This is a genomic window from Streptomyces sp. NPDC006643, assembly GCF_042870175.1.
Taxonomy (GTDB): domain Bacteria; phylum Actinomycetota; class Actinomycetes; order Streptomycetales; family Streptomycetaceae; genus Streptomyces.
Genome location: NZ_JBIAHA010000004.1, coordinates 112485 through 227434 on the forward strand (window position 1 = coordinate 112485; position 114950 = coordinate 227434).

Annotated in this window: 99 protein-coding genes and 1 pseudogene (1 of these 100 only partly in view); 47 read left to right on the forward strand and 53 right to left on the reverse strand. The window is 71.8% G+C overall.

Features of this window, described 5'->3' with window-relative positions; translation table 11 throughout:
• Both ACFYNU_RS07280 and ACFYNU_RS07285 read left to right on the forward strand, forming a co-directional pair.
• A protein-coding gene (locus ACFYNU_RS07280; RefSeq protein ID WP_356584999.1) for an SMP-30/gluconolactonase/LRE family protein crosses the window boundary here: on the forward strand, window positions 1–578 show its 3' portion. The gene continues 271 nt to the left of window position 1, outside the view; the window shows 578 of its 849 coding nt (coding positions 272–849); its start codon lies off the left edge, out of view; the stop codon is at window positions 576–578.
• A gap of 89 nt (window positions 579–667) precedes the next feature.
• The gene (locus ACFYNU_RS07285) at window positions 668–2455 is read left to right on the forward strand and encodes an ABC transporter ATP-binding protein (protein WP_356585000.1); all 1788 of its coding nucleotides are present in this window, start codon (window positions 668–670) and stop codon (window positions 2453–2455) included.
• Window positions 2456–2471: 16 nt separating this feature from the next.
• Here the strand turns inward: ACFYNU_RS07285 and ACFYNU_RS07290 are convergent, their stop codons facing one another.
• Together ACFYNU_RS07290 and ACFYNU_RS07295 are read right to left on the reverse strand one after the other, a co-directional pair.
• Complete coding sequence (locus tag ACFYNU_RS07290) at window positions 2472–3299, reverse strand: ABC transporter permease (protein WP_356585001.1); 828 nt, start codon at window positions 3297–3299, stop codon at window positions 2472–2474.
• Window positions 3296–4207, reverse strand: a complete 912-nt coding sequence (locus tag ACFYNU_RS07295) for an ATP-binding cassette domain-containing protein (RefSeq protein ID WP_356585002.1) — start codon at window positions 4205–4207, stop codon at window positions 3296–3298. Before ACFYNU_RS07295 ends, ACFYNU_RS07290 begins: the two co-directional genes overlap by 4 nt.
• Window positions 4208–4340: 133 nt before the next feature.
• Between ACFYNU_RS07295 and ACFYNU_RS07300 the strand changes: the two genes are divergently transcribed.
• Both ACFYNU_RS07300 and ACFYNU_RS07305 read left to right on the forward strand, forming a co-directional pair.
• Window positions 4341–5552 carry a sensor histidine kinase gene (locus tag ACFYNU_RS07300; RefSeq protein WP_356585003.1) on the forward strand — a complete coding sequence of 404 codons (1212 nt, stop codon included), beginning with the start codon at window positions 4341–4343 and terminating at the stop codon, window positions 5550–5552.
• Window positions 5549–6241, forward strand: coding sequence for a response regulator transcription factor (locus ACFYNU_RS07305; protein ID WP_356585004.1), 693 nt, complete (start codon window positions 5549–5551; stop codon window positions 6239–6241). Before ACFYNU_RS07300 ends, ACFYNU_RS07305 begins: the two co-directional genes overlap by 4 nt.
• 28 nt (window positions 6242–6269) lie before the next feature.
• On the opposite strand, the gene ACFYNU_RS07310 is transcribed toward ACFYNU_RS07305, so the two are convergent.
• Window positions 6270–7280 (reverse strand): hypothetical protein, encoded by a 1011-nt coding sequence (locus ACFYNU_RS07310; protein ID WP_356585005.1) that lies wholly within the window; start codon window positions 7278–7280, stop codon window positions 6270–6272.
• Between the two features lie 198 nt (window positions 7281–7478).
• The gene (locus ACFYNU_RS07315) at window positions 7479–8318 is read right to left on the reverse strand and encodes a helix-turn-helix transcriptional regulator (RefSeq protein ID WP_356585006.1); all 840 of its coding nucleotides are present in this window, start codon (window positions 8316–8318) and stop codon (window positions 7479–7481) included.
• Between the two features lie 129 nt (window positions 8319–8447).
• On the opposite strand from ACFYNU_RS07315, the gene ACFYNU_RS07320 reads away from it, so the two are divergent.
• Both ACFYNU_RS07320 and ligD read left to right on the forward strand, forming a co-directional pair.
• Window positions 8448–9242, forward strand: a complete 795-nt coding sequence (locus ACFYNU_RS07320) for a hypothetical protein (protein WP_356585007.1) — start codon at window positions 8448–8450, stop codon at window positions 9240–9242.
• Window positions 9243–9507: 265 nt separating this feature from the next.
• Window positions 9508–10515: a non-homologous end-joining DNA ligase gene (gene ligD, locus ACFYNU_RS07325; RefSeq protein WP_356585158.1), complete on the forward strand. Its 1008-nt coding sequence runs from the start codon at window positions 9508–9510 to the stop codon at window positions 10513–10515.
• 112 nt (window positions 10516–10627) lie between these two features.
• Here ligD and msrA read toward each other — a convergent pair whose 3' ends face one another.
• Together msrA and ACFYNU_RS07335 are read right to left on the reverse strand one after the other, a co-directional pair.
• Window positions 10628–11155, reverse strand: coding sequence for a peptide-methionine (S)-S-oxide reductase MsrA (msrA, locus tag ACFYNU_RS07330; RefSeq protein WP_356585008.1), 528 nt, complete (start codon window positions 11153–11155; stop codon window positions 10628–10630).
• A gap of 54 nt (window positions 11156–11209) precedes the next feature.
• Entirely contained in the window at window positions 11210–12190 is a 981-nt protein-coding gene (locus ACFYNU_RS07335) for a metalloregulator ArsR/SmtB family transcription factor (protein WP_356585009.1), read from the reverse strand.
• A 55-nt stretch (window positions 12191–12245) separates the two neighbouring features.
• Between ACFYNU_RS07335 and ACFYNU_RS07340 the strand changes: the two genes are divergently transcribed.
• Window positions 12246–13013 carry an SDR family NAD(P)-dependent oxidoreductase gene (locus ACFYNU_RS07340; protein WP_356585010.1) on the forward strand — a complete coding sequence of 256 codons (768 nt, stop codon included), beginning with the start codon at window positions 12246–12248 and terminating at the stop codon, window positions 13011–13013.
• Between the two features lies 1 nt (window position 13014).
• Complete coding sequence (locus tag ACFYNU_RS07345) at window positions 13015–14280, forward strand: MFS transporter (protein ID WP_388765430.1); 1266 nt, start codon at window positions 13015–13017, stop codon at window positions 14278–14280.
• Here the strand turns inward: ACFYNU_RS07345 and ACFYNU_RS07350 are convergent.
• Complete coding sequence (locus ACFYNU_RS07350; protein WP_356585011.1) at window positions 14226–14852, reverse strand: NAD(P)-binding domain-containing protein; 627 nt, start codon at window positions 14850–14852, stop codon at window positions 14226–14228. The two genes, ACFYNU_RS07345 and ACFYNU_RS07350, sit on opposite strands and share 55 nt — an antisense overlap.
• Before the next feature lie 189 nt (window positions 14853–15041).
• Between ACFYNU_RS07350 and ACFYNU_RS07355 the strand changes: the two genes are divergently transcribed.
• Window positions 15042–15470, forward strand: coding sequence for a DUF2267 domain-containing protein (locus tag ACFYNU_RS07355; protein ID WP_356585012.1), 429 nt, complete (start codon window positions 15042–15044; stop codon window positions 15468–15470).
• 57 nt (window positions 15471–15527) lie between these two features.
• On the forward strand, window positions 15528–16652 hold the full coding sequence (locus ACFYNU_RS07360; protein WP_356585013.1) for an acetate/propionate family kinase: 1125 nt from the start codon (window positions 15528–15530) through the stop codon (window positions 16650–16652).
• Between the two features lie 146 nt (window positions 16653–16798).
• Here ACFYNU_RS07360 and ACFYNU_RS07365 read toward each other — a convergent pair whose 3' ends face one another.
• The 5 genes from ACFYNU_RS07365 to ACFYNU_RS07385 form a co-directional block, all read right to left on the reverse strand.
• Entirely contained in the window at window positions 16799–17110 is a 312-nt protein-coding gene (locus ACFYNU_RS07365) for a hypothetical protein (protein WP_356585014.1), read from the reverse strand.
• A 42-nt stretch (window positions 17111–17152) separates the two neighbouring features.
• Entirely contained in the window at window positions 17153–17668 is a 516-nt protein-coding gene (locus ACFYNU_RS07370; protein WP_356585015.1) for a hypothetical protein, read from the reverse strand.
• Window positions 17652–18143 carry an RNA polymerase sigma factor gene (locus ACFYNU_RS07375; protein WP_356585016.1) on the reverse strand — a complete coding sequence of 164 codons (492 nt, stop codon included), beginning with the start codon at window positions 18141–18143 and terminating at the stop codon, window positions 17652–17654. The genes ACFYNU_RS07370 and ACFYNU_RS07375 overlap by 17 nt, the downstream gene beginning before the upstream one ends.
• 168 nt (window positions 18144–18311) lie before the next feature.
• Window positions 18312–18944, reverse strand: a complete 633-nt coding sequence (locus ACFYNU_RS07380; RefSeq protein ID WP_356585017.1) for a class F sortase — start codon at window positions 18942–18944, stop codon at window positions 18312–18314.
• The gene (locus ACFYNU_RS07385) at window positions 18941–19330 is read right to left on the reverse strand and encodes a sortase-dependent protein (RefSeq protein ID WP_356585018.1); all 390 of its coding nucleotides are present in this window, start codon (window positions 19328–19330) and stop codon (window positions 18941–18943) included. The genes ACFYNU_RS07380 and ACFYNU_RS07385 overlap by 4 nt, the downstream gene beginning before the upstream one ends.
• A gap of 390 nt (window positions 19331–19720) precedes the next feature.
• Here ACFYNU_RS07385 and ACFYNU_RS07390 point away from each other — a divergent pair, with 390 nt between their 5' ends.
• The 4 genes from ACFYNU_RS07390 to ACFYNU_RS07405 all read left to right on the forward strand — a co-directional run bounded on the left by ACFYNU_RS07390 (window position 19721) and on the right by ACFYNU_RS07405 (window position 22570).
• Window positions 19721–20083 carry a hypothetical protein gene (locus ACFYNU_RS07390; RefSeq protein WP_356585019.1) on the forward strand — a complete coding sequence of 121 codons (363 nt, stop codon included), beginning with the start codon at window positions 19721–19723 and terminating at the stop codon, window positions 20081–20083.
• Window positions 20067–20636, forward strand: coding sequence for a DUF664 domain-containing protein (locus tag ACFYNU_RS07395; protein ID WP_356585020.1), 570 nt, complete (start codon window positions 20067–20069; stop codon window positions 20634–20636). Before ACFYNU_RS07390 ends, ACFYNU_RS07395 begins: the two co-directional genes overlap by 17 nt.
• Window positions 20637–20741: 105 nt before the next feature.
• Entirely contained in the window at window positions 20742–21359 is a 618-nt protein-coding gene (locus tag ACFYNU_RS07400) for a TetR family transcriptional regulator (protein WP_356585021.1), read from the forward strand.
• Window positions 21356–22570, forward strand: coding sequence for an MFS transporter (locus tag ACFYNU_RS07405; protein WP_356585022.1), 1215 nt, complete (start codon window positions 21356–21358; stop codon window positions 22568–22570). Before ACFYNU_RS07400 ends, ACFYNU_RS07405 begins: the two co-directional genes overlap by 4 nt.
• 57 nt (window positions 22571–22627) lie before the next feature.
• On the opposite strand, the gene ACFYNU_RS07410 is transcribed toward ACFYNU_RS07405, so the two are convergent.
• From ACFYNU_RS07410 to ACFYNU_RS07510, 21 genes are all read right to left on the reverse strand, one after another.
• A complete protein-coding gene (locus ACFYNU_RS07410) occupies window positions 22628–23500 on the reverse strand; it encodes an MOSC domain-containing protein (RefSeq protein ID WP_356585023.1) in 873 nt (290 codons plus the stop codon).
• A gap of 19 nt (window positions 23501–23519) precedes the next feature.
• A complete protein-coding gene (locus tag ACFYNU_RS07415) occupies window positions 23520–24596 on the reverse strand; it encodes an insulinase family protein (protein ID WP_356585024.1) in 1077 nt (358 codons plus the stop codon).
• A complete protein-coding gene (locus tag ACFYNU_RS07420) occupies window positions 24593–25753 on the reverse strand; it encodes a pitrilysin family protein (RefSeq protein ID WP_356585025.1) in 1161 nt (386 codons plus the stop codon). Before ACFYNU_RS07420 ends, ACFYNU_RS07415 begins: the two co-directional genes overlap by 4 nt.
• Window positions 25741–26523 (reverse strand): DUF5944 family protein, encoded by a 783-nt coding sequence (locus ACFYNU_RS07425; protein WP_356585026.1) that lies wholly within the window; start codon window positions 26521–26523, stop codon window positions 25741–25743. Before ACFYNU_RS07425 ends, ACFYNU_RS07420 begins: the two co-directional genes overlap by 13 nt.
• Window positions 26524–26541: 18 nt before the next feature.
• Entirely contained in the window at window positions 26542–28764 is a 2223-nt protein-coding gene (locus ACFYNU_RS07430; protein WP_356585027.1) for a TOMM precursor leader peptide-binding protein, read from the reverse strand.
• Window positions 28761–30542: a SagB/ThcOx family dehydrogenase gene (locus ACFYNU_RS07435; protein WP_356585028.1), complete on the reverse strand. Its 1782-nt coding sequence runs from the start codon at window positions 30540–30542 to the stop codon at window positions 28761–28763. Before ACFYNU_RS07435 ends, ACFYNU_RS07430 begins: the two co-directional genes overlap by 4 nt.
• A gap of 3 nt (window positions 30543–30545) precedes the next feature.
• Window positions 30546–31442 carry a hypothetical protein gene (locus tag ACFYNU_RS07440; protein WP_356585029.1) on the reverse strand — a complete coding sequence of 299 codons (897 nt, stop codon included), beginning with the start codon at window positions 31440–31442 and terminating at the stop codon, window positions 30546–30548.
• Window positions 31443–31524: 82 nt separating this feature from the next.
• Window positions 31525–32715, reverse strand: coding sequence for an acyl-CoA dehydrogenase family protein (locus ACFYNU_RS07445; RefSeq protein ID WP_356585030.1), 1191 nt, complete (start codon window positions 32713–32715; stop codon window positions 31525–31527).
• A complete protein-coding gene (locus ACFYNU_RS07450; RefSeq protein ID WP_356585031.1) occupies window positions 32712–33188 on the reverse strand; it encodes an SRPBCC family protein in 477 nt (158 codons plus the stop codon). Before ACFYNU_RS07450 ends, ACFYNU_RS07445 begins: the two co-directional genes overlap by 4 nt.
• A gap of 82 nt (window positions 33189–33270) precedes the next feature.
• Window positions 33271–34530, reverse strand: a complete 1260-nt coding sequence (locus ACFYNU_RS07455) for an aminotransferase class III-fold pyridoxal phosphate-dependent enzyme (RefSeq protein ID WP_356585032.1) — start codon at window positions 34528–34530, stop codon at window positions 33271–33273.
• A complete protein-coding gene (locus ACFYNU_RS07460; protein ID WP_356585033.1) occupies window positions 34527–35537 on the reverse strand; it encodes an SDR family oxidoreductase in 1011 nt (336 codons plus the stop codon). Before ACFYNU_RS07460 ends, ACFYNU_RS07455 begins: the two co-directional genes overlap by 4 nt.
• Before the next feature lie 11 nt (window positions 35538–35548).
• Window positions 35549–36325, reverse strand: coding sequence for an SDR family oxidoreductase (locus ACFYNU_RS07465; RefSeq protein ID WP_356585034.1), 777 nt, complete (start codon window positions 36323–36325; stop codon window positions 35549–35551).
• Window positions 36322–37554 (reverse strand): beta-ketoacyl-[acyl-carrier-protein] synthase family protein, encoded by a 1233-nt coding sequence (locus ACFYNU_RS07470; protein WP_356585035.1) that lies wholly within the window; start codon window positions 37552–37554, stop codon window positions 36322–36324. Before ACFYNU_RS07470 ends, ACFYNU_RS07465 begins: the two co-directional genes overlap by 4 nt.
• Entirely contained in the window at window positions 37551–37811 is a 261-nt protein-coding gene (locus ACFYNU_RS07475) for a phosphopantetheine-binding protein (protein WP_356585036.1), read from the reverse strand. Before ACFYNU_RS07475 ends, ACFYNU_RS07470 begins: the two co-directional genes overlap by 4 nt.
• Before the next feature lie 57 nt (window positions 37812–37868).
• On the reverse strand, window positions 37869–38648 hold the full coding sequence (locus ACFYNU_RS07480; RefSeq protein WP_356585037.1) for an SDR family oxidoreductase: 780 nt from the start codon (window positions 38646–38648) through the stop codon (window positions 37869–37871).
• Window positions 38638–39630, reverse strand: a complete 993-nt coding sequence (locus tag ACFYNU_RS07485; RefSeq protein WP_356585038.1) for an ACP S-malonyltransferase — start codon at window positions 39628–39630, stop codon at window positions 38638–38640. Before ACFYNU_RS07485 ends, ACFYNU_RS07480 begins: the two co-directional genes overlap by 11 nt.
• Window position 39631: 1 nt before the next feature.
• Complete coding sequence (locus ACFYNU_RS07490) at window positions 39632–40429, reverse strand: MaoC family dehydratase (protein ID WP_356585039.1); 798 nt, start codon at window positions 40427–40429, stop codon at window positions 39632–39634.
• A 106-nt stretch (window positions 40430–40535) separates the two neighbouring features.
• Complete coding sequence (locus tag ACFYNU_RS07495) at window positions 40536–41447, reverse strand: class I SAM-dependent methyltransferase (RefSeq protein WP_356585040.1); 912 nt, start codon at window positions 41445–41447, stop codon at window positions 40536–40538.
• Between the two features lie 157 nt (window positions 41448–41604).
• Window positions 41605–41733 (reverse strand): hypothetical protein, encoded by a 129-nt coding sequence (locus ACFYNU_RS07500; RefSeq protein WP_023543551.1) that lies wholly within the window; start codon window positions 41731–41733, stop codon window positions 41605–41607.
• Window positions 41734–41829: 96 nt separating this feature from the next.
• Complete coding sequence (locus tag ACFYNU_RS07505; RefSeq protein ID WP_356585041.1) at window positions 41830–42489, reverse strand: helix-turn-helix transcriptional regulator; 660 nt, start codon at window positions 42487–42489, stop codon at window positions 41830–41832.
• A 63-nt stretch (window positions 42490–42552) separates the two neighbouring features.
• Window positions 42553–44790: an MMPL family transporter gene (locus tag ACFYNU_RS07510; RefSeq protein ID WP_356585042.1), complete on the reverse strand. Its 2238-nt coding sequence runs from the start codon at window positions 44788–44790 to the stop codon at window positions 42553–42555.
• Window positions 44791–45159: 369 nt separating this feature from the next.
• Here ACFYNU_RS07510 and ACFYNU_RS07515 point away from each other — a divergent pair, with 369 nt between their 5' ends.
• Window positions 45160–46122 carry a zinc-dependent alcohol dehydrogenase family protein gene (locus ACFYNU_RS07515; RefSeq protein WP_356585043.1) on the forward strand — a complete coding sequence of 321 codons (963 nt, stop codon included), beginning with the start codon at window positions 45160–45162 and terminating at the stop codon, window positions 46120–46122.
• A 108-nt stretch (window positions 46123–46230) separates the two neighbouring features.
• Here the strand turns inward: ACFYNU_RS07515 and menC are convergent, their stop codons facing one another.
• Window positions 46231–47340 (reverse strand): o-succinylbenzoate synthase, encoded by a 1110-nt coding sequence (gene menC / locus ACFYNU_RS07520; protein WP_356585044.1) that lies wholly within the window; start codon window positions 47338–47340, stop codon window positions 46231–46233.
• Entirely contained in the window at window positions 47337–48266 is a 930-nt protein-coding gene (locus ACFYNU_RS07525) for a hypothetical protein (RefSeq protein WP_356585045.1), read from the reverse strand. The genes menC and ACFYNU_RS07525 overlap by 4 nt, the downstream gene beginning before the upstream one ends.
• Window positions 48267–48389: 123 nt before the next feature.
• Here ACFYNU_RS07525 and ACFYNU_RS07530 point away from each other — a divergent pair, with 123 nt between their 5' ends.
• From ACFYNU_RS07530 to ACFYNU_RS07550, 5 genes are all read left to right on the forward strand, one after another.
• Window positions 48390–51797 carry an amino acid adenylation domain-containing protein gene (locus ACFYNU_RS07530; protein WP_356585046.1) on the forward strand — a complete coding sequence of 1136 codons (3408 nt, stop codon included), beginning with the start codon at window positions 48390–48392 and terminating at the stop codon, window positions 51795–51797.
• A 13-nt stretch (window positions 51798–51810) separates the two neighbouring features.
• Window positions 51811–52821: an aldo/keto reductase gene (locus tag ACFYNU_RS07535; RefSeq protein ID WP_356585047.1), complete on the forward strand. Its 1011-nt coding sequence runs from the start codon at window positions 51811–51813 to the stop codon at window positions 52819–52821.
• Window positions 52822–52847: 26 nt separating this feature from the next.
• A complete protein-coding gene (locus ACFYNU_RS07540) occupies window positions 52848–59789 on the forward strand; it encodes an amino acid adenylation domain-containing protein (protein ID WP_356585048.1) in 6942 nt (2313 codons plus the stop codon).
• Between the two features lie 14 nt (window positions 59790–59803).
• Window positions 59804–60712, forward strand: coding sequence for a pyridoxal-phosphate dependent enzyme (locus tag ACFYNU_RS07545; RefSeq protein ID WP_356585049.1), 909 nt, complete (start codon window positions 59804–59806; stop codon window positions 60710–60712).
• Window positions 60713–60872: 160 nt separating this feature from the next.
• Entirely contained in the window at window positions 60873–61610 is a 738-nt protein-coding gene (locus tag ACFYNU_RS07550; protein ID WP_356585050.1) for an alpha/beta fold hydrolase, read from the forward strand.
• Between the two features lie 90 nt (window positions 61611–61700).
• On the opposite strand, the gene ACFYNU_RS07555 is transcribed toward ACFYNU_RS07550, so the two are convergent.
• Both ACFYNU_RS07555 and ACFYNU_RS07560 read right to left on the reverse strand, forming a co-directional pair.
• Window positions 61701–62222 carry a hypothetical protein gene (locus ACFYNU_RS07555; RefSeq protein ID WP_356585051.1) on the reverse strand — a complete coding sequence of 174 codons (522 nt, stop codon included), beginning with the start codon at window positions 62220–62222 and terminating at the stop codon, window positions 61701–61703.
• Between the two features lie 312 nt (window positions 62223–62534).
• A pseudogene (locus tag ACFYNU_RS07560) lies at window positions 62535–63194 on the reverse strand (AraC family transcriptional regulator).
• 541 nt (window positions 63195–63735) lie between these two features.
• Here ACFYNU_RS07560 and dhaK point away from each other — a divergent pair.
• From dhaK to ACFYNU_RS07590, 6 genes are all read left to right on the forward strand, one after another.
• On the forward strand, window positions 63736–64728 hold the full coding sequence (dhaK, locus tag ACFYNU_RS07565; protein ID WP_356585052.1) for a dihydroxyacetone kinase subunit DhaK: 993 nt from the start codon (window positions 63736–63738) through the stop codon (window positions 64726–64728).
• A gap of 73 nt (window positions 64729–64801) precedes the next feature.
• On the forward strand, window positions 64802–65428 hold the full coding sequence (dhaL, locus tag ACFYNU_RS07570; RefSeq protein WP_356585160.1) for a dihydroxyacetone kinase subunit DhaL: 627 nt from the start codon (window positions 64802–64804) through the stop codon (window positions 65426–65428).
• Complete coding sequence (locus tag ACFYNU_RS07575; RefSeq protein WP_356585053.1) at window positions 65425–65835, forward strand: PTS fructose transporter subunit IIA; 411 nt, start codon at window positions 65425–65427, stop codon at window positions 65833–65835. The genes dhaL and ACFYNU_RS07575 overlap by 4 nt, the downstream gene beginning before the upstream one ends.
• 124 nt (window positions 65836–65959) lie before the next feature.
• Window positions 65960–67999, forward strand: a complete 2040-nt coding sequence (locus tag ACFYNU_RS07580; protein ID WP_356585054.1) for an NADPH-dependent 2,4-dienoyl-CoA reductase — start codon at window positions 65960–65962, stop codon at window positions 67997–67999.
• Window positions 68000–68039: 40 nt separating this feature from the next.
• Window positions 68040–68633 (forward strand): PadR family transcriptional regulator, encoded by a 594-nt coding sequence (locus tag ACFYNU_RS07585; RefSeq protein ID WP_356585055.1) that lies wholly within the window; start codon window positions 68040–68042, stop codon window positions 68631–68633.
• Between the two features lie 161 nt (window positions 68634–68794).
• Complete coding sequence (locus ACFYNU_RS07590) at window positions 68795–69250, forward strand: tellurite resistance TerB family protein (protein WP_356585056.1); 456 nt, start codon at window positions 68795–68797, stop codon at window positions 69248–69250.
• Between the two features lie 61 nt (window positions 69251–69311).
• Here ACFYNU_RS07590 and ACFYNU_RS07595 read toward each other — a convergent pair whose 3' ends face one another.
• Window positions 69312–70277: a M56 family metallopeptidase gene (locus ACFYNU_RS07595; protein WP_356585057.1), complete on the reverse strand. Its 966-nt coding sequence runs from the start codon at window positions 70275–70277 to the stop codon at window positions 69312–69314.
• Window positions 70278–70281: 4 nt separating this feature from the next.
• Window positions 70282–70662: a BlaI/MecI/CopY family transcriptional regulator gene (locus ACFYNU_RS07600; RefSeq protein ID WP_356585161.1), complete on the reverse strand. Its 381-nt coding sequence runs from the start codon at window positions 70660–70662 to the stop codon at window positions 70282–70284.
• Window positions 70663–70856: 194 nt separating this feature from the next.
• On the opposite strand from ACFYNU_RS07600, the gene ACFYNU_RS07605 reads away from it, so the two are divergent.
• Complete coding sequence (locus ACFYNU_RS07605; RefSeq protein WP_356585058.1) at window positions 70857–71432, forward strand: TerD family protein; 576 nt, start codon at window positions 70857–70859, stop codon at window positions 71430–71432.
• 75 nt (window positions 71433–71507) lie between these two features.
• On the opposite strand, the gene ACFYNU_RS07610 is transcribed toward ACFYNU_RS07605, so the two are convergent.
• The 3 genes from ACFYNU_RS07610 to ACFYNU_RS07620 all read right to left on the reverse strand — a co-directional run bounded on the left by ACFYNU_RS07610 (window position 71508) and on the right by ACFYNU_RS07620 (window position 73897).
• A complete protein-coding gene (locus tag ACFYNU_RS07610) occupies window positions 71508–72809 on the reverse strand; it encodes a cation:proton antiporter (RefSeq protein ID WP_356585059.1) in 1302 nt (433 codons plus the stop codon).
• A 6-nt stretch (window positions 72810–72815) separates the two neighbouring features.
• On the reverse strand, window positions 72816–73301 hold the full coding sequence (locus tag ACFYNU_RS07615) for a cation:proton antiporter regulatory subunit (RefSeq protein ID WP_078078737.1): 486 nt from the start codon (window positions 73299–73301) through the stop codon (window positions 72816–72818).
• Window positions 73302–73606: 305 nt separating this feature from the next.
• On the reverse strand, window positions 73607–73897 hold the full coding sequence (locus tag ACFYNU_RS07620) for a DUF3040 domain-containing protein (protein WP_356585060.1): 291 nt from the start codon (window positions 73895–73897) through the stop codon (window positions 73607–73609).
• Window positions 73898–74093: 196 nt separating this feature from the next.
• On the opposite strand from ACFYNU_RS07620, the gene ACFYNU_RS07625 reads away from it, so the two are divergent.
• The 4 genes from ACFYNU_RS07625 to ACFYNU_RS07640 all read left to right on the forward strand — a co-directional run bounded on the left by ACFYNU_RS07625 (window position 74094) and on the right by ACFYNU_RS07640 (window position 77654).
• Window positions 74094–75077, forward strand: coding sequence for a HAMP domain-containing sensor histidine kinase (locus ACFYNU_RS07625; RefSeq protein WP_356585061.1), 984 nt, complete (start codon window positions 74094–74096; stop codon window positions 75075–75077).
• A 5-nt stretch (window positions 75078–75082) separates the two neighbouring features.
• A complete protein-coding gene (locus ACFYNU_RS07630; protein ID WP_356585062.1) occupies window positions 75083–75760 on the forward strand; it encodes a response regulator transcription factor in 678 nt (225 codons plus the stop codon).
• Window positions 75761–75847: 87 nt separating this feature from the next.
• The gene (locus ACFYNU_RS07635; RefSeq protein WP_356585063.1) at window positions 75848–76708 is read left to right on the forward strand and encodes an ABC transporter substrate-binding protein; all 861 of its coding nucleotides are present in this window, start codon (window positions 75848–75850) and stop codon (window positions 76706–76708) included.
• 46 nt (window positions 76709–76754) lie between these two features.
• Entirely contained in the window at window positions 76755–77654 is a 900-nt protein-coding gene (locus ACFYNU_RS07640) for a siderophore-interacting protein (protein ID WP_356585064.1), read from the forward strand.
• A 56-nt stretch (window positions 77655–77710) separates the two neighbouring features.
• Here the strand turns inward: ACFYNU_RS07640 and ACFYNU_RS07645 are convergent, their stop codons facing one another.
• Window positions 77711–79480 (reverse strand): IclR family transcriptional regulator C-terminal domain-containing protein, encoded by a 1770-nt coding sequence (locus tag ACFYNU_RS07645; protein WP_356585065.1) that lies wholly within the window; start codon window positions 79478–79480, stop codon window positions 77711–77713.
• 173 nt (window positions 79481–79653) lie between these two features.
• Here ACFYNU_RS07645 and ACFYNU_RS07650 point away from each other — a divergent pair, with 173 nt between their 5' ends.
• From ACFYNU_RS07650 to ACFYNU_RS07670, 5 genes are read left to right on the forward strand one after another with little or no spacing between them, the layout of a single operon-like run.
• On the forward strand, window positions 79654–80409 hold the full coding sequence (locus ACFYNU_RS07650; RefSeq protein WP_356585066.1) for a CoA transferase subunit A: 756 nt from the start codon (window positions 79654–79656) through the stop codon (window positions 80407–80409).
• Window positions 80409–81041 (forward strand): 3-oxoacid CoA-transferase subunit B, encoded by a 633-nt coding sequence (locus ACFYNU_RS07655; protein ID WP_356585067.1) that lies wholly within the window; start codon window positions 80409–80411, stop codon window positions 81039–81041. The genes ACFYNU_RS07650 and ACFYNU_RS07655 overlap by 1 nt, the downstream gene beginning before the upstream one ends.
• Before the next feature lie 5 nt (window positions 81042–81046).
• The gene (gene pcaH, locus ACFYNU_RS07660) at window positions 81047–81820 is read left to right on the forward strand and encodes a protocatechuate 3,4-dioxygenase subunit beta (RefSeq protein ID WP_356585068.1); all 774 of its coding nucleotides are present in this window, start codon (window positions 81047–81049) and stop codon (window positions 81818–81820) included.
• Entirely contained in the window at window positions 81820–82428 is a 609-nt protein-coding gene (gene pcaG / locus ACFYNU_RS07665; protein ID WP_356585069.1) for a protocatechuate 3,4-dioxygenase subunit alpha, read from the forward strand. Before pcaH ends, pcaG begins: the two co-directional genes overlap by 1 nt.
• The gene (locus ACFYNU_RS07670; RefSeq protein WP_356585070.1) at window positions 82428–83612 is read left to right on the forward strand and encodes a 4-hydroxybenzoate 3-monooxygenase; all 1185 of its coding nucleotides are present in this window, start codon (window positions 82428–82430) and stop codon (window positions 83610–83612) included. The genes pcaG and ACFYNU_RS07670 overlap by 1 nt, the downstream gene beginning before the upstream one ends.
• A 36-nt stretch (window positions 83613–83648) precedes the next feature.
• Here ACFYNU_RS07670 and ACFYNU_RS07675 read toward each other — a convergent pair whose 3' ends face one another.
• Window positions 83649–87083 (reverse strand): BTAD domain-containing putative transcriptional regulator, encoded by a 3435-nt coding sequence (locus ACFYNU_RS07675; protein WP_356585071.1) that lies wholly within the window; start codon window positions 87081–87083, stop codon window positions 83649–83651.
• A gap of 469 nt (window positions 87084–87552) precedes the next feature.
• The gene (locus ACFYNU_RS07680) at window positions 87553–89715 is read right to left on the reverse strand and encodes a SpoIIE family protein phosphatase (RefSeq protein WP_356585072.1); all 2163 of its coding nucleotides are present in this window, start codon (window positions 89713–89715) and stop codon (window positions 87553–87555) included.
• 201 nt (window positions 89716–89916) lie between these two features.
• Between ACFYNU_RS07680 and ACFYNU_RS07685 the strand changes: the two genes are divergently transcribed.
• Both ACFYNU_RS07685 and ACFYNU_RS07690 read left to right on the forward strand, forming a co-directional pair.
• Window positions 89917–92346 (forward strand): beta-L-arabinofuranosidase domain-containing protein, encoded by a 2430-nt coding sequence (locus ACFYNU_RS07685; RefSeq protein WP_356585162.1) that lies wholly within the window; start codon window positions 89917–89919, stop codon window positions 92344–92346.
• 322 nt (window positions 92347–92668) lie between these two features.
• Window positions 92669–94459, forward strand: a complete 1791-nt coding sequence (locus tag ACFYNU_RS07690) for a coagulation factor 5/8 type domain-containing protein (protein WP_388765462.1) — start codon at window positions 92669–92671, stop codon at window positions 94457–94459.
• A 112-nt stretch (window positions 94460–94571) separates the two neighbouring features.
• Here the strand turns inward: ACFYNU_RS07690 and ACFYNU_RS07695 are convergent, their stop codons facing one another.
• On the reverse strand, window positions 94572–94721 hold the full coding sequence (locus ACFYNU_RS07695; protein ID WP_167756268.1) for a hypothetical protein: 150 nt from the start codon (window positions 94719–94721) through the stop codon (window positions 94572–94574).
• Between the two features lie 255 nt (window positions 94722–94976).
• Between ACFYNU_RS07695 and ACFYNU_RS07700 the strand changes: the two genes are divergently transcribed.
• Complete coding sequence (locus tag ACFYNU_RS07700) at window positions 94977–95501, forward strand: NUDIX domain-containing protein (protein ID WP_356585074.1); 525 nt, start codon at window positions 94977–94979, stop codon at window positions 95499–95501.
• A 48-nt stretch (window positions 95502–95549) separates the two neighbouring features.
• Complete coding sequence (locus ACFYNU_RS07705; protein WP_356585075.1) at window positions 95550–96311, forward strand: glycoside hydrolase family 75 protein; 762 nt, start codon at window positions 95550–95552, stop codon at window positions 96309–96311.
• Between the two features lie 104 nt (window positions 96312–96415).
• On the opposite strand, the gene ACFYNU_RS07710 is transcribed toward ACFYNU_RS07705, so the two are convergent.
• Both ACFYNU_RS07710 and ACFYNU_RS07715 read right to left on the reverse strand, forming a co-directional pair.
• The gene (locus ACFYNU_RS07710) at window positions 96416–97939 is read right to left on the reverse strand and encodes an amino acid permease (RefSeq protein WP_356585076.1); all 1524 of its coding nucleotides are present in this window, start codon (window positions 97937–97939) and stop codon (window positions 96416–96418) included.
• Between the two features lie 96 nt (window positions 97940–98035).
• Complete coding sequence (locus ACFYNU_RS07715) at window positions 98036–99034, reverse strand: hypothetical protein (RefSeq protein ID WP_356585077.1); 999 nt, start codon at window positions 99032–99034, stop codon at window positions 98036–98038.
• Window positions 99035–99293: 259 nt separating this feature from the next.
• Between ACFYNU_RS07715 and ACFYNU_RS07720 the strand changes: the two genes are divergently transcribed.
• Genes ACFYNU_RS07720 through ACFYNU_RS07730 form a run of 3 tightly spaced genes read left to right on the forward strand, consistent with a single transcriptional unit; the run spans window position 99294 to window position 103521 of the window.
• Window positions 99294–100802, forward strand: a complete 1509-nt coding sequence (locus tag ACFYNU_RS07720; RefSeq protein ID WP_356585078.1) for an FGGY family carbohydrate kinase — start codon at window positions 99294–99296, stop codon at window positions 100800–100802.
• On the forward strand, window positions 100799–102223 hold the full coding sequence (locus ACFYNU_RS07725; RefSeq protein ID WP_356585079.1) for an NAD(P)/FAD-dependent oxidoreductase: 1425 nt from the start codon (window positions 100799–100801) through the stop codon (window positions 102221–102223). Before ACFYNU_RS07720 ends, ACFYNU_RS07725 begins: the two co-directional genes overlap by 4 nt.
• The gene (locus ACFYNU_RS07730; RefSeq protein ID WP_356585080.1) at window positions 102220–103521 is read left to right on the forward strand and encodes an FAD-dependent oxidoreductase; all 1302 of its coding nucleotides are present in this window, start codon (window positions 102220–102222) and stop codon (window positions 103519–103521) included. Before ACFYNU_RS07725 ends, ACFYNU_RS07730 begins: the two co-directional genes overlap by 4 nt.
• Before the next feature lie 190 nt (window positions 103522–103711).
• Here the strand turns inward: ACFYNU_RS07730 and ACFYNU_RS07735 are convergent, their stop codons facing one another.
• Genes ACFYNU_RS07735 through ACFYNU_RS07755 form a run of 5 tightly spaced genes read right to left on the reverse strand, consistent with a single transcriptional unit; the run spans window position 103712 to window position 110178 of the window.
• Window positions 103712–105211 carry a mucin-5B gene (locus ACFYNU_RS07735; RefSeq protein ID WP_356585081.1) on the reverse strand — a complete coding sequence of 500 codons (1500 nt, stop codon included), beginning with the start codon at window positions 105209–105211 and terminating at the stop codon, window positions 103712–103714.
• Window positions 105211–106182 (reverse strand): substrate-binding domain-containing protein, encoded by a 972-nt coding sequence (locus tag ACFYNU_RS07740; RefSeq protein WP_356585082.1) that lies wholly within the window; start codon window positions 106180–106182, stop codon window positions 105211–105213. The genes ACFYNU_RS07735 and ACFYNU_RS07740 overlap by 1 nt, the downstream gene beginning before the upstream one ends.
• Entirely contained in the window at window positions 106179–107231 is a 1053-nt protein-coding gene (locus ACFYNU_RS07745; RefSeq protein ID WP_356585083.1) for an ABC transporter permease, read from the reverse strand. The genes ACFYNU_RS07740 and ACFYNU_RS07745 overlap by 4 nt, the downstream gene beginning before the upstream one ends.
• Entirely contained in the window at window positions 107228–108778 is a 1551-nt protein-coding gene (locus ACFYNU_RS07750; RefSeq protein ID WP_356585084.1) for a sugar ABC transporter ATP-binding protein, read from the reverse strand. Before ACFYNU_RS07750 ends, ACFYNU_RS07745 begins: the two co-directional genes overlap by 4 nt.
• Window positions 108775–110178, reverse strand: a complete 1404-nt coding sequence (locus tag ACFYNU_RS07755; RefSeq protein WP_356585085.1) for an aldehyde dehydrogenase family protein — start codon at window positions 110176–110178, stop codon at window positions 108775–108777. Before ACFYNU_RS07755 ends, ACFYNU_RS07750 begins: the two co-directional genes overlap by 4 nt.
• A 413-nt stretch (window positions 110179–110591) precedes the next feature.
• Between ACFYNU_RS07755 and ACFYNU_RS07760 the strand changes: the two genes are divergently transcribed.
• From ACFYNU_RS07760 to tgmB, 4 genes are all read left to right on the forward strand, one after another.
• Window positions 110592–112337, forward strand: a complete 1746-nt coding sequence (locus ACFYNU_RS07760) for a TIGR03767 family metallophosphoesterase (protein ID WP_356585086.1) — start codon at window positions 110592–110594, stop codon at window positions 112335–112337.
• 256 nt (window positions 112338–112593) lie between these two features.
• Window positions 112594–113088, forward strand: a complete 495-nt coding sequence (locus ACFYNU_RS07765) for a subtilase-type protease inhibitor (protein ID WP_356585087.1) — start codon at window positions 112594–112596, stop codon at window positions 113086–113088.
• A 369-nt stretch (window positions 113089–113457) separates the two neighbouring features.
• Window positions 113458–113649, forward strand: a complete 192-nt coding sequence (gene tgmA, locus ACFYNU_RS07770) for a putative ATP-grasp-modified RiPP (RefSeq protein WP_023543500.1) — start codon at window positions 113458–113460, stop codon at window positions 113647–113649.
• Between the two features lie 16 nt (window positions 113650–113665).
• Window positions 113666–114598 carry an ATP-grasp ribosomal peptide maturase gene (gene tgmB / locus ACFYNU_RS07775; RefSeq protein WP_356585088.1) on the forward strand — a complete coding sequence of 311 codons (933 nt, stop codon included), beginning with the start codon at window positions 113666–113668 and terminating at the stop codon, window positions 114596–114598.
• The last annotated feature ends 352 nt before the right edge of the window (window positions 114599–114950 follow it).

Genomic DNA, 114950 nt, shown 5'->3' on the forward strand with positions numbered 1-114950 from the left:
CCGGCCGCCGGGGCAACGACGCGGCCGTCGCGCCCGACGGGGCGCTGTGGGCGGGCAGCATGCGCTACGACGAGGCACCGGGCGGCGGGACGCTGATCCGGGTGGCGCCGGACGGTGCCGTCACCGACACCCGCCCCGTCACGGTCGGCAACGGCACCGGGTGGAGTCCGGACGGGCGGACGATGTACTACGTCGACACCCCCACCGGGCGTGTCGACCGGTTCCGCGCCGACGTCCACTCCCCCGGCGAACCGCTCATCGACCAGGGTCCGTTGGTGACGTTCGAGCCCGGCGCAGGACACCCGGACGGGCTGACCGTCGACGCGGACGGCTGTGTCTGGGTCGCGCTATGGGACGGCGCCGCGATCCGCCGCTACACGCCGGACGGCGCGCTGGACCGTACCGTCGAACTGCCCGTACCGCGCCCCACTTCCTGCGCGTTCGGCGGCCCGGAGCTACGAGACCTGTACATCACCACCGCCCGCGTGGGGATCGTCGACCCGCACCCACTCACCGGTTCGCTCCTCGTCCTGCCGGACGCGGGACAGGGCGTCCCCGGCACCCCGTTCGCCGGCTGAGCCGGGCGAACGGGGGCGGCGCGGACGGCGGGTGAGCCCGGCAGAAAACGGGGTTGCAGGGCCCGCGCGGCGCGGGATTTGCTTGGCACATGCAGCGACCGGTCTCCACCACCCCGTCATCTGCCGCGCTCGACCACCGCTACCGGGGTGAGCATCCCGTACGGACCCTCGGCTATCTCTTCCGTCCCGACCTCCCCCGACTCGCGCTCGCCGTCCTCGCGTTCATCGGCAAGCACAGCCCGATCTGGCTGCTTCCCCTCATCACCGCCAACATCATCGACACCGTCGTCCAGCACGGTCCCGAATCCGATATCTGGCTCAACGCGGGCGTGCTGCTCGTGGTTCTGCTGCTCAACCTCCCGCTGCATCTGCTCTATGTGCGCTGTCTGGCGGGCAGCGTACGGCGCGTGGGCATGGCGCTGCGCGACGCGCTGTGCCGCCGTATGCAGCAGCTCTCGATCGGCTACCACTCGCGGGTGAGCGCCGGCGTCCTCCAGGCCAAGGTGGTCAGGGACGTGGAGACGGTCGAGCAAATGGTGCAGCAGTCCTCGGACATGGGGCTGGCCGCCGTCGTCACGCTCATCGGCGGTCTGGTCGTGATCGGTGTGCGCGTACCGTCGTTCCTCCCCGTCTTCCTGCTCGTCGTGCCCGCCGCCGGTTTCCTGATCGTGCGACTGCGCGGCCGGCTCCGGAGTCACAACGCGGCGTTCCGCAGTGAGGTGGAGCGCATGTCGTCCCGGGTCAGTGAGATGACGTCGCTGATCCCGATCACCCGCGCGCACGGTCTGGAGGGCGCGGCGATGGTCCGTATCGACGGCTCGCTGCGACAGGTCCTGGCGGCCGGGGTGCGGCTCGATCTGCTCAACGGGCGCTTCGGGGCGCTCGCGTGGATCCTGCTGAACTCACTGGGTGTGGTGTGTCTCGCGGGCTCGGCGCTCGTGGCGTACCACGGCCTGCTGCCCATCACGGCGGGCGACGTCGTCATGCTGAGCGCCTTCTTCACCACCCTGACCAGCTCCATGGTGACGTTGCTGGGCCTGGCGCCCGTCATCAGCAAGGGACTTGAGTCCGTGCGGTCGGCGGGTGAGGTGCTCGAGGCTCCCGACCTCGAGAGCAACGCGGGCAAGGAGCAGGTCGGTTCGGTCACCGGGCGCATCGACTTCCAGGACGTGGGGTTCCGGTACGACGGCTCGCCCGACACCGCCGTGACGGGCTTCACCCTCTCGGCCCGGCCCGGCCAGACCATCGCCCTGGTCGGCGCGTCCGGCGCGGGCAAGTCGACCGTGCTCAACCTCCTCATCGGCTTCATCCGCCCCACGGAGGGCCGCATCCTGCTGGACGGCACGGACATGGCGACCCTCGATCTGCGCAGCTACCGCCGGTTCCTGTCCGTCGTACCGCAGGAGTCGATCCTCTTCGAGGGCACGATCCGCGAGAACGTCACCTACGGGCTCGACGGCATGGACGAGGCGACGGTGCGGCGGGCGCTGCGGGACGCGAACGCCCTCGAATTCGTCGACCGGCTGCCGGACGGCCTCGACACCGTCGTCGGCCAGCGCGGCGCCCGCCTCTCCGGTGGCCAGAAGCAGCGGCTCGCCATCGCCCGCGCGCTCATACGCGACCCCCGGGTGCTGGTCCTGGACGAGGCCACGTCCGCGCTCGACAACCGCTCGGAGGCGCTGGTGCAGGAGGCGCTGGCGCGGCTGGTCGACGGCCGCACCGTCTTCGTCGTCGCCCACCGGCTCTCCACCATCCGGGGCGCGGACCGCATCGTGGTGATGGAACACGGCCGGATCGCGGAGGTCGGCACGCACGAGGCGCTGATGACGAGCGGCGGCGTGTACGCCGGCCTCCAGCCGGCGCACCGCGCTTCCTGAGGCGTACGAGACACCCCTAGGGCGCCGGGTCGCGGTGGTGGACGGCCGCCACCGCGACCAGTACCGCGAGGAGCGCCCAGAGCCCGTACACCAGCCACGAGCCGCCGATCGTCGCGGGATGGAGCGGGGGGACCGGGGAGTCGCGCACCCGTACCAGTTCGGACCAGGCGCCCTGGGGCAGGGCGTGCAGGAGCGAGGCGGTCCAGTGGCGGCCCGCGTCGAGGAGGGACGGCAGGACCAGCAGAAGGAGGGTGAGCGTCACGATCGTCGTCGCGGTGTGCCGGATCAGCGCTCCGAGGCCCATGCCGACGAGCGCGCACACCGGGGCGAGCAGCGCCGACGCCAGGATGACGCGGAGGGCGCCCGGGTAGTCGAAGGGCAGGCCGACGTGGTGGGCGGAGAGGATCGCCTGGGTCACGGCGAACGAGGTCACGGCGGCGACCGCGCCCAGCGCGGTGGTGACCGCCGTGACCACGACGGCCTTGGCGGCCACCACCGACCGGCGGGCCGGTACGGCGGCGAACGTCGTACGGATCTGGCCGGTGCCGTACTCCCCCACCAGTGTCAGCGCGCCGATGCTCGACGCGGCGAGCATGAGGACCATCGCCCCGCCGATGGTGAAGGCGTCCCGCAGGGCCCAGATCGGGACGAACAGCTCCCGGATCCCCTCGGAGTAGCCGGGCCAGTTGTGGTGGTCGGCGACGGCGGCGTTCGTGTTGATCGCGACGACGAGCAGCGCGCTCACCGCGAGGGCCCAGGGAGTTGAGCGGAGCGACCACATCTTGAGCCACTCGGCGGCGATCAGATGGTGGAACCGGGCGCGGGGGTCGGCGGTCGCGTTCATCGTGGGTCCTCCGCGCCGTACTCGACGCTGTCGGCGGTGAGTTCCATGAACGCCTCTTCGAGCGAGGCGGCGTTGGTCGTCAACTCGTTGATCCTGAGGCGGTGTTGGTGGGCGAGTTCACCGATGCCCGTCGCGTCCGGGCCGGTCACCACGAGCAGGCCGCCCGCCGCCGCCTGTACGTCCGCGCCCCGGTCCCGCAGCAGCGCCATGAGCGCCGCGGTGTCCGGCGTCCGGACGCGTACGCTCGACCGGGTGCCACGGGCCGCGAAGTCCGACACGCTCTCGGCGGCGATCAGCCGGCCCCGGCCGATGACGACGAGATCGTCCGCGGTGCTCGCCATCTCGCTCATGAGATGGCTGGAGACGAACACGGTGCGTCCTTCGGCGGCCAGCCGCCGGAACAGCCCCCGCACCCACAACACACCTTCCGGGTCCAGGCCGTTGACCGGCTCGTCGAACAGCAGCACCGGCGGATCGCCGAGCAGCGCGGCGGCTATCCCGAGCCGCTGCTTCATGCCGAGCGAGAACCCGCCGATCCGGCGCCGGGCGGCGGAGGCCAGTCCCACCTCGTCGAGAACACGGTCCACCCGGCTCTTCGGCAGTGCGTTGCCGCGTGCCAGCGCGGCGAGATGGGCGCGGGCGGTGCGCCCGCCGTGGACGTCGTGCGCGTCGAGGAGGGCGCCGGCGTGCCGCAGCCCGCGCGGGCGGTCGCGGAAGGGGCGGCCGTCGATGGTGGCGGTGCCGCCGGCGGGCCGGTCCAGCCCGATGAGCAGCCGGAGCGTCGTGCTCTTGCCCGCGCCGTTGGGGCCGAGGAACCCGGTCACCCGGCCGGGGCGGACGGTGAAGCTGAGGTCCTTGACGGCGGTGGTCCCGCCGTAGCGTTTGGTGAGTCCGTTGACTTCGATCACCTGGCCAACAGTGGCCGGGCGGCGTGCCGTCCGGCATCGGGCCGGCGGCCACACCGGCGGGCGCGGAGGTGGCCCGTGGGCGTACGCCTGTCGGCCAATACCCCCTCGCCCCGCTGCCGGTTACGATCGGCGCATGTCGGCCACTCCACTCTTTTCGCAGCTCAGACGCCTGGACCGGCTCCGGAATCCCGTCGTGGCCTGGTGCGGTGGTATCGCCTATCCGCTCGTCCTGTGGTTCGCGGCGCACGGCGGTCCTGGCGACTCCGCGGGCCTGCGCTTCTTCCTCTCCGCCGTGGCCACCGTGCTGCCGGTCGCCCTGCTGCGACGCCATCCGCTGGCCGGTACGGCGCTGATCCTCGTCGGCACGTTCGCCGTCTCGGCGCAGCGGCCTCCGTGGGAGGTGGTGTATCTGCTGGTGCTGGTGAACGATCTCAGCGTGCTGGCGGTCGTGGCCTCCCGTGCCCGCCGGGTCGCGTTCGCCGCCGCCGTCCCGACGCTCCTCGTACAGATCGCGTCCGCCACCTACTTCACGTCCGGGATGAACGTCTTCGTCCGGACCCTGGTCGTCCTCGTCCTGGCGCTGGTCGCCGCCTGGATGATCGGGCTGTCGGTCGCGGAGCGCCGCGAGCACGCCGTGCGGCAGCGCACCCAGCTGGCGGCCCAGGCCGTCGCCGCCGAACGGCTGCGGATCGCAAGGGAGTTGCACGACATGATCGCCCACAGCGTCGGTGTCATCGCCATCCAGGCGGGGGTGGGCAGCCGGGTGATCGGCACCCAGCCCGACGAGGCCCGCAAGGCGCTGCTGAGCATCGAGGCCACCAGCAGGGAGACGCTCGCCGGGCTGCGGCGGACGCTCGGGACCCTGCGCCGTACGGGACCGGTTCCCGGCGCGGAGCCCGTATCGCTCGATCCCACACCGGGACTCGCGGACCTCGAACGGCTGACGGCGGCGACGGCGGCGGGCGCGGGGGTCCGGGTGGAGCTGCGGTGGCGCGGGGCGCGCCGGGCGCTTCCGGCGGACATCGACCTCTCGGCGTACCGCATCGTCCAGGAGGCGGTCACCAATGTCGTACGGCACGCGCGGACCCCGTCCTGCCGGGTGACGGTCGAGTACGGGCCCGAGGAGGTGTCCGTCGAGGTCGTCGACGACGGGCGTGGGTGCGAGCCCGCCGACATCGACCGGGCCGGAGGGTGGGGCCTGGTGGGTATGCGGGAGCGGGTCGGTCTGCTGGACGGCCGGCTGACCGCCGGACCGCGCCCGGAGGGCGGTTTCCGGGTGGCGGCGCGGCTGCCGGTGCCCGTCGTGGCGGGCGACGCGCTCGCGCGGCCGGAGGCGGCCCGGTGACGACGGAGGCGACGGGACACGGCCCTGCGGGGGCTCCGGTGCGGGTCGTACTGGCCGACGACCAGCCGCTGATCCGGTCCGGACTGCGTGTGCTGATCGCCGACCACCCCGACCTGGACGTCGTCGGCGAGGCGGGGACCGGTGCGCAGGCGGTGCGGCTGGTCAGGGAGTTGCGGCCGGATGTCGTCGTGATGGACATCCGGATGCCGGGCATGGACGGTATCGAGGCGACGGGGCTGATCACCGCCGTTCCGGGGTCGGCGCGGGTCGTGGTGCTCACGACGTTCGACGACGACGAGTACGTGTACGCGGCGCTTCGCGCCGGGGCGAGCGGCTTCCTCATCAAGGACATGTCCCTCGAAGGGATCCTCTCGGCGATCAGGGTGGTGGCGGCCGGTGAGGCGCTCATCGCCCCGAGCGTCACGCGGCGGCTGATCGAGGAGTTCGCCGCCCGGCCCGAACCGGCCCCGCCCGCACGGTCGGTGGCCGGTATCACGGAGCGGGAGCGCGAGGTGCTGGTGCTCGTCGGACGCGGGATGTCCAACGGTGAGATCGCCGAGCGGCTCGTCATCAGTGTGGCCACGGCCAAGGCCCACGTGGCACGGCTGTTCAGCAAGCTGGACGCCCGTGACCGGGTCCAACTCGTCATCATGGCCTACGAGATGGGCCTGGTGACCCCGCCCCGGTGAGGCCGTCGGCGGGGTCGCCGGGAGTCGGCTAACTGTGCGGCAGGGGCACGGTGGCGATGGTGAACGGCAGGGTCAGCGGCGGCTGTCCGGCCTGCCAGCGGTTGAACTGGCTGTTGACGACGAGGAGTCGGCCCTTCGGCGCCGCGTTGCCCCGGTCGGCGGGGTCGATCGCGACGGCGCTCGGGTGCTGGAAGCCTTCCCGCGGGACCAGCCCGGAGACGTAACGCCCCTGGGTCCGCTCGTCGTTCAGCTCCACCACCGCGACCTGCGCCTGTGCGCCGGGGCCGTCGAAGAGATTGCCCTGCGCCACATAGAGCCGTCCGTCGCGCCAGGCGAGACCGTCGCCGCCCAGGAGCCGGTGACCGCCGAGATCCACCTCGGTGACGGTACGGGTGGCCCGGTCGATCCGCCACAGCTGCCCGGTGTTGCTCTGGACGGTGAGCAGATGGGGGCCGAGGGCGAGGATGCCGTTGAGATTGTGCTGGCCGTGCACCCAGTCGACGGCGGAGCTGTCGACGTCGAGCCAGGGCCGCATCGTCCAGCGGCCGTCCTCCCGGGCCACGCGGTAGACGACGGGGCTGTAGGAGTCGGTGACGTAGGCCGCGCCGTCCTCGGCGAGGGTGACGTCGTTGACGAAGCCGCCCGGGGTGCCGGTGAGCCGGGCGAGCAGAGCGCCGGTTCGCGTGTCGTAGATCCGCAGGGTGCCGGTGTCACCGCCGCCCGCGAAGAGGCGGCCGTCGCCGTCCACGGTCATGCCGGAGGTGAAGGATCTGCCGTCCGTCCCGTCCGGCGACCAGACCGTGGCCTGGGGGCGGCCGGTGTGGCCCCGGTAGAGGGTGCCGTCCTCGGCGCTGCCGACGTAGTAGTGACCGGTACGCCGATCGAGGGCCAGGCCCGTCGGGAAGGCGCGGTCGCCGGGGACGACGTACCGGTCGGGGGCGGGGGTCGCCGTGGCGGCCGGGGCGGCCGGGGCGGGAGCGGGGGCGAGGGCGAGCATGCCCAGCGCCAGGGTGGTCAGACCGCTGACGAGCAGACGCATGAGGGTCCCTTTCGCGTACGGGGATCGATCGAACCTTGGCCCTCATCGTCGGCCGACCACCCGCCCGGTCCCGTCGCTCGGCCCGCCCCGGGGCGGCGGCCACCCGGGGCGGCGACGACCCGGGGCGCGGTCAACCTGGGTACGGACGCACCCACCCGGCGCCGGGTGGGTGTGCCCGCGCCGCCGCTCAGCTCTCGGTCAGTTCTCGGCCAGCTCCCGCAACGCCTTGTCCTCCGGTGTCCCCGGCGCCGCCGTGTAGACGAGCAGGCTCAGCTCCGCGTCCTGCGGGAAGTGGGTGATCTCGTAGCCGAGTCTGAGGAAACCGAGGTCCGGATGGTCGATGAGCTTGATGCCATGGGCCTTCGTACGGACGGTGTGCCGCGCCCAGTGGTGGCGGAACTCGGCGCTGTGCTCCCTGAGTTCGTCCACCAGCTCCCGTAACTCCGGGTCGTCGGGGAACAGCCCCGCCGCGATCCGCAGATTGCCCACGGCCTCGCGGGCGATCATGTCGCGGTCGGGGTAGCGGGCGCCGATCTCCTCGTCCAGGAGATGCAGCCGGCACATGTTGCGCTCGCGCGGCGGGAGCGCGCCGAAGTCGGTGATCAGTCCGCACACGGGGCGGTTCCACGCGAGGACGTCCATCCGGCGGCCGAGGGCGAGCGCCGGGGCCGTGATCCAGTCGAGAAGCCGCTGTACCTCGGGCCGTACGGGCGTACCGGACGCCCCGGGGACCGCCACCGCCCGTCCGCTCCCCGTCTTCTGCGGGCGGGCCAGCCGGAACAGATGCTCGCGCTCGTCCCTGTCCAGCCGCAGGGCGTCGGCGACAGCTCCGAGCACCGAGTCGGACACGCTGTGGTTGCGCCCCTGCTCCAGGCGTACGTAGTAGTCGACGCTCACCCCCGCCAGATGCGCCAGCTCCTCCCGGCGCAGTCCCGGCACCCTGCGCTGGCCGGATCCCGAGGCGTAACCGACGTCCTCGGGCTGGATCCTGGCTCGGCGCGAGCGCAGGAAATCACCCAACTCCCCTTGTTTCCCCATGCCGTTCATTGTCCATCGTGGGCCCGGCGGACCCAGGGTACGGCGGCACCCAGGTTCGCCGGGGCACAGGGAGCGGCCGGTCATCAGGGAGAACATGAAGCACCGAGCCATGGACGAGAGGTGGCAGTCATGCGCACAGGCACACCCGGCGTACGCGCCGTACGCAAGGTGTCGGTGCTGGTGGCAGCGGCGGCGCTGCTGCTGGCGGGACCGGCGCCCGCCGTCGCGACGGATCCGCCGCCCGATCCGGCTCCCGGCGGCCCGCAGCGGCCGTACGAGCCCGATGTCCCCGGCCCGCGCAACATCGACGCGCTGTCGGTGGCCGTCACACCCGACGGCGGTACGAAGCACGGCGTACGGGTGGCCTTCGACCGTACGAGCCGGTCCGACACGGGCGGGGCCCCGGCGGGCGCACGGCGTTTCGTCTTCCTCTTCGACGCGTCGCTCGACTTCCGTCCGGACGCCTTCCCCGTCTGTGCGCGCGAGGTGATCGAGACGGCGGGCGTCGGCGCGTGCCCGGACGGGTCGCGGGTCGGCCGGGGCACCAGCCATCTCCATCCGCAGGGCACGGCGGAGGTGGTGGCGTTCAACGCCCGCCACGCGAACGGCCTGCGCGGCGCCCTGGTCGTCATCCCCGCCTCGGGCACGATCCTGGAGCTGACCTGGGAGCGGGTCACCGCCGAGTACCGACAGCGCGGCTACGAGTGGGCACTGGACGAGATCCTGCCGGTGACGGCCGTACCTCCCGAGGACCGGGTGGGAACGTCGCGGTTCCAGCTGGAGTGGGGCGCCACCCGCAGGGCCGGCGGCCGGGACGTCAGCTTCGCCCGACTGACCGGTGACCGGGACGAGAAGCTGCGGTTCGGGCTCTGGAGCGAGTTCGTCACCGGTCAGATCGCACTTCCACGCGCGTCGGTGCGCTGAGCGTCGACGCACGTGGTCGGGGTGCGGGGGTCGAAGGGCCAGGGGGTAGTCCTTCGGCCCCCGTCGCACCACGGGCGCGGCGGCGGGAGCGGCAGAAGCGTGCGCGGCAGAGGCGTGCGCGGCGGCGCGGCGGACAGGGCCCAACGGGTGATCGGCCATGCGCGCACGCGCACCTCGCGCCTCTTCCCGGGGAGCCTCCTCCCGTGGCCGCCGAAGACGGCCCGCGAACCCCGAGAGAAAGAGGCGAGGCCCCATGAGCAGCCCCATGAGCAGCCTCCTGGACACGCTGCCCGCCGACGAACGGCGCAGACTGGGCCACACCCGGTCCGGCGCCCTGCTGGCGTCGGCGCCGATGCTCGCCACCCTGACCGACCGGCGGATCTTCGGCGACGGCTGGCTGTTCGAGCGCAAACTGGACGGTGTCCGGGTGCTCGCCGTGCGCGACGCCTCCGGCGTACGGCTGCTGTCGCGCACCGGACGGCGGCTCGACACCACCTATCCGGAGATCGTGGACGCCCTGGCCGCGCAGGACTGCCCGGACTTCACGGTGGACGGCGAGGTCGTCGCGTACGCCCACGGCCGTACCGACTTCGCCCTGCTCCAGCGGCGGATGGGGATCGCCGACGCGCGCCGGGCGCGCGCCACCGGGGTGGCCGTCACGTACTACCTGTTCGATCTGCTGCGGCTCGACGGCGCCGATCTCACCGCGATCTCACTGCGCTCGCGCAAGTCGCTGCTGCGCAGGGCGCTGACCTTCCGGGCGCCGCTGCGCTTCACACCGCACCGCAACGCGGGCGGTCAGGAGCTGCTGGACCGGGCGTGCGCCGACGGCTGGGAGGGACTGATCGCGAAACGCGCCGCGGGGCGTTACGAGCCCAGGCGCTCGTCGGGATGGCTGAAGCTCAAGTGCGAGCGGGGGCAGGAGTTCGTCATCGGCGGCTACACGGAGCCGTCGGGCTCCCGCGTGGGCTTCGGCGCGCTGCTTCTGGGGCACTACGAGGACGGCCGGCTGCGGTACGCGGGCAAGGTGGGTACGGGGTACGACCACGCGACGCTGGTGGAGCTGCGCCGGCGTCTCGACGAGGCCGCGACACCGCGCTCGCCGTTCGCCGATGTGGTCAAGGAGCGGGCTCCGCACTGGTCGGAGCCCCGGCTCGTCGCCCAGATCGCGTTCACCGAGTGGACCCGGGACGGGATGCTGCGCCACCCGCGGTTCGTGGGGCTACGGGACGACAAGAACCCGGCGGACGTGGTGCGGGAGAGACCGGCCTGACGGATCGGTGACGCGGCCCGATCGCTCAACAGGCCGCTCGCCCGACAGGCCGATCGCCGGACAGGCCGCCGCTCTCAGCAGCCCGTCCGGCGATCGGTGGCGGAAGCGTCGGTCAGGACGCCTGTCGCTCGCTGCGGGCGGGCAGCTTCCAGCCCGGCCGGATGAAGTGGCAGGTGTATCCGTCGGGGTAGCGGATCAGATAGTCCTGGTGCTCGGGTTCGGCCTCCCAGAAGGCGCCTGCCTCGGCGACCTCGGTGACGACCTTCCCCGGCCACAGGCCGGAGGCCTCGACGTCGGCGATCGTGTCCTCGGCGATCCGCTTCTGCTCGTCGCCGATGTAGTAGATGGCCGAGCGGTAGCTGAGGCCGATGTCGTTGCCCTGACGGTTGAGCGTCGTGGGGTCGTGGATCTGGAAGAAGTACTCAAGGATCTGGCGGTAGCTGGTCTTCTCGGGGTCGAAGACGATCTCGATGCCCTCGGCGTGCGTTCCGTGATTGCGGTACGTCGCGTTCGGGATGTCACCACCGGTGTAGCCGACCCTGGTGGAGATCACCCCCGGCAGACCGCGAATCAGATCCTGCACACCCCAGAAGCAGCCGCCCGCGAGGACCGCTTTCTCCGTAGCCGTATCTGTGCTCATGTATGACTCCCTCCTCCTTACATACGGTACTGCGCCGGGAGACCGCTCAGCCGGTCAGCCGGTCAGCCGGTCACCGAGCGGGCTGCGGCGATAGAGCACCTGACGGCCGTCGCGCGCCCTGGTCACCAGTCCGGTCGCGTGCAGCACCCGCAGATGCTGGGAGACGGCGCTCGGCGTCACCCGGAACCGGCGGGCGATCTCGATCGTGGGCAGCGGTTCGCCGAGGAGGTGCAGCAGCCGTGCGCGGGTCGCGCCGAGGAGCGAGACGAGGGCCGGTGCGTCGGGGACGGGCGCCGGGGTCCAGAGCGTGGCCACGCCACGGCTGGGATAGACGAGCAGCGGCGGTTCCTCGGCGCTGACCGGCGGCGCGGGCTTGTGGGCGAAGGCGGACGGCACCAGCAGCAGTCCCCGGCCGGCCGCCGCGGCGTCGTACCGGCTGATCATCTTGTCGATGTACAGGACGCCGTTTCGCCAGCGCAGGTTCGGATGCATGTCGGCGAAGAGCAGCCGCGCGCCGCCGACCGCCAACTGCCGTGCCCGGTACGTCATGTCGGCTTCCAGCAGCAGCCGCATCCGTGTCCAGGCGGGCTCGACGGCGAGGTGCCAGTACTGCCGCAGGAGTGCGCAGAGTGTGTCGCGGAGCGCGGCGACGGGCGCGTCGTCGGCGGCGACGGCGTCCCGCAGGGCCTCGGGGAGCGAGGCGGGTGGGTGGACGGCCGTCAGGTCGCGGCGGACGAGGGCGGGAGGCGTCCGCCGTACGGTGGCCAGCTCCTCCTCGAAGGACGGGGCGAAGGTGGTGGGGCGCGGCGTCAGGAAGTCGGGCAGGGTCAGCCGGTCGCCGACCACGGACATCAGCGGGCCGATGTCCGGTGCCGTGCCGCCCAGCTTGTCGAGCACCGATCTGCGCCACGGCAGATGCAGCGCCGACAGCCCGGGATCGCGCAGGACCCGCAGGCTCAGCACGGTCTCGTTCAGGGGCGAGAGCGCGAACCGGGTGTCCGCCAGGTCCTCGACACCCAGCTGGTAACTGATCATTAAGCCATACGCTACATCTGTTGGCGGACGGGTGGCGATGCCGTGGACTGCCCGCATGACATCGACATCACCCTTGCGCCGTACGGCGATCGTGACCGGCGCGGCACGCGGTATCGGCGCCGCCGTGGCCCTGCGGCTGGCCCGTGACGGCCTGGCGGTCGGCGTGGTCGACCTGGACGAGGCGGACTGCGCGGGCACGGTGGAGGCCGTCGAACGTGCCGGCGGGTCCGCGACGGCGGTCGGCGCGGATGTCGCCGACGAGGACGCGGCGACCGCCGCCGTCGCCCGGGTCGCCGACGTACTGGGACCGCCGACCGTCCTGGTCAACAACGCCGGGATCGGCCCCCGCGCCGAACTCGTGGACCTGACCACCGAGCAGTGGGACACCGTCCTCGGGACCAATCTGCGCGGCCCGTTCCTCCTCACCCGGGCCGTCGGCCCGCATATGGTCGCGGCCGGCTGGGGGCGGATCGTCAACATGTCGAGCCTCTCGGCGGTCGGTGACAAGGCCCGTGTCGACTACGGGAGTTCGAAGGCGGGGCTGATCGGCTTCACCAAGTCGCTCGCCCTCCAGCTCGGCCGGCACGGTGTGACCGCCAACGCCGTCGCCCCGGGCTTCGTCGTGAGCGAGATGACCCGGACGTCGGCGCGCCGGCTCGGCCTGGACTTCGAGGAGTTCCGGCGCGAGGCGGAGCGCTCCATACCCGTCGGCCGGGTGGGTGTGCCGGAGGACATCGCGCACGCGGTGTCGTTCCTGGTGAGCCCCGATGCGGGGTTCGTCTCGGGACAGGTGCTGTACGTCGCGGGCGGGCCGGTCGACTGAGGTGGCCGTCGAACTGGACCGGCGTACGCTTCTGATCCTCGCCGTGACCTGCGGCACGGCCGTGGGCAACATCTACTTCCCGCAGGCCGTGGGCCCGCTGATCGCCGCCGGGCTCGACACCTCCCCCGAGTCGGCCTCTCTCGTGGTGACCGCCACTCAGATCGGTTACACGGCGGGCGTGTTCCTGCTGGTGCCGCTCGGCGACCGGCTCCCCCACCGCCCGTTCCTGGTCACGCTGCTCACGCTCACCGGTGTGGGACTGGCCCTCGCGGGATGCGCGCCCGCGCTGCCGCCGCTGGTCGCCGCGGGCGCGCTCGTCGGAGTCGCCTCGGTGGCCGCCCAGATCATCGCGCCGCTGGCGGCGGGGCTGGTGGGGCCCGAGCGCCGTGGGGCGGTGATGGGGACATTGCTGAGCGGTTCGATCGGCGGCATGCTGCTGGCCCGCACGTTCAGCGGGTCGCTCGGCGAGTGGCTGGGCTGGCGTGCCCCGTATCTGGTGGCTGCCGTCTTGGCACTGCTCCTCGCCGTGGTCCTGCGCCACACCCTGCCCGCCACGACGCCGCCCTCACGGGAGCCGTATCCGGCGCTGCTCGCCGCGTCGGTACGGCTGCTGCGTACGGAACCCGAGTTGCGCCGCTCCTGCCTCTACCAGGCCACGGTCTTCGCCGGCTTCTCCGCCGTCTGGACCTGTGTGGCGCTGCTGCTCACCGGCCCCGTCTACGGGATGGGCGCGCAGGCGGTCGGGGCGCTCGCCCTGATCGGCGCGGCGACGATGGTCTGCACCCCACTCGCCGGCCGGCTGGTGGACCGCCGGGGGCCGGATCCGGTGAACCTCGTCTGTCTGCTGGGGGTGCTGGTCTCGGCGGCGCTTCTGGTCCCCGGGGAGCTGGGCGGTGCGCCCGGACTGGCCGCCCTGGTCGTGGGGACGCTGCTGCTCGACGTCGCGATGCAGTCGGGCATGGTGGCCAACCAGGCCCGTGTCCTGGCCCTGCGTCCCGAGGCCCGCAGCAGGCTCAACACGGCGTACATGTCGTGCTCCTACCTCGGCGGCAGCGCCGGCTCCTGGCTCGGGGTGTGGATCTACGGCCGGAGCGGGTGGCGGGGCGTGTGCGCGCTCGTGGCGCTGCTCGCGGCGGTGGCGCTGGTCCGTCATCTGGTCGCGCCGTACGGCCGAAGGGTCCTGAGCCGGCGGCCGGTGGCAGCGACGGCGTCTCAGGAGCTGTGCAGCCGCGCGTCGAGTTCGTGGGCCGACAGCTCGACGCCGTAGACGTCGGTGCCGGGCTGGTGTTTGCGGCCTCCCCCGCCGAGGTGGCCGGCGTTCACCGGGTCGAAGCCGATGTCGCGGATCAGACCGGCCACCACGGCGACGGCCTCCTCGTCGTCGCCGGAGATCGGGATGGCCAGACGGTCCGGGTCCCCCTTGGGGCGGCCCCGGTCGCGCAGGGTCTGCCAGTTGATGGCGTTGAACGCCTTGACCAGGTTGGAGTCCGTCAGGGCCCGCACCTTCTCGCTGGAGGTCGTGGAGTCGTCGTCCAGGTCGGGCTCGTGGCCGTCGCGCTGCGGGTAGTAGTTGCAGGTGTCGATGACGACCTTGTCGCGCATCCGGGCGGCGGGCAGATCGCGGATGTGCCCGTACGGGATCGACACGACGACCACCTGGCCGAACCGGGCCGCCTCCTCGGCGCTGACCGCCCGCAGCGGACCGCCGATCCCGGCGACCAGCTCCGTCAGCGTCTCGGGGCCGCGTGAGTTCGCGAGGGCGACGTCATGGCCGATGCCGGCGAAGTGCCGCGCGAGCGTCGAGCCGATACGGCCCGCTCCGATGATTCCGATCCGCATGGTGCCTCTCCTGCTTGGGGGTCGTGGGCCGCCGGACACGGCCGCCGCCCGCTACGGGTCGCCTCCATGACTAGCCGAATGACGGAGCCCCAAACTTGCCGGAACGCGGGGCCGGACTCACCCTGAGGCTGCGGGCCACGGCCGACGCGGCAGGCGCCGGGGACCGTCACGTCCGGAGAGGATCACGCCATGCACCACGACGAGCTGATCGGCAAGATTCAGGCGCTCGCCCAGCTGCCGGACCGTGGATCCACCGAGCGGGCGACCCAGGCCGTACTGCGGACCCTGGGTGAGCGGCTGCCGGCCGGGCTCGCCGACCATGTGGCCGCGCAGCTGCCGCCGGACCTGGCCGCCGCCCTGCGGCTGCCGGCGGAGTTCGCCGCGGCGAACGGGCGGGACGCGGGCTCCGGCGAGCGGTTCGACCTGATCGCCTTCACGGGCCGGGTCGCGGACCGCGCGGGCACCACGGAGGACGCCGCGCTGCGTGAGTCTGCGGCGGTGCTTGAGGTGCTGGACGCGGCCCTCGCCCCCGAGCTGATGAACAAGATCGCCGCCGCACTGCCCGTGGACATCGGCGCGCTGCTGCCCTCGGGCCGCGCCACGGGCGATCCGGGCTGACGCGCGCGCTCCGAGGCAGGAAGAGCCGACAGGAAGAGCTGAGAGGAAGGGCATGTCGTGGCCGCTGGTGAGCGTGAACCCGTGCTGGTGGCGGACGCCGGGTCCTCCAGCGTGCACCTGACCGTCTTCGCGAACGACGGCACGGCCCTCGCCTCGTACGACGACATGTCGGCGCCGGGCGACAACATGGCGGGGCAGCTGCGGGACCTGCTCAGATACGCCCCGGCCCCGGCGGCGGTGGGACACCGGATCGTGCACGGCGGCCCGGAGTTGCGGCGGCACACGCTGGTCGACGACGACGTCCGGGACGCCCTCCAGCGCACGGCCGACCTGGCGCCCTCGCATGTGCCACCGGCCCTGCGCGTCCTGGACGCGGCCCGTGAGCTGCTGCCGAACGTGCCGCACGTCGCCTGCTTCGACACCGTCTTCCACGCCGGACTGCCCCCAGCGGCGCGGGAGTTCGCGGTGCCGGAGACCTGGCGCGGCGAGTTCGGCGTACGGCGCTACGGCTTCCACGGCCTGTCGTACGCCTGGGCGCTGGACCGCACGGCCGATCTGCTCCGGCGGCGGCCGAGGAGCCTGCGGATCGTCATCGCGCATCTCGGCGGCGGCTGCTCCGTGTGCGCGGTGCGCGACGGCAGGAGTGTCGACACCACCATGGGTTTCACTCCACTGGACGGTCTGGTGATGAGCCGTCGCAGCGGCGCCGTCGATCCGGGCGCCCTGATCTGGCTCCAGACCCGGCACGGCCTGTCCGCCGAGGACATCGACGACGCCCTGAACCACCACTCGGGGCTGCTGGCCCTGTCCGGGACGTCCGGCGACACGCGGGACCTGGTACGCGACCGGGCGGCCGGCGACGAGCGGGCCGCGCTGGCGCTGGACGTCTTCACCCACCACTGCCGCCGTGGCATCGCCGCGATGGCCGCGTCCCTGGACCGCGTCGACGCGGTCGTGTTCACCGGCGAGATCGGCGAGGACCAGCCGGAGGTACGCGAGGAGATCTGCGCGCGGCTCGGCATCCTCGGTGTCGCCGGCGGGCTGCGGGTGCCGGAGGCGGCCGACGACGCGCCGGCCCAGCTGGTCAGCGCGGCGGGGGCGGCGGTCCCGGTGGTCGTCGTGCCCACGGGGGAGGCGCGGCAGATCGACCGGGAGACGCGCCGGCTCCTGAGCACCCACTGAACCGCCCGACTCAACGCCCTCACCCCACAGGCGCCCGTCCCAGGCGCCCGTCCCGAAGCGGCAGCACATGTCCGGCCGTCGGACAGCTGAAGGCCGTGGCGGGTCATCGCGCCGTGGCCTTCCGGGGCGTCTCGGGCCCGCGCCCTTCAAGGGCGCTCGGCCGCCCGCCCGGGACGGCGGATCCGGACCACTCCCGCGTCGAGGTCCACGCGGAAGGGAGGTTCCTCGGCCGGCCTGACGTTCTTCCGCACGCGCTCCTCCGCCATGGCGCGCTTGCCGGCCTGAGCGCCCGGAGAGATCTCCTGGAGGAAGTCGGCCCCGATGGACGAAAGACCCTTGCGCTTGCGCCAGTAGATCCAGCCGCGCCTCTCCGTCCACAACAGGATCTGGTCCAAGAGGAACGCGCCCGCGCCCAACACCGCCACCACGCCCGCGACTTGCCACACCGTGTTCGCCATACCGAATCAACTGCCCGGGCCCCAGCCGGTGTTCCCGTGCTGTCAGCAGCAGGCTGTCGGCGGTTCGCTCACGCCCGCGCCGCGCGGATCGGGCGCTCCTCGGTCGGGCGACGGAGCACCGCGCCCCGTTTCCCGCTGGACGGCAGACGGTTCGGCGGAGAGGTCACCGGGTGCCTGCGCGGACGGGCTGCCAGTCGGGAGCGCGGCGTCGTCGGGCCCGTCGCTCCGCTGCGGGTTCGGGGTGACGAGGTCGGGTGACTGCGGCGGGGTGGGCGCGGGTGAGGTACTACGCGTGGCCGGTGGGGCGAGGGGGACCGTCGGGGCCACGGGGCCGTCGGAGCCTGTCGCGAGATGGAACGGCAGCGCGACCAGTGCGACGGCGGCGCACGACAGACCGACTCCGGCGGCGGCACGGAGCACCCGGCGGCGCGCGGCGCTGCGGCGGATGGTCTCGTACCGGCGCGGGGGCGGGCCGAGGATGTCGGACGTGGGCCGCAGGAGGACGGCGAGAGGGTCGTCGGGGTCGAACTCGGGCCCCTCGTCAGCGCGTGTGGTCAAGGCTTCCCCTCAGATGGGCGCGGAGCAGTTCGCGGGCCGCGTGGAGGTCGGCCTTGACGGTTCCTTCTTTACGCCCGGTCAGCACGGACACCTCCCGGATCGGCATGTCGGCGTAGTAGTGCAGCAGGATCGGGACGCGCAGACGTTCCGGCAACGACTGTACGAGCATCCGTACGGACGGATCGGTCTGCTCGGTGTGGGAGCCGGTGGCGGCTTCCGAGGTGATACGGCGCATGGCCTTGCGTTCGCGCTCCAGTTTGCGCCAGTGGTCCCGGACGATGTTGGCCGCCGTGACGTACAGGAAGCCGCGCGGTTCCTGTACGGAGGTCCAGCGCGACCAGAGCCGGGTGAACGCCTCGGAGGCGATCTCGTGGGCGGTCTCGTCGTCGTCGACGAGCCTGCGGCACCAGCCGGCGAGGCGCGGGTAGAGGGCGGCGAACAGGTCGGACGCCTCCTTGTCGCGGGACCGTTTCAACGCTCTCCATGGCCGTGGCCGCAGTGGGGGGTTCGTGGTGTTCGTAGAGGAAGAGCCCGGACCGGAGGTGTTCGTTCCACTCCCCCGGTCCGGGATCGGGTGTCCGGACTCCGACGCCCGCGTCCCTGTCGGGATCCGGCGCCGGGATCCGGTGTACGCGACGGCCCGTCAGGGACCGTTCGCCGCGATCATCGTGGCGAAGACGATCAGGTTGTCGACATAGCCGTCATCGGTGAGCCGGCCGCCGCAGGTGATGAGCCGCAGCTCAGGACGGTCCACGTCGCCGTAGACGTCGTCCGCCGGGAAGTCCGCCTTCGCGATCGCCCGCACCTCACCGACGGCGAACGCCGCCTCCGCGCCGTTCTCCAGACGCGCCGTGATCCTGTCGCCCCGGCGCAGCCGCGCGAGGTCCCGGAAGACCCCGTCGCCGTAGGAACCGACGGTGACATGACCGACGATCACCGACGGGCCGACCCGACCCGGCGTCGGCGAGTGCTCGTACCAGCCCGCCCGGTCGTCCGCCTCGATCGGAGGCACCGCCATGGTCCCGTCCGCCGCCAGCCCCAGCCGCATGACCGGGGTGTCGACCTCGATGGCCGGGATCAGCAGTCGGACCGGGACCGAGCGCCCGACGGGCTTGGCCGTCCGTCGCGCCCCACCCTTGTCGGCGGGCGGCGCGGGCGGTGCCTTGTCCGCGTCGCCGGGCCCGCGCGCGGCCCGATCGGTGCCGGGGCCGCCGCAGCCCGCGAGCAGTGCGGCCAGCGCCCCGGCGGTGAAGGCGCGCCTGGAGAGCGGGGTCACGCCTCGTTCGCTCGCCGACGGCGTACGACGAAGACCCCCGCGCCACCCGCGAACAGGGCCGCGGCGCCGGTACCGATCAGCACGCTGTCGGCCGAGCCGGACCGCGCGGACGCGGGGCCAACGCCGGTGTCGGGCGCGCCCTCCGGTACGACGGCGACCTGGGCGGGAGCGTCACCGCGGGACGGCACGGCGCTCGGACCCCGGTCGGGGGTCTTCTGCGACGGGGCGGCCGAAGGTGCCTGGCCCGCCTCGTCGGTGGGCGGCGTGGAGGTGCTCGGGCGGCTGGGCGCCGCGCTCGGGGTCGCGTCGTCGGCGAACGCCGGGACGGCGCCCGCCAGTACGGCGGTACTCGCGAGCACCAAGGCGCTCAGAACAGTTCGGCGCATGAATCGCTCTCTTTCGTCGTCCACCCGCCCGCCCAGGGACTCGGCGGGCGGCGGGGGTTACAGATCGGGGGGAGAGACGAGGCAGCCCCGGGGCGGGTTGTAAAGGAATGGCAAAGTCACTGGAGGCGTCCCTGGAGGGGCGGTTGGGGCCCGCCGCGCCGGTCCGCGCGGCCGGGCGAGCGGGCGGCCGGGCGGGCAGGCGAACGAGCGCACCGGCAGACCGGAGACAGGGCGGACCGACATGCTCCGGCGACGGGCATCGGGAAACGGCGGGAAATGTCCTGGCTCTTGACAGAACCGGCACGGAATTACAGCCTATGGCAACGTTGTCAGACGGCCTGTGCAGGCCGTTTGCTCTTGAGGGCTTCCCTGAAATGGATCACGTCACTCATGCCGAACCAGTCATCTCACCCTTCCCGCAGGGCAGTTGTCGCCACCGGCTCGACCTTGCTCGCCGGCCTCGGCCTCGGGGTCGCGCTCCCCGGAACGAGTCATGCCGCCGGCAGCGCGCTCGCCGCCGGCCCGGCGCGCGGCCGGGGCGAACTCGCCGCGTACCGCCCGGTCCAGGTGTCGTCGGTCGACCACGCGCCCAACCCGGCCGAGTTCGTGGTCGACAAGCTCGAGGTCCGTACGGAGTCCCGCCGGGGTCCCGGCCGTGGCATCCGCCACGGCCGGGGCCGGACGGCGCCGAGGCGTCCGGCAAAGAACTGGCGGGCCCTCGTTCCCGGGGACGAATATGGCTCGCATGAGTGAACAACCCGCATGCTGGACCCGGGCGACCGTCTACCCCGACATGTGGACCGACCCGGACGACGACCCCCGCGACAACGAGGCGGTCGGTCCGGACGGTGAACTCGCCACGCTCCAGGACTTCCTGGCGAACTACCGGCTGACCCTGCGGATGAAGTGCGAGGGCCTGGACGCGGAGCAGTTGGCCCGCCGGTCGGTTCCGCCGTCGACGATGTCGCTGCTCGGCCTCGTCCGCCATCTCGCCGAGGTCGAGCGGGACTGGCACAACTGGATCAGGGACGGCGATCCGCTCCCGAAGTTGTACGGGGTGCGTGACGGTGACTTCGACGGGGCCGTCGCCGAACAGGCCGTGGTCGACGAGGCGTACGCCTCCCTGACGCGCGAACAGGCCGCGACCGACGCCGCGTTGGCCGCGCACCCGGATCTGGGCGAGCGGCTGGGCAAGGACAGGATCGCGGTGCGGGAGCTGATGGTGCACCGGATCGACGAGTACGCCCGGCACTGCGGGCACGCCGATCTGCTGCGCGAGTGCGTCGACGGCAGGGTGGGCCAGTGACGGGCGGCTGAGACCGGCCGGCCCCGGTCTCAGCCGCCCGGCATTTCCGAACGTTTGACCGGCCCATGGTTTGCTTTCATACGTGCATGCATGTATGAAAGGGGTATGCGTCGAACAGCCGAGGAAGCCGCCCAGACAAAAGCAGCCCTCCTGGATGCTGCCCTGTTCCAGTTCGCCGAGCACGGAGTGGCGGCGACGAAACTGGCGGACGTCGCCCAGCGCGCGGGGCTGACACGCGGCGCCGTGTACCACCATTTCACCGACAAGACGGCTCTGCACGCCGCTGTCATCGCCAACTCCTGGGACTCCGTGACGGCACCGGTCTGGGCCGTGCTCGACTCCGACGGGTCCATCGAGGACCGGCTGCGCGAATTCCTCGTCAGCTGGCTGCGCCGGCTCCGCGAGGACAGGCACTTCCGCGCGCTGCTCACCATCACGCTCAACGCCTCCTACGGTCCGGATCAGCCCGGGGGCGTCTCCGAAGGGCGGGCCTCCAAGTCGTACGGGCTCGCCGACTGGCTGCGGCGGCTCGAAGACTTCCTGGCCGGGAAGCGGGACGGCGGCCAGGCCGGCGGCGCCCACGCCGAGGACCCGTCCGGCGCCGCCGCGGGCCTTCTCGCCTGGCTCTGCGGGACCGCGCTGCTCGCCGCCACAGATCCGGATCTTCTACCTCCGAGCGATGCCACGGGCGTCGCTCTCCCGCTTCGAGGGGCTCTTCCATGAAACAAGCAGTCACCCCCACCAAGCCCGGCGCGGCCGTCACGGTCACGGCCATCGCGCTCGGTGTCGACATGTTCCTCTACGGCAGTATCGTGCCGCTGCTGCCCGACCTCCCCGCCGTGCACGGTTCGCCGTTCATCGCGGGCGCGCTCTTCGCCGTCTACGCCGTGGCACTCCTCGGCGCGACCCCCTTCATCGGCGTGTGGGTCGACCGCTCAGGGCCCCGCGCACCCATGCTGGCCGGCCTCGTGGGGCTCGCCGCCGCGACGGTGCTCTTCGCCGCGGCGATCGATGTCGCGGGCGCGACCGGACTGACGTTACTGCTGCTGGCACGGGCCGCCCAGGGCGTCGCCGCGGCGGCTTCCTGGACCTCGGGCCTCGCACTCATCGCCGCCACCCATGAGCCCGGCCGGCGCGGCAAGGTCATGGGATTCGCGCTCTCGGCGGTCGGCGCGGGCATCCTGCTCGGCCCCGCCGTCAGCGGTGTCCTCACCGACGCGTTCGGCCCGCACGCGCCGTTCCTGGTCATCGCGGCGCTCGCGGCGGCCGACGCGGTCGCCCGTGTCGTACTGATCAGGGGCACGACGACCGCCGACGTACGCACCCCCTACCGGGTCATGATGCGCGGCCCCCACATCGGGCTGCTCATCGCGCTCACCGCCACCGGCGCGGCGGCGATCGCCTTTCCCGAGCCGGTACTTCCACTGCATCTGGACGGTCTCGGCATCGGCACCACCGGGATCGGACTGGCCTTCGCGGCAGCCGCGCTGGGCGGCAGCCTCGCCGCTCCGCTCGCGGGCATGATCACCGACCGCGTGGGGGCGTCCCGGATCGCGGGCATCGGCGCCGCCGTCACCGCCGTCGGCTTCCTTCTGTCGGGGCGCGACTCCACGTTCTGGTCGGTCACCGGCCTGGTCGTCGTCGGCTTCGGCGCCCAGTTCGTCCTCGCCCCCACGCTGGTGCTGATCGGCGCGCTCGCCGAACACACCCGGCCCGCCGCCTACGGCGCCGCGTACGCCATCTACAACCTCGCGTACACCGGCGGCCTCGCGGTCGCCCCGCTGCTGGCGGGCGCCACGGCGAGCGGGCTCGGTGTCTCCAGGACCACGATGGTGGCCGGCGCGCTGGCCGCCGTGGTCGCGGTGGTCATGTTCACCCGCCGGCAGCGGGTGACCGGCGAACTGGCCACCGAGGCACCACGGATCGAGGCCTGACGCAGGCCGGGTCCGGGCGGCCGAAGGGCGCCCGGACCCGGAGGACTTCCGGGCTGTTCAGGCCTCCGCGTCCTCGACCTCGGCCAGGTCCGTGTGCTCCACCCGGCCCGGCCGCTCCACCGACGCGTAGAGGCCGACCTGATGGCCGAAGTCGCGGTGCACCGTACGGAGCAGGCCGCGTGCGGCCGGCAGGCCCTGCTGGGGCTGGGACACCATGACGCAGCGCGGGCAGTCCGCCTCGACGCGCAGCACCGCCGAGCCGATACGTATCCGGCGCCCCACCCAGTCCGGTGAAGCCGGGCCCTCCAGAAGGAGGTTGGGCCGAAAGCGCCGGGGGTCCACATCCGGCGGAGGCGGTTCGGCCCTGGCCAGCGCCTGGAGTTCGCCGGTGGTGATCAGATGCACGGGGTACGCGTCGAAGTACGTGCCGGGCATGGTCTGGTACTCGGCGATCTCCGGCGGAAGCGCCGAGAGGTCCGGCATGTCGGCCAGGTCCGCCACCCCGAAGAGCTCCTTGAGATAGCGCTCGACGTCCTCGGGCCAGGCGCGTACGTAGTGCGCCCGGTCCTCCTGCGCGGACAGCAGGGGCCACAGCGTGACCTTCCTGCCGAGGTGCGCGGACAGTACGTCGTGGACGGCCGGGTCGTCGGAGCCGACCGATCCCGATCCCGCGCCCGGCAGGCGCAGTTCGACACCGGCGGACCGGCCCCCGGCGCGCACCGCCTCCGGTGGCCGGGCGTAGCGGACATGGATGTCGAGCATCGCGGGGAGCTTGCGGGCGTCGGCGATGCACGCGCGTTCCTCGTCACGCAGTGCCCAGCAGCGGTCGCCCAGGAGCCCGGCCGTCGTGACCGCGCAGCCGGTGAGTTGCTCGCCCGCCATGCTCTTGACGGGATACCGCCAGATCTCTTGGATCGCGAAGCTGTTCACGAGTCCCCTCCCGAGCTGTTCACGCTTCCCCTCCCAGGTCGTTCCCGCCGATATGGCGGCGTGCGACGGCCGCCACCAGGTCCGGTGTGACGGCGCCGACGTGACGGGCGTACTCGGTGATACCGCCGGGGTCGGCCCCCGCGATCTCGTAGCCGCACAGCCGCTCCGTGACACCGCGTCCGCTCTGGAGGGACCGGTGGTTGCCGATGATGAGGCGTTCCTTGGCGGAGTCGACGAGCGTGGTGTCGAACGCACCGCGTCCCAGGGTGCGCAGCACCTCCCCCGTCCGCTCGGCCACCTCGTCCTCCGTGCCGGGCGCGCAGGCGGCGAAACAGGCGCCGTAGCCGCCCTCGGCGAACTCCCGGCTGAACGCGGCGAGCGAATAGGTGAGCGCGTACTCGCCGCGCAGCCGCCGGTCGAGCATGCCGTCGCGACCGCCGAGCAGGGCCCAGGCGACGTGCAGGGCGTACTTGTCCTCGGAGCCGAGGCCGACGCCCGGTGTGCCGAGGAGATGGCAGGCGGCCCCGCCCTCGGCCGGGAGCCGGACGCGGACCGGGCGACGCGCTGACGGCGGCGGGCGGGGAACGTCGGGGCGTGGCCCGAGCAGGTCGCGTGCCGCCGCGGTCACGTCGGCCGGTTCGCAGCCGGTGGCGTGGGCGATCCGTTCGTCGTGGCCGACGCCGTAACGGTGCCGGTCGCCGAAGAGCGCGCGGCGTACGGCGTCCGACCAGCGGGCGGAGGGCGGCGTTCGGGACAGGAAGTTTCGCCGCACGGTCGCGAACTCCCCTTCCTCCAGGGCGTGTTCCGCGACGGCGGCGAACCAGTCGGCGACGCCGCGCAGTACGTCGTGGTCGCCGGGCGCGGCCTCGGCGGTGATGCCCGCGTAGTCCGGTGTGACCACCGGTTCCGTCCTGACGGGCGTGCGGGCGCGCCGTGCCTCGGCGCCGACACCGCGCGCCCACGCCGCCGCGACGAGGGGGGCGGCGAGTACGCTCGCACGGCTCGCGCCGGCCAGCGGCAGTCCGAGGGTGGCGGCGGCGACGGCGTGGCCGCCGACGACGCTGTTCACCAGGACCGGCGCGACGGGGGCCGTCATGTCGCCGGGCCTTCGGGCGGGGCGGCGGCGAACCCCCGCCGCCACCCCGCGATCGCCTCGGCCACCTCCGCCACGCCCGTCGCCGCCAGCGACCGGGCGGCCGGGGCTCGGTCGGACACGTCGGCGACGGACTGCTGTATGTCCTCGGCGGAGCGCAGCTCGGGGATGAGCGCCTCCGTACGCAGCAGGGCCGCCCCGTCCGGCCCGAGCAGCAGGTCGTGTACGGCCCGCAGTGCGGCGGCGACCGAGCGGACGGCCGCCGTCTCGTCGGCGGCCGACAGCATGACCCAGGTGCAGGTGCGGTTCCGCAGCCGGAGCCGTATCACGTCGATGCCCCGGGCCGCGCGTAGAAAGCGCCGGGCAAGGGCGAGTCCGGCGGCCGAGCCCGCGCCGTGGGTGGTGGTGGGCTCGGTGAAGCCGATGGCGACGACCCGTCTCCCTGCGCCCGCCGTCCGCGACACCACCGTGTGCCCGTCCGGCGGCGGCGCGGCGTAGCGCTCCGTACGGGGACGGTCCGGCGCCCACGGCCGCGCCCACTCGGCGAGCGCGGCGAGTTCCTCGTCCACCCGGTCCGAGGCGAGGACGAGCGTGGCGCGCGAGGGGCGGTACCAGCGGGAGTGGAAGCGGTGCACGGCCTCGGGGGTCAGCCCGTCGACCGTCCCGGGGTCGCCGAGCACCGGATGGGCGTACGGGCTGTCCGGCCACAGCGCGGCGAACATCGCCTCCTGCACCCGCCATCGCACGTCTGCGGTGCGCTGCGCGCGCTCCCGCCGGATCGCGGCCAGTTCGTCGTCGAGATCCCGTGTGTCCGGCCTCAACTGCCGGAAGGCGGCGCCCAGGACGGCCGCGGCCGTGGCGATGTCGCCGGTGCGCACCAGGATGTCGTACGCGGTGTGCGGTCTGCCGGTGGCGGCTTCGACGAGCGCCCCGTCCGCGACCCGGCCGCCGCCCATCGAGCACCGTACGACGAGGTGTTCCAGGACATGGGCCAGTCCGTGTTCGCCGGGCGCCTCGTCGGCGCTGCCGACGTCGAGGCGCAGGCGCAGGGCGGCCAGCGGCGCGCCCGGCCGGTGCGCGCCGACGAGTTCGAGCCCGTTGTCGAGCACCAGGTGCCGCGGCCGGGTCGTGTCGCGGGGCCCGCCCGTCAGGACGGACACCGGTCCGCCTCGGTGGAGACCAGGGTCACCACGGTCTGGGCCAGCAGCCGTTGTCGGTCGTCGACGGCGATGACGACCCAGTCGCCGGGCGCGAGTTCGTCGTTGTCGTCCAGCGGCATGTCCAGATGCGTCCCGGGGGCCTCGGGCGTGCACACCAGGTCCCGCACGTGTGTCACGCCGATCGCCTCCCAGGCGATCGACAGCCGCAGCGATTCGGTGAGGTCCCGGCAGACCAGGGAGAACCGCGCCACCCGGCGGCCGTCCGCGTCGCGCGTCACCTCGAAGTCGGCGGCGGCGAGGCGCTGCGGACAGACGTACTTCTCGGTGAAGGGATAGGGGACATGGCGCCCCTCGCGGTCGAACACCACGGCGGAGCTGGCCAGCAGCAGGTTGTCGCTGTCGAAGACGGACCCGTGGAAGTAGTCCCGCTCCTGGCCCTCCTCGAAGAGCACCAGCAGCTCCGTGGTGGCGGCGGTCGTCTCCGGGGTGAGCGCATGGCGGCGTTCGCGTGACTCGTCACGGTCGACGAAGAAGAACTTGTGCGTCACGGTGACCGGCCCGGTGAGCTTCGGCGCCGTACTGGTGAAGCGCAGCCGTACCCCGCCCGGGAGCGTCTCGCTCTCCACGGAGCACCGAACGGGCGAGACGTCGCGGGGCAGTTGGCGGCTGGTGACATGCCGGGCGAACGCCTCGGCGATGTCGGCCGTGTCCGCGAAGTCGTCGTTGCGGACGACGGACAGACAGGGGTACGCGAGGAATGAGGACGCCATCGGAACTCCTTGTCGCCTTCAGGGCAGCGGGTGCGGATACGGGTTGTCGGGCAGGGAGTCGCAGCCGAGGGCGGACACGACGTCGTAGAGGCGGCGGTTGCCGAGCATCCGGCAGCCGTGCACCCCGGACAGATGCTGAAGGCCGGGGACGAGGACCCGTACGACGTGCGCGCCGCTGCGGCGGACGTCGGGGGTCGTCAGGTCGACCACGCACACCCGGTGGCCGGCGGCGGCCAGTTCGGCGGTGATCCGGCCGACGGGGTCGTCGGTGGCGGCCGGGGCCGGGCGTTCGGGGCGGCCGGGGAGTGCCGGAGCGGAGGGATGGACGAGATAGCCCGCCTTCTCGCGCAGTTCGGGGTACTTCGAGTACAGGATCGCGTGCTTGTTGAAGTCGTCGACGTTGCCGAAGTCCTCGGCGGCCTCCCAGTCCTCGTGCTGTCTGAGGAGCCTGCGGACATAGGTGAGCCCTTGCGCGGCCTCCAGGAACGCCTTCTCCACCGCCTTGACCGGCGACCAGCGGCAGGCGCTGCCGAAGGACATGATCTGTTCCGAACCGCTGTGGTGCTCCATGACGGCGACCACCGTCGACGGCGTCAGATCGAGTGAGAGGTCGTAGAACCGCACGCGCCAGGTCGTCGCCCGGTCGATGAGGTACGAGACACGTGACGAGCCGGCGACGGCCTCCGGCGGGAGCGGGCGGGGCGGCAGTCGGTGCAGCCAGGAGATGGCCAGGGCGTCGCGCTCGATGACCTCGTACAGTCCGCTGAGCACGGCCGCCCGGTACGTCGGTCCCGCCGCGAGTCCGGTGGAGATGGACTGCCCGATGGCGGCCTCGCCCCGGACGCGCCGGTAATGCATGTACACCTGGGACGCGGGGACCCGCACGGGCGCGCCGCTCAGCAGATCCGTGGCGTGTGTCCAGCGGACCCGGCTGCCGCCGTCGAAGGGTGTGAAGGGGAAGCCCGGTTCCGCGTACTGCTCCGGGGAGAACAGGCCGAACTCGGCGGGCGGGACGGCGGACCGGCCGGCCGCGTCCAGTTCGTCCCAGCTCGCGAGGCGCAGCTCGGCCGGGCGGTAGAGGCCGGCCGCGTAGCGTTCGAGGGATTCGCCGATGGTGGCGGCGACGGCTTCGCCCTTGGAGAATCCGGCGCCGCCGTTGACCGTGACGTTCATCGTCCGCTTGATGAGCGACAGGTCGGCGGACGTGCTCCCGCTGAGGTACACCGGCGGGCCGCTCTCGGCGCGGCGCACGCTGGTGGCGTGCACGATGCCGACCCGGTCGTCCTCGGCGGCGCGCAGCGCCTCCGGGCCGCCGTCGCCGTTCGCCGGGGTGCCGGTGGGCCGGGCCGTGGCGCGAGGCCTGTTCGCGGTCACGCTCGCTGTCGCGTTGTCGCTCGCGTTCTCGGCCGCGTTCTCGGCGCGTGCGTGGTGCAGGTCGGCGCAGACGGCGCAGGTGGGGACCGGCAGGAGGCTGCGCCGCGTCTTGGCGGGGCTGCTCTCGTCGTACCACAGCAGCTCGCCGGTGGCCTCGTCGTCTCCCGCGGTCAGCCATTCCTCGGCCCTCCGGCCGACGGCACCGGCCAGTTGCGCCGCCGCCCACGGGGGGACCTCGTGCTGGAAGGGGTGTGCGTCGCCGGGGCTGTCGCCGCCGTCGTCCGGGCGGACGCCTTCGGCGAGGAAGGTCATGTACGCGCGCCAGGTCTGGCCGTGGACCGAGTTGGAGGCGACCCGGACGCGCAGGCACTCGTAACAGGCCCCGTCCCCCTGCGGCGACCACAGCGGCCCGACGAAGGTCACGCCGTCGCGCGCCACCCCGTACACCAGGTGGGGGCGGCCGGCCCGTACGCATCGGGCGGCCGTCCGCGCGGCCCGTGGGTCGAACAACGACGCCGTGGCGATGACGGCCAGGTCGAACAGGCCCGGCTCCAACTCCCGTTCGCTCTGTGGCACTTCGACGGCGGCCAGGCCCGGGGTGTGGTCGGCCACGGCGAGGAACTGCCGGGTCAGCGACCTCGGTCCGGTGACGGCCAGCCGCCGTACGCGCGAAGCGGCCGGGTCGGGGGCGGCGGAGGCAGGGGGCGGCGCGATGCGCAGCTTGTCCAGCAGTTCGGGGGGCAGTTCGTCCGTGAGCGCGCTGAGCCCCTTGCCCTTCACCCGGTGGATCTCGTGCGCGGTCTCGACGAAGCCGTTCTCGTCGTCCAGTACGTGTACGCGTACGCCTGCGCCCTGTGTGTTCGTCATGCGGCCTCATCCCCTGTGCGTCGCGGGCCGAGCAGTGTCAGATAGAGCACCGCGTCCTCGACGCCGTCGACGCCGACGTATGCGTTGAAGTAGTCGTCCACGAACGCGATCATCGGGTGCGCGACCAGGCCGAGCGAGGTCGCCGTGGTCACCACGCTCTGTGCGAGATGGCCGCAGTCGAGCAGTACGGTGCGGTAGCCGCGCTCCCGGTACTTCCACTGGTTGCGCCGGAACGCGCCGACGTAGACGACCATCGCCGCGGCGCCGCCCGCCCGCTCCCGGTAGCCGGTGTACTCGGCGACCTCCGCCAACGTCCGCTCGTCGTCGACCAGTTGGAGGAGCCGCTTGCCCGGGTGGAAGTAGTAGAGACCGGGCTCCACGCCGGTGACACGGTCCACGAGGACGAACATGTCGCAGGAGTAGAGCCCGCCCGCCGACGGTGTGGCACGCAGCGGCAGACGCAGGTCCTCGCCCGCGACGGCGGCTCCGGTGGTGCCGTACGACAGGGTCAGCAGATGCGCCAACTCGGCGAGTGACAGCTCGCCGTCGCCCATCGCGGCCCACGAGCGCCTGCGCCGTACGACCTGGTCGAGCGTGAGCAGGCGCGGCTCGCCCGCCGGACGCGTCGGGTACTGCCTGCGGGCGTGGCCGAAGTCCCGGTAGGCCTGGCCGAGAAGACGGCGGGCCGGGGGGCTCATCTCGGCGAGGTCGACCAGAGGCAGCGTGCCGTATGCCGTGCGCATCTTGGAGTTCTCGTGGTAGACGCGGCCGATGCGCACGTCGTCGCGCTCGTAGGTGAGGGACAGCTGGCGGGGCGCGCGCAGCCCGAGGGCCACGACATCGCGGGGGCGCCAGTCGTCCTCGGCGTCGGCCGTCGCCCGCTCCGGTGACGCCGTCCCGGGGCCGGGCTCCACGCGGCAGGCCACCAACGCGGGGCCGTCGGCCGGGCCGAGTGTGCGCACGGCCGCCCGGTGGCCGTGCAGCCGCAGTCTGGCGCGGAGTTCGCCGGTCTCGTCCGGCGGGGGTTCGGGGGGCAGCGTGTCGAAGCCGGTCTCGCCGACGGCCACCACGTCCTGGAAGTCACCGTAGGCGGAGGGTTCGCGGTCGGCGCCCTCGCGCCGGGGCAGCGTGGTGACGACGAACTCGCGCAGGACCGCCCGCACCGCCCGCTCCACACCGCGCCGCTCCCACAGGTCGCAGACAACGGCGCACAACGGCCGTTCCATCCGGTCCAGGCGCAGAACGGCTCCGACTGCGGGCACGCCGGCCGTCTCGCCCAGCAGATAGCAGTCGATCCGGCCGTCGACACCCCGCAGACCCACGCCTCTCTGCCCGACGCCGCCCGGTCCCACGCCCGGTCCGACGCCGCCCGGTCCCACGCCCTCGTCGTGTCCGGTGATCAGGGTGCCCTTCTCGATGCCCGAGTCGGCCCGGCGGCGGGCCAGTTCCGCGTAGATCGCGCGCGCCACCGCCTCGTCCCTGCTGTCTCCGGCGCCCACGGCGGGCGGGCGGCCCAGCTCCTCGGACGGATCCTCACCGCCGGATCGCAGGATCCTCAACACCGTTGCCCGCTCGACCAGTTGACGCAGGGCACCGCGCCGGTCGGCCGCCACGGCGACATCGAGCAGCGGAATGTCGGCGGCCCGCAGATCAAGGTTCTCCCCGGCGTCGGCGGCCGGGACCAGCACCTCGGCGTGCGCCCGTACGTACAGGGGCAGCGGGAGCGTACGGGCCGCGAAGCCCTGCTCCGTCAAGCAGCGCAGCATGTCCTCGTCCACGGCTCAGACCTCCGCCCATTCCTGGCGTGCGGGGGCGTACGGCGCGCACACCGCGCAGTACGGGTCCCGCCAGGCGCGCAGCGATGTCTGCTCGCAGCGCGCCGCGTCGATCGTCGTGATCCGGCCCCAGGGGTGCTCGGCGCCCATCGGGACGAAGCCGCGCATCGCCATATGGGCGAGCACCCCGCCCGCCCAGCCGACGAAGCCCGGTTGCAGCGTGAGCCAACTGCCGGTCGCGGGCAGGTCGTCGGGCACGGGGCGGGGCGGTCCGTAGCAGCGCGGGCAGGCGGACTCGCCAGGCATCGTCCAGGGCCCGAGGCGCAGTTGGTCGGGGGTGACGAGGACGGGCAGCCACGAGCGGCCCTCGCCGCAGAGCCGGCGGTTGGTGTCGTCCAGCTCGGTCTCGTCGCCCAGGGACACCGCGACGGTGAGCGCCGCGTCCGCCGTGCCCGTACGGGCATCGGCGGCGTCGACCGTCAGCCCCTGGTCCCTCAGCAGGTTCGCGAACACCGTGGTGAGCCGGTCGGGGCCGGTCAGCGTCACGGACTTGGCCTTCACCGAACCGAAGACCTTGTCGGGCTCGTCGGTCCGCCGCGCGATGAACGAGTACAGCCGCAGATCCGCCGCCGTCCCGATGGTGTGACGCGGAAAGAGCAACACCCCCATCGACGCCAGCTGTTTCACATACGGCGCCAGCAACTCGATCTCGGCGGCCGTTGTCTGCTCCCGGGCGGGAACGGTACGGGAGAGCTTCGGCAGAATACCGGTGACGATTTCACTCAGCGCCGCCTTCTGCTCGTCCGTCATCCTGAGGACGAACTTGACGGCACCGACGAGGAGTTCGACGCGCCCTTCCCCCAGGGGTCGCAATTCGACATCGGTGGCACCGACGGCAACCATTTCCGCTGGCTCAGAATTATTCACGTCTTTGAATCTAGCGCCGGGCCGTCCCTGATCCGATACGTCTTTCCGTAGTACGGAACTACGGTTTTCCGTGACCCGGCCGCTCCACCGGATCCATGGAGACCGAGTCACCGCGCAAATGGGCCACCAGCGCGTCGGTCGCCGCCGTTCGCGACGGCGGGTGGAAGGCCAGGCAGCGTACGGCCGCACAGAGATACGCGACGTCGGGCGAGGTGATGAACGCTCCCCCGCCCAGCGCGTCGGCGGCCGTCGCCGCGACGTCCAGGACGGCGTCCTGCGCGGCGAACCGGACCGTCAGCGCCGGGCCGAGCAGTGTCGCGGGCTCCACCTCGGCGTCGGACCGCGCGGCCACCCCCTCCAGGGCGTACGTCGCCGCCTCCAGCCCGACCGCCAGGTCGGCCAGCCGCCGGGTGTCGGTACGCGGCGCGCGGACGGCCCGCTCCACGAGGGCCGCCGCCATACCGACGTACGAGGCCGCGATCAGCAGCTCGAACCAGACCATGGAGCGGCGCAGCGCGTCGGTCGTCGTACCGACCGGCCCCACGTCGGAGACCAGCCGCTGCGGTACGAACACGTCGTCCAGGACCAGTTCGTCGCTCTGGGCGCCGGCGAGGATGTCACTGCGCCAGAACGGCCGGCAGGTCAGACCGGGCGAGCCGGCCGGGATCACGGCGACCGCGCACCGCTCCCCGTCGGGGGCCTCGACGCGCAGCGTGGCGAACAGCAGGTCCATGGATCGGCTCAGACTGCACGGCTTCTTGGAGCCGCTGACCAGGACACCGCCCGCGACCGGCCGGGCCGACATGGCGGGGTTGAGGATGCCGGAGCCGGGCCGGGCCTCGGCGGCGCCGGAGGCCACGAGCATCGAGTGCCGGGCGACGGCCTCGGCGAGCAGCCATTCCATGCCGGCTTCCTGGCTGTCCCAGCCGGTCAGGCTCGCGACGGAGAAGTGGTGCATCGTGGAGGCGACCGCCAGGGAGGGCGCGCGGCTGCCGATCGCGCGCTGTATCCGTACCCCGTCGCGCAGACCGACGCCGCGGCCGGAGTACTCCTCGGGGACGAACAGCGCGGGCGCGCCCGATCCTCGGAAGAGGTCAACGGCCGGGGAGCCGGGGCGTTCGAGCTTGCCGAGGTCCACGGCGGCGAGTTGCCCGTCGAGGCCCGGCAGATGGTGTTCGAGCAGCGCGCGGTCCTCAGCCAGGAACGCCGCCGTCAGGGTTTCGGCGGCCCGGTCCCCCGCCCGGCTCACGCCGGACTCCGCCGCGCGCCGGCGGCCGACGGCTCCTGCGGCTCGTCGTCCTCGGTCACGATCTCTCCCACGAGGGCGCGCAGGATGACGGTGATGTATTCGCTGAGGGTCTGGGCAGCGATGGGTTCGATGACGTCGGCGAGCGTGGGAATTCCCATGTCGAAATCGCAGGAGAATTCGATTCGGCAGTCTGGCCCCTCGTCGCGCATCCACCAATGACCCACGAGATGGTCCAGGTCGCCGGTGACCAGAGAGAAATCCACCCGGTGGTTCTCCGGGTCGTAGTGGTCCTCCTCCGTCCATTTCAGGATGCCCCGGCGGAATGTCACTTCCCACGAGCATCCGGTGCGTCCTTCGCCGAGATCCTCGACGTCCACGCTGCGGACGGCGTCGGTGAGTTCGGGATAGCGGGCGAAATCGCTGATGACCGGATAGATCTCGGCCGCGGTCCGGCCCGGCGCCCTGGCCGACACCCTGACGTATCGCATGTGTTCCTCCTGAGCTGGGACTGAGCCCGCATTGGGCCGGGGCTGAGCTGGGGCACGGACTGAACGGTCAGATCCGGGACGGCGGATATCGCGTGCCGAGAGCGTCGGCGGATTCCTCGACCGCCCGCCCGAGCCATTCGAGTTCCGGCTCGGCGAAGAACGCCGAGGGGGTGAGGCGGACGGTCGCCAGGGCGTTGGCGGTGGGGCAGACGACCACGGAGCGCTCCTGGAGTTCGAGCACGAACTCGCCCGCGAGGGAGGGCTGGTGGAACTCGACACCGAAGAGGGCCCCGCGCCCCCTGACCTCGCGCACGAGATGACGGCAGCCCTTGAGGCGCTCTTCGAGCAGTTGACGGAGTCTGATCCCCAACTCCCTTGTACGGCGCGGCACTTCCTCGCGGATCACGGCCTCGACCGTGTGCCGTACGGCGACGGCCGCCAGTGGGCTGCCGCCGTATGTCGAGGTGTGCAGGACGGGGTCCTGGTTGAGCGGGGCGAAGACCTCGGGGGTGGCGACGACCGCGCCGACCGGCACCACTCCCCCGCCGAGCGCCTTGCCGCTGAGCAGCATGTCGGGGGTGACACCGTCCTCCTCGACGGCCCACAGCGGTCCGGTGCGGCCGAGGCCGGTCTGAATCTCGTCGACGATCAGCAGCGCGCCCGCACTTCGGCACGCGTCCGACACCCGCCGCAGATAGCCGGGCGGCGGAATCCGTACGCCGCCCTCCCCCTGGACGGGCTCGACGATCACGCACGAGGTGGCGGTGAGCTTGGCGGCGAGGGCGTCGGAGTCTCCGTACGGGACGAAGTCCACGGGTCCCGGCAGTGGTTCGCAGGGGGTCCGGAAGACCTCGCGGCCGGTGACGCTCAGCGCGCCCATGGTCTTGCCGTGGAAGCCGCCGTCGGTCGACACGACATGGCGCCGGCCGTTCATCCGGGCGAGCTTGAGCGCCGTCTCGACGGCCTCGGCACCGGAGTTGGTGAGGTAGACGTAGTCGAGGCCGTCGGGGCAGGCGTCCGCGAGTGTCCGGGCGGCGAGCGCCAGCTCCTCGTGGAAGATCATCGGGCCGGTGAGCGACATCGTACGGAGCTGGCGGCACACGGCGTCGACGACCGGCGGGTAGCCGTGGCCCAGCAGGAAGACGCTGAACCCGCCGCAGTTGAGGAGCTGTTCACCGTCGGCGGTGTAGAGGTGGTCGCCCTCCACGCGTACGACGACGGGGGCGCCGGTCAGTTCGGCCAGCCGGGCGAGGCCGGAGTTCACATGGTCGCGGTAGAGACCGATGACATCGCCGCGGGCCATCCGCCGCCCGGCGTCGGCGCTCATGCGCGGGTCCCGGCCGCCGTGAGCCTGGCCCGGGTCCCGAAGTACTCCAGCGAGGTGTCCAGACAGGCCCCGAGGTCCGGCGGGGCGCCGAGGCCGGGCAGCCCGTCCGGCAGTCGCGGCAGTGTGCGGTCGGTCGCCAGTGGTCCGAGGATGTCGGTGAACAGCTCAAGGCGCTTGCGCAGGTCGGCGCCGATGCTGTCGCCGAACGCGGGGATGATCAGCCGGTGGACCATCTCGGAGTCCACCAGCCGGGGCCGGGGCACGGTGCGTCCCTGCCGTCGCGCGTAGCCGAGGCAGCGCTCGACGAATTCCTCGATGGTCAGGGCGCGTTCGCCCGCGGTGATCCAGTGCTCGCCGAGCGCACCGGAGTCGACGAGGACCCGTACGCTCCGGGCGACATGGTCGCGGGGCAGGAAGTCGACGTAACTGCCGGGGGCCACGGGCACGACCGGGGCGCCGCCGGTGATCAGGGACTTCATCGCGGCGTACACCCCTTGGAAGCGGGGGGTGGAGCCGGTCCTGCTGTCGCCGATCACCAGCGACATCCGCAGGATGCTCCACGGCACGCGGGCGGCCCTGACGGTGTCCTCGGCAGCCCGCTTCGACTCGCGGTAGGGGCGTGCGCGCCCGTCTTCGTGGCTGCCGTCGCGGCGCCGCACATAGATGGTGCTGATCAGGTGGAAGGGGACGCCCGCGTCCTCGGCGAGCCGCAGCGCGTGCGCGGTGCCGGTGGCGTTGACGTCGTGGATGTCTGCCGCCGCGCGGGCGAAGGAGGTGATGGCCGCGCTGTGCAGGACGCCCCCGATCCGGCCCGCCAGCGCGGCGTACGCCGGGGCGTCGAGGCCCAGGCGGGTGCGTGTCACATCGCCGGGGATCAACTCGGCGGCGCCGTCCGGCCGGTTCCCCGCCGGGCGTACGAGCCCGACGACGCGGCCGGGGCCGAAACACTCGACGAGGCTCTGTCCGACGACACCGCCGGCTCCGGTCACGAGAAGGGGATGGGCCATGGGACACGTCCTCACATCAGGATCGAGTAGCCGCCGTCGATCACGATCGTCTGGCCGGTGATCATTTCGGCCTCGTCGGAGAGCAGGAACGCGGCCAGCGCGCCCACGTCCGCCGGATTCGTCAGCCGCCCCGCGGGCGTTCTGGGCAGGGCCTGGTCGAAGAGCTCCTGGTGCCGGCTGAAACCGCGGGCGGCGGCGGTGTCGACGAGCCCCGGGGTGACCGCGTTGACCCGGCAGCGCGGCGCCAGTTCTACGGCCAGATAGCGGACGAGGGACTCCTGCGCCGCCTTCGACGCGGCGAGCAGCCCGTAGGCGTGCGGCAGCACCCGGGAGGCGCCGATGCTGGAGACGGCGAGCACCGACCGCAGCTCGGGCCCGGCCTGCACCAGCCGCAGCATCGAGCGGGCGTGGGTCTCCACGGCCCAGTCCCAGTGGCTGCGACGGGTGTCCACCAGTGAGAGGGGCACCCCCGTACCGGCGTTGGACACCAGCAGTGTCGGCGGGCCGAGTTCGCCGGTCACCCACTCCATCACCTTGGCCGGCACATCGTCCCGGGGGTCGCCGAAGAAGGCCCTGCGGGCGCAGGAGCGTACGCCGAGCGCGGTCAGTTCCCCGACCGTGCGCTCGGCCGTGTCCCGGTCGCGCAGGTACGTCACGGCCACATCGGCGCCCAGGGCGGCCAGCCGGCGGGCGATGCCGCCGCCGATGCCCTTGCCGCCGCCGGTGACCAGGGCCGTCCGGCCGGCGAACGGGCGGGAATCCGCGGCGCGTTCGGGGTCCGGGGTCATACCTTCGCCAGGGCGAGCGAGCAATTGACACCTCCCAGGGCGAAGGAGTTGCTCAGCGCGAGGTCCACCGGAGCCTCCCGGGCGTGGTCGGCCACGATGTCGATGTCGAGGTCCGGGTCGGTCGTCTCGCGGTGGAGCGTCGGCGGCAGCACACCCCGGTGCAGCGCGAGCGCCGTCGCCGCCGCCTCGGTGGCGGCGGTGGCGCCCATCAGATGGCCGTGCGCCGACTTGGTGGAGGACACCGGCGGCAGGCGGTCGCCGAACAGCTGCCGCAGGGCGCCCACTTCGGCGGCGTCGCCCGCCCTGGTACCGGCGGCGTGCGCGTTGACGTATCCCACATCGCCGGCGGGACGTCCCGCCCTGGCGAGGGCCAGGGTCATGGCGGCCAGGGCGCCCCGGCCGTCGGGCCGGGGCCTCGACAGGTTGTAGGCGTCGGCGGTGTGGCCGTGTCCGGCGAGTTCGGCGTAGATCCGGGCCCCGCGTGCGCGGGCGCGCCCCAGCTCCTCCAGGACCAGTACGGTCGCCCCCTCGCTCATCACGATGCCGTCCCGTCCGGCGTCGAAGGGCCGGCAGGCCCGGGAGGGGTCGCCGTCGCGGGTCGACAGGACGCGGGCGGTGGCGAAGATGGCGAGCGCCGACGCGTTGAGCGGGGCGTCGCAGCCGCCCGCGAGAACGAAGTCGGCGCTGCCCTCGCGGATCAGGTCGGCGCCCCGGGAGAGCGCGTGGCCGGACGCGGCGCAGCCGGTGGTGGGGCATTCGACGGCGCCCATGAACCCGAACTCCATGGACACCATCGCGGCGGCGACGGTCGGCATCATGGCCATGCTGGTGGTGGGCGCCGTGGCGCGCCAGCCCCGCTCGTGCAGGACCAGGCCCTCGGCGGCGATACGTTCCATACCGGCGTAGGCGGTGGCGATCACCACTCCCACGCGCAGGGGGTCGACCCCGCTCTCGACGGGTCCGGCGTCCCGCATCGCCAGCCGGGCGGCGGCGACACCGAAGTGCGCGAACCGTTCGAGGCGGCTCAGCTTGCGGCGGTCGAGATAGTCCTCGGCGCGGAAGCCGTTCACCTCTCCGGCGGCCGTCACGGGGAAGCCGTCGAGAGTGAATCTGGTCAGCGGGCCGATGCCGGAGCGGCCCTCCCACAGGGAATCCTCGAAGGACTTCACCCCGGTGCCGATCGGGGTCACGGGCCCGATGCCGGTGATCGCGACCCGGCGGGGCGTCATGTCCGCTCCAGCAGTGCGGTGAAGTGGTCGATGATGCCCTCGATGACCAGCAGATTCTCCAAGTCCTTGTCGGCGACGGAGAGTTGGTGGCGTTCCTCCATGATGGCGACGGCGCTCATCAGGTCCACGGAGTCGAGTCCGAGGTCGCCGAAGACATGGGCCTGCGGTGTGATGAGTTCGGCGGGCACCTCGAAGCGTTCGGTGAGCAGTCCGCGCAGTTCGTTCTCGACCTTTTCCCGGGTGGTGCTGGTGCTCATGGTTCTTCCCTCCGTTGTGGCCCTTCGGCCGCAGTGGCCGCTGGGCCGAGTGGCCGCTCAGTAGAGCCCGCCGTCCACATTGATCAGCTGTCCGGTGACGGCGGGTGAGTCGACGCAGAACCGGACCGCTCCGGCCACGTCCTCGGGGGTCACGTATCGACCGGTCGCCGACAGACCGAGGAAGCGTTCACGGGCGGGGGCGCCGAGTCCGGCCGTGAGCGAGGACTCCACCAGTCCGGGGGCCACCACGTTGGCGGTGATGCCGTACCGCCCGTTCTCGCGGGCCACCGAACGGACGAGGCCGAGGAGTCCGGCCTTGGCCGCCGCGTAGTTGGCCTGCCCCGGCAGGCCGAGCGCGCCGCTGACCGAGCCGATGCCGACGATCCGTCCGAAGCGCTGCGCGATCATCGAGGGCAGCGCCGCGCGGACGCAGTGGAACATGCCGGTCAGATTGGTCCGCAGGACGTCGTCCCAGTCCTCGTCGCGCATCCGCACCACGGGCCGGTCGCGGAGCGTGCCCGCGGCGCCGACCAGCACGGTGACGAGCCCGGCGGTCTCGGTCACCTCGCGGAAGCAGGCGCGTACCGACTCCGGGTCGGCGACGTCGACGCGTACGGCCAGCGCGTCCGGCAGTTCGGCGGCCAGCGCGCGTCCCGCCGCCTCGTCGCTCCGGAAACCGACGGCGACCCGGGTGCCTTGCGCCGCCAGCGCCCTGGCCACGGCGGATCCGATGGCTCCCCCCGCCCCGGTCACGAGGGCGACCCGGGGGCCGCGGCGGATCGTCGAGTCGTCGGGTATCGCGGCTGCCCAGCTGTTCGCCGGGAGGTCATCGGGCATCGTCCACCGCCTGACGGGTCGGGTTCGGGCGCGGCCTGCTCCGGCCGGCCCCGAAGGGCTGGGGCGTCTTCGCCTCGGCGTCGCTGGAGACCAGACGCAGTCGTGGGGGCGGCACTTGGGCGGCGAGGGTCTCGGCGATGAGCCCGAGCAGTCGGGCGGGGGATCCGGGGCCCAGTTCGACGAAGGTCCGGTGGCCGTCGTGCGCGGCGGCCCGCACGGCGGCGTGGAAGTCCACCGGCCGGGTCATGCCCCGCACGAGGAGTTCCCTGATGCGGTCCGGGTCGGCGGTGGCCTCTCCGGTGAGGCAGGAGTACAGCTTCGCTGCGGGGACCCGGATGTCGGCGTTCCCGAGCGCGGCCCGCAGTTCGGCGGCGGCGGGGGCCATCAGCGGGGTGTGGGCCGCGTAGGGCACGCGTATCGGCCGGACACGGAAGGCGCCGCGTTCGCGGCAGAGGTCGGCGGCGGCGGCGAGCGCGGCCGTGGTGCCCGCGACGACCGCCTGCGAGGGGCTGTTGATGTTGGAGACCTGTACGAAGTCGCCGTCCCCGGTGGCCGCGGTGATGTCCGCGCAGACGGCGCGGACCTGGTCCGGAGTCAGGCCGAGTACGGCGGCCATCCCGGTACGCGCGTCGGCGAGCCGGGCCATGGCGCGGGCGCGCAGCACGGCCAGTCGCAGTCCGGTCTCGAACGGCAGCGCGCCGGCCGCCGTGAGGGCGGCGAACTCGCCGAAGCTGTGGCCGATGACCGCCGCCGGGGGCGGCTCGTGGCGCAGCAGGGCGGTGGCCGCCGCGACGCCGACGACGAAGAGGGCGGGCTGGACGAACTCGGGGTCCTCGGGGTCTTCAAGGTGACCGGCGTCATCGGGCCGGTGACCGGCGCCGATCAGGTCGAGGGCCTCGCGCAGCAGGGCGGGGGCTGCGTCCAGGCCCGCTGTCATGTCCGGGCGCTGGGAGCCCTGCCCGGGGAACACCCATACGGCCATGTCACCGCACCTCCGCGGCGGCGCGGGTGACCAGGGTGTCCTTCAGCACGGGCTGCCCGGCGACGCTCGCGTGCAGCGCGTACGAGCCGGGCGCCCCGGTGGCGTGCACGCCGAGGGTGAGTTCGTCCCCGGGGCGCACCGGCCGTACGAAACGGGTACGGACCGCCGTGACGGCCGCGCCGTCCCCGTCGAACATCCTGGCCGTCAGTCCGGCGACGGCCAGCAGGAGCGTGGCCATGCCGTGCACGATGACGCCGGGGAGCCCGGCCCGGTGCGCGGCGGCGTCGCTGAGGTGGACCGGATTGCGGTCGCCGCTCGCCTCGGCGTAACGGCGTGGCAGGTCGTCGGGCACCCGCTCGCGCCAGGTGAGGAGCACGGGTCCGCTGCCGCCCGTCGTCACCGGGCGCCGGGGCAGCCGGCCGTCGCCCCGTGCGGGGCCCACGGTGAGTGTGGTCAGCAGATCGGCCACGTCGTCCCCGGCCGCGCCCCGTATCCGGGTGCGCAGAGTGACGGCGCGTCGGAAGCCGTAGTCGCCCTCGGCCTCAAGGCTCGGTGTGACGGTGAGTTCCTCGCGCGCGCCGGGCCATCGGTGCAGCGTCGTCTCCTGCGCGGCGTGCCGCAGATGCGCCGGGTCGGGTACGGGAAGGAAGTCGGCCAGCGCGGACCGTACGGCCGTGGGAAGGGCGCGTGCCACAAAGAACAAGGGAACGGACGCGGACGGAATCCGCAGTACGTCGGCGAATTCCCCGGCCTCGACCGGACCTGTCGTGAACAGAAAGGGCTCACGTATACGTGTCATGGTCCGTCCCCCGTGATGGCTTCCGACATTTCGATCCTAGAGAGCCGGAGCCCCGGGTCTCCACCCGGAATTCCGTAGTCTGATTTCGGGGAGAAACCCGGGCGAATCAAACCGGAAGCCGTGCGGTGACAAGGGCGGGCACAATGGAGCCCCGCCGGTACTCGTCGCGCGCCGCGGTGAGCGTGTCGAGAAGGGTCCGCGCCTCGTCCCGGCCGTAGATCGCCGCGAGGTCGCCGAAGAAAAGCCGCATGACCTTCAGCCGGTCGTGCAGCAACGCGCGTGCCCAGTCGGTGAGTTCACGCACCACCACGTCGGTGAACCCGGCGGCGCGCAACTGCGCCACGCGCGCCTCGACACCGATCAGGAAGAAGATGTCCGGCGGGTGCAGCCGGCGGAAGGTCCCGGAGGGCTCACCGCCGGGGCCGAGCAGGCCGGCCTCCTCCGTCATGACCAGCAGGCCGCCCGGGCGCAGCACCCGGGCCGTCTCGGCGAACACCGCGTCGGTCTGGGCGAAGTGGGAGAGCGAGCCGGTGCACATCACGACGTCCAGCGAGGCCGTACGCAGCGGCAGGGCCCGTACGTCGGCCTGGACGGGGTGCACGGCCCGTGCGCCGGGCCCCACGCCCCCCTCGGTCGCGGTCTGCGCCTCGATGGTCGCGAACAGCCGGACGTGGTCGGCGACGAAGTCCAGCCCGACGGCGGTCCTTACGGTGAGATCGCGCCTGCTCAGCCGGTCGACGACATCGCGGAGCGCGCCACCGAATCCGCAGCCCAGCTCGGCGAGGACCAGCGGGGCGCCCTTCGGTCCGGCCTCGGCGATCGCGTCGGCCACCAGCCGGCAGCCCTGGGTGCCGAAGTGGCCGAGCTGGTCGAGGCCCAGGGCGCGGGCCCGCGAGTGGTCGCCCGCCACGTCGAGCGCGCCGGCCCAGGACCGTTCCCAGTCGTGCAGCGCGTGGAACAGCCGCCGGTGGTAGTCGCCTTGGAGTTCCTGCTGCGCGCCGCCTGTGCGTGCTGACATGTGTTCGCTCCGTCCCGGCCTCGCGCGGATTCACGGTTCACGGATTCACAGATTCACGGTTCCACAGTTCACTGATTCACGGGGACGCGGATACGGCGGTGCGCCCGCGGCCGATGGGCAGACCGCGGGCGCACGCCTTGAGAGTTCCGCGTCGGATTTACTCGAAGTCGACGTCGGAGATGTCGAGAGAACTGCTCGACGACGAGGTCGTGCAGCCTTCCTCGACGCCGATCGACTCCAGGCTGGAGATCTGCTCGTCGACAATGTCGAACGTGATGTCTGCCATTTCCCATGCTCCTCTCGGACTTGCCCGAACTTGCGTCTCCAGCTTATGAAGGCGACCGTTCGCATACATCACGGATTGCCGTAGGAGTGCAATTGCCTACGCGAGCCCGAGCGCGGTCGCACGCTCGACGACCTCAAGTCGGTTGCGGGCACTGAACTTCGACAGCAGATGCCGCATGTGATATTCGACCGTGTTCTCCGTGACGAAGAGCGCGCCGGCGATCTCACGGTTGCGCATCCCGCGCCGGAGCAGTTCGAGCACATCGCGTTCACGCCGGGTGAGATTGGGGGCGGGTCCGGTGGCCCGCTCGCGCAGGACCTCGAAGAAGATGCGGTCCATCACGTTCACTTCGAGTGTCTGCGACGCGCGGATGGCGGCGACCCCCCGGCGCAGATTGATCGTGTCCTCCAGATACACCCGGCAGCCGCGCCGCATCCACCGCTCGCAGCGGCGCCAGTCCCGGCTCTGGCCGAGGATGGCCAGCCTGATGCCCTCCCGGACGGCCCTGGCCTTGGCGATCGTGCGCTGGACGTCCCCGTCGTCGAGATCCTGTCCCGCGAGGATCCAGCCGGCGCCCGTGGCGTACACGATCGATCCCAGCTCGTCCCGTTCGACACAGCGAGTGATCTCCGCCGCTCCGTCCGGGACGGTCTGTTCTCTTCGGAGGGCGGGCCAACTGCCGACGAGGATGACGCGACACTCACCCGTGTCACCGTCGTCGTGCGTGCTCGTACATTCGGTGGGAAAGGTGTGCATCACAGCATGGCCCCCGATTTGACTCGCATGTGGTCGATTACGTACTGCCGTTCACTTTCCCTTTCACCCGTCCCCCTTGATCCCGATGCGCGCGTGGAGCCGGCTGAGCCAGCGCGGTGCCCACCAGTTCGCCCGGCCCATGACGAGCATGAAAGCCGGTACGAGCACGCCGCGGATCAGCACGGCGTCCATGAGCACGGCGAGGAACATGCCGAGGCCCAGCAGTTTCAGAACCGAGATGTCGGAGCTGGCGAGCGCGAGCAGCACCCCTCCGATGAGGACGGCCGCCGCGGTGATGAGCGAGCCGGTTCTGCCGACGCCCTCGATCACCGCCCTGGTGTTGTCACCGTGCACGGCGTACTGCTCACGGATCCGCGACATCAGAAAGATCTCGTAGTCCATGGACAGCCCGAACGCCGCGCAGAACATCAGTACGGGCACGGTCACATCGAGGTATCCGGTGGTGACGAAGTCCCCCACGAGCCACTTGAGATGGCCGTCCTGAAAGATGTAGACCATCGCGCCGAACGATGCGGTGAGACTGAGTGTGTTGAAGATGATGGCTTTCAACGGGACGAGCAGGCTGCCGGTGAACAGCAACAGCAGCAGGAACATGAGGACGAGGATGATGCCGAGCGCGTAAGGCAGTCGCTCGGCGATGACCGTCTTGGTGTCGGTGAAGAGCGCGGAGTCGCCCGCGACGAAGACATCGCCGGGGCCGGACAGCGCGCGGACGTCCTTGACCACCTGTTCACTGCGCGGCGAGAAGGCGCTGTCGGTGGGCACGATCTGGATCCGGCTCACCCCACCGCTGGTGAACGCCTCCGGTGGCGCGCCCGGAGGCCCGGCCTGCCTCCCCCGCTCGAAGCGCCCTGTCGCGCCCACCGTGTACTCGACACCGTCGATGCGCGAGACCCGCTGGGCGTAGGCGTCCCGCTCGCCGCGTGACGCGTCCCGCACGATCAGCTGGACGGGGTTGAGCGCGTGCGCGTCGAAGTCACGCTCGACGACCCGGGCCGTACGGTACGACTCCGCGTCCGCGGGCAGCACCCGTTCGTCGGTGAGGCCGAACTTCGCCTGGGTGAAGGGCAGTCCGAGCAGAAGCAGCAGCACCACGACGGGCAGCGCCACCGCCACCGGCCGACGGGCGATACGGGCCGCCACGCGTGACCACCAGGGCTCGGCGTGCTCCTTGCGGCTGTGCCCGACGGCACGGCCCAGACGGTGCAGGAACGGGGTGATGTTCCCGGCGTCCAGCCACCGGCCGAAGACGAGCAGCGCGGCCGGCAGCACGATCACGGCGGCGACCCCGACCGTGAGCACGGCGGGAATGGCCGCGTACGCCAGCGAGCGCAGGAAGTACAGCGGGAAGACCAGCAGCGCGCTCAGACACAGGGCGACCGTCAGGGCGGAGAAGAACACCGTGCGTCCGGCCGTCCGCACGGCGGTGACCGCCGCGTCGTGCGCCGACTTCCCGCCCTCCGTCTCCTCCCGGAAACGCATCAGGATGAACAGGCTGTAGTCGATCGCGAGGCCGAGACCGAGCGCCGTCGTCAGATTCAGGGCGAAGATCGACACATCGGTGAACTCGCTGACCGCGCGCAGGATCGCGAGTGTCAGCACGACCCCGATGACGCCGACCAGGAAGGGCAGCAGCGCGGCCACGACGGTGCGGAACACCAGCAGCAGGATGAGCAGGATGACGGGCGCCGCGAACAGCTCGGCCCGCGCCAGATCCCGGTCGCTCTGCTGCTGCAACTCCCCGTTGGTCTGCGCCTCGCCGGTGACACCGACCTCGAACGGGCCCTGCTCACCGATCAGTTGGGGGGCGATGCGCTTCGCCGTACGCTGCGCCTGGTCGTCGTCCCCGTCGAGTCGCACCATCACCACGGCGGAGCGGCCGTCGTCCGAGCGCAGCAGCGGGTCGCCGGTGGTCCAGAACGAGTCGGCGGAGGCCACGGCGGGCGTGTCGGCGACCCGTTCGGTGTACGCGGTGCCCGCGGCGGCCGTGCGCGGGGATTCGATGTCGGTGCCTGCCCGCAGCACCAGGATCAGATGGGTGCGGTCCACGCCGAAGCGCTCGCGCAGTTCGCTCTGGGCGACGCGCAGATTGCCGGTCGCCGCCGCGTACCCACCGTTCGACAGCCGCTCCACCACGCCGACCCCGAACCATCCGGCGACGACGACCAGCAGACCGGTGACGGCGAGCACGGCCCGCCGACGGCGCAGGGTGAACTCCGCGACCCGTTCGAGAAATGTGCGCTCCGGCACCGCGGTGCGATCGAGCTCCTGAACGCTCAATGACTCCCCCAGCCTGACCTGATCCGGTGATGATCTCTCCGGAAGCGCCAATTATACATACACGCATGTATGGACACTACGCATTACCGAGCCCGGTGCGTCTTCGGCCGACACCGCGCGAACACCATCGTGTCCGGACAACAGCGGCAAACGGAACCCCAGACTCAGCCGATCGGTGACTGTCCGATTCCAGCTGGTCACACCAGGTGGTCGTGAAGGTCAGGGATGAGTGGCGGGACAGGCGTTCTCAGGACTCGGGAGTTGAGGCAATCCGCCGGCCGTCACTCTCACTTCGGCCGATCGGAGGGCGGCTTCGCTTACCGTCCGAAAGCAGGACAGCGCCGACCGGCGCCGGAGCGAGGAGACGGCATGAAGGCAGTAGCGATCAAGGCGTTCGGAGGTCCCGAGGGCCTGGCGGTCATCGACCTCCCCGCCCCGGCCCCCACCGCCGGTCAGGTGCTGATCGCCACGGAGGCGACCGGCGTCAGCGGCGCCGACGCCCTGATCCGCAGCGGCGCGCTGGCGGAGTACGGCTTCCGGGAAGGGCACATTCCCGGCAGCGAGGTGGCGGGCACGGTCACCGCCGTCGGTGGCGACGTCGACACGTCGTGGATCGGCCGGCGCGTCTGGGCCTTCACCGGCACGGGCGGCGGCTACGTCGAACAGGCGACGGCGCCGGTCGAGGAGATCGTCCCCCTCCCCTCCGGTCTCTCCGCCGCCGACGCGGTGACGCTCGGCAGCTCGGGAGCCGTCGCCCACTTCGCGCTCGCCCACGCCCACTTCGCCCCGGGCGAGTCGGTGCTCGTACGCGGAGCCGCCGGCAGCATCGGGATCATGGCCGTCCAGCTCGCCGCCCGCGAGGGCGCCGGCGCGGTCGCGGTCACGACGTCCTCGGCCACGCGGGGCGAGCGCCTGCGCGAGCTGGGCGCGACCCATGTACTGGACCGCTCCGGCGAATCGGACGGGCCGGCGCCGGAGGGCTACGACGTCATCATCGACATCGTGGCCGGTGCCGACATGCCGTCCTTCTTCGACCGGCTGAGCCCGAACGGCCGTCTGGTGGCCGTCGGCGCGGTCGGCGGCCAGCCGCCGGCGGACTTCGGCGCCAAGATGATGGCGGCGTTCCAGAAGTCGCTGACGTTCGCCACCTTCAGCGCCGCGACCGTGGCCGAAGCCGATCTGCGTGCCGTACGGACCGCGCAGTTCGCCGCGGCGGCCCGGGGCGAGCTGCGCACGGTGGTGCACGACCGGCTGCCGTTGGAACAGGCCGCGTCGGCACACGAGATGATGGACGCCGGCGCGGTGTTCGGCAGGATCGTGCTCACGGTCTAGGGCGGGTCCGGCAAGGTCTGCTCGCTGGGCGGGCCCTCCCCGCCGCGGAGCGGCTGACCGGCAGGTTCGTACGGCGTGTCGCAGGGCGTGTCTTCAGCGTCTCGCCGCTCACCCTCGGCGCATCTCGCGCACGGCCGTGGTGACCTCGGCCAGCGCCGAGGGGACCGGCGCGACACCGAGGCCGGGCCCGGCCGGCACCGCCAGATGCCCGTCCACCAGGACGAAGGGCTCGGTGATGTCGGTGGTGTAGTAGCGGTCCGAGGCGGAGATGTCCCCGGGCATCGTGAAGTTGGGCAGCGCGGCCAGCGCCGCGTTCCCGGCCCGGCCGAGTCCCGTTTCGAGCATTCCGCCGCACCACACCGGAATGCCGGACGCGGCGCAGACGTCGTGGATCCGACGGGCTTCGAGGTAGCCGCCGACGCGCCCGGGTTTGACGTTGACGATGTGGCACGCGCCGAGCGCGATCGCGTCGGCGGCCGAGCGGGCGGAGACCACGGATTCGTCGAGACAGATCGGGGTGCGCAGGCTCCGGGCCAGAGCCGCGTGGCCGAGCAGGTCCTCCTCGTCGAGAGGCTGCTCGATCAACAGGAGGCCGAAGGCGTCGAGTTGGGCGAGATGCCGGACATCGGAGCGCGTATAGGCGGCGTTCGCGTCGACCTGGAGGAGAAGGTCGTCACCGAAGCGCTCACGGACGGCGCGCACCGGCGCGAGGTCCCAGCCGGGTTCGATCTTGAGCTTGATCCGCCGGTATCCCCGCGCCAGATAGCCGGCCACGGCGTCGGTCAGCTCCGGCACCGAGTCCATGATGCCGACCGACACCCCGCTCGGCACACGGTCGGCGACGGCGCCCAGTCCGGTGGCGAACGACATGCCGTAGGAACGCAGTTCCGCGTCCAGGACCGCCATCTCCAGCGCGGCCTTCGCCATTCGATGGCCCTTGACCCCGGCGAGCAGGGGCGCCACGGCGGCGGCGGTCAGGGACTCGGCGGCCAGCAGCGGGGGCACCAGATGCCGCAGGAGGACGTCCTCGGCGCCCTCGACGTACTCCGAGGAGTAGCTGGCGTCGGCCCCGGCGACGCACTCCCCCCACCCCTCGGTGTCCGCCGTGGTCACCTGCACCACCAGCGCCGAGCGCTCGTACTCGATGCCCAGGGAGGTACGGAACGGGCTGACCAGCGGCAGCGAGATACGTCGCAGCGCGACCCGCTCGATCCTCATCGGCTCTCGCCCCGGGTGAGGACGTAGCCGCAGGCCGTCCGGTCGAAGTCGACCAGCCGGGCGCCGTCGGCCAGCAGGGCACCCAGGACATCGCGGAGGGCCGGCCGCCACTCACGGGCCACGGACGGCCGTTCGGCGCGCAGCCGGTCGATGTCGGGCGGTACGGCGACGAGGACCGTCCGGTCCTCGGTCCGCCGGATGACCGGCCGGTCACCGTCGATGTCCAGCAGCGTGCCCGGGGCCGACGCGGCGGAGCCGGGCCGGGCGAGACCGCTCCCGGCGTCCTCGTCGCAGGCGGCCACGGCCCGGTCGCCGAGCAGATCCCAGCGCAGCATCAGCCGGTCCGACTCGTCGTCGGCGTTCAGCCCGTCCGACAGCGGCCCGTAGTAGTCGGGGAGGTAAGTGTCGGCCGTACCGCCGAGTTTGCGGAGATTGAAGTGGGCGTTACGGGCCACGAGCGGGTCGAAGGTCCAGGTGATCCGGTCGACGCCGCTCGCCAGGGCGTGCGCCCGCTGGTCCAGTTTGAGCGCGAACCCGACATCGCGTCCCCGAGCGGCGGCGTGGACGCCCGCGACATGGCTGTGCAGGGCCGGCCGGGAGGGTGGGCCCCACAGGGCGATACAGACGCCGAGAAGCCGGCCATCGCCGCCGTCGTCGTCAGCGCCGCCACCACCGCCGTCGCCGCCGTCAGCGCCTTCGGTCTCTTCGAACGCGCCCACCACGTAACTCCCCGCGTCCGCCATCGCCTTGACGACATCTCCGGCGAGCGGCGGGTGGTCGGGACCGGTCTGCCACACCTCGCAGAGGAACCGCTCGCAGGCGTGGCTGCTCGTCGTCGTATCCAGCGCCCGCATCCGTACGCCGGATTTCGCGGCGGCTCTCGCAGCGCTCGCCCGCGCCCTGTCTTCCGAAACACCAATGTCCATGGCTGGCCATTATTGACAACTCACGTCCACAGTTGGCCGATCACGACCGCAGTTAAGATGATCTTCGCAAGGATGTCGGTCTCCGGTGGTTTAAAAGATCACTCAGCCCACTTACTTGAGGGCATGAACCTCAGTTGGGGGAGCCACCGGCGTCCCGTCCTCCGCAGACCCGAAGTCCCCTTGGCGGACGCGGCGGTCCGGGCGCTGGAGGAAGCAGCCCGGCGACTGGGCCGGGAACTGGCCCTGTCCCCCGCGGACATCGGCCCGACCACGGTCACCCTCCATACACGCGACGCGTCCGACGGCGCCGACGGGCCCACGGCCCACATGCGGATCGACTCCGCCGGCCAGCTGTCCGTCGAGTTCCACTGCCCTCCTGGGGACGCGTGGGAGCGGGCCGCGGCGGCGGTCGCCGAAATGCAGGGCGAACTGCTGGGCTCGGTGCTGTCCGATCCGGACCTGCCTCTCGACGGCGCAGCCGCACTGTCCGAGACAACGTTGTCAGAGGTCCTCGGCCCGCTCGCCGGAACAGCGGTCGACCAGGGGCCTTGGCGCGGTGTCCCGGAACAGATCCTGGCCGTCGCCCGGTCCTCCCCGGACGCCGTGGCCGTCCACGCCGCCGACGGATCGCTGACATACCGTCAATTCACTTACCACGCACACGCGTTGGCGGCCCGGATCCGTGCCGTGGCGCCGGGACCCGGCACCTTGCTCCCCGTCCTCGTCGCGGACGGTCTCGCCCTGCCGGTCTCCTGGGCCGCCGCGATGATCGCCGGGATCGGTTACGTACCGGTCGACCCCCGCTGGCCCACCCGGCGGATCACCCAGATCCTCGATCTTCTCGACGCGCCCGCCGTGCTGTGCGCCGACCCCGCCGCCGTTCCCGCCGCGCACCGCGACCGGGCGCTCGCGGTCGAACTCACCGTGCCCGACGGGCATCGCACGTACGACGGCCCGCCCGACGTCCCCGGCCCGGCGCCGGACGACGTCATCTACGGCGTGTACACCTCCGGTACGACCGGAACACCCCTGTGCGCGGTGAATCTGCACCGGGGGCTGACGAACCGGCTGGCGTTCATGAACCGCTGGTTCGGCACACCACCGGACCGCCACGAGGTGGTGCTGCAAAACACCCGGCACACGTTCGACTCGGCCTTCTGGCAGCTCTTCTGGCCGCTGACCAACGGCGGTACGACCGTGGTACCCACCAGCGGCGAACATCTCGACCTCCAGCACACCATCGACCTCATCGACACCCATGCCGTGACGGTCACCGACTTCGTCCCGGCGGTGCTGAGCGCGCTGCTGACCCTGCTGAAACGACAGCCGGCGACGGTCGAGCGGCTGCGCTCACTGCGCCATCTCGTGGTCGGCGGCGAGCAGATCAGCCCTCAGGACGTGCACGCGATACGGGAGTTGCTGCCCGGTCTGCGTGTCAGCAACGCGTACGGCCCCTCGGAGGCCGCCATCGGGATGATCTTCCACGAGGTGACGGCCGAGGACGGCGACGACATCCCGCTGGGACGGCCGATCGACAACTGTTCCGCCGTCGTCGTCGATGCCGACGGGCGGCCCCTGCCGCCCGGAGCGACCGGTGAGATCGTCATCGGCGGCGCCTGCGTCGGCGCCGGCTACCACGGCGAGCCCCGGCGCACCGCCGAGCGCTTCTTCGACTCCCCCTGGCCCGACCGGCTGCCGGGCCGGATGTACCACACCGGTGACTTCGGGTACGTGGACGCCGAGGGGCGCTTCCACTTCGGCGGACGCATCGACCATCAGATCAAGATGGGCGGGGTGCGCGTCGAGGCGGGCGAGATCGAGACCCTCTCACTGGCCTGCGACGGAGTCCGGCAGGCGGTCGCGCTGGTCACCGGGTCGGCCGAGAGCCGTGAGCTGGTGCTCGTCACCACCGGCACGGCGGACAACCGCGCCGTGCTGTCCCATCTGCGGGCCCGGCTGCCCCGTACCAGCGTGCCGCGACGCGTGGTGGTCCTGGATGAGATGCCCCTGACCGAGGCGGGGAAGATCGACCGGCGCCGACTGGCGGTCCAGATCCAGGCCCAGCTCCAGGCCCCCATCCAGGTCGCAGTCCCGGCCCGGCGGCCGGACTCCGCGCCCTCCGCCCCCGCCACCGGCACCGCCACCGGCACCGATCCTGTGCTGGCCATCCTCCGATCCGCCCTGCGACGCCCGGACTTCACCGAGGACGAGGACTTCTTCGCGGCGGGAGGCAACTCGCTCCAGGCGGTGCTGGCCGTGGTCGAGCTGAGCGACCGGTTCGGGGTCGACATCGGGGTCCGGGACATGGTCGACCGCCCGACGGCGGCCGGTCTGCGTCAGCTGATCGCGCGTCGCGGGCGGGTGGAGGTCCCTTCCACGGCCGAACTGGTCGCCGCCGACCTCGCAGCCCTCACCACCACGGCAGACTCAGCGGGGGCAGCGGCAGCGGCGACGCGGCGCGACCGCCGGCGGACCCGGGCGCCACGCACCGTACTGCTCACCGGCGCGACGGGCTTCGTCGGCACCTGGCTGCTGTACGAGCTGCTCGAACGCACCGACCTGACGGTGCTCTGCCTGACCCGGGGCAGGGACGACTCCCACGCCCGGCGCCGCCTCCTGGAAGCCCTGTCCGCGCAGGGACTCGGCCATGTCACGAACGACCCGGCGTACACCGCACGGATCACCGCGCTCACCGGGGATCTGGCCCGGCCCGGGTTCGGGCTGACGGCCCCCCGGTGGCGCTCGCTCACCGAGGAGTGCGACCTGATCGTCCACGCCGGCGCCCTGGTCAACCTCCTCTACGACTACCGGATGCACCGCGAGCCGAACGTGCTGGGCACGGCGGAGATGATCCGTCTCGCCCGGGAGGCCGGCGGCATCCCCCTGCACTACGTCTCGACGCTCGGCGTCCTGTACGACCACGCGCTGACCAGCGCCGAACCGGTCCCCGAGGACGTGGACATCACCGGTGTGACACCGCCGTCGAGCGGCTACAGCCTGTCCAAGTGGGTGGCCGAGCGGCTCGTACGCGAAGCCGGCGACCTGCCCGCGACGGTGCTGCGGCTGGGTGAGGTCATGCCCGCCGTCGAGACCGCCGTACCCAACCCGACCGCGCTGACGCATCTGCTGCTCACCGCGTTCGAACGGCTGGGCGCGGTGCCCCGCGCGACGATCCGGTCGGACTACAGCCCCGTCGACACGATCGCCCGCACCATCGTCGACGCCGTACAGGACCCGGCCATGCCGGGACGCGCCTCGCATCTCTTCAGCGCGGGCAGCGTGCGCTTCGACGAGCTGGCCGGCGCGCGCGCCGAGCGGGTCCCGTGCGCGCGTTTCCTCTCCCGGCTGCGCACCGCGGCGGCGGCGGGCGACGCCGAACTGGCCGCGCTGCTCGCGATCATCGAGCACCGCGCCGGGGGCCGCGCCGACGACGAGGCGCGTATACGCGACGTACTGGAGAACCTGCTCCAGGACAATCCAGCACTTTTCTCTACATCGATCACCCGCCCGAAGGAGCCAGTCGGTGCATGACGAGGAACGACCCATGGTCGGTAATGAGCAGGAGACGACGATGCGTCAGCGCACCATGGGACGGCTCGGCTGGCGGGTCTCCGACGTCGGGTACGGCATGTGGGGAATCGGCGGCGGTCCGGGCGGATTCACCGGCTGGAACTACGACATCGCCCCGGACGCCCTCGATCTCGCCGTGGACATGGGCTGTACGTTCTTCGACACCGCCTGGGTCTACGGCCGGGGCAAGTCCGAGAGCCTCCTCGGCGAACTGCGCGACCGCCGTCCCGACTCCGGGATCCGGCTGGCCACCAAGGTCCCCCCGCTCAACCGCGAATGGCCCCCGCGCCCGCAGGACACCCTGGAGGACGTCTTCCCCGTCGAGCATGTCCTCGACTACACGCGCCGCAGTCTGGACAACCTCGGCGTCGACAAGATCGACCTGCTCCAGTTCCATGTCTGGGAGGACCGGTGGGCCGCCGAACCCGGCTGGCAGCGGGCCGTCACCCTGCTCAAGGAGCAGGGTCTGATCGACGGATTCGGCATCAGCGTCAACCGCTGGGAGCCGACGAACTGCTTCGCCGCGCTCGACACCGGCCTGGTCGACGCGATCCAGGTCATCTACAACGTCTTCGACCAGGCTCCTGAGGACGAGCTGTTCCCGCGCGCCATCGAGGAGGACATCGCGATCATCGCGCGAGTCCCCTTCGACGAGGGCTCGTTGACCGGGACCCTGCGCGCCGACACCACGTTCCCGCCCGAGGACTGGCGGGCCGTCTACTTCGGCCCGGAGAACCTGCCGCCCACCGTCGAGCGCGTCGAGGCGCTGCGCGAACTCGTCCCCGACGGCCGGACCCTGCCGGAGATGGCACTGGGTTTCGTGCTGCACCACCCCGCCGTCTCCGTGGTCATCCCCGGCATGCGGCGTCCCGAGCATGTGCGGTCGAACCTGCGGGTGTCCGGCTCGGCGCCGCTGTCGGCGGACCTCGTCGACGCGTTGCGCGCCCACCGCTGGGACCGGCGGCCGACGCACTGGTCGATGTGAGAGCTGTGAGAACCGAGGAGATCCGGGTGACCCGAACCCACGAGGCGCCGCCGTCCACCGTGGACGGCGACGTCTGGTCGTCCCTGGCCGCGCAGGCGGCCCGCACCCCGCACGAGGTGGCACTGGTCGACGCGACCGGCGAGCTGGACTACGAAGCTCTGTTCGACCTGGTCGCCGAGATGTCGGACCGGCTGGCCGACGCCGGCGTGCGGCCGGGCGATCTCGTCGGCATCCGGCTGCCACGCGGCCGGGACGCGATCGTGGCCCTTCTCGCGGTGCTGCGGGCCGGAGCCGGTTACGTGCCGCTGGACCCGGTCTATCCGGAGGCCCGGCTGGCCCTGATGATCGAGGAGACCCGGCCCCGTGCGCTGATCACGGCCGACGGTGTGGTGCCGTTGGACGACGCCGTGTCCCGGCAAGATCCCGCGTACGTCATCTTCACCTCCGGTTCGACGGGCCGGCCGAAGGGTGTTCTGGTCGGCCGCCGTCAACTGCGCGATTTCACCGCCGCGTTCGCGGACCGGTTCTCCTTCGCGCCGGGCGACCGGATCCTTCAGTTCGCCTCGCTGAGCTTCGACACCAGCGTCGAGGAGGTCTTCTGCCCGCTGCTCCGGGGCGCCACGCTGGTGCTGCGCGACGACGACATGATCAGCAGGCCGGACCTGTTCTTCGACCGCTGCGACGCGCTCGGGATCACCATCCTGGATCTGCCGACCGCGTACTGGCACCAGTTGGTCGCCGCCCTGGACCGGGGCGAGACCGCGCTTCCGGCCGCCGTGCGGTGCGTGATCATCGGTGGCGAGACCGCGCGGCCCGACGCGGTACGCCGCTGGCAGGCGGCGGTGGGCGGCGCGGCCCGGCTGTTCAACACCTACGGCCCGACCGAGACCACGGTGGGCGCCACGGCGGCGGATGTGACCGAGTGGTCGGGCGGGCCGGGGGACGTGGTCCCGATCGGCCTTCCGCACCCGGGTGTGACCTGCCGGATCGGTGCCGACGGTGAGCTGCTGATCGGCGGTATCGGTGTCGTCGACGGCTATCTCAACCGCCCCGAGCTGACCGCCGAGCGCTTCACGACCACGCCCGGCCGGGGCCGCGAGTACCGCACGGGCGACCGTGTCCGCCGCTCCCCCGACGGGCAGTTGGAGTTCCTGGGACGGCTGGACGACCAGGTGAAGATCCGGGGGCACCGGGTCGAGCCGGCGGAGGTCGAGGCGACGCTCCGCACCCTGGACGGTGTCACGGACGCCGTGGTGCTGGTCGACGGGACGACGGGCCGCGCCAGGCTGATCGGCCATGTCGTCGTCTCCGGCGACGCGACCCGTCCTACGACCGATCTCGCGGCGGTACGCGGCGCCCTCGCCGAGATCCTGCCCGCCCATCTCGTACCGGCGGCGCTGGTCCGGCACGCGGCGTTCCCGCTGAACCCGCAGGGCAAGATCGACAAGGTGGCGCTGGCGGCGAAGGTGCCGCGGCAGCACGCCGCGGACGCCGCGCCGGCCGGGGCCGAGGGGAGCGCCGCCGCGCTGATGGGGGAGGTTCTCGGCGCCCCCGTCACGAGCGCGGCCGACGACTTCCTGGCCCTCGGCGGCGACTCCCTGGACGCCGTACGCCTCATCGCCGCCTTGCGGCAGCGGCACGGCGCGGAGCTGACCCTCACCCGGTGGTACGCGGATCCGACCGTCGGCGCGCTCGCCCGGCTGATCGACAGCGCGGCGGGGACGGCGGGATCCGCGGGATCTGCGGCGACGGCCGAATCCGCCGTCGCCACGCTCGCTGAGCGGGTCCCGCACCCGCTCAGCCCGATGCAGCGCGACTACTGGATCGCCGAGCAGCTGTGCGCCGATCTGCCCGTGTACACGCTGGGCATCCGGTACCGCTGGGCGGAACCGGTCGACGTCACGGCCCTTACCGCCGCGCTCGCCGAACTCTCCCGCAGGCACCCGATGTTGAGAGCGCGCTTCCCCGACGACGGCGCCGAGCCGAGCATGGTCGTCGAGCCCGCCGCACGGATCCCGCTGACTCTGGGCGAGCCCGATCGCGCGGGTGTCGACTTCCGGGACGGCCCGGTCGCGCACGCCTTCCTCAACGGCGACACACTCGTCGTGATCGTGCATCACCTCGCCTTCGACGGCTGGTCGGCGGGCGTGCTGGGGCGGGAACTCGCCGCGCTGTACCGGGCCGCGCGCGACGGTACGGGCCCGGCCGAGGCGCCCGGTCTGCCGCCGGCCGGCGCCGCGCCGGACCTCGCCGCCCGCAGCGCCGAGGCGAAGAGTGACGCCGCACTCGTCTCGTACTGGCGGGACCGGTTCGACGGCGCCGATCTCGATCTGGAGCTGCCCACCGACCGGCCCCGGCCCGCCGTCCCCTCGTACGCCGCCGGGCGGGTCAGCCGGCCGCTCGATCCCGAACTGCTGGGCCGGCTGCGCGCGTACGCCGCCGAGCAGCGGGCGAGCCTGTTCATGGTGGTCCTGGCCGGGCTCCAGACCGTACTGCGCCGGTACACCGGGCGTGCCGACGTCACCGTCCTCTCGCCGGTGGCCGGGCGCTCCACCGGTGAGCTGGCCTCGCTGATCGGACCCGCGCTGAACGTCCTGCCGTTGCGCGGTGACGTGTCGGGTGATCCGTCGTTCGCCGAACTCGTGGCGCGGGTACGGGACGCGGTGCTGGGCGACCTCGACCGCCAGCAGCTGGCGCTGCCCGATCTGGTGGACGCCCTGGACCGGCCAGGTGGTGCCAAACGCCTGAGCCCGGTCATGCTGACCGTGCACAACACCCCGGCGTCCGACGACCCGATCGTGCGGTACGCCGGCGAGGTGCCGCCGGCCGCCACCATGGTCGATCTCTCGATCGGCCTGGACTTTCCCGTCGACGGGGCGGTGCTGAACGCCGACTACGCCGCCGAACTCTTCGACGGCGCACGCGTCGAGGCGTTTCTCGACCACCTGCTGACGCTGCTCGACGCGGCGACGGGTACGACTGGTACGACGGGTACGACGAACACCCCGGTCACGATGCTGCCGATGCTCACCGACGGCGAGCGCCGACGCATCGTGGACGAGTGGAACGACGTCGTCGCCCCGCTGCCCGACGCCACCGCCGTACACCAACTCTTCGAAGGCCTGGTCTCGTCGGCGCCCGACGCGCCCGCACTCACCGTCGGGGGCGACACCCTCAGCTACGGGGAGCTGAACCGCCGGGCCAACCGGCTGGCCCGGAGACTGCGCCAGGAGGGGGTCCTGCCGGGTCACCGGGTGGCGATCAACCTGGATCGCGGGGCCGAACTCTTCGTCGCGATGTGGGCGGTGCTCAAGTCGGGCGGCGCGTACGTCCCCCTGGATCCGGCCTATCCCGCCGACCGGCTGGAGTACATGCTGGCCGACAGCGCGCCGACCGTCGTGATCAACGGGGACTATCTCGCCGGAGGTCTCCCGGACGACGACGGCGATCTGCCCCCGTGCAACTCGGCGGACGATCCGGCGTACGTCATCTACACCTCGGGATCCACCGGTCGGCCCAAGGGAGTTGTCGTCACGCACGGCAACCTCGTCCACGCCGCCGCCATGTGGCGGCAGGCGTACCGGCTGCGCCCGGAGTGGACGTATCTCCAGGCGGCCAGCTTCTCCTTCGACATGTTCGTGGGCGAGACGCTGCGAGCGCATCTCAGCGGTGGCCGGCTGGTGGTGGCCCCGCGCGAGACGCTGCTCGATCCGGCCGCCCTCCACGCGCTGATGAGGGCCGAGCGGGTCAACTGCACCGAACTCGTGCCCGCGGTGCTGCGCGCGCTCCTCGACCACACCGAGAGCAGCGGGGCGGACCTGCGGTTCGTGCACCTGCTGATCGGCGGCGGGGAGAAATGGCACGTCAAGGAGTACGCGCTGGCGAGGCGGCTCGTCGGCCCGGACAACCGTGTCGTCAACTCGTACGGCGTCACCGAGGTCACCGTCGACAACGTCTACTTCGAAGGCCCGGTCGGCCATCTCGCGGACGACGCGCCGCTGCCGATCGGACGGCCCTTCCCGAACAACCGGGTCTATGTCCTGGACGCGCACCGCCGGCCGGTTCCGGTGGGCGTGGTGGGCGAGTTGTATCTGGGCGGGCTCGGCGTCGTACCCGGCTATCACGACCGGCCCGAGCTGACGGCCGAGCGGTTCGTGCCCGATCCGTATCCGGGCGAGCCCGGTGCCCGGATGTACCGTACGGGCGACTCGGCCCGGTTCCGTCCCGACGGCACGGTCGACTTCCTCGGCAGGCTCGACGACCAGGTCAAGATCAACGGGTACCGGGTCGAACTCGGCGAGATCGAGGCCCGGCTCGGCACGCTGCCGGGGGTGGCGGCGTGCGCGGTGGCCCCGTACCAGCCGCGCGGCGGTATCACACAGCTCGTCGGGTATGTGGTCACCCGAGACGGGACGGACGCCGACGAGGCGGCTTGTCGCGAGAGCCTCACGGCGGGGCTGCCGGCCCATCTGGTTCCGGCCCGGATCCTCACCCTGCCCGCACTTCCGCTGACGCCCAACGGGAAGCTGGACCGGCGCGCCCTGCCCGCCCCGGCCGGCGGCGGCCCGAAGTCCGCCGTGGCACCGGCGCGGACCGACACCGAGAAGCGGATCGCGGCGGTCTGGGCGGATGTCCTCAAGATCCCCGAGCCCGGCGTCGACGACAGCTTCTTCGCCCTCGGCGGGGACTCGTTCTCGGCTCTCAAGGTCGTCCGGTGCATCGAACCGGCGCCCTCCCTGGTCGAGTTCTACCAGTACGCCACCATCCGCCGGCTGGCCGCACAGCTCGACGCGCGCGCGGGGACCACGCCCGGCGACCAGCGGCTGCTGCACCGGCTCACCGCGACGGACGCCGATGTGCCCGGCGGCGGGCACACCGTCGTGGCGGTGCCCTACTCCGGTGGCAGCGCGATCGCGTATCAGCCGCTCGCCGACGCGCTGCCGTCGAACTGGGCGCTGCGGGCGGTCGAGTTGCCGGGCCACGACCGGTCCAGACCCGACGAGGAGCTGGAGCCGATCGACGTCGTCTCCGGTCGCATCGTCGAGGAGATGCGGGCGATCGACGGCCCGGTCGTCCTGTACGGCCACTGCCTCGGTGTCGCGCTCACCGTGGAGGTGGCGCGGCGTGCCGAGGCGGCGGGTGTGCGGTTGGCGGGGGTCGCGCTCGGAGCGGGATTCCCGACGGCCCGGCTGCCCGGACGGCTCTTCGACTGGATCTACCGGCATGTGCCGGTGGACCGCTTCACCTCCAACCGCGAGTATCTGGCCTATCTCCGGGCGCGGGGCGGCTTCACGGATCTGGACGACGAGGAGCAGGAGGCCTTCGTCCTGCGCAACGTGCGGCACGACGCCCGCGACGCGGAGGAGTACTTCACCGCCGCGTACCGGGAGCCGTATCTGCCGCTGAAGGCCCCGGTGCTGACGGTCGTCGGCGCCCGTGACCGGGTCACCGAGCATTACGAGGAACGCCGCCGGGAATGGGAGCACTTCACCGACGGCGAGGTGGGTCTCGCCGTTCTGCCACGTGCGGGGCACTTCTTCGTCAAGAGTCATTCGGAGCCGCTGGCCGGGGCCCTGGTCGACTTCGTCTCGGGCGCGGAGCCTCGGCAGCCCGCCCCGCCGCCGCCCGCCGAGGTACGGAGCGAGGCGCCGGAGACAGCGCCGGATCTGCGTAAGTTCGCGCTGATCGCGTTCGGTCAGCTGCTGTCGATGATGGGCAGCGGGCTGAGCACCCTGGTGCTGAGCATCTGGGTGCTCGAACGGACGGGCTCGCTCACCTCGTTCGCGGTGGTGAGCGCGATCGGGCTGCTGCCCGGCATCCTCGTCGGACCGATCGCCGGCACCGTCGCCGACCGGTGGGACCGCCGCAAGGTGATGCTGGCGAGCGACAGCACGGCCGGGCTCTCGATGGCGGCCCTGGTCGTCCTCATGCAGAGCGACGGCCTGCATCTGTGGCATGTGTATCTGGTCGTGTCGGTGACGTCGGTGGCCGGGGCGTTCCAGCGGCCGGCCTATCTCGCGGCGGTCGCGCAGCTGGTGCCCAAGCGCTATCTCGGCCACGCCGCCGGAATCGGTCAACTCGGTGTCGGTGTCGGGCTGGTGTTCTCGCCCATGCTCGGCGCCGCGCTCATCGGACCGATCGGCATCGACGGCGTGCTCCTCGTCGACATGGGCACGTTCGCCGTCGGGGCGCTCACGCTGCTGTTCGTCCGCTTCCCGAATCTCATGTTCCGGCGCCGTGAGGAGACCTTCCGTACGGAGATCCGCAACGGCTGGCGCTACATCACCCGCCGGCCGGGTATGCGGGCCGCGCTGCGGTTCTTCGTGATCGACCACGCCTTCTACACCTTGGGCTTCGCCGTCATCACGCCGATGCTCCTGCTGGAGCAGTCCGCGTCGGTGCTGGGCATGGCACTGGGCGCCGGCGGCGTCGGCGGGATCACCGGCAGTGTGCTGATGGGCCTGTGGGGCGGTACGGCCCGGCGTACCCACGGGATGCTGATCTCGATGGGGATCGGCAGCGTCGCGATGGTCCTGGTCGGCATCTCCACCGTCCCGGCCCTGATCATCGCCGGGATGTTCCTCGTCGGTTTCGGTGAGTCCCTCGCCGAGGGCCACTGGATCGCGGTCGTGCAGAGCAAGGTCGGCTTCGAACTCCAGGGCCGTGTCCTGTCCCTGTTCATCACCCTGATGATGCTGACGATGCCGCTGGGCTATCTCGTCGTCGGCCCGCTGGCCGAGCGCTATGTCCAGCCACTGCTCGAATCCGAGGGTCCGGGGCGGGGCCTCGCCCTGCTGATCGTCGTCAGCGGCGCGCTGCAACTGGCGTGGGCGGTCCGCGGCTGGTTCAACGACCGGCTGCGGCTGATCGAGGACGAGATGCCCGACGCCGTACCGCCCGCCGAGATCGGCACGCGCGACGACCTCCAGCGCGAAGCGGACGAACTGCTCGCTGCCCGTACCCGGTGAAGGGAAACGCTTCCGTGCTGCCTCCGACCTCCGTCGCACCCACCGATCCGTATCTGACCCCGTTGATCGTCGCGGACGGCCTGCTGCCGGGCGTCCGTGTCTTCCTGAAGGACGAGAGCCGTTACGCCTCCGGCAGCCACAAGGAACCGGCGGCGCGCGCGGTCGTGGCCCGCGCCGTCGCCGAGGGCCATGACCGGATCGTCGTGGGATCGTGCGGCAGTTACGGCCGCGCGATGGCGACGGCGTGCGCGGCGGCGGGCCTGCGCTGCACCGTGGTGCTGCCCGCCGAGTGGAGCGACGGGGGCGCCGTCGCGGCGACGTCGGGGGCGGACATCCGGTATGTCCGGGGCGGTTACGAGGACGCCGTCGAGGAGTCCCATCGCGTGGCCGGCGCGGAGGGGGCGCTGGACGGCAATGTCGACGGCCCCTGCAAGGACGCGATCTTCGAGGGCCACGGCCATGTCGTCCAGTCCCTGCACGACGAACTGGGCGCTGTCCCGGCCGCGTTGTGGATTCCGGTCGGCAACGGCACGACGATCGTCGCCGCCCGTCGCCAACTCCGCGCCCTGGGCTGGCCGGTGGCCCTCCACGCCGTCGGCTCCCCGGGCAACAACCCGATCGTGACGAGCTGGCCGGGCCCTTACCGCACCCTGCCGAGCCACTCCGTCGTCACGACGGAGCACAACGAGCCCCTGGTCAACTGGCACGCCCTGCACGGTCCCGAGGCGCTGACCGCGATCAGCGATTCGGGCGGCGCGGCGCACGCCGCGACCGACGACGAACTGCTCGCCGCCCAGGCCCTGTTGACGGGCTACGGGGTCGAGCCGAGCGCGTCGGCGTCGGCGGGCCTCGCGGGGCTGCTGGCCCACGCCCGTACCGCACCGGTCAGCGGCAATCAGATCGTGCTGCTGACCGGCCGCTGAGACCGGGAGACCCGGGGTGCCTGTGCGGCGGTCGTCGCCGTACAGGCACGTCCTCGGTCCTGTTCACCGCGTCGTTCCGGGCGACCGTCTCCGTCGGCGCGCTCGTCGGCGGCCTCGCGCTGGGGGATCGTGCCCCACCGTCGGCCGTTACGCTCGCCTCGTGAGCGAGATCGTGGTGGTACGTGACGGCTCCGGGCCGGAGATCCTGCTGGTGCACGGCGGCGCCGGCCCGCGGACCACATGGGGCGCTCTCGCTCCACTGGCCGACCGGTGGACGCTGGCACACGTCCACCGCCGCGGCTATCCACCGAGCCCACCGCCGCGGGAGCGGCAGGACTTCGCGGTGGACGCCCTGGACCTGGCGCCGCTGCTGGCCGGCCGCCCGCACGTCGTCGCCCATTCCTACGGCACGCTCGGGACGTTGATCGCGGCTGCTGCCGCGCCGGACAGCGTGCGCTCGCTCACCTTGATCGAGCCGCCGCTCAACTACCTTGTGCCTGACGATCCCGAGGCGGCACGGCTCGAACGCCTCGGCGATACGGTCCTCGCCCACGGTATGGACACCGCCCCGGCCGAACTGCGTGCGTTCCTCCGTCTCACCGGTGCGCCCATCGGCGACGGACCGCTCCCTCGGGGCGTGGTCGCCGGGGTCCGACGGGCGCACGGTGCCCGGCCGACGAGCGAGGCACGTCCACGGCTCGACGCGATCCGGGACGCCGGCGTCCCGGTGCTCGTCGCGTCAGGAGACCATGTGGCCGCGTTCGAGCGGATCTGCGACGCACTCGCGGATGCGCTCAGCGGCGAACGCGCCGTGCGTCCGGGCGCCGGTCACTTCGTCGCCTCGGCAACGGGCTTCGCCGAACGGCTTGAGGCCTTCCTGCGTCAGAACGCCACATGACGAGCTTCTTCCCCGAGGTGAGCGTGGCGGCGAGGGCTACGAAGCGGGTCAGCCCTCCTCGCCGGACTCCCAACGAGGAGGACACACCCCCTAGCTGACCATGATCGGTCCGGCGGTGGCCGTGCACTTCGTCTGGTCGGGGGCCACGGTGGCGCAGCCGCTTCCCGGGGTGGCCGTGTAGCCGGCCGGGGTGAAGATGATGGCGTTGCTGTTCAGACCCCAGGCGCCCGGGGGCACGTTCACCCGGCCGACCGTCTCGGCGATGGTGCCGGTGATGTCGTAGGTGCTGCCGGGGTAGTACGCGATGTCGCTGCCCCACACGTACGAGGCGCTCACCCCGTACATGCGCACGACCACGCCGCAGACAACGACGGACCGCCAGGAGAGCTGGTGGGGCTGGGTCGGCGGGTGGCCGATGCCGGTGGGCATGGTGATCTCGCAGGTGTACACGCCGCCGTCGTTGTTGTTGGTGAAGGTGACGAAGGCGCTGCCCGCGTCGGCCGACGGCTGGGCCGCCTGCGCGGGGCCGGCGCCCATCGCGAGTGACAGGGCCGCGACGCCGAATGCCGCGAGGACCGCGCCGGTCCGGCGTCGGAGGGAGTGGGGGGACATGGACGTACCGGCCTTTCGTTGGGGGCGAAAAACTACGGGACGAGACGGAACGGGACGGAACGGCGAGGACCCGCGCTGGGCCGTGAGGCCCGAGGGGGCAGCGAGAATCCCCGTGCCCCGGCATCACTTACGTCCCGGTGGCGAGAAGATCGTGTCGCCTCGGTGAGAGGCCCGTCAAGGGTTTGAACGTTCCAATCGGCGGCAGCGCCATGGACCGGGCCCGGTTCAGGGACAACAGGGGCTGGTCACCGCGCTGTTCAGGGGCGAGAGCCGCCCGGTGAACCGGGCCGCGTATCGGCGGGGAGCCGGGAGTCAACGGTTGCGGTAGCGGCCCGGGGTCTCGCCGACGAGGGCGGCGAAAGCCTCGATGAAGCTCGTCGGATTGGCCCAGCCGCAGGCGACAGCGGTGTCGGTGACGGACTTCCCCGCGGCGAGCAGGGTGAGCGCGTGATGGACGCGTAGCTGAGTGCGCCACTGATGAAAACTCATCCGGAGTTCCTGTCCGAAGAGCCGGCTGAGCGTACGTTCACTCGCCCCGACGCGCGCGCCGAGCTGGGCGAGTGTCTGCTGATTGGCAGGGTCGGCGTAGAGGATGCCGGTCGTCGGCCGGCTCGGGCAGATGCAGCGGCTGCTCGGGCGCAGCGGTGAGTTCGTCGACGACGACCGCGTGCAGCCGCTCGACCGCCTCCGGCGCCCGCCCGTCGGTGTCCGCCTCCTCGGCAGTGAGGGCGAGCAGAGCTTCGCGGGCGAGACCGGAGACGGTGAGCACGGCGGGTTGCGCGGGCGGCCGGGCGTCCACGCCACCCGGGTCGGCGGAGCGATCCACGTACCCCTGGCGGTGGTCACGGACAGCACGCCGGTGGCCGAGTAGACCAGGTGAGCGCGGTCATGGGCGTGGGTGGGCAGCCGCTGTCCGTGCGTCAGGACGATACGGCCGTGTTCCGCGAGATCAAGATGGCGGGTTTCCCTCATTCCCTCATCTATCGGTAGCCCGCCATCCCGGCTCCGTCCGAGAGTGGACGGCATGAACAGCCCACCCACCCATCAGGCCCCAGCGGCCCGCCCTTCGGTGCCCCGGAGCCAACGCTTCCCGGACCGGCCGGGGCGCGCACGGGCGATGGTCGCTGCCGGTCGCCGTGCTGCTCGCCGTGCTCGCCGCCCAGACCGTCGCGGCCTTCGGCGCGAGCCGCGACCGCCATGTCCTGGCCTCCCCCTGAAGGCCGGCGCAAGCGGGCACCGCGAAATCTCGCGGAAACTTGCCACCCCCGCGCGGCCGACGCCCGCGCGCCAGGCTTCTCGATCACGCCCGTCTCTTCGATACTGAGAGCGCCCTGCACGGGGAAGGGACCAGGCTGAGGCAGGCCTGATCACCCGTCAGTACGTCAGCGTGAAGTCAGCAACACCCCCGCCGGGGAGCACCACCGACCGCCAGGGCGCACGGTCCACCGCACACCGACTGACCTGGTAGAGACCAGCTCAGGAGCCTGGCTCGTAATCTTTCGAGGAGGACCCGTTGAGAATGCTGATCAATGTCCCGGAGACCGTGGTCGCCGACGCGCTGCGTGGGATGGCCGCCGCGCATCCCGAGCTGGCCGTGGATGTGGACAACCGGGTGGTCGTACGCCGCGACGCCCCGGTCGAGGGAAAGGTCGGGCTCGTCTCGGGCGGCGGTTCCGGGCATGAGCCGCTGCACGGCGGGTTCGTGGGGCCCGGGATGCTCTCCGCCGCCTGTCCGGGTGAGGTCTTCACCAGCCCCGTACCTGATCAGATGGTGCGGGCCGCCGCCGCTGTCGACAGCGGGGCGGGGGTGCTGTTCATCGTCAAGAACTACACCGGGGACGTCCTCAACTTCGACATGGCGGCCGAGCTGGCCGAGGACGAGGGCATCCGTGTCGCCAAGGTGCTGGTCAACGACGACGTCGCCGTGACGGACAGTCTGTTCACGGCGGGCCGGCGCGGGACGGGCGCCACGCTCTTCGTCGAGAAGATCGCCGGCGCCGCCGCCGAGGAGGGCGCGTCGCTGGAGCGGGTCGAGGCGATCGGCCGGCAGGTGAACGAGAGCGCGCGCAGCTTCGGTGTCGCCCTCAGCGCCGTGACGACCCCGTCCAAGGGCAGCCCGACCTTCGATCTGCCGGACGGTGAGCTGGAGCTGGGCATCGGGATCCACGGCGAGCCGGGACGTGAGCGGCGCGCCATGATGACCTCGCGTGAGATCGCGGACTTCGCCGTCGACGCGGTGCTGGAGGATCTGCGCCCGTCGGGTCCGGTGCTCGCGCTGGTCAACGGCATGGGGGCGACGCCGCTGCTGGAGCTGTACGGGTTCAACGCCGAGGTGCAGCGGGTGCTTGCCGAGCGGGGCGTCTCGGTGGCCCGTACGCTCGTCGGGAACTATGTGACCTCGCTCGACATGGCCGGATGCTCGGTGACGCTCTGTCAGGTCGACGAGGATCTGCTGAGGCTCTGGGACGCTCCGGTGCAGACGCCCGCACTGCGCTGGGGCCGCTGACCCGGCAGACGCTCAGACCCGTACGCCCGACGCTCTTCGAGGAGACCTTGTGTCCGACCAGGATTCCGAGCCGGTGCTCGACGTCGATTTCTTCCGCCGCTGGCTCAGCACGGCGGCTGCCTCCGTGGAACGGGAGGCGGACCGTCTCACCGAGCTCGACTCGGCGATCGGCGACGCCGACCACGGCAGCAATCTTCAGCGTGGCTTCCGGGCCGTGACGGCGGAGCTGGAGAAGGCGTCGCCGGAGACGCCCGGCGCCGTACTGACCCTCGCGGGGCGGCAGTTGATCTCCACCGTGGGCGGGGCCTCCGGACCGCTGTACGGCACTCTGCTGCGGCGTACGGGCCGGGCGCTCGCCGATTCGGCCGAGGTCACGCCGGCGCAGCTGGCCGAGGCCCTGGGCGCCGGGGTCGCCGCCGTGGCGCAGCTGGGCGGCGCGAAGGCCGGGGACAAGACGATGCTCGACGCGCTGGAGCCCGCCGTGGCGGCGCTCGGTACGTCGTTCGCCGCTGCCGCCGCCGCGGCGCAGGAGGGCGCGGTGGCGACCGTGCCGCTCCAGGCACGCAAGGGCCGGGCCAGCTATCTCGGCGAGCGGAGCATCGGGCACCAGGACCCGGGGGCCACGTCCTCCGCGCTGCTGATCGCGGCCCTCGCGGCGACGGCGGGCGAAGGCGGGACCGACGACACGGCGGGCGCATGAGTATCGAGACACCGGTCGGCATCGTGCTCGTGTCGCACAGCCGGGCGGTCGCGGAGGCTGTCGCCGAGCTGGCCGTCGGGCTGGCGGGTGGTGACACGACCGCTCCGGTCGCCGCCGCCGGTGGCACTCCGGACGGTGGTCTCGGTACGAGTACCGAGCTGATCGCGGGGGCCGCCGCCGAGGTGGACCGGGGTGCGGGTGTCGCCGTCCTGGTGGATCTCGGCAGTGCCGTGCTGACCGTCAAGTCGATGCTGGCCGACGGCGAGGAACTGCCTGAGGGCGCACGGCTGTTGGACGCGCCGTTCGTGGAGGGCGCGGTCGCGGCCGTGGTCACGGCGTCGGCGGGCGCGGATCTGGACGCGGTGGAGGCCGCGGCGGTGGAGGCGTACAGCTACCGCAAGGTCTGACGGCACCTTCGGACCTTCGGGGGCGGTACGCGAGGAGAGACGGGCCACACTTTGTGCACCTGGTTGCACAAAGTGTCCCGCCGGGGCTACTACTGGTGGGTAGCCACCGCGCGAGGAGCCCCCCATGAGCCCGTCCCCGAACCCGTATCCCCATCTCTTCAGCCCGCTCGACCTGGGCTTCGTCACCCTGCCCAACCGGGTGCTGATGGGCTCGATGCACGTCGGCCTCGAAGAGGCCGAGAACGGCTTCGCCCGCATGGCCGCCTTCTACGCCGAACGCGCACGCGGCGGCGTCGGCCTGATCGTGACCGGCGGCATCGCGCCCAACGACCGGGGGCGCCCGTACGAGGGCGGCGCCCGGCTCACGACCGAGGCGGAGGCCGATCGGCACCGGCAGGTGACCTCGGCGGTGCACGCCGCCGGCGGCCGGATCGCGATGCAGATCCTGCACTTCGGGCGCTACGCCTACCATCCGGACCTGGTGGCGCCGAGCGCGCTCCAGGCGCCGATCAGCCCCCATGTCCCGCACGCCCTCACCGACGACGAGGTGGAGGAGACGATCGAGGACTTCGTACGGGCGGCGGAACTGGCGCGGCTGGCCGGCTACGACGGCGTCGAGGTGATGGGCTCCGAGGGCTATCTCATCAACGAGTTCATCGCCGCGCGGACCAATCGGCGCGAGGACCGGTGGGGCGGCGGCTACGACAACCGCGTCCGGTTCCCGCTGGAGATCGTCCGCCGGATACGGGAGCGCGTGGGCCCCGACTTCATCCTCATCTACCGGCTGTCGATGCTCGACCTGGTGCCGGGCGGCTCCTCGCTCGCCGAAGTCGTCACGCTGGCCGAGCGGATCGAGGCGGCGGGCGCGACGCTGATCAACACCGGGATCGGCTGGCACGAGGCGCGGATCCCGACCATCGCCGCGTCCGTGCCGCGCGGCGCGTACACCTGGGTGACCAAGGCGCTGATGGGTTCGGTCTCCGTACCGCTGATCACGAGCAACCGCGTCAACACCCCCGAGGTGGCGGAGGAGTTGCTCGCCGACGGGCGCGCCGACATGGTTTCCCTGGCCCGCCCCTTCCTCGCCGATCCGGAGTTCGTCGCGAAGTCGCGCGCCGGTGAAGCCGACACGATCAACACCTGTATCGGCTGCAACCAGGCCTGTCTGGACCACACGTTCAGCGGGAAGATCACTTCCTGCCTCGTCAACCCCCGGGCCTGCCACGAGACCGAGCTGATCCTCTCCCCCACCCGGCGCGCCAAGCGGATCGCCGTCGTCGGCGCCGGTCCCGCCGGTCTCGCCTGCGCCGTGTCCGTCGCCGAACGCGGGCACCACGTCACGCTGTTCGACGCGGCCGACGAGATCGGCGGGCAGCTCAACGTCGCGAGAAGGATCCCCGGCAAGGAGGAGTTCGACGAGACGCTGCGCTACTTCCGCGGCCGGCTCGCCCGGCTCGCGGTGGACGTACGGCTCAACACCCTTGTCACGGTGGACGAGTTGACGGGCGGCACGGCCGGATACGACGAGATCGTGGTGGCGACCGGCGTCACCCCGCGTACGCCGGGGATCCCCGGCGTCGACCACGCGCGCGTGGTCAGTTATCTCGATGTGCTGCGCGGCGACGCCCCCGTCGGTGAGCGCGTGGCGATCATCGGCGCCGGCGGCATCGGTTTCGACGTCGCCGAATTCCTCACCGACAGCGGCGAGTCGGCGAGCCTGGACGCGGAGGCCTACTTCCGGCAGTGGGGAGTCGACACCGACTACCGCTCCCCCGGCGGTCTGCGGGAGCCCGTACGGCCCAAATCGCCGAGGACGGTCCACCTGATCCAGCGAAAGCCGGGGAAGGTCGGCGCCGGACTCGGCAGAACCACCGGGTGGATCCACCGCACCGAGCTGCGCCACCGGGGAGTCACCACCGTCGCGGGCGCCGTCTACGACCGTATCGACGACGAGGGGCTGCATCTCACCGTCGAAGGCACTTCCCGTGTGCTGCCGGTGGACACCGTCGTCCTGTGCGCGGGGCAGGAGCCACGGCGCGAGCTGTACGACGCGCTCCGCGCGGCCGGTGCCTCGGCGCATCTGATCGGCGGCGCGGACGTCGCCGCCGAACTCGACGCCAAGCGCGCGATCGACCAGGGAACGCGGCTCGCCGCCGCCATCTGAGCGGCAGTTGGCGGCGGGCCCGAACTTCTAGGATGCCGTCATGTCGCTCCCCCACGCCATCCTCACCGCCCTCCTCGAAAGACCCTCGTCGGGCCTGGAACTCGCCCGCCGCTTCGATCGCTCGATCGGCTACTTCTGGTCGGCGACGCATCAACAGATCTATCGCGAGCTGGGGAGGCTGGAGCGGTCGGGATGCATCCGCGCCCTGGCGGCGGAGCGGCCCGCCCGGGGGCGGAAGAAGGAGTACGAGGTGCTGCCGGCCGGTCGTGAGGAGCTGACCGGGTGGGTGTCGGGCAGGGAGGATCCCAAGCCGGTCAGGGACCCGCTGCTGCTGAGGATGCGGGCGGCGGCGGTGGTCGGCACCGACGGACTCCCCGACGAGCTGCGCCGCCATCTCGCGCTCCACGAGCGGCAGTTGGCCGACTACACGGACATCGAGGCGCGGGACTTCGGCCGCCGGACCGGGAAGACGGGCGGGACGACGACCGGGACGGCGGGCGAGCCGACGGAGGCCGACCGACTGCGGCATCTGGTGCTGCGTGCCGGGATGGATCTGGAGCGGCTGTGGGTCGACTGGCTCACCGAGGCGCTCCGCGAGACCAGCGCCGCGCCGGCCGGACCCGACGGAGCCTAGAGCGCATCGTCGCGCAGCTGCGTGCATCGCATGGCATCTCATCGCGGTGAGCACGGACGGGACTTGGGAGACCTGATAACTTCTACATGACTGTAGAAACAGAGACTTGTCCGTGCCACCCCTTCCCCCGGTACGGGCAGCCCGAGACATACGGAGCACTCATGGCCCTGTGGGATCGCATCAAGGAATCCGCCCAGACGATGCAGACCCAGCTGGAGGCGAAGAAGAACGACCTCAAGAGCGGTTCGTTCCGGGACGCCAGCATGGCGATGTGCGCCCTGGTCGCGGCGGCGGACGGTGCCATCGACCACGCCGAGCGCCAGCGCGTCACGCAGCTGATCACGACCAACGACGTGCTGCGGAACTTCCCGCCCGCCGATCTTCAGAAGCGCTTTGACGACTACCTGAACCAGCTCCTCGCCGACCCGGCGCTCGGCAAGGTCAATGTGCTCCAGGAAGTCGCCAAGGCGAAGAAGAAGCCGACCGAGGCCCGTGCCGTCGTCCAGATCGGCATCGTCATCGGCGGCGCCGACGGCAACTTCGACGCGCAGGAGCGGGCGATCGTACGCGAGGCGTGCTTCGCGCTCGACCTCCAGCCGCAGGAGTTCGACGTCTAGATCCGTCGGATCCGTTCCGCTCGTCGCCGGCCGGGCCGCCTCTGCGGCCCGGCCGGCGCTGTCACAGCGGCCCCGCTTTCAGGAGCAGGAACAGCGTGACCGTCGCGTTCGCCGAGGAGAGCGCCGATCCGAGTGTCCCGGCCGCCGCCGCCCAGGCCGCCAGACCCACCGCGGTGAACACCGGCGGCCAGCCGACGGGCGCCGGAGCGGGCGCCAGCAGCGCGGCCACCCGGCGCGGCACGGGTCCCGGCGCCGCGAACCCGGCCAGCGTCGGGGTGGGCGTGCCCCGCGAGACGAGCGCAGCCTTGCCGATGGCACGCGCCACCACCCGTCGCTCGCCCGTCACCCGGGCCGCCTCCTCGTCCGCCCACCGCTCCGTCGTGTAGGCGACGGCCGAGCGCAACGGCATCAGCAACGGGTTGGCCCGCGCCGCGAAGCGGACCACGAGCAGATAGCGATGGTGGCGCCCCGCGAGATGGGCCCGTTCGTGGGCGACGAGCGCCGCGCGTTCACCGGCGTCCAGGCACGCCAGCATGGCCGTGGAGACGACGATCCGGCCCCCTTGGACGCCGCCGCCGCCGCCGTCGCGGGAGGCCCGGCTCCGTGCGCCCGGCAGCGCGTACGCGTACGCCGCCTCGTCCGTCAGTACGGCGAGTTCGCCGCCGGGCACCCCGGTCAGCGCGTGCTCCGCCTGGCGGCGCACCCGCATGTGTCTGCGGACGGCGGTCGACCACGCCACCGCCACGGCGAGCAGCGCGACGACGGCGCCCTTGCCCGCCGCTTCCTCGTACGGCGTGGTCGGAGTCTCCCGGTCGGCCCAAGCGTCGGGCAGTGGATGGCCGGGCAGTTGCACCGTGCCGACGAACACCAGCAGTCCCAGGCACACCGTGCTGCACAGCGAGAGGACGGCGGCCAGCGCCGACAACAGCCGGGTGGCGACGCGGGGATGGAGATGCCGCTCGGCGAGGCGCGCGATCGGCAGCGCGGACAGGGGCAGCAGCAGCGGCAGCAGGACGAACACTCCCATCCGGTCAGTCCTCCACCCCGTCCTCGGGCAGGCCGAGGAGGTCGCGCAGCAGCCGTTCGTCGTCCGGCGAGAGGGTGGTGACGAATCGGGCCAGCACCGCCTCGCGGTCCGACTCGGCGTCCAGCACCCGGCGCATCCGCAGGGCGGCGAGCCCCGCCTCGTCGGAGGTCGCGCACCATTCGAAGAACCGGCCCACCCGCTCGCGGGTGACCGCCCGTTTGGCCTGGAGCCTGGTCAGGATCGTCATGACCGTGGTGTACGCCAGATCCCCGCCGAGCCGGTCGAGCACCCAGCCCGCGTTGACCGGTCCGGGCGCCTGCCGCAGTACGGCGAGCACCTGGGCCTCCAGCTCGCCCTGGCCGCGCCGGCGCGGGCGCCCGTCCATGCCGTCGTCCCCACCGATCCGTTCCCTCACACCGTCTCCCTCCACACCGTCTCCCTCCGTTCCCGGCGTGCGGCCTGGGTCCATCCGGCGCACCTACGGCGTGGCTCCGGCGTGGCAGCTCCGCCGCTCCGCACACACTTCTACAGTGTTGTAGATTTTTGTTACGGTCACCAGCTCAACTCAGGAGGAGCAGCGTGGGAGTTTCCCTGTCCAAAGGCGGCAATGTCTCGCTCACCAAGGAGGCGCCGGGGCTGACAGCCGTCCTGGTCGGTCTCGGGTGGGACGTCCGCACGACGACCGGTACCGACTACGACCTGGACGCCAGCGCCCTGCTGGTCAACGAGGCCGGGAAGGTCGGCACCGACCAGAACTTCGTGTTCTACAACAACCTCAAGAGCCCCGACGGTTCGGTGGAGCACACCGGTGACAACCTGACCGGTGAGGGCGAGGGTGACGACGAGGTCGTCAAGGTGAACCTGGCGGCCGTGCCGGCCGAGATCCAGAAGATCGTCTTCCCGGTGTCGATCCATGACGCCGAGAGCCGCGGCCACAGCTTCGGCCAGGTCCGCAACGCGTTCATCCGCGTGGTGAACCAGGACGGCGGCGCCGAGCTGGCCCGCTACGACCTCAGCGAGGACGCGGCGACCGAGACCGCGATGGTCTTCGGCGAGCTGTACCGCAACGGCGCCGAGTGGAAGTTCCGCGCCGTCGGCCAGGGTTACGCGAGTGGCCTGTCCGGCATCGCCGCCGACTTCGGTGTCGGGGTCTGACGGCTCGTACCACCGCACCCGAGGGGCGTGGAGCGCGTGACGCGCGCTCCACGCCCCCTCGGCGTGTCCGGGGCCTCAGCCGTGCGAAGGAGCCGTGTCGGGTGTCCCCGGCAGGACGGGCGTCTCCGTGGCGGACGTGCCCGTGCCGGACTCCTCACCACCGGACTTGTCGGCGTCGGACTTCTCGGTACCGGACTTCTCGGTGACCGGCGGCGCCTTCGGCGGCGACTTCCGGGTGAAGCGGCGGGCCAGCGGTTCGGTCCAACGGGCCGCCAGCGGCCCGAGGATGACCAGGATCAGCACATACGCGGTGGCCAGCGGCCCGATCCGGGGCTCCACACCGACGGCGAGACCCGCGATGACGATGGAGAACTCGCCGCGTGCGACGAGGGTGCCGCCGGTCCGCCAGCGGCCCGCCGTCTTGACGCCCGCTCTGCGTGCCGCGTACCAGCCCGTGGCGATCTTCGTCAGCGCGCTGACGACGGCCAGGATCAGGGCGGGCACCAGCACCGGCGGGATCGCGGCCGGATCGGTGTTCAGACCGAAGAACACGAAGAAGACGGCGGCGAAGAGGTCGCGCAGCGGCGCGAGCAGGTTGTGGGCGCCTTCGGCGACTTCCCCGGAGAGCGCGATGCCGACGAGGAACGCGCCGACGGCGGCGGAGACTTGGAGTTCCTGGGCGACGCCCGCGACGAGCACGGTGAGCCCGAGGACGACCAGGAGCAGCATCTCCGGATTGTCGGAGGAGACCGCGCGGCTGATGAGACGGCCGTGGCGCAGCGCGACGTACAGGACGAGGCCCACGCTGCCGAGCGAGATGAGCAGCGTGAGGCTGCCGCCCGCGAGGCTCAGTCCGGCCAACAGCGCGGTGAGCAGCGGCAGATAGACGGCCATCGCGAGGTCTTCGATGACCAGGACGCCGAGGATGACCGGGGTCTCGCGGTTGCCGAGTCTGCCGAGGTCGCCGAGCACCTTGGCGATGACGCCGGACGACGAGATCCAGGTGACGCCCGCCAGCGCGACGGCGGCGACGGGGCCCCAGCCGAGGAGGAGCGCGGCGATCGCGCCGGGCAGGGCGTTGAGTACGAAGTCGACGATGCCGGAGGGGTATTGGGTCTTGAGATTGGTGACGAGTTCGGAGGCGCTGTACTCCAGCCCGAGCAGGAGGAGGAGCAGGATGACACCGATCTCGGCGCCCGTGGCGATGAACTCCTCACTGGCCGCCATGGGGAGCAGACCGCCGTGGCCGAAGGCGAGTCCCGCCAGCAGATAGAGCGGGATGGGCGAGAAGCCCACCCGCCCGGCGAGCCGGCCGAGCAGGCCCAGGCCGAGGATGACGGCCCCGAGTTCGATGAGCAGCGCGGTCGTGTCGTGCACGGGCGATTATCCTCCGGTGATCAGTTCTGCGACGGCGTCCACGCCTTCCCTGGTGCCGACGACGACGAGCGTGTCCCCCAGTGCGAAGCGGAAGTCCGGGGTGGGTGAGGGGACGGCGTCGGTACGGCGCAGGACGGCGACGATGGACGCGCCGGTGCGCGCACGGGCCTGGGTGGAGCCGAGCGTGCGTCCCGCGAAGGGGGAGCGTTTGGTGATCGGGATGTGCTCCGTGACCAGGTCGATCTCCAGATGCTGATGCAGATGTCCGACCGGGTCCGGCATCAGGAGTTTGGAGAGCGCTGTCGCCTCGTACGGGGCGAGCGGGGTGGAATCCTTGCAGTTGTCGTCGTCCTCGGGGTCGTGGAAGGCGACGATGCGGCGCCCGTCCTGGTGCACCACGACGGAGATATGACGGCCCGAGTCGGTGTTGAGGTCGTAGCGGGTACCGACCCCGGGCAGGGCGGTCTTGCTGACGTGAGCGGTGTGCTCCATAGGAAGGCGCTCCATGCGGGCATGCGGGCATGCGTTGGCGGTGGGTGGGCCGCGCGGCCCCTGGCCGGGGGAATTCTCCACCATCCGGCGCGGCGGGGGCCCGTCAGTCGCCGGCGGCCGGCCGGGACAGGACCGGTTCTAAGGGAGTACGGGTGCGCTCGTCCATGAGCCGCCCCTCCGCCTCGACCACCGATCGGCAATGAGCAGCCCGGCACGCAACCGTGCGACGGCAACTCATTAGCTATTTTAACGTAAAAGAAAATGGGCCGATTGCGGTGATTCGTACCGTTATTGAGGGCTCTGCGTCAGGTCGGCGGCGGGGTGCCGCGCCTTATCCGCTCCCGGTTCGGGTCGAAGAGATGCCCGGCCGCGCCGGACACCACGAGACCGCCGGCGAGCAGGAGCCCGTGTCCTATGACGATGCCCGCCCCGAGCAGCGCGAGTCCGGCGGCGAGGGTCAGCCACGCGGCGCCGCGCCGGTACTCACGGGGGCGGCAGGGCAGACCGCGTTCGAAGGCGGCGGCGAATCGCGGATCGTCGTACCGCAGCCGGTCGGCGAGATCGTCGAGAAGCCGGTCCTCGTCGGGGGCGTGCATGGGACCTCCTCCCCGGGACACCTGTGTGTCCACGATCACCCGCCGCACGGCACCGTCACCATCGGTGCCGGCACCCATATCCGGGGGCGTGGGACATGTATCCGCCGGTGAGGGACATGCGGGCGCCCCGAGGTGGCGGGGAGTGGTGGCTCGTACGGGCGATAGTGGGAGGACCACCCCGAGGAGGCCGTACTCCGTGTCCCTGTTCTGGCGCATCTTCCTGCTCAACGCCGCCGTGCTGTTCGCGGCGACCGCGCTGCTGCTGCTCGGTCCCGTCACGGTCTCCACGCCGGTCCTGCTCACCGAGGCGATGATCATGGCCGCCGGGCTGGCCGCCATGCTGATCGCGAACGCCGCGCTGCTGAGGGTGGGACTGGGCCCGCTGCAACGGCTCACCCGCGCGATGACCACCACCGATCTGCTGCGTCCGGGCCCCCGGCCGGTCGTGTCGGGACACGGCGAGATCGCCGAACTGATCAGGACGTTCAACACGATGCTGGACCGGCTGGAGGCCGAACGCGCGGCCAGCAGCGCGCTCGCGCTCTCCGCGCAGGAGGCCGAACGGCGCAGGATCGCCCAGGAGTTGCACGACGAGATCGGCCAGACGCTGACCGCCGTGCTGCTCGAACTGCGGCGCGTCGCCGACCGGGTGCCCGAGCCGCTGCGCGACGAACTGCTCCAGGTGCAGGAGACCACCAGGGACAGCCTGGACGAGATCCGCCGTATCGCCCGCCGGCTGCGCCCCGGCGTGCTGGAGGAACTGGGGCTGATCAGCGCGCTCAAGGCGCTGACGAACGAGACCACCACCCACACCGACCTCACCCTCCGGCGCAGCTTCGACGGCGATCTCCCCGCGCTGGACCAGGAGGTCGAGCTGGTCCTCTACCGGGTCGCCCAGGAAGGACTGACCAACATCGTCCGGCACGCGCGGGCCGAACAGGTCGCCGTGGCGCTGCACCACGGCGCGCTCGGCGTCGAACTGCTGGTCAGGGACGACGGACGGGGAATCGGTACGGCGCCGGAGGGCGCCGGCATCCGGGGCATGCGCGAGCGCGCGCTGCTGATCGGCGCCGAGGTGTCGGTGGGTGATGTGCCGGGCGGCGGTACGGAGGTACGGCTGCACGTCCCCGCCACTCGCGTCGCACCGGTCGCCGGACAACTCACGAACGGGAGCCACTGACCGCCATGACCGACACCGACACCGTTCCCGCGTCCGGGCCGACCCGGATCCTCCTCGCCGACGACCACGCGCTCGTCCGGCGCGGGGTGCGGCTGATCCTCGACGGCGAGCCGGACCTGACCGTGGTCGCGGAGGCGGGCGACGGCGCCGAGGCCATCGAGCTGGCCCGCGAACACCGTCCCGATCTGGCCATTCTCGATATCGCGATGCCGAGGCTGACCGGCCTCCAGGCCGCCCGTGAACTCTCCAGGCTGCTCCCGGACACGCGCATCCTGATCCTGACGATGTACGACAACGAGCAGTACTTCTTCGAGGCGTTGAAGTGCGGCGCCAGCGGCTATGTGCTCAAGTCGGTCGCCGACCGGGACCTGTTGGAGGCGTGCCGGTCGGCGATGCGCGACGAGCCGTTCCTCTATCCGGGTGCCGTGACCGCGCTCATCCGCAACTATCTGGACCGGGTGCGGCAGGGCGACAGCGTCCCGGAGAAGGCCGTGACCGTACGGGAGGAGGAGATCCTCAAACTCGTCGCCGAGGGCCACTCGTCGAAGGAGATCGCCGACCTGCTGGTCATCAGCGCCAAGACGGTCGAGCGCCATCGGGCCAATCTGCTCCAGAAGTTGGGGCTCAAAGACCGGGTGGAACTGACTCGATACGCCATCAGGGCCGGTCTCATCGAGCCCTGACCGGCGTACGGTTGGATGCTCCGGCGCCGGCCGCCGGGCAGGGTCACACTCAGGCACCGCACCACGAGAGCGGAACGAGGCGACACCATGTCCCCGTACAGCAGCTGGGAGTTCACGGACGACCGAGGCCATCTCACCGTCGCGTCCCGCCGCCCGGACCGGGTGGTCGCCTACATACAGACGGGCGCGACCCTGTGGGACCACGGTCTGCGGCCCCTGGGTGTCTTCGGCTCCCACCACGACGGCGACTCCCCCGACCCCGCGAAGGCGGGCGGGCTGCCGCTCGGCTCGATCCGGGACTTCGGCGCCGGCGGTTCGGTCGATCCGGACGCCGTCCTCGCCGCCGGACCGGATCTGCTGGTCGCCGTCAGCTACGGCGGCGGGCAGATCTACGGCATCGATCCGGAGGCGGCCAAGCATCTGGAGGAGGGGGTGCCCGTCGTCGTCATCGATGTGGGCAAGGACCGCCCCCTGGACGGGATCAGGGACCGGTTCACGGCGCTCGCCCGGTCGCTCGGCGCGCCGGACGAGCCGGACACGCAGGACCTGGCGTGGGCCGAGGCCCGCCTCCGTACGCTCACCGCGCGGCCCGCCGCCGCCCGGGTGCTCGCCCTGTCGGCCGCCGGGCCCGGCACCGTACATCTGGCGCGGCCCGGCACCTGGCCCGATCTGCGGGCGCTGTCGGCCCTCGGCGTCGATCTGCTCGATCCCGGCCACGGTGCGGGCGGCAACTGGTGCACGACCGACTGGGCTCAGGCGCGCGCGATGGAGCCGGACATCGTGCTCGGGGACGTACGGGCGAACGCGGCGGCGCCCGACGCGCTGCGGAGCGACGGCCACTGGCGCGCGCTCCAGGAGCGGGTGCGCACCGTGGCCTGGAATCCGGAGGCACCGTGCAGTCACCGGGGGCACGCGCGATTCGTGGACGCGGTGGCCGCGGCGCTGTAGGCGGCGTGTCGGTCGCGTATCGGTGGCGGCTGCGACCGTTCCCGGCATGACACGTCACACAGACACACCCGCCGCTCCCTCCCTGCCGGTTCGCCTCGTCGAGGTCTCGGCGGTACGGCGGCTCTCGCCGCGTATGGTCCGCGTCACCTTCGGCGGCCGTGCCCTGGCCGATTTCGCGTACGACGCTCCCGACCAGCAGGTGAAGCTCTACTTCCCCAGGCCGGGGCAGTCCGCTCCCGTGCTGCCCGAGCCCGGCGCCGACGGGGATGTCATGCGCTGGTACGGGGCCTTCCAGGCGATCCCGGAGGGCGAACGGCCCTGGGCGCGCAGCTACACCATCCGCGCGCACGACCCGGCGCGGGGCACGGTCGACATCGACTTCGTCCTGCACGCCGGTGCGGGTGAGACTTCGGCCGAGGGCCCCGCGACCCGGTGGGCGCGGTCGGCGCGGCCCGGTGATGTGCTCGGCATGTTCGGCCCGTCCGCCTACTTCGCGGAGCCCGTACCGCTCGGGACCACCGACTGGCTACTGCTGGCCGGTGACGAGTCGGCGCTGCCGGCGATCGGCACGCTCGTCGAGGCGCTGCCCGAGGGGGCGCGTGCGGTGGTGTACGTGGAGGTGTGGGACGCCGCCGAGGAGCAACCGTTCACATCGGCGGGCGAGTTGACGGTGCACTGGCTGCACCGTGCCGCGTCGACGGGCGACGGCCCGCCGCTGGTCGAGGCGGTGCGGGCGGCGGAGTTCCCGGCGGGGTCGGTGTTCGCCTGGCTCGGCGGCGAGGCGGGTGCGGTACGGGCGCTGCGCCGGCATCTGATCGGTGAGCGAGGGCTCGACCGGCGTTCGGTCCACTTCACCGGCTACTGGCGCCGCAGACTGACCCAGGACGACGCGCCGACGGAGGCGGACCTGGCGGAGGCACGGGAACGGCTGGCCGACCGGTCCTAGGGCGGGTCGTTCGGATCGCGCCGGACCCAGGCCACGTCAGCTCAGGGCGGGCCGGGTCAGGAGGTCTGAGGGATTCGGGTGAAGCGTCCCGCGATGTGCAGGTCGGCCTCGATCGCGGCGGCCGTGCCGCGAAGCTCCGGCAGCAGGTCGGTCAGGCACTCCTCGACCGTGCGGCGGCTGCTGTGCATGGCGACGTTGAGCGCCGCCACCGCGTGGCCGGTGCGGTCACGGACCGGTACCGCGAGGGAGCGCAGGCCCTCCTCCAACTCCTCGTCCACCAGCGCGTGGCCCTGCTCGGCGACCCGGTCGAGGAGGGCTGCGAGCTGTACGGGGTCGGTCGTCGTGTACGGGGTGAGGGGCTTGAGTCCGGTGGCCGGCAGGCGGTCCGCGGGCGGGCGGTCGGCGAGCAGGACCCGGCCCATCGAGGTGGCGTACGCCGGGAATCTGGTGCCCAGGGAGATGTTGACGCTCATGATCCGCGTGGTGGAGACGCGCGCCATGTACTGGATGTCGTCGCCCACCAGGACCGCGAGAGACGCCGAGTCGTGCACCCGGCGCACGAGCGCGGCCAGGTGCGGTGTGGCGATCTCGGCCAGTGTCGTGCGGGAGAGCGAGGGGTAGCCCAGCGCGAGGACCCGCGGGGTGAGGCGGAAGGTGCGCCCGGCCGACGTGAGGTGGCCGAGGTGCTCCAGGGTGATCAGGGCCCGGCGGGCGGTGGCCCGCGCGAGTCCGGTCGTCTCGGCGACGGCGCTGAGCGTGAGTTCGGGCCGGTCCGCTCCGAAGGCCGTCAGGACGGTGAGGCCGCGGGCGAGTGATTCGACGAATCCCGCGCCGAGTTCCTGCTTCGTGGCGGAGGTCCAGTCGGCGAGGCCCGCCGTCGGGGCCCCGGTGGGGTTCCGCTCCGGGGAACGGGTGCCGCCGGGCGACGGGGGAGCTTCCCGGAGCACTCGCTCCATCTCCCCCGCGGCCCTCCGTACCTGTGGCAGCAGGGCCGCCCGCAGGGAGGCCGCGCTATGGCGGCTGGTGTGGCTCACCGCGCTCAGTGCGCAGGCGATCGTGCCGTCGGGGGCTCTCACCGGTACGGCGAGGGCGAGCAGGCCCGGCTCGATCAGTTGGTCGTCGATGCCCACGCCCCGCTTGCCTTCGTCGGCGGCGCGGACCTCCAGGTCGGGCACCGCGCCGGCCCGGCCAGGTGCCGAGGGAAAGCGTCTCCCCTCGGGGTCGGTGGCGCGGCGCTCGCGCCAGCGCGCCCAGTCCGACTCGTCCCAGTCGGCGGCGAACAGCGCTCCGGGCGCGGTCCGTTCGGCGGGGAGCAGGTCGCCGATACGAAAGGTGAGGGACATCGTGCGGCGCCGGGTGGTCTGGTGGACGAAGCGGATCCCGTCGCCGTCGGGCACGGCCAGGGACACCGACTCGTCGAGTTCGTCGGCGAGTCGCTCGGCGAGCGGGCCGAGCAGGGCGGGCAGTCGCAGGGCCGCGAGATAGGCGTTGCCCAGTTCCATCAGCCGGGGGGCGAGGGTGAGCAGATGGCCGTCGACATGGACGTATCCCATGCGTGCGAAGGTCGCCGCGATCCGGTCGACGGTGGAGCGGGCCAGGCCGGTCCTGCGGACCAGGTCGCTCAGGGGCAGTCGGCCGCCCGCCTTGTCGGCCTCGCGCAGCACGGCGATGCCGCGCATCAGCGGGCCGACGGCCTCCGGCGGCGCGGGCCGGCCGGGGGCGGAGGACTCCGCCTCCGGCGTCTCCTCCAACGTCTCCTCCAACGTCTCTCCCGGCGTCTCTCCCGACGTCTCCTCGGGCATCGCTTGAGGCATCTCGTCGGGCATCGGACTCTCCTCGGGGCAGCGGACCGGGACCTGGAAGCTTCCCGCAAGGCGTTGACACCCGTCGCCGGGGAACCGCACACTCGGGTCGAGCAGATAATGAACTCTAGTTCATCTGGCGAACAAGCGAAAGCCGAGTGCTTCCCGGGGCCTACGTCGCCCGGCAAGGAGTCCCCATGGACAAGGTCAGCCGGTCCGCCGCCGAGGCGGTCGCCGACATCCCCGACCACGCCTCGGTCGCCGTCGGCGGCTTCGGGCTCTGCGGCGTGCCGAACGAGCTGATCGACGCGCTTCTGCGCCTCGGCGCCGGCGGGCTGAGCATCGTCTCGAACAACTGCGGACTGGACGGCGAGGGTCTCGGCAAGCTCCTCGCGGCCGGCCGGATCGCCCGTGTCACCGGGTCGTACATCGGCCAGAACAAGGAATTCGCCCGCCGCTATCTGGGCGGTGAGGTCGAGGTGGAGCTGGTGCCGCAAGGCACGCTCGCCGAGCGGCTACGGGCCGGCGGCTGCGGGATTCCCGCCTTCTACACGCCCGCCGGCGTCGGCACCCTGGTCGCCGACGGCGGGCTGCCCTGGCGGTACGGGCCGGACGGCGAGGTGGTGAAGGCATCCCCCGCCAAGGAGGTCCGGGTCTTCGACGGCGAGGAGCACATCCTTGAGTTCGGCATCACGACGGACTTCGCGCTGGTACGGGCCGCTCGCGGCGACCGGCACGGCAATCTCGTCCTCCACCGGGCCGCCCGCAACTTCAACCCCCTCGCCGCGATGGCCGGTCGCGTCACCGTCGCCGAGGTGGAGGAGCTGGTCGAACCGGGCGAGCTCGATCCGGACACCGTGCACGTGCCCGGTGTCTTCGTGCAGCGGGTGGTGGCGCTCAGCCCCGCCGCAGCCGCCGACAAGCGCATCGAGAAGAGGACGGTACGCGACTGATGGCCTGGTCACGAGGTGAGATGGCGGCCCGTGCGGCTGCCGAGCTGACTCCGGGAACGTACGCCAATCTCGGTATCGGTCTGCCCACCCTGATCCCGGGCTTTCTGCCCGAGGACGCCGATGTGGTCCTGCACTCGGAGAACGGGCTCCTCGGGGTGGGGCCCTATCCCACGGACGACCAGGTCGACCCTGATGTGATCAACGCCGGCAAGGAGACCGTGACCGTGCTCCCCGGAGCCGCGTCCTTCGATTCCGCGCTGTCCTTCGGCATGATCCGGGGCGGCCACATAGATGTCGCCGTCCTCGGTGCGATGCAGGTGTCGGCGGCCGGCGATCTGGCCAACTGGTCGGTGCCCGGACGGATGATCACCGGGATGGGCGGGGCGATGGATCTGGTGCACGGGGCCCGGCGGGTGATCGTCATGACCGAGCACACCGCGAAGGACGGCTCGCCGAAGATCGTCGAGCGGTGCTCGCTGCCGCTCACCGGGCGGGCGTGCGTCCAGCGCGTCATCACGGATCTCGCGGTGCTCGACATCACGTCCGACGGGCTGGTGCTGATCGAGACCGCCGACGGGGTCACCGTCGACGAGATACGGCGGCGGACCGGCGCCCAGGTCCGGGAGAGGTGAGTCAAGTGGCCCCGACCCAGGACGAGATCAGCGCGGAGATCGCCGCCGCGCAGGAGCTGACCGCGCGGGCCGTGGCGGCCGGAGGTGCGCCGCCACTGCATCCCGCGCGTGACTGTCCGCCGTATCGCAGCAGTGTCCTGCGTCATCCACGCCAGCCGGCGCTGCGGGTCGGCGCCGACCCCGAGGCCGCAGAGTGGCACGGTCCGGTCTTCGGGGTCACCGACATCACCGCGCTGGACGCGGATCTGACCCGGCAGCATCAGGGCGAGCCGCTCGGTGAGCGGATCACCGTCAGCGGGCGGGTCGTGGACCGTGGCGGCCGGCCGGTGCGCGGTCAACTGGTGGAGGTGTGGCAGGCCAACGCGTCGGGCCGGTACGCGCATCAGCGTGACCAGCATCCGGCGCCGCTCGACCCCCACTTCACTGGTGTGGGACGGTGTCTGACGGATGATCAGGGCGCGTACGCCTTCACCACGGTCAGGCCGGGCGCGTATCCCTGGCGCAATCACACCAACGCGTGGCGGCCGGCGCACATCCACTTCTCGCTGTTCGGGACGGCGTTCACACAGCGTCTGGTGACGCAGATGTACTTTCCCGGCGACCCGCTCTTCCCGTACGACCCGATCCTCCAGTCCGTCACGGACGCCGCCGCCCGAGCCCGGCTGGTGGCGGCGTACGACCACCAACTCTCCGTGCCGGAGCGGTCGTTGGGGTACCGCTGGGACATAGTGCTCGACGGGCCGGCCGCCACGCTCCCGGATCCCGAGGAGGACCACTGATGCCCGCACCGACCCCCTCGCAGACGATCGGCCCGTTCTACGGATACGCCCTGCCCTTCCGCGACGGCGGCGAGGTCGCGCCCCCGGACCATCCGGACACGATCACCGTGCACGGGCGCGTGTACGACGGTGCGGGCGAGCCCGTGCCGGACGCGCTGGTGGAGACCTGGCAGGCGGCGCCGGACGGTTCGCTCGCCGGACAGTACGGATCGCTTCGGCGCGACCCGGTGACCGGCGGATTCCTCGGCCGCAGCGGCGTCGACTTCACGGGGTTCGCCCGGGTCGCCACGGACGCGGACGGGCACTGGGTGGTGCGGACGCTGCCGCCGCCTGCCGCGCTGCCCTATGTGTCGCTGTGTCTCTTCGCGCGCGGGCTCACCCATCACCTCTTCACCCGGGCCTATGTCGACGGGGGCGCCGTCGACGACGCGGTGCTGTCGGCGCTGCCCGGCGAACGGCGGGGCACTCTCGTCGCGCGGGCGGAGGGCCCGCGCCGGTTTCGGTTCGACATCCGGTTGCAGGGGCCCGGCGAGACGGTGTTCCTCGAATTCGCGCCCTCCGCGCCGTCGGCGACGTCCGTGACATCCACGACGAGGGACGAGGCCTGATGCGTACCACCGTCGGCATCGTCGGAGGCGGGCCCGCGGGGCTGCTCCTGGCCCGGCTGCTGCACAACGCGGGTGTCGAGAGCGTCGTCCTGGAACGGCGCGACCGCGCCTACGTCGAGCACCGCCAGCGGGCCGGAATCCTGGAGCAGGCCACGGTGGACGCGCTGCGCGCCGCCGGGGCGGGCGAACGCATGGACCGCGAGGGAATCCCGCACGACGGGATCGAGCTGCGCTTCGGACGGCGTGCCCACCGCGTCGACTTCCCCTCGCTCACCGGCGGTCGACGGGTGATGGTGTACGCGCAGACGGAGGTGGTCAAGGATCTGATCGCGCTCCAACTGGCCGAGGGAGGGCCGCTGTTGTTCGAAGCGGAGGTGCTCGGTGTGGACGGCGCGGACACCGCGCGACCATCGGTCCGGTATCTGCTCGAGGGCCGCGAACAGACGCTGAGCTGCTCGTACGTCATCGGGTGCGACGGTTTCCACGGGGTGGCGCGCGACGCCCTCCCCGCATCGGTCCGGACGGACTTCGAGCGCGTCTATCCCTTCTCCTGGCTGGGCGTCCTCGCCGAAGCGCCCCCCGTTCACGACGAGTTGATCTACGCCCACTCGGCACGCGGGTTCGCTCTCGCCAGCATGCGCTCGCCCTCGGTGAGCCGTCTCTACCTCCAGGTCCCCGGCGGCACCGACACCGCCGACTGGCCCGCCGGCCGGATCTGGGACGAGCTGGACGCCCGCTTCGCGATCGACGCCGATCCCGGCTGGAGGCTGGTGCGCGGGCCCGTACTCTCCACGGCGGTCCTGCCGATGCGCAGCCATGTCACCGAACCCATGCGCTTCGGCCGGCTGTTCCTGGCCGGGGACGCCGCCCATATCGTGCCGCCGACCGGCGCGAAGGGCCTCAATCTGGCGGCGGCCGATGTGATCGTGCTGGCCCGCGCCCTGATCGAGCGCGTCAGGACCGGTTCGGAGGAACTGCTCGACGCCTACTCGGACACCTGTCTGCGCCGGGTCTGGCGGGCCGAGCACTTCTCGTACTTCATGACGACGACCCTGCACACCGACCCGGCGCAGTCCCCCTTCGACACCCGGCTACAGCTCGCCCAGCTCGACCGGATCGCCTCGTCGCGGCACGCCGCCGCCGAACTGGCCGAGAACTACACGGGGTTGCCGCTCCCGGACTGACCGCGCCCGGAGCCGGGCGGACATACAGCGGTCGGGTCAGATGAGGGCGGCTGCTTCCTTGACGGAGAGGGCGCCGCCTTCCGCGTACGCGCGTGTCCAGGTCCGCTCGTCGAGCGCGGCCCGTGCCTCGGCCTCGGCGCGCCGGCCGATCTCCCGCTCGTAGGCGGCGGGGTAGGGATGGAAGAGGAACTTCTCCGCGAGCCCGGTGTGCTGTCCGTACGCCCCCAACAGCCGTGCCCCGTCGGCCGCTTCACCGTTGCCCGTCTTCGCCCAGGCGGCGCAGAGGAACTGACTGAGGATCAGCTGCGGTGCCACCAGATGGGCCAGGCTGTCCAACAGGCGTACGGACTCCCGGAGATGGACCAGCGCCTGCTCGTACGCGCCGTCGAGACAGTCGAGCCAGCCGCGCAGTCCCTCCGTGACGCCCATCTGAAGGCCGTGTTCACGGAAGCCCGGCTCCTCCTCCAGGGTGGCGATCTCGGTCCGGGCGAGGCCCGTGCGCCCGGTACGGCCGTAGCGTCCGGCGAGCAGCAGCCGGGCCGCCCCGCCGTTGCGTCCCGCGTGGCCGCGCGACTCCTCGACCGCTTCCCGCAGCAGCCGTTCGGCCGCCTCCTCGTCGGCCGGAGTGCTCGCGGCCTCCAGCCGTACCGCGGCCAACCGCGCCTTGAACAGGGAGACTTGGATGGGCATTCCGACCCGCGCGCAGCTCGCCATGGCCCGTTCGAAGTCCGCAGCCGCCTCCGGGTAGCGCCCCCGGCGTTCGTAGGACTCACCGCGGGCGGACAGGGACTCGGCGAGGATGACCGAGTCACCGGCCTCTTCGAACAGCGACACCGCTTCGTCGGCGTCGCGTGCCGCCCGCTCCTCGTTGTCCGGCCCGGTGTCGAGCAGTTTCCCCCGCAGCGTGAGCGCGAGACCGAGGTCCCATCCCCGGCCGGGCTGTGCGCGGCACGCGTCCACCAGGGCGTCCAGCGTCTCGCCCATGCCGCGCCACTCGCCGACCAGCAGCCCGGCGAAGAACCACATCACGGCGGGCTGCCGGCAGACCTGCGGCAGATCCTTGCGGTAGGCGGCGACGATCCGGGTGAGCTGGTCGCGGGTGTCGGGGCCTCCCCAGATCTGGGCGTTGTCCTTGCTCTGGCCCTTGCCCTTGCCCTTGCCCTTGCTCTTGTCCTTGTCGTCGTCGCCGCCGTCCGCCCGCTCGCCCCCTCCCCCGCCGCTCGCGAAGCGCAGCAGCCGCACACCGCGCCTGGCCTCCCACACCTGTTCGTCGGACCAGGGCGGCGGCAGGTCGATGCAGGGGTCGGCGAGCGGTACGGCGGGCCGGACGGGCGCCGCGAACGGGTCGGGTCCGAGTGCCGTGACGGCCTCGGACCAGTCGCGGGCGTCGCGTTGATGGCCGCGGACCTGCCAGAACCAGCTCATCGAGAGCACGAGGCACATCGCGTCCTGTTCACGCGCCGGCCCGCCGTCATGGCGGAGCGCGGTGCGCAGCGCGGCGCGTACGTTGTCGTGCTCCCGCTCGAACTGCCCGAGGCGGTAAGCCTGTCGGGGCCCGCGCAGCTCCGGTTCACCGAGCCGTACCAGCTCGCGGTAGGCGCGCAGATGCCTTAGCTCGACGACCGCCCGTTCGCCCGATTCGTCGAGCCGCCCGGACGCGTACTCGGCGACGGTCTCCAGCAGCCGGTAACGCATCGCGTCCGGACCGCCGGGTACGGCCACGAGCAGCGACTTGTCGACAAGGGAGGCGAGCGTCTCGAACACCGGCAGACCGCCACCGGCGCAGACCTCCTCGGCCTCGCTCGCCGCGCAGCCGCCCACGAAGACCGAGAGCCTGCGCAGCACGGCCCGTTCGGTCTCCGTCAGCAGTTCCCACGACCAGTCCACGACGGCCCGCAGGGTCTGCTGTCTCGGCAGTACGGTACGGCTGCCGCTGCCCGCGCCCAGCAGCCGGAAGCGGTCGTCGAGCCGGTCCGCGAGCTGGCGCGGGGTGAGCAACCGCAGCCGGGCCGCGGCCAGTTCGACGGCGAGCGGCAGCCCGTCCAGCCTGCGGCAGATCTCCTCGCAGGCCGCCGGGTCGTCCTCGGTGCGGAAGCCGGGGCGGGCGGCGGCGCCGCGTTCACCGAGCAGGCGCAGCGCCCCGTTCGGCGCCAGCGGGCCGACGCCGTACAGATACTCGCCGCGTACGCCCAGCGGTTCACGGCTGGTGGCCAGGACGGTCACCTGGTGGCAGCGGGTGAGGATGGTCTCGGCGAGTTCGGCGGCGGCGCCGATCACCTGTTCGCAGTTGTCGAGGACGATCAGCAGACGGCGGGAGCCGCAGTGTTCGACGAGCCGGGTGAGTGGGTCGGTCGCGGCGCCCCCGGTGCCACCGGGACCACGCACCGCCGTCTCCCGGGCCCCGAGCGCGGTCAGTACGGTCTCCGCCACGTCGCCGGGCTCTCGTACGGAGGCGAGTTCCGCCACCCAGACACCGTCCGGCCAGTGACCGCTCGCGCGGGCCGCGCTCTCGGCGGTCTCGAAGGCCAGCCGGGTCTTGCCCGCGCCGCCGGGCCCGGTGAGTGTGGTGAGGCGGTGCGCGCGCAACTCGACGGAGAGCGCGGCGAGTTCGGACTCCCTGCCGACGAACGAGGTGAGCCGGGCGGGGAGATTCCCGAGGAGGTTCCCGGGGAGATCGCCGGGGAAAGCGGCCGGGGCGCCGGCCGTGTGCTGCCGGTGCCGGGCGTCGGTCTCGTCGTCCGCCAGCAACTGGGCGTGCAGGGAACGCAGTTCCGCGCACGGCCCGGTGCCGAGCCGGTCCGCCAGCAGGGCGCGTACCTCCTCGTACGCCTGAAGGGCCTCGGCCCGGCGTCCCGCCGCGCGCAGTGCCGCGATCCTCGTGGCCTGAAGCGGCTCGTCCAGCGGCGCCTCGGCGACCAGCGCGGCGAGCCCCGGCAGTGCGCGCTCGGGGCGGCCGAGCCGGACGTCGGCGGTCAGTCGGGCGCGACGCGCCTCGGTGTGCTGTCGCCGCGCGCGTACGGCCAGTGGGTCGGTGTCCCGGCCCGGCAGATCCGCGAGGGCCGGCCCGCGCCACAGCGCCAGCGCCTCGTCCAGCAGGAGGGCCGCGCGGGCACCGTCGCCGTCCTGGAGCGCCGACGCCCCTTCGGCGGCGAGCCGTTCGAAGCGGAACACGTCGATGTCGTCGCGCGCCGCCACCAGCCGGTAGCCGCCGGGCACCGATGCGATGGCGGCGCCGCCCAGCGCCTTGCGCAGCCGCCCGATCAAGGCCTGGAGCGCGGCGGCCTCGTCGGCGGGCGGCTCGGCGGCGTCGTCCCAGACCAGCGCGGCCAGCCGGTCGACGGAGACGGCGCGGCCACCGGCGCCGGCCAGCGCGGCGAGCAGCGCGCGCACCCTCGCCCCGCTGAGCGGAATCTCGGCGCCGTCCGGGCCGAAGGCCCTGGTCGTACCGAGCACGTCGTAGCGGTAGGTCACCGCACCATTGTCCCCGCCACGACCGACGGCCGCGCCCGCGCCCGGCGCCGGGGCCGGGGCCGGGGCCGGGGCCGGGAACCGGGGCCGGGAACCGAGAACCGGGACCGGGGACCGGGGACCGGGGACCGGGGACCGGGGACCGGGGACCGGCGCCGGGAGCCGGGAGCCGGGAGCCGGGAGCCGGGAACTGGGACCGAGAACTGGGGCCGGAGCCGGGAGCCGGACCACGGGTCGGCCTGGCGCGATCGCCCGGCGGCGGTAAGCGCCGCCGGACGACGAGGCCCCGCAGGGCGGGCCACGAGGGGGGCGGACGCCATCCGTCGGATACGGTCCACGACAGACATCGCCCCCCCGCACGCGAGCGTTGAGCGATGCGGCCCCCTCGCCCGGAGGGCACCGGCGGCGGGCGTACGCGGCGTCCGGGACGTCCGGGACGTACGCGATCACTCCGGCACGCGTCCGCCGTCCCTCACGCCCCGCGACCGGTCGACGGGGTGAACTCGCACCAGACCGCCTTGCCGTCCCCGCGCGGCTCCACGCCCCAGCGCGTCGACACCGCGTCGACCAGCAGCAGTCCGCGTCCCGTTGTCGCCGCCTCGCCCGGCCAGCGTCGGCGCGGCCAAGCGCTGGAGCGGTCCTTCACCCAGAGCCGGACCCGCCGTACCGGGCCGGGTACGACCTCCAGGGTGAGGACGGCGCCTCCCTCGGTGTGCAGCAGCACGTTCACCAGCAGCTCTCCGGCGGCCAGTTGTACATCGTCCGTCAGGGCCGCCAGGCCCCAGTCCTCCAGCGCCTGGCGCAGCACGGCGCGTGTCTCGGCCAGGCCTTCCGGGTCGGCCTGGTGGATGTACTGGTGGATACGGGGCGCCTGCCGGGTGCCGGGGTCGGGTGCCCGGTGCAGGACGAGGAGCGCCACGTCGTCGCCGGTTCCCCAGCGGTGCCACAGCCGGCCGGCGAGATGGTCGGCGAGCGCGCTCGCCCGGCCGGGTCCGGTGCGTACGACATGGGCGAGTTCCGCCATGCCTTCCTCGATGTCGAGTCCGGACTCCTCCACGAGCCCGTCGGTGCACAGCACGAACGTCTCGCCGGGCACCACGTCGAGCCGGGTCTCGGGGAAGTCCTCCTGTCCGAACTCGGTGGCCAGACCGAGGGGCAGTCCGCCGCGCAGATGGGGCCAGCCCGTTCTGCCGTCGGTGTGCCGGACGAGCGGGCCGAGATGCCCCGCCCGTACCGCCCGTACGGCTCCGGTGGAGAGGTCGAGCTGGGCGTAGGTGCAGGTGGCGAAGCGCTCGGTGTCCAGCTCGACCAGGAACCGGGAGGCCCGCGCGAGCACCGTCGCCGGCGGGTGGCCTTCGCCGGCGAAGGCGCGGAGCGCTATCCGCAGCTGGCCCATGACGGCGGCGGCGTGTGTGTCGTGTCCCTGGACGTCGCCCACGACGACGCCGACCCGGCCGCGCGGCAGGGCGATCACGTCGTACCAGTCGCCGCCGACCTCCCTGCCGCTCCAGGCGGCGTGGTAGCGCACCGCGATCTCGACGCCGGTGAAGGCCGGGATGTCGCGCGGCAGCATGGACGACTGGAGTCCGGTGGCGAACTCCCGCTCCTGGTCGAAGAGGATCGCGCGCTGGAGCGACTGGGCGACGATGCCGGCGAGGCCGAGACAGACGTTGCGGTCCTCGGGCGTGAAGTGGGTGCGGCCCCGGTAGAACAGCGCGAGGCCGCCGATGGAGCGGGCCTGGGCCACGAGCGGGAGGAAGGCCGCTGCGTCGAATCCGTGGCCGTTGATGTGCGCGCGCAGCCGGGCCAGGGCGTCGGAAGGGCCGGCGGTCCCGGCTTCGGCGGTCCCGGCAGACCCGGCTCCGGCGAGTCCGGGCGCGGCTTCGGCTCCGGCTTCGGCGAGTCCGGCGAGTTCGCGGAGTTCGGAGAGCGAGGTGGCGAAGCGGGCACGCTGGGTGAGTGCCGCCCGCGCGAGCGGCATGGTGTCGTCCAGCGGGGCGACGGGCTGTTCGCCCCGCGTCCCCGGGGGCTCCAGGGACTCGCCGGACAGGGCCACCAGCCGGACCGAGCCGCCGTCGACGAGGCCGAGCGCCAGCCCTTCGGCGCCGAATCGCTCCAGGCCGCCCGCGTCGCTCAGGACAGCGGTGACATCGTCGACGGTCAGCGCGCGGGACAGGGCCTCGGTGGTGCCCTGGACGAGGGCGGTGAGCCGTCTCCGGCCGGCTTCCTGCGGGCTGACCTCGGCGAATTCGCTCAGCTCGGTGGTCGCGTTGCGGACGATGCCGATGACGCGGTGCGGGCGTCCCCGGTCGTCGCGGAGGATTCGGGCCCGCACATGGGTCCACTGACGGACGCCGTTACGGCGGGTGACCTGGAAGTACGCTCCGTACGACGTCCGGCCGCTGCGGATCGCGCGGTCCACGGTGGCGTCGAGACGTACTCCCTCCTCGCGCGGCACGCGGTGGCTCAGGGACTCGGGATCTCCGTCGTACTCCCCCGGGCGCAGGTCGAACACCGCCAGCCCCGCCGCATCGAGATCGAGGGTCCTCTTCATCAGGTCCCAGTCGAAACTGCCCATACGGTTCAGGGCGAGCCGCTTGTCCGCACCGATGGCCGGGCGGTTCCGTCCTGCCATGTGCCCGCTCCGGAAGTAGAGATTCCATAAGAAGCCTAACTTTCCTCCCATCTCATCGCATAATGACCCATCCCATCCCTGAGCCGCTTCGCCCTCGTCGTGTCATGTACCTGGACACGACGAGGGCGCCGTGCTGTGATGCCAACTGCCGCTCTTTCCAACGTTGTACAGACTTCGTCGATGCTCTGGACGGGAGACCCGATGACGCTCGACCGACGACACTTCCTCGGCACCGGCGCCCTCGCGATCGGTGGTGCGGGCCTGCTGGGACCACTGGCGCCGACGGCCGCCGCCGTACCCCCGGCACGCGGCGGCTGGTACACGCCGAACGCCGCGCCGCTCGCCCCCACCGCCTTCCAGAAGCTGCCGCTGGGCAGCGTCACCCCGCGCGGCTGGCTCACCGGACAGCTCCGGCTGCTGCTCGACGGACTGTTCGGCCGGTACGCCGAGGTGTCGCACTTCCTGCGGTTCGAGGACTCCGGCTGGGTCCACCCGGAGAAGGACGGCTGGGAGGAAGTCACCTACTGGCTGCGCGGCTATGTGAGCCTGGCCGCCCTCACCGGCGATCCGGCCGCCCTCGCCACCGCCCGTCGCTGGATCGACGCGATCCTGGCCACCGGACAGCCCGACGGCTTCTTCGGGCCCACCCGGCTGCGTACGGCGCTGAACGACGGACCGGACTTCTGGCCGTATCTGCCGCTCCTTCAGGCGCTTCGCTCGCACGAGGAGTTCACCGGCGACGAGCGCATCGTGCCGTTCACCCTGCCGTTCCTGCGCTACATGAACGCGCAGGGCCCCGGTGCCTTCAACTCCAGCTGGGTGTCCAAGCGTTGGGGCGACGGTCTCGACGTCGTCTTCTGGCTCTACAACCGCACCGGCGAGTCCTTCCTCCTCGACCTCGCCGACAAGATGCACACCCACGGCGCCAACTGGGTCGACAACTTCCCCGACCTGCACAACGTCAACATCGCGCAGGGCTTCCGCGAGCCCGCCCAGTACGCGCTGCGGTCCGGCTCGGCGGAGCTGACCCGGGCCACGTACCGGAGTTACGCCGCCGTCATGGGCACCTACGGCCAGTTCCCCGGCGGCGGCTTCGCCGGTGACGAGAACTCCCGCCCCGGCTTCGACGACCCCCGGCAGGGCTTCGAGACCTGCGGCACGGTCGAGTTCATGGCCAGCCACGAACTGCTCACCCGGATCACCGGCGACCCGGTGTGGGCCGACCGGTGCGAGGAACTGGCCTTCAACCTGCTGCCGGCCGCCACCGACCCGCAGGGCCGGGGCGTCCACTACATCACCAGCGCGAACAGCGTCGAACTCGACAACACCGCCAAGAACCAGGGCCAGTTCCAGAACGGCTTCGCGATGCAGGCGTACAAGCCGGGCATCGTCCCCTACCGCTGCTGTCCGCACAACTACGGTATGGGCTGGCCCTACTTCACCGAGGAACTGTGGCTCGCCACCCCCGACCGGGGACTCGCGGCGGCGATGTACGCGCCGAGCCAGGTGCGCGCGAAAGTCGCCGACGGCACCGAGATCACGGTCACCGAGTCCACCGACTACCCGTTCAAGGAGACCGTCACCCTCACGGTCAGCACGCCCCGGCGGGTCACCTTCCCGCTCTATCTGCGGATCCCCGGTTGGTGCGAGGACCCCCGACTGGCCATCGACGGACGGCTCGTGGCCGTGCCGGGCGACGGGCCGCGGTTCGTCAAGGTGGAACGTGAGTGGCGCGGCGGCGAGCGGGTGACCCTGAAGCTGCCGCAGCGCACCACCGTACGGACATGGGAGGACAACCACGGCGCCGTCAGCGTGGACCACGGGCCGCTCACCTACTCCCTCAGGATCGGGGAGCGGTACGAACGGTTCGCGGGCACCGAGGACTTCCCCGAGCTCTCGGTCCACCCCACCACGCCGTGGAACGTGGGCCTCGCGCCCGATCCGCTGCGCGGGCTGCGGTTCACGGCGGACAGCGGACCGCTCGCCGCGAACCCGTTCACCCATGAGGGATCCCCCGTCCGGATCACCACCTCGGCGCGCCGCATCGAGGAGTGGGGCGCCGACGACCAGCGTGTCGTCGCGCCTCTCCAGAACAGCCCGGCCCGCAGCACGGCGCCGCCCGAGCCGGTGACGCTCATCCCGATGGGCGCGGCCAGGTTGCGGATCACCGCGTTCCCGACCGCGTCGCCCGGCGGGCGGGCCTGGACGGCGGAGCCGCCGTACCGCCGGATACGGAACAAACACAGCGGCAAGGTGCTCGCCGTGGACAACATGTCCCTGGACGCGGGCGGGCGGGTCGTGCAGTTCGACAACACGGGAACGGCGGACCACGCCTGGCAGTTGGCACCGGCGGGCGGCGGCTGGTTCCTGATCCGCAACGGCAACAGCGGGAAGATCATCGGGGCCGAGGGCAGATCGACGGCGAACAGCGCGCGCATCGTGCAGTTCGAGGACGACGGGCGCGGCGACCATCTCTGGCAGCTGGTCGACCGGGGCGAGGGCTGGTCGCTGATCGTCAACAGGCACAGCGGGAAGGTGCTGGGCGTCGACGGGATGTCGACGGGCAACAGCGCGCAGGTGGTGCAGTTCGAGGACAACGGAACGGACGACCACCTCTGGCAGCTGGTCTGACCCGGGGTCCGACCCTGAGGCCCGATCCGAGGGTCTGATCCGAGAGTCTGATCCGGAGGCCCGATCCGAGGGCCCGATCCGCAGGTTCGACCCGGTTCCGACCCGGGGCTCCGCACGCGCCGGTGACCGCCGACGCCCAACTGGGCGTCGGCGGTCACTTGTTGTCGGCAACACAACCCATGACGGTCCATCTGTTCACAACTCTTGACGTGTACGAAACAGCAGAGCAGCATCAGCGGTGCACTCAGAGAGCGCTCTCTGATGATTCGTGGAGAGCTCTGTGAGCGTTCCCCCCACCGTTCACGACACAGGAGAGATGCCCGTGCACGCTCCCCCCATCGGTTCTCCGGCGTTCCGCGGCGCCTCATCGCCGTCCCGACGTCGCGGACTGGCGGCGACGCTCGCCGCCACCCTCGCCGCGACCCTGCTGGCCTTCGTCCCGAGCAGTCCCGCGCACGCCGACCCGATCGAGGGCGGCGGCGATCTCGGCCCCAACGTGATCGTGTTCGACCCTTCGACGCCCAACATCCAGGGCAAGCTCGACGAGGTCTTCGAGCAGCAGGAGTCGGACCAGTTCGGCTCCGGCCGCTACCAGTTCCTGTTCAAGCCGGGCACGTACAACGGGCTCAACGCCCAACTCGGCTTCTACACCTCGGTGTCGGGTCTCGGGCTCTCGCCCGACGACGTGAACATCAACGGTGATGTGACGGTCGACGCCGGCTGGTTCAACGGCAACGCCACCCAGAACTTCTGGCGTTCGGCGGAGAACCTGTCGCTCAACCCGGTCAACGGGACGAATCGCTGGGCCGTCTCACAGGCCGCGCCGTTCCGCCGTATGCACGTCAAGGGCGGGCTGAACCTCGCTCCCGACGGTTACGGCTGGGCCAGCGGCGGCTACATCGCCGACAGCAAGATCGACGGCTCGGTGGGACCGTACTCCCAGCAGCAGTGGTACACCCGAGACAGCTCGGTCGGCGGCTGGCAGAACGCCGTGTGGAACATGACGTTCTCCGGGGTGGAGGGCGCCCCCGCGCAGTCCTTCCCGGACCCGCCGTACACCACGCTGGAGACCACCCCCACCTCCCGCGAGAAGCCCTTCCTCTATCTGGACGGCGACACCTACAAGGTGTTCGTCCCGGAGAAGCGCACCAACGCGCGCGGGGTGACCTGGGACAGCGGCGCGCCCGCGGGCTCGTCGATCGACCTGAACCAGTTCTACGTGGTCAAGCCGGGCGCGACGGCGCAGACCATCAACGCCGCGCTCGACCAGGGCCTCAACCTGCTGTTCACGCCCGGCGTCTACCACGTGGACGAGACGATCAATGTGAACCGGGCCGACACCGTCGTCCTGGGTCTCGGACTCGCCACGGTCATCCCGGACAACGGGGTGACGGCGATGAAGGTCGCCGACGTGGACGGGGTGAAGCTGGCCGGCTTCCTGATCGACGCCGGTCCGGTGAACTCCGAGACGCTGCTGGAGGTCGGCCCCGAAGGATCGTCCGCCGACCACTCCGCCAACCCCACCACGGTCCAGGACGTCTTCATCCGGATCGGCGGCGCGGGCCCCGGCAAGGCGACCACGAGCATGGTCGTCAACAGCGACGACACGATCATCGACCACACCTGGGTGTGGCGGGCGGACCACGGTGACGGAGTCGGCTGGGAGACCAACAGGGCCGACTTCGGCGTACGGGTGAACGGTGACGACGTCCTGGCCACCGGCCTGTTCGTCGAACACTTCAACAAGTACGACGTCGAGTGGTACGGCGAACGCGGCCGGACGATCTTCTTCCAGAACGAGAAGGCGTACGACGCGCCGAACCAGGCCGCCATCCAGAACGGCGACACGAAGGGCTACGCCGCCTACCGGGTCGACGACTCGGTCGAACAGCACGAGGGCTGGGGGATGGGCAGTTACTGCTACTACAACGTCGATCCCACGATCCAGCAGCACAACGGCTTCCAGGCACCAGTCAAGCCGGGCGTGAAGTTCCACCATCTGCTGGTGGTCTCGCTCGGCGGCCAGGGCCAGTACGAGCGGGTGATCAACGACACCGGCGAACCCACGTCCGGGACGTCGACCATCCCCTCGGTCGTGGTCCAGTTCCCCTGACGCGGCGTCTGTTCCGAGGCGCCGTACCCGGAACAGGCAGCCGCAAGCAGGGCCCGGCCTCGTGAAGAGGCCGGGCCCTGCCCGTGCGGGTCCCACAGTGGTCCGTGCCGGGTCAGCGCCTGCCGCCACGCAGCTTGCCGAACAGCCGACGGGCCTGCTCGCGCTTCCTCGGGTCCGACGAGGCCGCGCGCGCCTGACCGATCACACGCTGCCCCTGCGGGCTGCGGGTGAAAGCCTTGATGCGGTCGATGATTCCGGGCATGCCGTCTCCTGCGCTTCGATGACACCGACGGCCCCGCTGTGAGGCCTCGGACTACGTCTACCCCCCCTAACGCCGCGAGACGCCCATTACGTTCCCATGACCTCCCCTTTACCTTCGGCGCGGCCTCGGCGCGGGCCTTTCGATACGGCTTCGGCGCGGGCTTGGGCGCGGCTTCGGGCATCCCCTGGAAGGGCCGTCTGCCCCGCACGCGCTCCCCCGATGGCGGCCCCGCAGGACCCCGCACAGACTGACGTGATGTCAGGGAAGCGAAGCGCCGGACTCCTCCTCTACCGGGTCACGGCCACCGGCACCGAGGTGCTCATCGGGCACATGGGCGGCCCGTACTGGGCCGGTCGTACGCGGGCCGCGTGGTCGATCCCCAAGGGGGAGTACGGCCCCGACGAGACGCCCGAGGAGGCTGCCGACCGGGAGTTCGCGGAGGAGGTGGGCCACCCCGCGCCCGAGGGACGCCGCGAGCCGCTGGGCGAGATCCGTCAGTCGGGCGGCAAGACCGTCACCGTATGGGCGATCGAGGCGGACTTCGATCCCGCCCTCGCCGTACCGGGCACGTTCACCATGGAGTGGCCGCGCGGGTCGGGCGTGGAGCGGGAGTTCCCGGAGCTGGACCGGCTCGACTGGGTCCCTCTGGGGGATGCCGTGGAGCTGCTGGTGACCGGGCAGCGGATCTTCCTCGGCCGGCTGGCCCTCTCCATGGAAAGCCGCGCCGGCGACGAGAGCGGCGAGGGAGACAGGAGCGACGAAGGCTCCTTCGGGGCGTAGCGCCCGTACGCAGAGAAGATCCGGCAGTCCGGAAAGGGAGACTCCTCCGTGCACCACCGCTCACACGTCTACGCCGCCGTCGGCGCGGTCCTGCTCACCGCCGCGGCGCTGCCCGCCACCGCGCACCCCGCTTCGGCGCTCGACACGACGCATCTGCCACCGCCTCCGGCGCCACGGGGCGGGCTGTCGGGACCGCCGGCCGCCGCGGGCTCGTTCCGGCTGGACGCTCCGGTCACGGCGGACGCCCTGCGGGCGAAGGTCCAGGGCTGCGCACGTGTCTCGAAGGGCCTGTACCGCAGCGACCAGGGCCGGCCCGCCGACATTCCCGTCTGCGGCACGAAGGGCGCCGTGTACTGGAAGGCCGATCTGGACATCGACTGCGACGGGCAGGTCACCGCCCGCTGCAACAAGCGGACCGATCCCTGGTTCCACGGGGACACGGCCTTCCACCAGTCGAACGGCAAGCCGCTGAACGCGGAGAAGCTGCCGTTCGTCGTGGTGCCCGCGCCGAGCGGGATCTGGGACTACCGCTCGTCCGGCATCCGGGGCGGCGGTGTCGCGGCCGTCGTGCACAAGGACCGGGTGGAGTACGCGGTGGTGGGCGACACGGGCCCCGCCGCGCTCGTCGGTGAGGCCTCGTACGCCGCCGCGCGCTCGCTCGGGATCGACCCCGATCCGGCGCGTGGCGGGGTCCCTTCGGGGGTGACGTACATCCTGTTCAAGGACGCGAAGGTCACACCGATCGAGAACCGGTCGGCGGCGGTGAAGCTGGGCGCCGAACTGGCCCGGAAGTTCCTGCGGGACAACTGAGGACGCCCGGGACATCCCCGATTCGCGGAAGGCGCACGACGTCTTCGGTACGGAGGCGAGGTCGGCGCCCCCTCCGTACCGAGGACGTGGTCGTGCGCGGCTCTCTAGACGATCCCCTCGGAGATCTCCGACTGCTCACGGGCGCTGCCGTACGACTGCGGGGTGCTGTACGAGCCCCGCGCCGCGTACCACCAGGCAGTGGCCAGGGCGAGCACGACGGCCAGCGCGACCACGGCGTAGTTCATGGTGTCCGTGGTGACGGGGTTCTTCTGCGGCAGAAGGAAGACCACGGTGATGACCACGACCCAGACGACGGCGATCCAGCCGATCGGCTTGCTCCAGCGGCCCAGCGTCCAGGGACCGGGCTGGAAGCGGTCACCGGCCCGCAGCTTGAGATAGATCGGGATCGCGTAGGCGGGGGTGATGCCGATGACGTTGATCGCCGTCACGGCGCCGTACGCGGTCGGCGAGTACAGCGAGGGCAGGGCGAGCACACACGCGAAGCCGACCGACAGCCACACCGCGGGTACCGGGGTCTGCGTACGGCTGCTGACGCGCCGCCACAGGGCCGATCCGGGCAGGGCGTTGTCGCGGCTGAAGGCGAACACCATGCGGCTGGCGGCGGCCACCTCGGCGTTGCCGCAGAACAGCTGCGCCATGATCACGACAAGCAGAAGAGCGCTGGCGCCGTTGGTGCCCAGGACGTCGATGAAGATCTGCGCGGGCGGCACGGCGGCGCCGCTCGTGGCCGCGTAGTCCTGGATGGCGAAGGTCAGACCGGCGAGCAGCGCGAACCCGGCGATCCAGGAGACCCAGATGGCGCGCACGATGCCGCGTGCGGCGGAGACGGAGGCGTTGGACGTCTCCTCGGAGAGATGGGCCGAGGCGTCGTAGCCGCAGAAGGTGTACTGGGCGAGCAGCAGACCGATCGCGGCGACATAGATCGGATTCTCCCAGCCGGTCTCGTTGACGAACTGTGTGAAGACGAACTCGGGCGACTGGTGGTTCTTGGGGACGACGGCGAGAATGCCGACGATCAGCGCGACACCGCCGAGGTGCCACCAGACGCTGATCGAGTTGAGCACGCTGACCAGCCGGACACCGAACAGATTCAGCGTCGCGTGCAGCAGCAGGATGCACATGAAGATGACCATGGTCCAGCCGGGCGTGGGCTCGAATCCCCACTGGAGATTCAGGAACGCGCCGGTGAACAGGGCGGCGCCGTAGTCGATTCCGGCGATCGCGCCCAGCAGTCCGAGCAGGTTCAGCCAGCCGGTGTACCAGCCCCACTTACGGCCGCCGAGCCGGTCGGCCATGTAGTAGAGGGCGCCCGACGTGGGATAGGCGCTGGTCACCTCCGCGAGCGCCATGCCTATGCAGAGCACGAAGAGACCGACACCCACCCAGCCCCACAGCATCACCGCGGGGCCGCCGGTGATGAGCCCGAAGCCGTACAGGGTCATGCATCCCGAGAGGATCGAGATCACCGAGAAGCTGATGGCGAAGTTGCCGAAGCCGCCCATCCTGCGGGCGAGTACGGGCTGATAGCCGAGTTCCCTCAGCCGTTCTTCTTCGTCCTGCTGCGGAACTGGTTCCGACTTCGACCAGACCGGTGGGGAGACGGACATGGCAGTACCTCCGGGTACGGAGAGGAAGGAGAAAAGGTGCTGTGCGGTGGTGACCTTGCGTTGTCGAAGGGAAAGCCGGGGCGCGGGCGGACTCCCTCAGGACTCCGTCTTCCGCTCGGCGGCGGCGGCGAAGCAACGGGCGCGGGCGCGGGCGAACACCTCCTCGACCTGGCTGGTGTCGTTCGGGCTCCGGGCCCGATAGGCCCACGGCAGGGGGGTGTAGTACGGCCCCAGCGCCTCGAACACCCGCGCCGCCTCGGCCAGTTGGAGCGAACCCCACAGCGCGTGCGCCAGATAGTTGAGGTCCAGCAGGGACGCGTCGCCCGGCACGGAGTGGTCGAACCAGATGTGCAGTGCCCGCAGCGCGTCCCGGGTGGCGTCCTCGGTGACCCAGTGGAGGTCCAGCGCCTTCTCGTTGCCGCCCTCCCTGCGGTACCGCTCGACCCGCACGAACAGCGGAAGGGCCTGGAGCGCCGACCCCTCGGAGGCGGACGAGGCCGCCCACTGGACGAAGTTGACCGCCTCGGACAGCGAGCCGTCGGACCTGCGGGCGTACACGAACTGGAGCATCCGGTGGTACGCCTCGCGGTTGCCCGGATCGCGCTTGTCGGCCTCGGCGAGCAGCGCCCACGGGCCGGGGAAGAGCATCGGCCCCGGCGGCGCCAGCCGGTTCTCCTCCATCCGCTGTCTGCCGTCGAGTTGGGCGAGAGCGAGCAGACAGACCCAGGGGACGGGGTCGGCCGGCACCAGCCGCGCGGTCTCGCCGCACGCCTCCCACGCCTGCTGCCACAGATCGGTCGTCCGCGCGTGGCCCTCGCGGTGCGCGCGCAGCGCGCGCTCCACCGTGACCCGCGTCTGCATGACGGCCGCCGCCGTGCTGTCCGGCTCCTCGGTCAGCCAGGCGTGCACGGTGTCCGAGCCCGCGGCGACGGCGGCGAGCACCTGCGTGCGCTGGGTCCACAGGGACCAACCGCTCGTATCGGCGAGCATCTTGCGCATCGACAGCCAGCGGCCGGTCCGCAATTCCTGTACGGCCGCCCGGAGTTCACTGTCGTGGCCTGCTGGGTGATAGAGCGGACGAAAGCGATCGCTCACGGACCCTCTGCCCGATTCTCCCGCAACTCCGCCTCTTTCCGGTGTAGTTCACATCCCAACACCCGAGAATCACACTACTCAGTGACACTCTGCTGTTACTCGGCGATCAGTGTAGGGGTCATTGCGGCGACCGTTTGAATACTTTGCTGATCTTAGGCAACCCTGAGCGCATGTCGTGACCTTGACGTCGCAGGCAGGCTGCACCACCCTTTCGCTGAGTGATCGAACGATCACCGGTACTCCGAGCGAAACATGTGACATGTCGCCTGTTCAGCACTCCCCCGGCAGCGCCGCGGACCCGTCCGCACGACCGGTGCTCGCCGTCGACCAGGGCACCTCGTCCACCAAGGCCCTGGTGATCTGCCCGGAGCGCGGGGTGATCGGCAGCGGCTCCGCCCCGGCGCCTCCCCGCTACGGCTCCGGAGGGCTGGTCGAGGCCGATCCCGCCCTGCTGCTCTCGTCGGTCGTCGACGCGGGGCGCCGGGCGCTCGCCCAGGCGGGTGAACCCGTCGCGGCGGTCGGGCTGGCGAACCAGGGCGAGACCGTCCTCGCCTGGGACCCGGACACCGGCGCACCGCTCACCGACGCGATCGTGTGGCAGGACCGGCGCGCCGCGTCCGTCTGCGCCGAACTCGCCCCGCACGCACCGATGCTGCGGGAGCTGACGGGGCTGCCGCTGGAGCCGTACTTCGCCGCGCCGAAGATGGCGTGGATCCGCCGGAACCTGACCCGTGAGGGCGTCGTCACCACGTCGGACACCTGGCTCGTCCACCGGCTGACCGGCGAGTTCGTCACCGACGCGGCGACGGCCGGGCGCACCCAGCTGCTCGACCTCGACACCGCCGAATGGTCCCCCGCCGCGCTCGACGTCTTCGGGATGGGCGACGAACGGCTGCCCGATGTGGTGGACGCGGCCGGGCAGTTCGGTGTCACGACCGCCTTCGGCGATCCGATTCCGCTGACGGGCCTGCTCGTCGACCAGCAGGCCGCGCTGCTCGCCCAGAGCGTGACCGAGCCGGGGACGGCCAAGTGCACCTACGGCACAGGGGCGTTCCTCCTCGCGCAGACGGGGACGCGCCCGCTGCGCAGCGGGACCGGCCTGGTCGGCTGTGTGGCGTGGCGGCTCGGCGGCCGTACCAGCTACTGCCTCGACGGACAGGTCTACACGGCGGCATCGGCCGTGCGGTGGCTGACCGATCTCGGTGTGATCTCCGGCGCCGACGATCTCGACCGGGTGGGCATGTCCGTCCCCGACAGCGGGGGCGTCACCTTCGTACCGTCGCTCGCCGGACTCGCCGCGCCGTGGTGGCGCGGCGACGCGAAGGGGTCGATGAGCGGGCTCGGTCTGGAGACCGGCCCCGGGCATCTGGTGCGGGCGCTGTGCGAGGGCATCGCGGCGCAGGTCGTCGGGCTGGCGGACGCGGTGGCCGAGGACACCGGCACGCCCCTGGAGTCCCTGCGGGTCGACGGTGGGCTGACCCGGTCGGCCCTGCTGATGCAGACGCAGGCGGATCTGCTCCAACTCCCGGTGGAGATCTCCCCGTTGCCCGACGCCACCGCGCTGGGGGTGGGCGCCGTCGCGCGGCTCGGGCTGGATCCCGGGATGACGGTGGAGGGGGCCGCGCCCAAGTGGCGGCCCAAGGAGGTCTTCGAGCCGAGGATCGGCGCGGCCGAGGCCGCCGAGCGGCTGGACGTCTTCCGTACGGAGGTGGCGGCGCTCGTCGCCCGCACCCCGGCCGGTACGGGCTCCGGCGCGGGCGCGGCATGACGGTCACCGTGTCCGGGCCGCCGTCGGACGAGGTGTACGACGTGGTGGTCGTCGGCGCCGGAGTCGTCGGTGCGGCGATCGCCCGCGAGCTGGCCCGGTACCCGCTGCGTACCGCCCTGGTCGAGGCGTCCGGCGATGTCGGCGACGGTACGTCGAAGGCCAACACGGCCATCCTGCACACCGGTTTCGACGCGGTGCCGGGATCGCTCGAAGCCCGACTCGTACGCGAGGGCCAGGGCCTACTGGCCATGTACGCCGAGGAGTGCGGGATCCCGGTCGAGCCGATCGGCGCCCTGCTCGTCGCCTGGGACGACGAACAGCTCGCCGCGCTCCCGGCGCTCGCCCGGAAGGCCGCGCACAACGGATACCGGCGTACCCGGACGGTCTCGGCCGACGAACTGCGCCGGAGCGAGCCGCATCTGGGGCCGGGAGCGCTGGGCGCGCTCGAAGTCCCCGACGAGAGCATCATCTGCCCATGGACGACGACGCTGGCGTACGCGACCCAGGCGGTACGCGGCGGGGTCGACCTGCTCCTCAACTGCCGGGTGACCGCGGTGACCGAGGGGTCCCCGTCGCGGGACACGCCGCATCTGCTCACGACCGGCCGAGGGCCGCTGCGCGCCCGCCGGCTGGTCAACGCGGCGGGACTGTACGCCGACGCGTTCGACCGGCTGCTCGGCCACAGCGACTTCTCGGTGACGCCCCGGCGCGGTCAGCTCATGGTCTTCGACAAGCTCGCACGCGCGTTGGTCGGTCATATCCTGCTGCCGGTGCCCACGGCGCTCGGCAAGGGAGTCCTGGTGTCGCCGACCGTCTACGGCAATGTGATGCTCGGCCCGACCGCCGAGGACCTGGACGACAAGCGGGCGACCGGCTCGACGGCCGAAGGGCTGGCGTTCCTCGTAAAGAAGGGCCGCCGGATCATGCCGGATCTCCTCGACGAGGAGGTGACCGCCGTGTACGCGGGGCTGCGCGCGGCGACCGAGCACGACGACTACGCGATCCGCTCGCACCCCGGGCAGGGTTACGTCACGGTGGGCGGGATCCGGTCCACCGGGCTGACCGCGTCGATGGCGATCGCCGCCCATGTGGTGGAGCTGCTGGGGGAGGACGGATTCAAGCCGGGTACGGCGCGAGAACTCCCGGCGCCGACGATGCCGAATCTCGGCGAGGCCCGCCCCCGCCCGTACCGGCGCGCCGAGATGATCGCGGCCGATCCCGAGTACGGTGCGCTGGTGTGCCACTGCGAGCGGGTCTCGCGGGGCGAGATCCGGGACGCGCTCGCCTCCGACATCCCGCCCTCCTCGCCCGAGGGGCTGCGCCGGCGCACCCGGGCCCTGGGCGGCCGGTGCCAGGGGTTCTACTGCGGGGCCGAGCTGCGCGCCCTGTTCGACACGCCCGGCACGGAGGTCGCACGGTGAGCCGCGAACCGTCCGCGTCCCCCCTGGGCCGGCGGGAGCGTGCCGTCGATGTCCTCGTGGTGGGCGCGGGCCCGGCCGGTCTGGCGCTGGCGTCCCGGCTCGCCGCCACCGGTGGCGTCGGTGTGGAGGTCGTCGACCGTGAGACCGAGCCGGGCGGTGTCCCCCGGCACTGCCCGCACTCCGGCTTCGGGCCGCGCGATCCGCTCCGGTCGATGACGGGCCCGGCGTACGCGCTGCGCTGGGCGGACGCGGCGGTCCACGCGGGGGCGACCCTGCGTACGGGGGTGACGGTCACCGGATGGAGCGACGGCCCGCCGTCGGGCCCGCTCGCCGTCGACGTCACGAGCCCGGCCGGTCTGGAGCGGATCACGGCGCGCGCCGTCGTCCTGGCCACCGGTGCGCGGGAGCGCCCCCGCAGCGCGCGGCTGGTACCGGGCACCCGGCCGGCCGGGGTGTTCACCACGGGCGAGCTTCAGCGGACGGTGTCCCTCGGCCGCCGGCCTGTCGGGCGGCGCGCGCTCGTCGTGGGCGCCGAGTCCGTCAGCTACTCCGCCGTACGGACCTTGCGGGAGTCCGGAGTGGAGGTGGTGGCCATGGTCACGGAGCTGCCCCGGCACCAGGGCTCGCCCCCCACGGCGCTCGACACCCGGCTCCGGCACGGCGTCCCGCTGCTCGTCGGCGCGCGCGTGGCCGAACTCCTCGGCCGGGGGCGGCTGTCGGGGGTGGTGCTGCGGCGGGCGGACGGCCGGAGCGCGACCGTCGGCTGCGACACGGTGGTGTTCACCGGCGACTGGATCCCCGATCACGAGCTGGCCCGCCTGGGCGGTGTCACGCTCGACCGCGCCACCCTCGGCCCGGCCGTCGACGGGTCGTTCCGCACGGACCGGGCGGGGGTCTTCGCCGTCGGCAATCTGCTGCGCGGGATCGAGCCCGCGGGCACGGCCGCGCGGGAGGGGCTGCTGGCCGCCGGGCCCGTACTGCGTCAGCTGACGGACGGCGCCCGCCCGGCCGCGCGGGTGCCGGTGCGGGTCGAGGCGCCCCTGCTGTGGATCGCGCCCAGCCGGCTCGATCCGGCGGACCCGCGGGTCGCGACGGGCGGCTTCACCCTCCGTACGGAGAGCACGCTCGCCCCCTGGTCGTCGCTGGTCGTCAGCCGGGGCGGGAAGGAGCTGCACCGGCAGCGGCTGGCATGGGGCGCGGTGCCCAACCGGACGCTGCGGCTGTCCGCCGACTGGACGGCGCGGGTAGGGGCCGATGACGGGGACGCCGGGCCGGTACGGATCTCCGTGGCCCGCTGAGCGAAATCCGGGATCGGCATCGGCATCGGCATCGGGAGATGAGGCGGCCCCACCGGCAGGGGGTGGACCGGTGGGGCCGATGGAACTCTGCGGCCGGGAAGCCGCAGGCTCGGGTCGAAGAGGCATGTGCCCCTTGGTCCGCGAATTACTCCCTACGATGCCTACGACATCGTTTCATCACTTCTTTTCCCTACTTCTTCCCCTTGGGGACGAACATCTTGATGTCGGTCAGGCTCGCGCTGCCCTCGTACACGTTCGTGTACAGGTCTCCGATGACGAAGGAGTCCGGGTAGGCGGATCCGGCGGGCCACTGGTCGGGCCAGCTGGCGCTGCCGTTGTTGTCGTTCTGCACGAGGGTGTTGTTGTAGCGCCCGTCGTACTCGCCCGGCTTGACGTTGTAGTGCCAGATCGGCTTGTCGTCGACGATGAACGGCCGGTGGAAGCGCAGCGTCTGCTGTCCGGCGCGCGCGAAGTTGCCGCTGGCCTCCAGCGTGTAGCCGGTGGCGTCACGCTCGATGGCGAACGTGTAGTCCTGGTTGGGCATCAGCTCCGGCTGGAGCTCGGCCGCCGACGACAGCTGCTGTTCGGCGACACCGTCCGAGCAACTGGTCATGAACCACTGCGAGTTGCCCGCGAGACCGCCCTTGCCGGGGGTCCAGTTCGGCAGTCCGCTGATCCACATGTTGACCGTGTTGAAGCTGCTGTCCTTGTAGTCGTAATACGTGTCGTTCGCCGAGTTGCAGACCCGGCCGCCGGTGCCCGTGCCGACCCGGTCGGGGTGCTGCGAGAACGAGTCCATCAGGACCTTGCGGCGGTAGTGCCAGAAGTGGTTGTTACGGGGCGCGGGGTCGGCGAAGTCCACGATCGACAGGAAGTGGAAGCCGTTGTACCCGTACTTGCCCTCGCGTACGTCCTGCCACTCGCAGTACGGCGCCGACGCGTCGCCCTCCCAGCCGGGGCTGTTCGAGCCCTCGCCCCAGGGGTGCTGGGTCTTGCAGCCGTCCTTGCTGTAGCCGTTGGTGCGGTTGTCGTAGTCGATGGTGCCGTTGCGCTTGCCGCCGAAGTCGAGTGTCTTGAGCTTGTACTCGATGCGGTACTGGTCCGGCAGGGACTCCGTGGGACGGAAGATGGCGCCGCCGGTGTGGTCGGGCACCTTGAGTTCGGCGACGGTCTGGCCGCCCGCCGTCGCGTTGGTGATCGACGGCTCCTTCTCTATCTGTCCGTCCTTGTTCCAGTCGCGTGCGGAGAGCGAGGCGGTGAGCCAGCCGCCGTCACCGACCTTGAACTCCTTGCGGTAGGTGTCGAAGGAGTTGAACGCGGTGTTCCACGCGGGCCCGTAGTCGTTGGCGTACCACTTGCCGTTGTCCTCCATGATGGTGTCGAACGGCTCGCTGTACGTCTCGCGGGTCCAGTCCGCCCGCTTGGGGTCGAGCTTCTTCTTGAAACTCTCCTGGTGGAGCAGCTTCCAGGCGGGTGCCTTGGGCGGCTTCGGCGGCTTGGTGGGCTTGCCCGCGGCCGTGGCCGCGCCCGTCCCGTCGTCCGGGGCCGCGTTCGCGGACCCGAGGGAGAGCGGGACGACCAGGGCGCCGCAGAGCAGTGCCGTCAGGGCGTACGCGCGCTTCTTCCGTGGCAGGGACCGGGCGCGGCCGGCCGGGCCGTGGGGTGGTGGGGTCGGGGGGATGCGGCTCATCAGAAGTTGCCCTTCGGGTCGTAGTACTTCTCCGCGTTCTCCTTGGTGACGCGCGGCGAGGGCACGACCGTGTCCTTCTCGGGCTTCTCGCCGTCGAGGATCTCCACGGTCCTGTCCAGGCCGAGACTGCCGATCACATCGGCGTCGTTGAGGCCGGTGACCAGGTAGTTGGTCCCGTCGCCGATGGCCTTCAGCGCCTCCGCCTGGCCGTCGACGCCCGCCAGCACGATCTTGTCGGTGCGGTTGGCGTCCTTGACGGCGCGCTGGGCGCCCAGACACATGGCGTCGTTCTCGCAGAAGACGGCGTCGATGTCGTCGTGGGCGGCGAGCAGGCTCTCCATGACGGTCAGTCCGCCGTCGGAGCTCCAGTTGCCGTAGTCGGGGGCCTCGACGAGTTCGATCCCGGACGCGCTCTCCAGGGCGCCCTTCACCCCGTCCGTACGGGCCTTGCCGATGCTGTTGTCGGCGGGGCCGCCCTTGATCAGTGCGACCTTTCCGCCGTCCGGCAACTGCTCGACCAGGAATTCGCCGTTCTGCTTGCCGATCGCCTCGTTGTCGGGGCCGACCCAGCTGGCGTACTCACCGGTCTGGAACTTCCGGTCGACCAGGACGGCCGGTTTGCCCGCCGCCTTCAGGGAGTTGAGGACGGCCGGCGCCGACTCCAGCGGCCCGCCGGAGATGATGACGGCGTCGACGTCCTTGCTGAGCAGGTCCTCGACGTTGGAGGCGAGCTTGGCGGCGTCGCCGCCCGCGTCCGTGCTGAGGATCTCGACGTCCTTCTTCTTGGCCTGGGCCTTGATGGCCTTGTCCATGCCGTTGAAGTAGGGGCCGCCGAGGGTGAAGTTGGCGACGCCGACGGTGTAGGAGCCGTCGCCCTTCTCACCGGTGCTCCCGGAGTCGGAGGAGCAGCCGGCGAGAGCCGCGGTGAGAACTCCGGCCACCAGCACACCGGTTGCTCGTTTCGTGATCATGATGGACTTGCCTTTCCGGGATTCGGATCGTTCACGGCGGCGTTGCGGAAGCGGCCGGTGCGCTGGACGAGGATGACGGCGACGATGATCAGGCCCTTGAGCACCTGCTGCCAGAAGCTCTGCACGTCGTAGAGGTTGAGCAGGTTGTTGATCAGTGCCAGTACGAGGACTCCGGCGAAGGTGGCGCGCACCGAGCCCTTGCCGCCGGCCAGGCTGGCGCCGCCGATGACGCAGGCGGCGATGGCGTCGAGTTCGAACGCGGTGCCGACGCTGGGCTGGGCGATGCCGACCCGGCTGGCGAGGATGACACCCGCGAGTCCGGCGCAGGCGCCGGAGATCGTGTAGGCGAGGACGATATGGCGCCGTACCCCGATGCCCGCGAGCCGTACGGTCTCCGCGCTGCCGCCGATCGCGACGAGGGAGCGGCCGGCCGGGGTACGGCTGAGGAAGAGGCCGCCGACGAGGAAGACGCCCAGCATGATGAGGGTGGAGACGGGCAGCGGTCCGATCACGGCGGAGCCGAGTTCGAAGAAGCCGGGCTTCTCCGGTGCGACGGGTGTCTCGGAGTAGACGAAGGCGAGCCCTCTGATGGTGGTGAGGGCCGCCAACGTCACGACGAAGGGCGCCAGTTGGAAGCGCGCGACCAGCGCGCCGTTGACGAGTCCGAAGCCGATGCCGGACGCGACGCCGACCGCCATGGCGACGGGCACGGGCAGTCCGGAGGAGAGTCCGGCGGCGACGATGCCGGAGAAGGCGACGACCGAGCCGACGGAGAGGTCGATGCCGCCGGTGAGGATCACGGCGAGCATCCCGTAGGCGAGCAGGCCGGTGGTGACCATCTGCTTGAGCAGGTTGGTGATGTTGCCCTCGGTGAGGAAGGCCTCGGTGGTGGAGCCCGCCACCACCACGAAGACCACGAGGAGCGCGACGATGCCCGTCTCGACGGTGATGTCGTGGCCGGCGACGGTGAGCCGGGGCAGCCGGATTCCCCGTGGCGGCGGCGGCGCGCCGTCGCCGGGCCCGGTGGTCTTGGTGAGCTGTTCGGTCATGCTGCGTGTCCGATCGCGTGGGCGAGGACCGTGTCCTCGGTCGTACCTTCCGACGGGAGTTCCGCGGCGATCCGCCCCTCGTGCATCACCAGCACCCGGTCGGTGGCGCCGAGCACCTCGGTGAGGTCGGAGGAGATCAGCAGGATGGCCATGCCGTCCCGGGCGAGTTCGTCGAGCATCCGGTAGATCTCGGCGCGGGTGGCCATGTCGACACCGCGCGTGGGTTCGTCGAGCAGCAGCACCCGCGGCCCGGTGAGAAGCCACTTGGCGAGGACGGCCTTCTGCTGGTTGCCGCCGCTGAGGGTGCGTACGGGCAGCTTCGCCGAGTGCGCGGGCCTGATGTCGAGCCGGTCGACCATCGAGACGACGTCGCGCCGGCGTCGCGCGGTGTCGAGCAGGGGGCCGCGCGTGGTGGTGCGCAGGGTGGTGAGTCCGATGTTCTCGGCGGTGCTGAGGCCGAGGACCAGTCCGGTGCGCTTGCGGTCCTCGGTGACGAGGGCGAGGCCGGCGGCGATGGCCTCGCGGGGGCTGCGGAACCGTACGGTCTCCCTGCCCGGCGCGCAGACGATGCCGGCCTTGGCGGGCTCGGCGCCGAAGACACAGCGGGCGAGTTCGCTGCGGCCGGAGCCGACGAGCCCGAACAGGCCGGTGATCTCGCCGGCACGCAGGGCGAAGGAGACGTCGCTGAACTCCCCGGTGCGGCTGAGCCCGTGGACCTCCAGCAGGGTTTCGCCCTCGGGAGGGCGGCGTGCCGGGTAGAGCTGTCCGGCGGGCCGGCCCGCCATGAGACGGATGAGTTCGTTCTCGTCGGTGCGGTCGGGGGTGGTCTCGGCGACGACCCGGCCGTCCTTGATGACCACGATGGAGGTGGCCAGTTCGGTGACCTCGGCGAGCCGGTGGGAGACATAGATGATCAGGACGCCGCGTTCCTGGAGCCGGCGGATCAGCGCGAACAGCGCTTCGAGGTCGCTGCCGGCGAGCACGGCCGACGGCTCGTCGAGGACCAGGACCTTGGGCTCGCCGCCCTCGCTGACGAGGGCCTTGGCTATCTCGACCATCTGCTGCCGGGCGACGGTGAGCCGGCCCGCCTTGATCCGGGGGTCGATGGCGCCGTATCCGATGCCCTCCAGCAGGGCGCGGGCCCGCCGGTGCGCGGCCTTCCAGTCGATGAGGCCGCCGAGGCGACGTGGGAAGTGGCCCATGAGGAGGTTCTCGGTGACGGACAGCTCGGGCACCAGGGTCAGTTCCTGGTGGACGGTGCGGATGCCATGCGTGTGGGCGTCGTGCGGTGAACGCAACTCGACCGTCTCGCCGTCGAGTTGAAGCTCCCCGGCGGTCATCCGCTCGGCGCCGGCGAGGATCTTGATGAGCGTGGACTTGCCCGCACCGTTGGCGCCGACGACGGCGAGCACCTCACCGGCCCGGCCGGTGAGGTCCACCCCGTGCAGCACCTGGGTGGGGCCGTACGACTTGTGCACCCCGCGGATGCGCAGGACGGGGCGGGCCGGCGTGGGCCGGGTGGGCGTGGCCCGGGTCGGCGTACTCACCCGAAGGCCTCCATCACGATGATCGTCTTCTGCCGGGTGAACTCCAGGGCCGTGTCGTGCAGGCCCTCGGCCGAGCCGCCGGTGTCCTTGGGACCGCCGAAGGGCAGATTCTCCGCGCGCAGGGCGGTCGAGCCGTTGATGACGACGCCGCCGACCTCCAGGCGTCCGGCGAGCGTGAAGGCGCGCTGGATGTCCCGGGTGAAGACGGCCGCCTGGAGGCCGTACGGGGAGGAGTTGGCCATCCGTACGGCGTCGAGCGGGTCGGTGAAGCGGGCGACGGGGGCGACGGGGCCGAAGATCTCGTCGGCGAACGCCGGGCTGTCCTCGGGGACGCCGACGAGGACGGCGGGGTCGTAGAAGGCGCCCCGGCGTGCGCCGCCGGCCGCCTTGCGCGCGCCGTCGGCGACGAGCGCGGCGACCGCCGACTCGACGCGCTCGGCGGCCTCCTCACTGATCAGTGGTCCGACATCGTTGCCATCGACCAATTGATCCCCGACGCTGAGCTTGGCCGCGCCCGCCAGCAGCGCGTCGACGAAGGTGTCGTGCACACCGTCCTGGACGTAGACGCGCTTGACGGCGCAGCAGATCTGCCCGTTGCCGCGCGCGAGCCGGCCGAGGACCACGGCGTTCGCCGCCGCCTCGATGTCGGCGTCGTCGCAGACGATCAGGGCGTCGTTGCCGCCGAGTTCGAGATGGACCTTCTTCAGGGTGTCGGCGGCGCGGCGGGCGATCTCGCGGCCCGCGGTGGTGCTGCCGGTGAGGCTGACGGCCGCGACGCCGGGGCACGAGGCGAGTTCCTGCGAGATGTGGACGCCGCCGGTCAGCATCTGGTGGGCGCCTTCGGGCGCGCCCGCGCGCTCGACGAGTTCGCCGATCCGCAGCACGGCGAGCGGGCAGCGCGCGGGCGGGTGGACGAGGACGGCGTTGCCCGCGGCGAGGGCCGCCGCCGCCTTGTGGGCGTACAGCTCGACGGGGTAGTTGAAGGGCACCAGGGCGGCGACCGGGCCGATGGGCTCGCGGACGGTGACGGCGAGGTGCTTCTCCAGGCCGGGCACGGCGTCGAGCGGAATCTGCCGTCCGAAGAGGCGGGTCGCCTCGCCGGCGAAGCCGCGGAAGATCCGTACGGCGGCGCGTACTTCCTCCACCGTCTGGAAGAAAGGCTTGCCGTTTTCGGCGGCGAGCAGCCGCGCCAGGTCGTCGGTCTCGGCCTCGATCAGGTCGGCGATGGTCAGCAGCAGCCGGGCCCGCGCGTGGGCGGGCAGCGCGGCCATCGCCCGTTGTCCGTCCACGGCGGCGGCGAGGGCGGCGGTGACGCGCTCCGGGCCGAAGTCCTCGATCTCACCCAGCAGTTCGCCGGTTCCTGGGTTGTGTACGGGCAGCGGTGCGGTTCGGGTCGACATGCGGCGCTTACTCCCGGGTGCAGGGCTCGACAGAAGTCCGTTCGGCACTTCGAACATGTGGTGGGGCGATGCTGACGCACACCCATTAATTCGTCAACACGTCTTACAAAATCGGAAAGCGCTTTCCCGGTGCCCCTCCGGAAGGCCGGGCCAACCGCGCTCCCCGCACCCGGCCGACCGTGCGGAGCGCGTCACTTCCCCGTCCGGTGAACGGGGGATGAGCGGATTCCGCATGCCGCGAGAGAGCCCGGAGAACGTTTGCGGTTGCGAGTGATCCCTGTGCGGTGTTCGGCGTCGCGCGTTGCGGCCGTGTTCATACGCGGGCCACGCCGGGTGCCCAGCATCAGAAGCAGGCCGGGGCCCCTGACCGGTGTCCTTGCTGTCGCGACGTACGCACTCGGGGAGAGCGCACCATGTCACGCATCCGCTCAGCCGTCACCGCTGTCGACCGCCGTTCCTTCCTCGCCGCCGCCGGAGCCGTTGGCCTGTCCGCCGGTATCGGCGTGGCGGTCGGTACGGGGGGTGGTCCGGGCAGCGCATCGGCCGCCCCCGCGCCGACGGCGCCCACCACCGCACCCACCCCCACCGCCACCCCGACCCCCACTCCCACCGGCCCGTCGGCCGGTCTCACCACGCTCCACTCGCTCGCCACGCCGCGCGGGGGGAGCTCCACCTTCCGGCGGCTCGGGGACGGACCCGGCTGGCGCAGGGTCGTACGGGAACAGTTCGCTTCCGCCAAGTCCGGCCGCGAGGACCGCCGTACGGTACTCAGCTCCTTCGTCCAGCTCACCGACCTCCATGTGACGGACGTCCAGCACCCGGTGCGCACCGAGTACGTACGCAGCGAGTCGTCGGGCGCCTGGCGCCCCCACGAGGCGCTGTCGGTGGCCGGCGGCGTCTCGCTCATCGAGCGGATCAACGCGCTGAGGACCGGACCGGCCACCGGCGCGCCGCTGGCCTTCGCCATGACGACCGGTGACAACACGGACAACAACTCGCTCTGCGAACTCGACTGGTATCTCACCCTGATGAGCGGCGGGCTCATCACCCCCAACAGCGGGGACCCGCAGGCGTACGAGGGCGTGCAGAATTCCGGGTTGCGGATGTACTGGCACCCGGAGGACGGCGCGCCCGACGCGGACAAGCGCCTGGGCTATCCGCGTATCGAGGGATTCCTCGAAGCGGCGCTGCGCCCGGTGCGAAGTCCGGGCCTCGCCCTCCCCTGGTACTCGACCGTCGGCAACCACGACGGTCTCGCCAGCGGCGCCTACGCCGACCGGACCGGCTTCCTCGCCGAATTCGCCGTCGGCAGCCGTAAGTTGTACGACATCCCGGACCCGGACGCGGTGGCGCTGCTGGCCCGGATCTCCGGCGGCGAGACCGCCGACGGCGGCGCCCTGATCTCGCTGCTGCGCCGCGAGAAGCGGCGCATGCGGACCGTCACCGCCGACCCGCGCCGCGCCCCGTTCACCCCGTTGCAGTACCTGACGGCGCATCTGGACTCCGCGCACACCGGAGCGGGGCCGGTCGGGCACGGCTACACGAAGGACAACCTCGCCGAGGCGACGCTCGACTACACCTTCCCCATGGGGGAGAACGTGACCGGGGTCAGCCTCGACACCACGGACCACGGCGGGCACTTCACCGGTTCGGTCGGCACCGGGCAGCTCAGGTGGCTGGAGCGGATCCTGAAGGAACACCGCGACGGCCATGTGGTGCTGTTCACGCACCACAACAGCTGGACGATGGGCAACAAGCGGCCCGACCCCGCGCGGCCCGGCGAGGCGCGGCACGACGGGAACGAGGTGGTGGCGCTGCTGCGCAAGCACCGTTCGGCCGTGGCCTGGATCAACGGGCACAGCCACCGCAACGTGGTGCTGCCGCACGGTTCGTTCTGGGAGATCTCGACCGCGTCGCACATCGACTTCCCGCAGCTCGCGCGGGTCGTCGAGATCACGGACAACAAGGACGGCACGCTCTCGCTGTTCACCACGCTGATCGAGTCCGCTGCGCCGCGCGAGACGGACTTCACGGATCTCTCGCAGTCGGGGCTGGCCTCGCTCTACCGGGAGCTGGCGCTCAACGCGCCGGGGAGCCGGCAGGATCTGGCGGGCCTCAAGGACGCGCGCAACACGGAGCTTCTTCTGCGTCGCCGATAATCATATATTCAAAGGTTCATGGGTTTCCTCGCCTTACAATCAAATCGTCAACCAACGACACAGGCTCCGAATCAATCACTTTCGGCCCAACTCGCCACCGGACCCGCACCGGCCCGGACCTGGCCGTTGTGGACACACACCGCGATCACGGCGACACGCGGAGCGACGGAAATCGGTCACAGAGCGGGCGGAGCACCCCCGACGTGAGCAAGACTCACGTCCGTTGTCCGAGACATCGACCCAGGGAGTGTTCGAAATGCGGAGCATCGCAAGGGCTGCGGCCTGTGGAGCCGTACTGGCGCTCAGCAGTCTTTCCTTCGCCGGCACGGCCGGCGCCGTCCCGGCGGGAGCGCCCGCCGGGGGCGCATCCATCGGAGGCGTGCCGGAGTCGGCCGCCACCTCGCCCACCGGAGCGGAGAGCCTGTACGCGCCGTCGGCGCTGGTGCTGACGGTCACTGACGGTGCTGATCACCAGTCCGGTACGGTACGGCGCGCGGTTACGCTCAGTTGCGCGCCCACCCCCTCGGGCAGCCACCCCGACGCGGTCGCGGCCTGCGCGGAACTGAAGGAGAACGGCGCGAAGTTCGACTCGATCACCACCGCCGGGACGAACCGCGTCTGTACGAAGGAGTGGGAACCGGTCACGGTGACGGCCGACGGCGTGTGGGACGGCCGGCGCGTCGACTTCGTCCACACCTTCTCCAACTCGTGCGCCATGAACGGGGGCAGAGGAGCCGTCTTCACCTTCTGAGGCGATCACCGGGCGGCCGGGCGGGGATTTCCTCGACCCGGCCGTCCGGCGTTCCACCCCCGCCGGCATCGCGCGGACCGCCAGACGCGGAGCCTCCGGAAGTGAAGACCACGGACGGAATCCGGTCAGGATGTCGCAATACTGCCCCAGGGCACCGCCGAACTGGGCCTTTTCTCAACGGACTTGAGAAGGTCTCGCGACCCCGTCGGCACCGCCCGGAGCCCCGTCCCCCCAGGTCCGGAGGACGGTAGGCCGTCCTCCGCCTGACGGTTCGTCATATGTGACTTTCCGTGCTGAGACCATTACATCTTCGCCACGTATTGTTACCTCCGTGACAGAAACAGACTCGTGGGGCAGTGGAGGAGAATCATGCGACCGTTCGCGCTGAACTACGCTTTCCCGGCTCCCAGCACACCCGTCGTCGGACCTTTCACCTACGACTCCACGCTCCAGCTGAACGTCCTGCCGGACGGACGTCCCGCGATAGCCGACCGCGCGCTGCTGCTCGCCGCCGGGTCCACGACCTCGACGGCCGGCTCCAAGACGCACTTCGACGACTGACCGCCCTGGTTACCCGATGACTGTGCTGATCCTGACCGCCGAGGAGGACGTCACGGCGGATCTGGTCGTGGCCGAGCTGCACGGGCGCGGTACGCCGCTGGTGCGCTTCGACCCCGCCGATCTGCCGGGCGAGGCGTCGATGTCCGCCGAGTACGTCAGCGGCGACTTCCGCGGCCATCTGTCGGCGGGCGGACGCCTGTTGAGCATGGACGGGCTGCGCTCGATATGGGTGCGGCGGCCGGGCGCGAGCGCGGCCCACGCGCCGAACCCCTCGCCCTGGCTCACCGCCGAGTCCGAGCACGCCTTCTTCGGCATGCTGTACTCCACGACGGCGCGCTGGATGAACCATCCGCGGGCGGCGGCACAGGCGCGCCTCAAGCCCTGGCAGTTGCGGGTCGCGCACCAGAGCGGCTTCGCCGTGCCGCCCACCCTCGTCACCACCTTCCCGCGTATCGCCCGGCTGTTCGCCGCCGAACACCGGGACATCGTGGTGAAGTCGATCACCGGCCCGCCGCCCGGTGACCCCCCGGTCTCGCTGCCGACCACCCGGGTGGGTCCCGGCGCCGACTTCGAGTCGGTCGCCGCCGGGCCCACCCTGCTCCAGCGCTACATCTCCAAGCGCGCCGACATCCGGCTCACCGGTGTCGGGCACCAGCTGTTCGCCGCGCGGAAGGTCGCCGATCCGGGCCAGGTGGACGGCCGGTACGGCGAGACCGGCCACACCTGGGAGCCCGTCGCGGTGCCCGACCGCATCGCCCGCGCCGTGTACGGCTATCTGCGCGTCGCCCATCTCGCGTACGGGGCCTTCGACTTCGCCGAGGACACCGACGGCACCTGGTGGTTTCTCGAATGCAACCAGGGCGGCCAGTTCGGCTTCGTGGAGCTTCAGACCCGGCAGCCGATCGCCGAGGCCGTGGCCGGCTGGCTCGCCTCACCGCCACCTGTCTAAACCTCTGACCGGCCAATCCCCGGGGGCCCCGGGCGTACCGGGGTGTTCATGATGCCCGGCCGGCGGGACAACGGCTCCCCCGTCGCCCGGGAGTTATCGCCGACCGAGGGTCCCCGATGCGGTGCGACTGCGAAGATCTTGGTACGGTACGGTCCTTCGGAGCCGCCTTCGAACCCGTGCGCGGGTTACCCGCGGCGCCGGATACCTGCCGTATTTCTCGTGGTCGGAATGGGACTCCCCCGGCACAAATACTCGTCCGACCCGTTCTTCAACGGCGCGCCGAATAGCCGCCGTTGGAGATCTCTTGTTTCACCCGCACGGGCTGTGCAATGGTGAACGCGCTCAGTCGGCA

Coding starts and splice junctions, on each gene's coding strand:
- ACFYNU_RS07725 (WP_356585079.1), top strand. CDS start 100,799: ATGACGGTCACCGTGTCCGGGCCGCCGTCGGACGAGGTGTACGACGTG.
- ACFYNU_RS07365 (WP_356585014.1), bottom strand. CDS start 17,110: ATGGCGAACACGGTGTGGCAAGTCGCGGGCGTGGTGGCGGTGTTGGGC.
- ACFYNU_RS07735 (WP_356585081.1), bottom strand. CDS start 105,211: ATGAGCCGCATCCCCCCGACCCCACCACCCCACGGCCCGGCCGGCCGC.
- ACFYNU_RS07700 (WP_356585074.1), top strand. CDS start 94,977: ATGTCAGGGAAGCGAAGCGCCGGACTCCTCCTCTACCGGGTCACGGCC.
- ACFYNU_RS07335 (WP_356585009.1), bottom strand. CDS start 12,190: ATGATCAGTTACCAGCTGGGTGTCGAGGACCTGGCGGACACCCGGTTC.
- ACFYNU_RS07575 (WP_356585053.1), top strand. CDS start 65,425: ATGAGTATCGAGACACCGGTCGGCATCGTGCTCGTGTCGCACAGCCGG.
- msrA (WP_356585008.1), bottom strand. CDS start 11,155: ATGAGCACAGATACGGCTACGGAGAAAGCGGTCCTCGCGGGCGGCTGC.
- ACFYNU_RS07595 (WP_356585057.1), bottom strand. CDS start 70,277: ATGGGAGTGTTCGTCCTGCTGCCGCTGCTGCTGCCCCTGTCCGCGCTG.
- ACFYNU_RS07650 (WP_356585066.1), top strand. CDS start 79,654: ATGGACAAGGTCAGCCGGTCCGCCGCCGAGGCGGTCGCCGACATCCCC.
- ACFYNU_RS07630 (WP_356585062.1), top strand. CDS start 75,083: ATGACCGACACCGACACCGTTCCCGCGTCCGGGCCGACCCGGATCCTC.
- ACFYNU_RS07695 (WP_167756268.1), bottom strand. CDS start 94,721: ATGCCCGGAATCATCGACCGCATCAAGGCTTTCACCCGCAGCCCGCAG.
- ACFYNU_RS07635 (WP_356585063.1), top strand. CDS start 75,848: ATGTCCCCGTACAGCAGCTGGGAGTTCACGGACGACCGAGGCCATCTC.
- pcaG (WP_356585069.1), top strand. CDS start 81,820: ATGCCCGCACCGACCCCCTCGCAGACGATCGGCCCGTTCTACGGATAC.
- ACFYNU_RS07515 (WP_356585043.1), top strand. CDS start 45,160: ATGAAGGCAGTAGCGATCAAGGCGTTCGGAGGTCCCGAGGGCCTGGCG.
- ACFYNU_RS07290 (WP_356585001.1), bottom strand. CDS start 3,299: ATGAACGCGACCGCCGACCCCCGCGCCCGGTTCCACCATCTGATCGCC.
- ACFYNU_RS07395 (WP_356585020.1), top strand. CDS start 20,067: ATGGCTCGCATGAGTGAACAACCCGCATGCTGGACCCGGGCGACCGTC.
- ACFYNU_RS07535 (WP_356585047.1), top strand. CDS start 51,811: ATGGTCGGTAATGAGCAGGAGACGACGATGCGTCAGCGCACCATGGGA.
- ACFYNU_RS07350 (WP_356585011.1), bottom strand. CDS start 14,852: ATGCGGATCGGAATCATCGGAGCGGGCCGTATCGGCTCGACGCTCGCG.
- ACFYNU_RS07525 (WP_356585045.1), bottom strand. CDS start 48,266: ATGGACATTGGTGTTTCGGAAGACAGGGCGCGGGCGAGCGCTGCGAGA.
- ACFYNU_RS07580 (WP_356585054.1), top strand. CDS start 65,960: ATGAGCCCGTCCCCGAACCCGTATCCCCATCTCTTCAGCCCGCTCGAC.
- ACFYNU_RS07720 (WP_356585078.1), top strand. CDS start 99,294: ATGTCGCCTGTTCAGCACTCCCCCGGCAGCGCCGCGGACCCGTCCGCA.
- ACFYNU_RS07475 (WP_356585036.1), bottom strand. CDS start 37,811: ATGAGCACCAGCACCACCCGGGAAAAGGTCGAGAACGAACTGCGCGGA.
- ACFYNU_RS07680 (WP_356585072.1), bottom strand. CDS start 89,715: ATGGCAGGACGGAACCGCCCGGCCATCGGTGCGGACAAGCGGCTCGCC.
- ACFYNU_RS07760 (WP_356585086.1), top strand. CDS start 110,592: ATGTCACGCATCCGCTCAGCCGTCACCGCTGTCGACCGCCGTTCCTTC.
- ACFYNU_RS07500 (WP_023543551.1), bottom strand. CDS start 41,733: ATGGCAGACATCACGTTCGACATTGTCGACGAGCAGATCTCCAGCCTG.
- ACFYNU_RS07710 (WP_356585076.1), bottom strand. CDS start 97,939: ATGTCCGTCTCCCCACCGGTCTGGTCGAAGTCGGAACCAGTTCCGCAG.
- ACFYNU_RS07440 (WP_356585029.1), bottom strand. CDS start 31,442: ATGGTTGCCGTCGGTGCCACCGATGTCGAATTGCGACCCCTGGGGGAA.
- ACFYNU_RS07755 (WP_356585085.1), bottom strand. CDS start 110,178: ATGTCGACCCGAACCGCACCGCTGCCCGTACACAACCCAGGAACCGGC.
- tgmA (WP_023543500.1), top strand. CDS start 113,458: ATGCGACCGTTCGCGCTGAACTACGCTTTCCCGGCTCCCAGCACACCC.
- ACFYNU_RS07670 (WP_356585070.1), top strand. CDS start 82,428: ATGCGTACCACCGTCGGCATCGTCGGAGGCGGGCCCGCGGGGCTGCTC.
- ACFYNU_RS07640 (WP_356585064.1), top strand. CDS start 76,755: ATGACACGTCACACAGACACACCCGCCGCTCCCTCCCTGCCGGTTCGC.
- ACFYNU_RS07585 (WP_356585055.1), top strand. CDS start 68,040: ATGTCGCTCCCCCACGCCATCCTCACCGCCCTCCTCGAAAGACCCTCG.
- ACFYNU_RS07480 (WP_356585037.1), bottom strand. CDS start 38,648: ATGCCCGATGACCTCCCGGCGAACAGCTGGGCAGCCGCGATACCCGAC.
- ACFYNU_RS07495 (WP_356585040.1), bottom strand. CDS start 41,447: ATGTCAGCACGCACAGGCGGCGCGCAGCAGGAACTCCAAGGCGACTAC.
- ACFYNU_RS07300 (WP_356585003.1), top strand. CDS start 4,341: ATGTCGGCCACTCCACTCTTTTCGCAGCTCAGACGCCTGGACCGGCTC.
- ACFYNU_RS07455 (WP_356585032.1), bottom strand. CDS start 34,530: ATGAGCGCCGACGCCGGGCGGCGGATGGCCCGCGGCGATGTCATCGGT.
- ACFYNU_RS07285 (WP_356585000.1), top strand. CDS start 668: ATGCAGCGACCGGTCTCCACCACCCCGTCATCTGCCGCGCTCGACCAC.
- ACFYNU_RS07430 (WP_356585027.1), bottom strand. CDS start 28,764: ATGACGAACACACAGGGCGCAGGCGTACGCGTACACGTACTGGACGAC.
- ACFYNU_RS07310 (WP_356585005.1), bottom strand. CDS start 7,280: ATGCGTCTGCTCGTCAGCGGTCTGACCACCCTGGCGCTGGGCATGCTC.
- ACFYNU_RS07615 (WP_078078737.1), bottom strand. CDS start 73,301: ATGGAGCACACCGCTCACGTCAGCAAGACCGCCCTGCCCGGGGTCGGT.
- ACFYNU_RS07320 (WP_356585007.1), top strand. CDS start 8,448: ATGCGCACAGGCACACCCGGCGTACGCGCCGTACGCAAGGTGTCGGTG.
- tgmB (WP_356585088.1), top strand. CDS start 113,666: ATGACTGTGCTGATCCTGACCGCCGAGGAGGACGTCACGGCGGATCTG.
- ACFYNU_RS07425 (WP_356585026.1), bottom strand. CDS start 26,523: ATGGCGTCCTCATTCCTCGCGTACCCCTGTCTGTCCGTCGTCCGCAAC.
- ACFYNU_RS07620 (WP_356585060.1), bottom strand. CDS start 73,897: ATGCACGCCCCCGACGAGGACCGGCTTCTCGACGATCTCGCCGACCGG.
- ACFYNU_RS07530 (WP_356585046.1), top strand. CDS start 48,390: ATGAACCTCAGTTGGGGGAGCCACCGGCGTCCCGTCCTCCGCAGACCC.
- ACFYNU_RS07655 (WP_356585067.1), top strand. CDS start 80,409: ATGGCCTGGTCACGAGGTGAGATGGCGGCCCGTGCGGCTGCCGAGCTG.
- ACFYNU_RS07460 (WP_356585033.1), bottom strand. CDS start 35,537: ATGGCCCATCCCCTTCTCGTGACCGGAGCCGGCGGTGTCGTCGGACAG.
- ACFYNU_RS07745 (WP_356585083.1), bottom strand. CDS start 107,231: ATGACCGAACAGCTCACCAAGACCACCGGGCCCGGCGACGGCGCGCCG.
- ACFYNU_RS07485 (WP_356585038.1), bottom strand. CDS start 39,630: ATGGCCGTATGGGTGTTCCCCGGGCAGGGCTCCCAGCGCCCGGACATG.
- ACFYNU_RS07385 (WP_356585018.1), bottom strand. CDS start 19,330: ATGCGCCGAACTGTTCTGAGCGCCTTGGTGCTCGCGAGTACCGCCGTA.
- ACFYNU_RS07355 (WP_356585012.1), top strand. CDS start 15,042: ATGCACCACGACGAGCTGATCGGCAAGATTCAGGCGCTCGCCCAGCTG.
- ACFYNU_RS07400 (WP_356585021.1), top strand. CDS start 20,742: ATGCGTCGAACAGCCGAGGAAGCCGCCCAGACAAAAGCAGCCCTCCTG.
- ACFYNU_RS07740 (WP_356585082.1), bottom strand. CDS start 106,182: ATGATCACGAAACGAGCAACCGGTGTGCTGGTGGCCGGAGTTCTCACC.
- ACFYNU_RS07555 (WP_356585051.1), bottom strand. CDS start 62,222: ATGTCCCCCCACTCCCTCCGACGCCGGACCGGCGCGGTCCTCGCGGCA.
- ACFYNU_RS07315 (WP_356585006.1), bottom strand. CDS start 8,318: ATGGGGAAACAAGGGGAGTTGGGTGATTTCCTGCGCTCGCGCCGAGCC.
- ACFYNU_RS07765 (WP_356585087.1), top strand. CDS start 112,594: ATGCGGAGCATCGCAAGGGCTGCGGCCTGTGGAGCCGTACTGGCGCTC.
- ACFYNU_RS07590 (WP_356585056.1), top strand. CDS start 68,795: ATGGCCCTGTGGGATCGCATCAAGGAATCCGCCCAGACGATGCAGACC.
- ACFYNU_RS07465 (WP_356585034.1), bottom strand. CDS start 36,325: ATGACCCCGGACCCCGAACGCGCCGCGGATTCCCGCCCGTTCGCCGGC.
- ACFYNU_RS07685 (WP_356585162.1), top strand. CDS start 89,917: ATGACGCTCGACCGACGACACTTCCTCGGCACCGGCGCCCTCGCGATC.
- menC (WP_356585044.1), bottom strand. CDS start 47,340: ATGAGGATCGAGCGGGTCGCGCTGCGACGTATCTCGCTGCCGCTGGTC.
- ACFYNU_RS07470 (WP_356585035.1), bottom strand. CDS start 37,554: ATGACGCCCCGCCGGGTCGCGATCACCGGCATCGGGCCCGTGACCCCG.
- ACFYNU_RS07340 (WP_356585010.1), top strand. CDS start 12,246: ATGACATCGACATCACCCTTGCGCCGTACGGCGATCGTGACCGGCGCG.
- ACFYNU_RS07405 (WP_356585022.1), top strand. CDS start 21,356: ATGAAACAAGCAGTCACCCCCACCAAGCCCGGCGCGGCCGTCACGGTC.
- ACFYNU_RS07415 (WP_356585024.1), bottom strand. CDS start 24,596: ATGACGGCCCCCGTCGCGCCGGTCCTGGTGAACAGCGTCGTCGGCGGC.
- ACFYNU_RS07600 (WP_356585161.1), bottom strand. CDS start 70,662: ATGGACGGGCGCCCGCGCCGGCGCGGCCAGGGCGAGCTGGAGGCCCAG.
- ACFYNU_RS07505 (WP_356585041.1), bottom strand. CDS start 42,489: ATGCACACCTTTCCCACCGAATGTACGAGCACGCACGACGACGGTGAC.
- ACFYNU_RS07490 (WP_356585039.1), bottom strand. CDS start 40,429: ATGACACGTATACGTGAGCCCTTTCTGTTCACGACAGGTCCGGTCGAG.
- ligD (WP_356585158.1), top strand. CDS start 9,508: ATGAGCAGCCTCCTGGACACGCTGCCCGCCGACGAACGGCGCAGACTG.
- ACFYNU_RS07390 (WP_356585019.1), top strand. CDS start 19,721: ATGCCGAACCAGTCATCTCACCCTTCCCGCAGGGCAGTTGTCGCCACC.
- ACFYNU_RS07645 (WP_356585065.1), bottom strand. CDS start 79,480: ATGCCCGACGAGATGCCTCAAGCGATGCCCGAGGAGACGTCGGGAGAG.